Origin of the sequence: Denitrobaculum tricleocarpae (assembly GCF_007004665.1) — a bacterium.
In the GTDB taxonomy this organism is placed as follows: domain Bacteria; phylum Pseudomonadota; class Alphaproteobacteria; order Kiloniellales; family Kiloniellaceae; genus Denitrobaculum; species Denitrobaculum tricleocarpae.
Map to the genome: position 1 here is coordinate 1 of NZ_ML660056.1, position 114,359 is coordinate 114,359.

Sequence of the window (114,359 nt, forward strand, 5' to 3'; positions counted from 1 at the left end):
TCGATCCGGGACCACTCTTCGTCGCTTAGATAAAATAACTTTCTGCCCATCCAAACCTCCTATCATCAGAAAGCTTGAATCACAGTTCCAATGTCACGAAAAGCACCAATTGAGTACAGACCCTAGAGGCGCTGTGCTCGCCGGGCGTCGCCTTACTCGAAAATCGAGAGTTTCAGGTCCTGCTGTTCCCCCAGCCAGATGGCGTGGTCCCGATGGTCCGAGAGATGATCGCCGGTTTCTGTGTGGGTGAAGATCGTCAGGCCATCTCGATTGAGGGCCAGCCAGGGGATAATCTCGCTGAAAACCGCGGGCGAGAATGCCACCTGGTAGCTTCCGGTCGGGTGTGGGCCGACGGGATCATCTCGCCATCTGCCCAATTCCACGTCGAACCGTTCCTCGATGGCCACGCGCAAACGGGCGGCTCGGGCCTTAGAGGCAGCATCATAGTAGACGTGGGCGTGATAGCCTGAAATCGACGAGACTTCTTTGTTTTCCTGAGAGTTATCGGTCATTCCGGTTCTGCTTTCTGATCTCTGAGCCTGGTATTCTCTGCGCATCCCGTGAGCCTGCGGTCGCAGTATCATTCGCAGGCTTAAGGTCTTGGCAAGGCTCAATTTGTACACTCATAAAGCTAGACGTCTTTGGATGCTATCGCCAAGGACCGGGAACTTAACCTGACACCTTGGGCATCTGCCCGAGAATGCCTTGCCGGCTTACATAGGTGTGGACGAACTCTTTTGATTCAATGCGGCGGTAGCCTGTTGCGCCGATGCGCGACCGGAGACCCGGCACAACAAGCCGGCACAACAAGAAAGCAGCGGGCTCGCTAATCATGTTGAGAAAGACCGATAAAGGCGGTGCGTTGGATCGGCGGAACTATCCACGGGTTTCAGCGCGTCTGCCGGTAAGGCTGCAGACCGGGTGCGGCGCATGGATTCCCTGTACTGTGATAGATGCGTCGATCAGTGGCGTTCGTCTTGAAACCGAAATCGAGCTGGAGATCGGAGCGGAGGTAACGCTGATCATGCCGGGTTCAGTGCATTGCGGCGGCCGTGTCGTCAGGCTGGAGAAAGGGACGTTGGGCGTGGAGTTTTCTCATGCTCCTGAGCGCGTTGCCGAAATGATCTCAGATCTCCTGCCGGGTCTCCAAGCGCACTCAAATCTGAAAACTGCAACATAGCGTATTGTATCAGAAAGAATTTTTCTTACTCGGCGAAGCTGACGATCCGGAGGCTGCGGGCAGGCGAGGCCAGTTGGGTGGCCGAATCAATAAACGGGAGCCTGCCGAATGGAGGCTCCCGTTATTTCGCTTCTTGTTCCCGAGGTAAAGCCACGCAAGTGGTTTTCACTTTCGACTCAGATCAACCCTGAATATTCAACTCGGCGTTATGTCGAGGCTTCAACTCAATGTTGCACTGAGCGAATTGGGCGACAGTCCTCTAGGAGTCACCGCACAGGCATTGCGGCGGCTATTTCGTCACCGGTTTACCAGCAACGCAGGTGATTATACTGCATCCAATTCGACACTAATGTCAATACACCTATGATTGTTTGGTGGCGGAAATGCAATCCCGAATAAATGCGTGAAAGCGGATTCTACTCAACAGACGCTAGTTGTGTTTGCCCGTCCGTTCAATCTGTGGGCTCGAGTGGCAAAAAAAACACAACCTCGAAGATTACACAGAGAAATTCTCACGAAGCTGTGATACGATTAACTATGCTGACACTGAACGAACTTGCTATCCACAAGGCCCGCCTTCTGAGAGGGGCGGGTGAGCACGACGAGACACGCATTGCCGAACTGGACCGTTTGATCATCGGCCAGCACGCGCTGAATCTGGACGATGCAATCATCAAGCTGGAGTTAGCGCGGGAAATGGCGCACAAGCTTGACCGCTCGCTCGACCGCGATTACCGGGACATTGAGGCGACCGGGGAAATCGTTACTCTCATTGATGACGTTCTTCGCGTGCTCAGGCATTAAGCTCCTCTCTGAACTTCCTGATTCAATTGTTGTTTTCTCCTCTGCTATCTTGACGCAAGGAAGGGGGCGGCGTGTTATGCCCACGCCATAGATGCGCGGCCTGCAGCAGCGCCGCTGCGCGGACACTGACTTCGGGAGTATCTCAATGAAGCTGGTCATCTTCGATATCGATGGGACACTGGTGAGAAGCGATCCGCATGAAGATCGTCTCTTTTGGCAAGCGCTGGTCGACGTCTTGGGTGTGCGGAGGGAGACCTTCGAGTGGAACAGTTTTCGGCATGTGACGGACAGCGGCATCACTCAGGAAGTCTTCCGTCGGCAGTTCGGCCGCGATCCCGAGGGAGCGTCGTTGGCGGCGACCGAAGAGCATTTCGGATCCCTGTGGCAAAGGCTGCTTTCGACCCTGCCGAGAGATGAGATTGAGGTGCCGGGCGCGCGGGCCATGCTGGCGCACCTGAACGAACATCCGGACTGGACGATTGCGATTGCGACGGGGGGCTGGGAGCGAACGGCGCGCGCCAAGCTTGGCGGTGCGGACATTGCCCATGCGGAGATTCCGATGGGCTGCGCAAATGATGCCCTGGCACGCGAGGACATCATGGCCATCGCGCAGGCGCGCGCAACAATTCAAAACGCAAACAAAGACTTCGAGCGCGTTGTTTATGTTGGCGATGGGGAATGGGACGCAAAGACCTGCCGTGCTGTCGGTATGCCTTTGGTGGGAATGGCTGTCGTGCCAGAGGTTCGCACACGTCTCAGCGGGCTTGGCGTCAGCCACATTCTCGAGGATTATTGCGATAGGGCCGCGGTGCTCGAGGCCCTCGATTCAGCGCAGGTGCCTCCTCCTTGAGCCCTCCGCCTAAAGGGGACGAACCGGGTGGATTTATCTGTCTCAGCCCGCTCGCGAAGCATCACGAGCACGTGACTGTGGCCTCTTCCCGGCAGCGGTGCGCTTGCATCCGATGGGCTGAGGGCCATGTGACCTCTACCGGCGCAATAAGCCGGATTTACGAGTTCGACCGGTTTCGGCACCTCATAGTTTGCTTTAAAGCTGATTGAGAGGCTTTCCTTTCGGCGGGTGAAATACGCATGGCAGTCATTCTCAGGGACTTCGCCAAGCCTTTTGGTACTCAGACAGGCATTCTTCGTTCCTAAGTTAGGAAAAGGGAGAATATTTATCTGTATCACATGCTTAGGGCGGAATTCCTTTATCCGGACTGAATTTGGTTTGGGACCTGACGGTTCTCCGTTACTCTTGCGCGCCGAGACCACAGACGACCGATGAAAACGCAGAGGCAAATGACAGACACGCGTCAAAACCCGGTCAAGTCGGGCCTGCCGGAACTCCTTTCCAGGCTCTGGCGCTTTGCGATGGTGCTGTCTCACAACGAGGAGATCGCCGGCGATTTGGTGCAGGCGACCTGTTTGCGGGCGCTGCAGAGGTCCGAGCAGTTTCAGGAGGGGACACATCTTGACCGCTGGACTTTTTCCATTATGGCCTCACTTTGGAAGAACGAGTTGCGGGCGGAACGTATCCGGCGCGGCGGCGGTTTTGTCGATGCCGAAGAGGTTCTGGTCTCCGACGGCGCGGAAAAAATAGAAACGAATATTTTACTGACTGAGGTGTTGGCGGAAGTACAGGCATTACCGGAAGCGCAGCGAAGTGCGGTTTTGCTGGTTTACGTCGAGGGCCTAACCTACGCCGAGGCGGCGGCGACGCTTGAAGTGCCCATTGGCACCATCATGAGCAGGCTTGCGGCAGCAAGGTTCAAGCTTGCTGCCCTGAGACGTGCGGAAGACGGTGGCCCGAGACGACAAGTGAAGACAGGACAATGACAAGCGAAGTGAACAGCAGGCCCGTGACAGACGAGATGCTCGTCGCCTATGTCGATGGCGAACTGACACAGAACGAGCGGACATCGCTCGAGGCCGCGCTGGAAGGCAATCAGGAACTGCGCGCGCGCCTCGCGCTGCTGCAGGACGGCGATCGCCCCTGGGCCGAAGCCTTTGAGGGTCTTCTTGATCAGGCACCCGTTGCCGAACTCGAAGCCGCCTTCGCGGCTGCGGCGCACACGCACGCGGAACAAATACAGGCGAATCAGGCTCGGGCAGATCACGCTCGGGCAGATCAGGCTCGGGCGGAACTAGTCCAGGCAGATCCGACTGAGACCACAGACCAGGTCGCTGCGAAGGATGATGCTGCGCGCAGTTGGTGGCGTCCGGCCATGGCCGCCTGCATTGCGGTTACCCTTATGGTCGGCTTTGCCGCCGGTTACGGCACCAATCAGGTTCAAAAGCCCGACATCATGGCCGCTGTGCAGACGGAAGCCGAGATCTGGCGTCAGGCGGTTGCCGACTATCAGGCGCTTTACACCCGCGAGACCCTCTCAACGGCTCAGACCGATCCCATCGCCCAATCGGCAGGGCTTCTGCGCGTCGGTGAGGCGCTCGGTCTGGCTTTGCCGGATGCGGTTTCGCAGGTTGCGGGGCTGGACTACAAGCGGGCGCAGATCCTGAAATTCGGCGAGCAGCCTCTGGCGCAGCTGGCCTATCTTTACCAGGACGACATCCCGATTGCGTTCTGCATTGTGCGGCTGGACGAGGCCGACCAGGCAGCCACAAACGAAGTGCGCAGTGGTCTTAACATCGTGCACTGGGCCAAGGACGGTTTCAGTCTGATGGTTGTCGGCGATCTGCCTGTCGAAGAGCTCAACGCCTTTGCCCGCGAGCTTGAGGGGAAGATGATCTGATGAGCCCTTTAAAGTTGTCGTTTTTTTGCAGAGCTTCTAGCTCCACTTGATCGAACAGCCCATGGAGGCGATTTGTTCGCGCGGACCTTGGCCGGTTTCGGCGATCTGGCGCATTGCATCGACTAGCTCTCTTGTGCGTCCCTCCGGGTTCCCCATGCCGGCATTGTCGAGACGGCCGCGGTACTGCAGCGCGCCGTCCTTGTTGAAGCCGAAGAAATCCGGAGTGCAGACCGCGCCGTAGGCTTTGCCCACCGATTGATCTTCATCAACCAGGTAAGGGAAGGGGAAGCCATAGCCGGCTGCGAACCTGACCATGTTCTCCGGGCTGTCGGCAGGTACGCGCCGATAGTCGTTGGACATGATGGCAAGGACGTTGATGCCTTCTGACATCAGCAGCTTGGTGTCTTCGGCAAGACGCTCCCCGATTGCCTTCACGTAGGGGCAGTGGTTGCAGATGAAGGCAATGAGTAATCCTTTGCCGCCCAACTGCTCTTTCAGTGTGAAGGCCCGGCCGGCGGGATCTTTCAGCGAGAAGTCCGGCGCAGGCCAGCCAAAATCGCAAATCGGGCTATCGAGCAACATAAGCTTCACCTTTCTGTTGGCTGAGAAACAGCGTTTTCCAGCACGATTCTAAGAGTACAGCGTCGGATTAAGCCGAACGAGCCGCCTGCACTGAACGAAGCATTAAACGATGTCCTGGGAAATCGGGGAAGCGGGATATCCGTTAAGTTCTCGCTACTCTTTGTTGCGCTTCTTATCGAGGAAGTCTTTGAAGCCCTGGATTCCACCTTCGACGCCCTGTTTTATCTCTTCTTTTTTCCTGCCCGCCAGGTCAGCGATTTTCTTGGACAAGGCATCTAAAGCGGCATCCCAAAGACCAGCAGCATCCAAAGACAGTGTGTTTTCAAATTGCTTTTCATTCATCACGAAAGAAAAGCGGAGATCTACATCATCCTCACGTTCATTGATGTAATTCGCGAGGGGATACGCAAGAGCTTTGCTGAGAAGAGATGCGTCCTCAGGCGCTTCAACAACAACGCCCTTCAGCAGCATGTTCCAGTCCATTTCAATTTCGGCATTTTCACGGCGCTGCCATTCATCCTCCACCAAAATGTCAATCGTGCCGCTTCTGAACCAACTGAACGGTGCCTTGCGCACATAGCTATTGATCAGGTTCACGGGAAGATTATCCAGTTTCCACCTGGTCTTACGGCCACCATCTGTCTCTTCCGTGGAGATCGTAATCTCATGACCGCTCAAACTGCCTTCAATGTTTGATCTAAAGAAAGTATCAAAGACCGCATAGTTACTTCGGAATGGCGCACTTTGAATCTGATTTAGGGCCAAGCTTATGGGCTCGCTACTATTTTTATGAACATCCAGCTCAACGTCATTTATCGCCAGGTCATTGATAACGAATGCTTTCTTCGCTTCTAGCCTCCTGATTGGCAAATTCTCCTCGACCTCATTTCCGTCTTTAGGTCCAATGCCTGATTTGCCAGGTTCATCTGGCCTGTCCAGGCTCGCATCTCTTTGTTCTGCCTTGTGCCAAATGGCTCCTTTGACGCCGTTGACAGCCAGAGTTTCTATGGAAATGGGATTTGAGAGCAAACTGAAGACGTCAATATCCAGACTTGCGCTCTGAACCGATATGTCGAAATCGAGTTGCGCATGGTTTTCTCTTTGAACCTGCAGCTGTTCCAGCTTTAGCCTGCCTGAAAAGACATTTCCGCTTACGGAAGAAAAAGAGATTTCCATCTTGGTTTTGTCTTGCACTTTGGAAGCAATGAAATGTGCGGTCGGTTCAAATAAAAACATGTTTACCGCCACCAAGAGAGCAAGAACGACAATAAACGAGGCGCCTGCGATTCTGGCCGCAATCCTGAATGGAAACTTCCGTTTGGGGCGCGCAGGCGCCGGCACTTGAGTCTTTTTCTTGCCTGACGAGGAGGCCGTGAAGAGTGTCAATTCAAACGTCAAGCCAACAACGCCAGCCAATAAATTTACGAGAGCTCCAATCGCCGTAATAACGGGAAACAACAAAAACTCACCTAGTAAAATAATTATAAGTTCCATGTATTTTTCTTTTCGTAATTATTTGTAATTTTTGAAAATATGAGCGCGCAGAAAGATCTAATATCTCCAAACGCCCGTAACAAATACCAGCCGCGAAGAAATCGAAGATTTTTTGAATGGTGCCCGCTCCCGGACTCGAACCGGGACGGCCTGACGGCCTCAAGATTTTAAGTCTTGTATGTCTACCAATTCCATCAAGCGGGCGCAGGGGCGGAGTCCCGAAGGGATCCGTCCGTCATTTGGCAACAGACCCTCTTGTGCCAAAGCGCTGCCGAGTCTGCAACGCCGATTTACTCTTCGGAGCGCTGCGAAAGCCGTTAGGATGGGTCTCTTTATGAAATCAACAAAAGGCGGGTGGCGATGAGCGGGCGACTGAGGGACCGAATTGCGATCGTTGTGGGGGCGGGGTCGTCCGGCCCGGGCTGGGGCAATGGCAAGGCTGCGGCCGTTCTCTTTGCCCGCGAGGGCGCGAAGGTGCTCTGTGTCGATATTGACGAAGCAGCTGCACAGGAAACGGCCGGCATCATCACGGGCGAGGGCTTTGAGGCCGCCGCTGTGCAAGCCGATGTGACCCGAGCGGAGCAGGTTGAGGCGCTGGTCGCGGACTGCGTTGCGCGCTGGGGGACGGTCGATATCCTGCAGAACAATGTCGGGATCCTGGATTCGAGCGGACCTGTAGAGCTGAGCGAAGCCGAATGGGACAAGGTCATCTCTGTAAATCTGAAATCCATGTTTCTGACCTGCAAATTTGTTTTGCCCGTCATGGAACGCCAGCGCAGGGGGGCGATTGTGAATGTGGGGTCGATAGCCGGTCTTCGCTGGACCGGCATACCATACATCACCTACAGCACCACCAAGGGGGCGATTCCGCCCTTTACCCGCTCCATTGCCCTGCAATACGCAGCAAAAGGGATCAGGGCCAATGTGGTTTCGCCGGGCCTGATGAACACCCCGATGATCCGCGAACCGCTGAAAGACGCCTATGCCGACGGCGATATCGACAAGATGATCGAGATTCGTGACGCGCAGTGTCCCATGGGCCACATGGGCGACGCCTGGGATGTCGCGTCGGCATCGCTCTTTCTCGCATCCGATGAAGCGCGCTATATCACCGGCACGGAATTGATCGTCGACGGAGGGATTACGGCAAAGATGTCATAGCTCGTTCTAGATAAGAGTAAGTTCAGGCTCAGGCTCTAGTCCAGAATCACACGCACGATAGATCGCCCTCAGCGATTCCATCGAACGTGATCTGAAACAGGCCGTGTACTCATTAACGCGCACCGGTTTTTTTTGCCACTCTGCAGGATGTCCGTTTAGCACCCAACTCGCGACGTATTCGTGCGAACCTCGGTAGGGGGAAAATCAGCCACGAACCGACATGGTGGGGCGCTCGTTGCATTTAACCAGTTGCGTTTCTGGCTGCAAGCTCCTCGGACAAGATATCGAAGATGGCGCGCATCCTGGCATTGGTTTTGAGCTCGCCATGAGTGACAAGCCAGACAGGAACTTCGGCAGAGACCTCCTTTTGCAAGACAGCCTCCACCCCGGATGTGATATTTGCGAGATCTTCAAACATAACGGCGAGGCCCAGTCCCCGCTTAACCGCCTCCCATATCGCCACCCCGGAGTTGGCGACGATGCCGAATTGTTCGGCCGCAATCGCTCCGTTCATTGCGCACAACATCTGCAATACGCGCCCGGATGAGTCCCCGAGAAAGGTAGTGCGCTCGCTGATATCGTTGAGCGTTGCAGGGCGTCCTATAACGTCGAGATAAGAGCTTGCTCCGTAGAGATAGGCTTTTGTGGTCCGTATGCGCTTGGCATAGAGATCGGGATGTTTGGGCTGAACGTTGCGGATGGCAATATCTGCCTCACGGCGCCCCAAGTCTTGAACGTCGTTGGATGAAACGATCTCCACTTGAACTTCGGGATAGGTAAGCCGGATGCGCTCGATGATCGGCGGCAAGATATAGGCGCAATAAGCATCATTTGCGGTGACGCTGATAGGACCTGCGATCCTTTGATCCTGTCCCAGCGCCGCAAGACTGAATAGGTCCGCCGCTTCCTTCATTGCTTTCGCGTGAGCGACCAGGGCTAGACCCTTGTCATTTATCGCCAAGGATTTCCCGATCCGATCGAATAGCAACAGGCCAAGATCACTCTCAAGAGCAGCGACATGCCGCCCCACGGTCGGCTGAGACAATCCCAGTAGTTCAGCGGCGCCGGAAAGAGATCCCGTTTCAGCGGTAGCAAGAAAGGATTGTGCCTGCGACCAGTCGAATGCGGTGTTTCGATTTCTCATTCAAAAATGAATATCATATCTGCAGATTCTGGCAATTTCTAATTCAAATTTGAAGATATAGAAACCCGCCATCTGCGCTGGAGAAACACTCGGATACGCGGTGCCGGATTGGTACTTGGAACCAGACGGGTGCCACTCAAACCGGCCAGCCCGATGTTGATATGGGCGCCATCAACGAAGACTGATCTCGACCTAGGGCCAAATTAGAGGGAGTGTGATGAACATTCTAACCGGACGTGAATGGACAACATTGATTTTGATTGTTGTTTTCTCGTCAATTCCTGCGTTCGGTGGCCTGATAAGGCTTGTTGAACTTGCCGGTGGCCATGCTGTTCTTCCGGGAAATCCGAGGGCCATAGCCGACCCTTGGCCAGTCATTTTCCACGTCTCGGGCAGTTTCGTATTCTGCCTCGCAGGGGCGATACAATTTCTGCCAAGTTTGAGGCGCTGCCGCCCGGCAATACACCGAATGATCGGTCGCGTGATGGTGATTGCAGGGTTTCTGTCGGCAAGCACCGGGTTGTGGATGACCGTCTACTTTACCTTCCCCGAGGCCATTCAAGGCAGCCTTTTGTTTTCTGCGCGGATTATCCTTGGTTTCGCAATGATCGGACTGCTCGCCTGGGCGATCATTGCCGTCAGGGCGCGTTCCTTCAAAAGTCACGGGGCTTCGATGCTTAGGGCCTATGCCATTGGTCAGGGCGCTTCGACACAGGCTTTGCTTGGAATTTCATGGATCGTCACCTTTGGCGTTGAGCCCACAGGTTTCTTAAGAGATTGCTTTATGGTGCTTTGTTGGGTTCTGAATCTTCTGGTCGCGGAAGCGTTGATCCATCTTCTTATCGCGAGACCACTTCCCTCAATCCAAACGCCTGATAAGGCCTCCGCCTTGTAGGAAGGAAAACACATCATGTTTTGGAGAATTTCAGCTGCCCTGCCCCTGTTTCTTTTGACTGGATGCGGCCTGGGACAAAATCTAATCAAGGCAGGGACTGAAAACGAACAATACAAAGCCTGTGTCCTCGAGCAGGTAGAGGTCCTGTCGGCCAGTTACGGTGGTGGGGAACTGGTTGTCGAGAGAGCGACTGAGTTCGTAGTCTCAGCCTGTAAGCCGCAGGAAGACGTTTACGTCGTGGCGATGACCGACTTGGCGATGACGATGACGGGCAGCTTGGCCTCAACAGAAAAATTCTTGGAAGATGAGGAGGCAACTCTCCGCAGCGACCTACATGATCTGGCCGCTCGTTTGGTATCACAAAATCTCTACCGATTCATGACCGCTTCAGGTCATTGTTCCCCTTGTCTGGGTTGAGAACGCCTAGTCTTTGACGGTCTTGACGATAGAATTATGTTTTCTGTCGATGAGTTAAGAGTGGAGCGGTGCTGAAGCGTCGTGACCCCACAGCTGAAAGACGGGCGACACGACGTTGTTCAGAACGTGGTTCCCAGAACGTGGTTCCCAGAACGTGGTTCCCAGAACGTGGTTCCCAGAACGTGGTTCCCAGAACGTGGTTCCCAGAACGTGGTTCCCAGAACTGATTATCTTATCGCCTGGGGATTACGTCCCAGGCGGGCCGTATTTTGCCGGGTCGTAGGTGCGTTGACGCTTCTTAACGGGCCTATGGGCTCGCTTTCCAGGCCTCGTCTGCCTAAAAAACCCAGCAAGATCCGATCAAGACCATCAATGACTATGTGTCCTTAACCTAGTAACCGGGCGCTGCTGTGTCGACGATGACCACTGCATCGCCACTGTCGGTCAGCTCTTGTCTCGCCGGCCCTTGTCTTGCCTGCCGGGCGAGATCGGCCCCAAGATTATCGATTTGCTCGCGCGTCTTCGCGAAATCGATTTCCGCCTGGCTGGGCGGCCGGACTGCGATGTCGAGAGGATCCGTTCCGTCCAGGTGATACCAGAGAAGCGGTACGGCCATGGCGACGGTCAGCAAAAACGGAAGAAGAAAAGAGTTCATGTCCGCCAAGCCGTCCCGGAAGTAATGATCGATCCTGGAGACTCTGACCCCCGGAAATCCTTAACGGGTGTGTCAAATAGCAGACTTTATCTCAGAAAGTGCTGAAACCGGTTCGTCGTTGCCTGCCAATAGCGATTGAAATCTCCTGTATGCTCCGGTATGAACGGCTTAGCAGGTGCCCAGGGGCGCCTCGCCCGCCGAAAGACTCCTCACCCTGGCTCGAAACTTCCAATGTCATCCCAACGGTTCTCTTGGATCACATGGAGCGGGACGGTCCTGAGTAGGAGAAACGGTTATGGTTGATGTTATCGACAGGCTGAAAAACGAGGCGCGCCTGCTACACCGCAAAGCGTCCGACGGTGATCCGGCGGCACTGGCACGCATTCGAAAAGTCCATGAAAATCCTAAACTTGAAGATCCGGCTCTCAAGGCGCTTATAAAGCGGCGGCACGGTCTTAGTGCATTGGCACGGGAACTAGGCTTCGAAGGCTGGACTCATGCAGCGCAGGTTCTGCGCGGTCAGAATTCCAGTGATTTCGGAAAACTGCTGTATCCCGGGCGCTGCGGCGCGCACACCAATATCTGGGTGGCGAGCTATCAGGAAGCGCGGAGAATCCATCGTGAGAGCGGGGGATATCTGCTCGCTTACCGGAACCAGTACCTCATTGTCGAAGCGGATTACATCCGCACGATGGGCCTTGACCCGGCGGATGAGGATTGGCGGGCGATCGGCTATGACTGGGTGAAACCTGCCTCGCCGGATGCACGCAGCCGTCTCTATGAAAAGCTGGTGAGGGGCAAGCTCGAAACCGGACGCTGATCGCGCGTCGTGAGGCTGGGGCCGTTGATTTGGTTCGGCGGCCGCAGCCTTGATCTATTCCGCTTGCTCGCTGCGCGGATCGCCCCAGAGCTGCTGCAGAATTTTAAACAGCAGCGGTGCGCAGACCACGATGATGAAGATCCGGACAATATGGTGAGTGGCGACAAAGGCGCTGTCGAGAGACAAAGAGAGCGCGATCAGACTCATTTCAGCGAGCCCGCCGGGCGCAAAGGCCAGAAACAGCGCCGCGAAGGAGAGCCCGGTCACATTGTGCAACACCCAGGCAAAGAGGAGCGAGATCGCAGCCAGAATAACGGTGCCGCCGGTTGCCGCAACTATGCTTCTCCCGATAAAGGCCAGGCTGATACCGACAAAGCGGCAGCCGATGGCGGCGCCGACCACCACCTGAGCGACGGCAATCAGCTCGCTTGGCGGATTGGCGGTGGTCCAGCCGGCCAGATGCACGGCCGCACTCAGGATCATTGGGCCGACGATTGCGGCGGCGGGGATACGCAGGCCCTTGGCGATGAAATACCCGGCCACGGCGCAAGCGGTTAGGAGCGCCATATCCTCCAACGGAACTTCCGTCATGGGCAGACCGACGGATGGACGGGTCGCCGGGTCATAAGCCAGCCAGAGTTGAAACAGAAACGGCAGGGTCATGATGACGGTAAGGATACGCCAGGCATGCGTGAGCGAGATCTTGCGGCTGTCCCCACCCATTTCGCCACCGACCACTGTCATTTCAGAGAGGCCGCCGGGCATGGCCGAAAAGTAGGAGGTGATCGGACCGTAATCGCAGAGTTTCCGGAAGTACCAGATGCCGATGGCACCGGAGACAATCACGTAGAGCACCAGGGTCGAGAGGCTGAGTGCCCAGTCGCCGAGCTGAGGCAGGATCGCCGGCGTGAAGCCGCTGCCGAGCATGATTCCCAGAACCACGACCATGACGCTGCGCAGCCGATTGGGCAGGGCCAATGGCAGCTTGAGCATGGCCCCCACGGTCACTGTCACCATGCTGCCGATCATCCAGGGCAGGGGAATGGCGATCATGGTCGCGATCCAGCCGCCCAGACCGCCGATCGTCAGGGCGAGAAGGGTGGTCTGAAGGCTTGGCTTTCTGGAGGTATCGGAGGGCGGTTCGGCTTTTGACAAGTGAGGACCGTATCGGTTTGTTATTCAAGGGGTGTGTGCTGTGGTTTCGTCATGCCAGGAAGCGGTCTATCTCCCGCTGAAGCTCCGTCGGCGATGTGAAGTGAATGGCATGCACACCCAATCGGCGCGCAGCTTCCACGTTTTTCGGCACGTCGTCGATGAAAGCGGCGCCTTCAAGCGTCAAGCCGTAGCGGTCCGCCAGCAGATGAAAGATTCCGGGGTCCGGTTTCTTCATGCCTTCTTCGCCTGAAACCAGAATGCCTTCGAACCAGCTGAGAAATTCATAGTGCTGACGTGCGACGGGAAAGGTCTCCGCGGAGAAATTTGTGAGCGCAAAAAGCCGGACGTCACGCCCGCGGAGCTTGTCCAGGACCTCGACGGTCCCGTCGTGGGCCCCGCCCAGCATTTCGCTCCAGCGATCGAAATAAGCTTCGATCATATGCCGCTGTTCCGGATGCTTCTCGGTGAGCAAGGCGATGCCTTCCGCGAAAGGCCGTCCCGCATCCTGCTGTTCGTTCCAATCGTGCGTGCAGATCCGGGTCAGGAAGTCTTCGACCTCGGCTTCGGTGTCGAAGAGTTTGCGGTAGAGGTAGCGTGGGTTCCAGTCAATCAGGACACCGCCAAGGTCGAAGATGATCGTTTTCGTCATAAGGTTTGGATCTTTTCCCGATCAATACATCAGAATTTGTGACCGACGATGCTCTCGTCACAAAGCCGCTCTGTCAGACGTTCCATAAAAGCCTCACAGGCGGCCAGTTGTTGCCGTGAAATGAATTCGTCAGGCTTGTGGGCCTGTGCAATCGATCCGGGACCGCAGACAATAGTCGGAATGCCCCGGTTCTGAAAAAAGCCGCCCTCGGTGCAGAAGGCCACCTTTGCTATCGCATTCGCCTCGGCGCAGCTCTGGACCAGGGTGACGAGGTCGCTGTCTTCGGCAAGCGAGAGCGCCGGATAATCGCAGAAGGTCTGCCAGTTTACGCCGCAATCCGGGTCGATGGCCTTCATGGCCGGTTCAATCTCGGTTCTTGCGTAGTTACGGATCTCGTCAAACAGAGTCTGCGGATCGTCCTGCGGAATATTCCGGATTTCGAAGTCGAAGCTGCAGTCCGCCGGCACGATGTTCAGCGCGGTCCCGCCCTGGATCACACCAACCTGCAGAGTCGTGTGCGGCACGTCGTAATCATGGTCGAAGGGACCCTCGCTGACTTTGCGGCGGGCCATGCCGTCCAGCTCTGCGATGATACGAGCGGCTGCCTGAACCGCATTCACGCCTCGAGGCGCCAGAGACGAGTGACACTCATGACCCTGGACGTCGCAGCGGTAACCGACACCGCCTTTATGCGCGGTCACGACCTTCATCTCGGTCGGTTCGCCGATAATGCAGGCACGCGGCCTAACGTCTTGTGTCTCTAGAAACGTCAGGAGACGCTTGACGCCGCCGCAGTCGACCTCCTCGTCAAATGATAAACAGAGGTGGACAGGAAGCTGAAGGTCAGCGTTCAAAAGCTTTGGAACCTGCGCCAGCACAACGGCGATAAAGCCCTTCATGTCGCAGGTGCCGCGGCCGTAGAGCCGGTCGTCAGCGGCCCTTACTGTCCAGGGGTCCGATGACCAGTCCTGGCCGTCGACGGGTACCACGTCGCTGTGGCCCGAGAGGGCGATCCCGCCCCGGTCGTCCGGTCCGATGGTTGCGTAAAGGTTGGCCTTCCGGCCGCTTTCGTCGAAGGAAAGCTGCGAAGCCACACCGAGACCGGAGAGATAATCCCGAACCGAATGGATCAGTTCCAGATTGGAGTTGCGGCTGGTCGTATCGAAGGCCACCAGACGCTCGAGCATCGCGATGCTGGCGGCTGTCACTTCAGCGGGTATGGCGGCGATATCGACGATGGATGATCCTCGGGTGAGGCTGTGAACCGGGTGCGAAGCATGTCAGAGCTTCGGCAAAAATGCCAGATACACGCACGCGGACCGGACCTGCGTCTGGCGCTTATCTGGGGTTTCGGACCCGGTATCTCCCGGCCGGGTTAATTCGCGTTATCCGGGGCCACATTCCTCCGGAACCAGTTGTTCGCCGCAGTGCAGGGGCGTTTCGGGGTAGGAGAAGGCCGCGACTTCCTGCTGGATCCAGGTTTTGAAAGCCTGGATCTTCGGCTGATCAGCAGTCTCTTCCGGACCGACAAGATAGTAGGTGAAGGGTCCCGGTATGACCGGTCCGAAGGGACAGACCAGCCGTCCGGCCGCCACATCGTCACCAATCAGGGAGGTGCGGCCCAGGGCGATACCGTGGCCTTCAATCGCGGCCTGAATCACCATGCTGGAATGGCTGTAGGCCGGGCCCCGGTCTGGATCGACCGTGGTGATTCCCGCGGCCCGGAGCCAGCCCTGCCAGTCATTCGCCGAGGCGTCAGTGCGCGCCATGTCGTCGTGCAGCAGGACATGCCGGCTCAAATCATCCGGGGCCTGCAGTGGCTTATCGCCTTCCAGCAGGCGGGGGCTGCAGACCGGAAAGATCCGGTCACCCATCATCCGGTCGACCCGCAGACCCGGATAATTTCCCGAGCCATAGCGGATCGCCAGATCGAAATCGTCCTGATCGAAGTCCACGATCTGGTCGTTCGCTGAAATCAAGACATCGATGGTCGGGTTCTTTTCGGTGAAACGCGGCAGCCTGGGCAGCAGCCATTTCGCGGCAAAGGAGGGCAGGGCGCTGACCTTGAGATTGCCGCTGCTGTCCTGGGAACGCAGGCGCTGGGTGGCGCGGTTCATCATGTCCAGCGCGTCGCGGAGCACCGGGAAATAGTCCTGTCCCGCTTCGGTCAGCAGAAGCCGCCGGTTCAGGCGCCGGAAGAGCTGGATGCCGAGATGCGCCTCGAGCGTTTTGATCTGATGGCTGACCGCGGCCTGGGTCACGAAGAGCTCCTCCGCCGCCTTGGTGAAGGAGAGGTGCCGGGCCGCGGCCTCGAAGGCGCGCAGGGCGTTCAGAGGAGGAAGTTTACGAACCATGAACTCAGATCAATAAATCTAATCCGATGCATCAAATAACATCGTTTGAAGAAATCCGCAATCCACAATACTTTCTAAGAACACAAGACGAACGACAGTCCGGTCGAAATCGGTTCCGCCGGACGAAGGATAGGAGAAGAGAGATGACAAATTACACCCTGCACACCCACGAGCAGCCCATTGGCTTGTCCCTGAAAACCCCGGCTGACGTCTTTTTGCTCCTACCGCGTGTCGTCCTCTATGTCTTTAATACTCTGCTCATTTGGCAGGATCGCGCGACTCAACGCCACCATCTGGCCTCGCTCAGCGACCGCCGCCTGCGCGACATGGGACTGTCGCGTGCCGACGTCGGTGGAGAGGTCGCGAAGCCCTTCTGGAGGGCCTGAGCGACGTCAGTGAGCGAAAGGACAGCTGTCTTATCCCTGTCGATAGGATGAATTAGAAAATTGTATCCTGACATTATCCAGGTTTGGGCAAACCACGAGCCGTTCCCTGCGTGACCGGTTTGCCCGCCTGGCGTTGGGATGCGGTTGATCTTGATGCATTCCGTCAAGATCGTCGACCGGCTCCCCCCAGTTTGCGCGGCCTTTGAGCGCCTTTTAACAGAGCAATTGGGCCAGACACTGACCGACGGATTGGGACCCGGACCGGTTCAGGTTTTTCACTGCCTCTGTGAAAAAACCTCCACCTCTTGTGCTGCCGCCTGGATCGATATCCCCTGCCGATTCCGGTGTGCAGCACTTCTTTTTGACATACAAATGCCACAGCCTGCCCGGACTTATCCCCCAAGGCGCCGATCCGCGCGCGTTATCGGCCCCGATAGCCGAAGCGACCCCGGGGCGGGGCGAAGTGTCTGACGCCTGTTTCAGGTGAGGTCGTTGATCCGGGTTATATCTTTGAGACCTGCATCTCGCCCTGTCTCGTTTGGCCTATCTCGTTTGGCCCATCTCGTCTGGCTCATCTCGTCTGGCCGGCCTGAATTTGGCTAACCCGAATTTGGCGAACGCGAATTTGGCCAACCCTGACCTGGCCGACCCCGGCCTGGTCAACCCCGATCCGGCCAATCCGGACCTGGGAGAGGTCGGTCCGATCGCAACGCTGATTGCCGCGGGCCGCTCGTCCGTCGTTAGACCGGATCACGTTCTAAACCTTATCGTTAGACCGGACTCATAAGGTCGGGTGACCGCTGTTAGCGAGTCCATCTAACCTTGATCTGATCTACACGATGAACTGTTCCTTCACGATCCGCTCTTCCAGGCTGTGTTCCGGATCGAACAGGAGGTCCAGTTCGACGCTCGGATCCTCGTAGACCGAGACCTCCTTTACATCGCGGATCTCGGTGTAATCGGCGGTTGCGCTGACCGGGCGCTTCAGGGGCTCGATCACTTCAAAGGAAATCTTGGTGGTGTTGGGCAGCAGGGCACCCCGCCAGCGCCGGGGCCGGAAAGCGCTGATCGGCGTGATCGCCAGCAGCGCCGCACGGATCGGCACGATGGGACCGTGGGCCGAGAGATTATAGGCGGTACTGCCCGCCGGGGTCGCCACGATGATGCCGTCGCAGATCAGCTCCTCCATGCGCTCGATATCGTCGATCTTGATCTTGAGCTTCGCGGCCTGCCGGCTTTCACGCAGCAGAGAGACCTCGTTGATGGCCAGGGCGTCGAAACTCTCGCCCGCCACGGTCGTCGCGGTCATGCGCAGCGGGTGAAGCGTCGCCGTGCGCGCGGTGGTGACCCGCTCGACCAGGTCGTCCTCGTTGTGCTCGTTCATCAGGAAGCCCACGGTGCCGCGGTTCATGCCGTAGATCGGAACGCCGCGGTCCAGGTGGGCGTGCAGGGTCTCCAGCATGAAGCCGTCACCGCCCAGCGCGACGATCACGTCGGCCTCCTCCGGGCTGACATGGCTGTAGCGTTGCGCGAGGCGTTCCTGCGCCGCATTGGCTTCATCGGTGCCGTTGGCCACGAAGGCGAGGCGTGGATCGGTCATACTACCCCATGTTTCTCGACGCGATGTCCCGCAAGAGAGTCTGTTGCGCTCCGGATGAGAACCCGCATCAAGACGCTGCCGGTTCCGGATCGTTATATTTTGTGCGCTCCGGGCATCGGCTCTTCTGATCTCACGGAGAAGACTCCGGAACCCGGGAAAGCCGCCGTCGCGTGAGCGCGCTTGTCAAAGATCGGATGTGAATGCACTTTAACGCAAGAACAATAAATGGGAACGGGGGCCGACATGTTGCGAAGGTGTGTGATGACGCGGGTTTTTCCGGCGGCGGAATTGAGGGTATTGGCGCTGGGCGCAGTAATGCTGGTGTTTTCGGCAGTGGCGGGCGGGAACGGCCTGCGAGCGGACGACCGGCACGCGGGCTACTACTATCCGGAGCCCATGGAGGTAGAGATCTACGAAGCCCGGGCGCAGAAGCTCGCCGGGGTCGGCCGGTCCCAGCGGATCGGGTTTGTCACCGGGATCACCAACGAGAAGCTGAAGAGCCCCTATCCGCCCGAAGCGGCGATTTTCGCCAAGGGGGAACAGGCGGAAAAGCTGATCATCGTGGCGCTGCAGGACGAGCGGATTGATACCCTGTTCCGGGCTCGCGCGATCTTCGCCAACCTGACCGCCTCGGCGCGGGTCCTGCCGATTTTCAAGGAGTTCGGCGTACAGGACTGGTTCACCTTTTTCGATCTGGCGAAGATGCTCGGCTTTGAGCAGATCACCATCTCGAACGGCCGCGAGTTCTCGCATCAGGTTATCATAAAGTAGGCTTCAAAGTGGCTTCGCCCTGCGCCCGTCCTGGCGGCGCGGCTTTCTCTCATTTTCCTTCGACCGGGTGTTTTATGACGACTTCCAGCAGCGGTTCCTTTCTCGACCGTCCGGCGGCGCGCCTGCTTGCGCTGGGCGTGGCGGCGGCCAGCCTTGCCCTGGCGCTCTACATCAACCGGGCCGATTTCCTGCCGGTCGCCGAGGAGGCTGCTTCGCCGCAGGACACGGCCTATCAGGCCTGCATCGACGAGCGGTATGAGGGGATCGACCAGATGATCAGCGACGGTGTGGTCAACGAATCCCAGGCCACCCTCTTCAAGTCCCGCGCCGAAGCCCTCTGCCGGGCCACCAACCCGCCGCAATAGAGCAGCTATGCCGGCATGGAACCCGCCCCCTAAAACGAGACGCAGTCGAGTATGAGTAAAAGCGAAGCCCGCCAAATCGAGCACCCGCAGGATAAACCGGCAATCGAGACCGCCGAAGTCGTCCTGCCCTGCGAGAGCCTGCCGGAGAGCCTGACGTTCTTCACCGAGCAACTGGGGTTTCGCCTGGACCGGATCTTCCCCGCCGATGCGCCCGCGACGGCGGTGATCTCCGGCCACGGCCTGCGTATCCGGCTGGAGAAGGGGGCAGGGAGGAACCCCGGCGTTCTTGCCCTGCGCTGCGCCGACCCAGGGGCGCTCACCGGCGGCAAAACCGAACTGACCGCGCCCAACGGCACCCGCATCGAACTGTTGCAGGCCGATCCGCCGCTGAACCTGCCGCCGATCGATCAGTCCTTCGTCGTCACTAAAATGGGCGGCCCGGAGGCCTGGGGCATCGGCCGGGCGGGCATGCGCTACCGCGACCTGATCCCGAACCGCCAGGGCGGGCGTTTTATCGCGTCGCACATCGCGATCCCCGACGGCGGCCTGGTGCCCGACATGGTGCACTTCCACAAGGCCCGCTTTCAGATGATCTACTGCTATAAAGGCTGGGTGCACCTGCTCTACGAGGACCAGGGCCCTCAGTTCACCATGAAGGCGGGCGACTGCGTCCTGCAGCCGCCGGAGATCCGCCACCGGGTCCTGGAGTGCTCGCCCGGCTTCGAGGTCATCGAAATCGGCTGCCCCGCCGAGCACATGACCTGCATCGACCATGACATGCCGCTGCCCAATGGCCGGGTCGACCCGGATCGGGTTTTTAACGGGCAGAAGTTTGTGCGGCATCAGGCGGAGAAGGCGGAGTGGCAGGCGGGACGTTTGGAGGGTATCGAGTTCCGCGACATCGGCATCGCGGCGGCGACCAACGGCCTGGCGAGCGCGCAGGTCTGGAGGCTGAAGCCGGGTGCGACGCAGATCTCGGCGGTGAAGCACGCGGCGGAGTTCGTGTTTTACTTCGTGCTGGAAGGATCGGTTTCGCTGAACGCACAAGGGCAGGGGACGCAGGATCTGAGCGCGGGAGATAGCTTTGTCATTCCGGCGGGGATGGTCTTTGGGATGGTGGGCGCGTCGGAGGGTTTGGAACTGCTCGAGGTGGCGTTGCCGGCGGATTATGGGGTGGAGTTGAAGGCGTGAGGCCGGGCTTTTTTTCAAGCGCGTCCCGGCAACTTCCTTAACGCACAAATCGAGACCTGACCGCATCCACGCAAATGGGACATGACCCCATCCACGGAAATTCCCAGTCACGAGAACCCGGCCTATATGGAGAAGTCACGCATGCTCATGACCGAGCGCGATGCGCAGATCTTCGGAAAAGGTCGCGCCTTCGCCACGCGCACGGACCAGGGCTGGCTGCCGCCCTCCGCGAAGGATGTCGACGCGGTGCTGGCGGAACCCGCCAAGGAGACCGAAGCGTAGCAGGGGTGCCAGGGCCTGTGCTAAGCGCCCAAGGCCTGTGCTAAGCGCCCAAGGCCTGTGTTAAGCGCCCAAGGCCTGTGCTAAGCACTATGTGAGTTGGCGTCAGGCCGATCTACGCCGGCGCGCGATGCCGAGGCCCGCGAGACCGAAACCGAAGAGCGCCAGCGTGGCTGGTTCGGGCACGGCAACGATGTCAGGAACGTCGACGATATCCGGCACTGACGGATCAATTCTGACCTGCTGTAAGGTGAGTGTCGCATTGTCGTCCAGGTCAAACTGAACGTTGTTGAAGTGGATGTCGAGAAAGCCGAGGCCGGGGAACAATCCCGCCTGTTCCTGACTGACGTCAAAGCGCCAGGTCAGTATGCCGGCGTCAAGCAGCAGAGGTCGATCGAAGATGTTGTCCGCGAATACAGAAATGTCGGAGGCGCCGCCATCGAGGCCCGTGAACATCAGGTCGCCATCCTCCTGTGGCCAAGTTATATCCGCATTGCCGCTCGTCGTCGCGAAGGTGAGCGTGATTTCCCACGGATTTGGCGGGGACGGAAAGCCGGGAAAGGGCGGAGGGCCAGAACCAGGATCGCCCAACACGATGCGTGGGCCGAAAAGGATATCGATATCCACCGTGGCGGTGCCAGTGGCAGTGAGTGGAATAACGCCTGCTCCTCCATTGACGTCGATGCAGGTAGCGCTGCCGTCACAGGCGGCGACGGAAACATCGTCGGGGGTGAGAGGCAGCGCATGCGTTGCTGAGGCACCGCATAACAGGAAGACAGTGGTGAAGCCTAATGCAAATAACCGTTTCATAATGTGAACCCTCAAATTATTTGTTTTCAGGCTATTGCCGCTTGCCGGCGCCGTCACTCCTCGAAATTCGAATAGGGCTATACAGAATTGTTGCACCGCTTTGCCGTAAGCGATGGGAGCCCGCGTGAGTGAGCGGGACTATTCACGGGCAGAGCTTTGTTTCCGCGCCGCGGCCGCCATTGGAATGCGCAGGCGCCGATCAATGATCTCTTTTGATCGAAACAAGCAATGTGCTACCGCGACCTGACCCCGAACCGCCAGGGCGGCCGTTTCATCGCGTCCCACATGGTAATCCACGACGGCGGCCTGGTGCCCGACATGGTGCACTTCCACAAGGCCCGCTTTCAGATGATCTACTGCCGTAAAGGCTGGGTGCACCTGCTCTACGAGGATCAGGGCCCTCAGTTCGCCATGAAAGCGGGCGACTGCGTCCTCCAGCCGCCGGAGATCCGCTACCGGGTCCTGGAATGCTCCCCCGGCTTCGAGGTCATCGAAATCGGCTGCCCCGCCGAACACATGACCTGCATCGACCATGACATGCCCTTGCCGAATGGTGCAGTGAATCCGGAGCGGGTTTTTAACGGCCAGCGCTTTGCGCGGCATCAGGCGGAGAAGGCGGACTGGCAGGCGGGACGTTTGGAGGGTATCGAGTTCCGGGACATCGGGATCGCGGCGGCGACAGAGGGGCTGGCGAGTGTTCGGGTTTGGCGGCTACGGCAGGGGACGACACGGATTCCGGCGGTGAAGCACGGGGCGGAGTTCGTGTTTTACTTCGTGCTGGAGGGGACGGTGACCCTGAAGGCCGAAGGGCAGGGGGCGCAGGACCTGAGCGCGGGGGGGTAGTTTCGTCATTCCGGAGGGGATGACCTTTGGGATGACGGGCGCGTCGGAAGATCTGGAACTGCGTGAGGTGGCGCTGCCGGCGGACTATCGGTTTGCATTGGCGGGTTAGGCAGGAAGACGAACGCAACCATCGGCTTGGTTGGTGCTTCGCATTTCGATCTTCGTTGGACCGTGATTTTCTGAATGCTACAATCGGCATCGCACAGGTCGGCATCGCGCAGGTGTTGCGGCTAGACCGTGATTCTCTGAATGCTACAATAACGTGAAGCGGGTCTAACCGTCACTATCAGTTGCGGCTAGACCGTGATTCTCTGAATGCTACAATATTGACAGCTACTCGAACCTGAGCGGGTAGTTGCGGCTGGACCGTGATTCTCTGAATGCTACAATTGGCCAATTCCGCCGAACGCTACGACTCCAGTTGCGGCTGGACCGTGATTCTCTGAATGCTACAATCGATAGAGGCTGCATTGCACATGAACCACTGTTGCGGCTGGACCGTGATTCTCTGAATGCTACAATCTCGGTCGCGCAGACCATGCTGGCGAACGGGTTGCGGCTGGACCGTGATTCTCTGAATGCTACAATGCTCGTCTTCATTGGATGGATCCTCGACAAGTTGCGGCTGGACCGTGATTATCTGAATGCTACAATTTTTGCCAGTTGTCCCAAACCAGCCGTTTCGTTGCGGCTGGACCGTGATTATCTGAATGCTACAATCAGGTTGACCAGGTTAAAGCCGTCGCGGTAGTTGCGGCTGGACCGTGATTATCTGAATGCTACAATGCGTGGAGTGGCTGCACTTCGAGACCTACAGTTGCGGCTGGACCGTGATTATCTGAATGCTACAATAAGAAAAAATGGCGGAGCTTGGCCTCCTGAGTTGCGGCTGGACCGTGATTATCTGAATGCTACAATGTACCGATAATCATGCAGCGCCACCGGCTCGTTGCGGCTGGACCGTGATTATCTGAATGCTACAATAGGTCCAGATTGATCCGCAGGTGACGAGCCGTTGCGGCTGGACCGTGATTATCTGAATGCTACAATGGCGTATGGGTAGATATAGACAGAGTATTGGTTGCGGCTGGACCGTGATTATCTGAATGCTACAATAGGTGACCGCTTAAATATCTGATAAAAAAGACGTTTAAGCGGTCATTATTCACAAAAAATCTTTCTGTAGCGTTAGAATAGGGCGAGCTGGCCCGGGTTTCTTGCGGCGGGATTGCGGGTTTTCCCGGAAAAACTGATGATGTTTTCGTATTGTTTGTCGGTAAACATAAGGATGTTGATCTTGCCGCGCTCAGGGAGATTCCGCTCGATCCGCCGGATGTAGGCTTCACTCTGCTCCTTTCCTTTGCAAAAGCGTAAGTAGTTGGAATACTGACTCATGACGAAGCCTTCGTCGAGCAGGAACTGGCGGAATTTTGTGGCTTTCTTTCGGCTTTCCCGGCTGTCGGTCGGCAGGTCGAACATAACCAAAATCCACATAAGCTGATATCCGCTGAGGTGCGTTGCCATGCGTTGTGTTAAGGGGCCGGGCCGCTGTCCGGTGCCGGCAGATCGAGAGGCCGCAGCGTTAAAGGCAGGTCGAGATCGCCACCGGCGGCCTCAAAGGCGGCGGCGAGGGAGTGCGAAAGTCTTTGCAGCGAGACGCTGAGGGGGCTGGCGCCATGCGGCATCGGCAGGTCCAGTGTCATGAGATCGACAAGCGTGGCTTTGGCTTCGGGGCAGATGTCTTCGATCCCGCTCTCTCTGAGCCCGATGACCTGATGGTCGACAAGGGGGCGAAAGGGTTCCATCAAATCGTCGGCCAGGGCAAAGGCGTTGCTGCGGTTGGAATGATGCAGCCCGATGGTCGGGTGTAGCCCGCTCGCCAAAAGGCTCCGGGCGGTCGCGGCGCGCAAAACCGTGTAGCCGTAGTTCAGAAGCCCGTTGAGACCGCCCGCGGCACGGTCCCGGCGGAAATTCTCTCCAAACAGAAGCGGCCAGTAGCGGCGCGCGGCCTGGGCCTCCAGGTTTTCCGGGTCACCGGACCGGACTTTTTTGGCCAAGCCGCGAAGGGCCCCGTCCTTTTGGCCATGAGCTGCCAGAATGGCGGCCTGCATTTCGATCTTTGCCACCACAACCTGCCGCCACAGGCGTTTGCGCAGAGGCTTGCCCGCGTTCCACTGGGCGCGCATCCGGGCGCCCTGAAGGTGGTGTCCCTCAATCGGCCAAACGCAGGACACCGGGCTTTGATTGGGGCCGCAGGTCACCAGCAAGGCATTGCGCTCGGCCAGGGCGACGAGGAGACTATTGGAGTAGGTGATGCCGTGCGCATGGACGATAACTGCCGCGATATCGTCTAGAGGAATGCGGCCGACTTCTTCTCTCTCGCGCTCGACCCTGAGGAAGCCGCGTGTGGCACTGAGATGCTGTCGGTCGGTCTCGATATCGACGATTCGGTCCATAGGCCCGTCTGCGGCATGCGGAAGTATGCCGCGCCGGGGTGCGAAGTCATGATCTTGGACCCGGATCGAGGACCCGGCCGATCTCGTCGACACGCACCTGGCGCGCTCTCAACTTCTGTAATCCTGACGCAGAGGTGTTAATATACTTTAAATAGTCGTTCTTATCTGCATCTCTCGCCTTAAGGTTGCCACCTTCGTTGTGCGGGACGAGCTGCATGGAACCACTGGTCGAGAACTTGACGACGCGGACCAGTCGGCGCTCGCCTTCCATCTCCACCGCCAGGAAGTCGTTCTGATGCAAACGCAGCATTCTTTTGGCGGCCGGGTGCGGACGGCTATCTGCGGACTCGGGCCTGGGCTGATTGGCGGAAAAACGGGTGATGATTTCGCTGACCCACTTTCCCGATGGTAGACGCCAGACATCGAACCGCTCGTTGGCGTCTCCCTTATAGGCTTTGTAGATCCGGCCGCTTTTGTCACGGACCGGCAGAACGCTGAGAGTTTCCAGTATCCGCACGCGCCGGATGCCCGCGAACTTCGCATCGAACTGGGCGAAGCGCGCCAGTGCCCCGGCGAAATCCTTGCCGCTGAGGCCGCCGGTAGCCGCGTGCAGGGTCTCACGCAGTTCGGGGTCCCTGATCTTCTCAATGTCCTTGGAGGATTTCAGACTTTCAAGCGGCACGCGGTGCACCACCGGAAAGGCACCGTGGGCGTTCGCTTCACCGGCGAGCCCGTAGGCGGTGTCGTTGTGCAGGCGTCCGCTGGTCGTGTTGCGTCCGGCAGCACGACCATGTCCACCTGACGAGCCGTGATCCGCGCGGTGTGAGACCACAATGTCATCCAAGGCGCGCTTCAGATCGTCGCGGAACGTTGGCCAGGGCGTTGGCATATCGGCGAGCAGACGCTCGCGCTGTTGGTCTTCCGCCTGGCCCGCGGCACGCGAGATGCGGTTTAGCAGGCTGCGGTCAGTGACGGCGACCACGACGGCGTCGATGGCATGATGGCGGTGATCGAGCCGGTTCTTCTTGTTCTGTTGCTCGACCAGATTGTGATCGGGCAGGAGTTCGTTGAGGCCCCAGCGGCCCCGCAGCATTTCGGTCAAACGGCCGGGCGTGACCCAGACCTCATTCGGATTGCAGACCGCCGTGAGATATTCCCTCGCCACGCGGGAGAGGTATTGCGTGTCGACGAGTTGGCGGTCCAGAAAGTTGCGATCGGTCTCGAACTTCTGCATTGCGTCCGCGGCGAAGCGCCAACGCTTGTTCTTTGGCAGAAGGCTGGCCCGCGCGAGAGTGTCGGGCCAGTCGGTGCGGGTGCCGAAGGCGTCGTGGGGCGGGCGGTTGCGCTTGATTTTGTTGGCGGCTGCGCTACAGACGATCTTGTTGGCGGCGGAGTTATCGAGGGTTTGTGAGAAGGGCAGGATGTGGTCGATGTCGACCGCCGCCGTGAAGAGTCGCTCGAGGCTGATTTGTTCGCCGCTGTATACGCAGCGCCGTTCGAAGGGATTTTCGGGATTCAGCTCTTCCCAAAGACGCAGGCGCAGGCGGTTGGCGCCGCTATCGGGTAACCCGAGGCTTTGCAACTCCTCGCGATGCCGCTCGGCGCGCCGGGTGTTCTCGCCGATTGTCTTACTTATCCGCTCTTTTTGCTTTGCGTTGAGCTTCAGCTCACGCGCGACCTCGATTACGATTTTCCCGGGATGACCGTGCCGGGCGATCAGGGCGTTGACCACGCGCCGGATCTGGTTCAGGCCGATGTGGACCGTCGGGTTGGCGAGCTTGCCCAGTCTTTCCTCTTCCCGGTCTTCCGGGTTGCCGCTGCCGAAGGCGACGTGGTTTTCGAGAACGCGGCCGTAGTAGGGCAGGGAGTCGAAGATCTCACCGGTGCTGAAGTCCGAGTGATGATAGCCAGCCGCCGCTGTCGCCTCGGCGAAAACGGCGACGGAGGCTTCCAGTTGCGCCAGGATCCCGCGGGTCGCGGTGATGCCCAGGCCCGCGTGTCCGTCGGGCAAGTTTCTGCGGACGGTAAAGCGCGCGGTTTCTTCGGTCAGGTTCTGTTCGGCAATCAGCCATGCGATCAGCGTCTCTTCATCCTCCTCCTCGAGCAGGCGTTCGACTATGCTCTCCTGCTGTTCCGAGTCGAAGCTTCGCCAGTTGGCCCCGAAGCATTTTTTGTGGGCAAGAACGGCGGCGGTCTCGTCGCCTTTCAGATCCTTGCGGATCTCGCTCTCGAGATTAAAGCGGCTGTCGGGGGGCAGCTTCAGAAGACGCCGGAGTTGACCGAAGGTCCGTTTCGGCGTGCTCAGGAGTGCCAGAGCGCAGCTGTCTCTCTCGTCTTGCGTCAATTCGCGTTCGCTTTGATCGGGTGCAACGATGCGCAGATTATTGACTTCCTGGAAAATCCGGATGCGCTGGGCGAGGGGATGCGCCCGCGCCAACCTTGGTTCTTCAGGGTTGAAGCGGCACTTGCCGGGCTCTTTCGGTTTCAGGCGGCGCTGAAAAAAGAGCACGTCTCGGGTCTCGTCGCGGGCACGATCGGTCAAAACCGTCGCGTGGTGCCGACTTTGCCGCGTCCAGAGCAGATCGAATTCTTCCTCGATCATGGCGCGTTCGGGGTAGAAGTCATATCCGCTCTGCGGTTTCTTGCCCGGATCGGCTGGCTGAGGCGTCAGGCGGGTCCGGACGCTGCCGCCCTTTGCGTGAAGCTGCTGGAGATAGGCCCCGAGGGACTCCGCACCGGCTTCGGTCATGGCCTGGCGCAGCTTCTCTACACCGCTTCTGATTTTACCGCTTTCCTCGTCGCCGCCACCGTCGGTCTTTCTGTTCGACTTGAAACCCCGGCGCTGGTTCAGGTGAAAGATGGCGCGGCCCAACTCGTGGAGTGAGAGTTTGCTCTTCAGGCCGCGGGAGCGGATTTCATAAGGATCGTTTTGCTTCGGGTCGAAAACCGCATCCAATGCCGAACCGGAGTGTGGCAGGAGGCCGTGTTCCTTGAGTAAGCGCAACAGCTTCGTCCTGCGGCGCAGATAGCGGTCGCGCCGGCGTCTTGCCGAGCGTGCGGTCCGCCGGGCGACGGCCAGGGACGTCTTATCCTTTGGATTTCGACCATCGGAAAAGAGCCTGACACCGATATCGCGGATGCCCTCGGGCTGACCGGCGGAATTGAGGTCAAGTACGCACCATCCGATAGAATTCGTGCCGAGATCGAGACCGAGCGTGTAGGTCATTTTACCTCCCCTAGAGGTTTTGTATCGCCTTTTACTCAATTATGAGGAGAGTTTTGGTGATGCGCAAGCAAGAGTAGAACAAACTGAATGTATTGGTTGACTTTAAGTGTAAATAGTATTTTCATTCTTCTGTAGCATTCAGAAAATCACGGTCTGGTCGTGAACAAGCCTTCGCTTTTCGCGAATGGATCGCACAAAATAACAGGCGGGCTCCGGCCCGCCTTTTTTGGTGGCGCCGCCGAGCTTGAGCAACTCCATGCACAATGCTGCGGAGAAGCCGGCAGTTTGCGCTGGCTGATTTGTCTATACCGCGAGGCGGGCATCACGTGCATGGAAGTACCGCTCGTAGCGCGATCGGTCGGCATTGAGAGGCGCCGGCGACTTGCTGCACAGAGAGTCCCGCAGCACTTAAAGCGTTTTGCATTCAGGCTGATTCAAAACTCACCCGCACCCCATCCTCCGGGATTGACATCGCGCGCGTCGTTCGTATATTTCATATCGAACGTTATGAAATGGAGTCGGGATGGCGCGGGCGAGAGAATTTGAGCCGGAGGAGGCGGTGGCGGCGGCCATGCGGCTGTTTCGCAGCAAGGGTTATAACGACAGCTCCATCCGGGATCTTTCCGACTGCACCGGCGTCGGGCCTTACGGCCTTTACGGCGTTTTCGGCAGTAAGCACGGGCTCTTCCTCGCCGCCCTGGACCATTACCGCAAGACCGTCACGGCGGAGGTCCTGCAGGCGCTGGAAGCGCCCGGCCCGGCCCGGGAGGTGATCGCCGAAGCGCTGGCGCGGGTGCTTGAACTGATGGAGACGCCGGACGGGCGGGTGGGTTGTCTGATGTGCAACACGGCGAGCGAACTCGCGCCGCAGGATCCCGAAGCGGCGGCGAAGGTGAAGGCCCATCTCGATCTGCTTACAGACGCCTTTCAGAAGCTGCTGCTGCGCGAAGTGAAGGATGCAAAGGCGGGCAAGAAGGCAGCCCGGAAGGAGGCGGAAGAGGCGGCGCAGTTTCTGGCTGCGACCGTCTACGGCATCGGCCTGCTGGTGCGCGCCGGACAGGATGACGCGCAGATCGGACGCTACATCAAAACAGCGCTGAAGGCCGTCGGCTAAAAAATTTTCACTAATATCATATCGATCGTTATGGCTGGCCGATATGAAAAACCGAGGAGACAGCAAGTGGGACACCTGAGTTACACGAAAAACCTGCCTGGCGTCGCCGACGTCTTCCTGCGCGACCCGGGGCTCTACGCGCCGCTGCTGCAGTTCATCGAGGGCGTGATGACGCGGCCCTCGCAGCTTGGCAAGGCCGAGCGCGAGATGATCGCGGCCCATGTCTCGCGGCGCAACGGCTGCGGCTTCTGCGTCGGTGCGCATCACTGGACGCTGGTGGCCATGGGTGTCGATGCCGAAACGATGGACGCGCTCGATGCGCTGGCGGCGGGGGACGGCGAGGGCCTGTCCTCGGGACTGCGGGCGCTGCTGCGTTTCGCGGACCGCCTCACGGAGCGCCCGGACGAGATCGGACAGGAAGACGTCAACGCCCTGATGGCGGTGGGCTGGTCCGAGCAGGCGGTCGAGGACGCGGTCAACGTCGTGGCCCTTTTCAACTACGTCAACCGGCTGGTCGACGCGCTCGGGATCGAGGCCGGGGAGCCTTACTTCCGCCAGATCGGCAAGGTGATCGCGACCGACGGCTATGCGCCCCTGATCGAAACCGCGCTGAAGCGCGCGGGCTGACCCACTCGAACCCCTGGAGGATAGCATGGCACAGACCCATGATGACCTGAACGCAAAAGCCTTTTCCCTGCAGCCGGGATACGACGAGACGCTGGTGCGGGCTGAATTCGCCGAATTGATGCCGCTGCGCACCGTGATCATCTACTGCTTCGACCCGCGCGCCAGCGGTATCCCGGACGCGGTGGCACGGGATCTGGGCGATGTCTGGCCCGGCGAGGCGGTGACGGATGCCGGGGGCGAGATTATCGGTACGACGACGAGCGTGCTGAACGTCGTGGTGGCCGGCGGCCGGGCTCTCGACGCGCTTCGTTCCATCACCGTCGCCCAGCATCTGCTCGGGGTCGAGAACATCGCGGTGGTGCATCACACCCATTGCGGCGCGACCTCCTACACCGCCGAAGGCATCGTCAAGGCCTGGCAGGAGGAACAGGGCGTCGATATTTCCGAGACCTATCCGCGCGAGAGCCTGTGCATCTCTGACTACGTCGCCTCGGTCGAGCATGACGCCCGGCTGATCCGCAACGCGCCTGGGACCCCTCGGCACGTCAATGTCCACGGCTATGTCTACGACATCGACAACGGCGAACTGACCCGGATCCTCGAGGACCGCGGCACGGCCTGAAGAGCATTCCGCCCGACAGCAATAAGCAAAGGAGAGAGAAGATGACCGATACATTGGGATGGCGCCTCGAAGGCGCCTTGTTCGAGGACGGCAGCCGGCTGACCGACTGGACCAGGATCCACGAGAGCGGAAAATGGATGTGGCAGTACGACACCCACGAACTGAGCTTCGAGATCTATGAGCATGACGGACAGTTCTGGAAGCTCTACCGCGTCCGCTTCGCCCGGGAAGACGGCAGCGGCTATGCCACCGGCTTCGGCGGTCAGGCCTGCCGCATGGCCCTGGTCCGTTACCGCCGCAACGCGAGATCGCCCCATTCGGCCCTGCTGATGCAGGAGGGGGACGAGGAATGGGTGCGGACCTACGAGGTGAACGAGGAGATCCACGAGGTTTTGCGGGCCGGCCGTGAGGATCCCAAGTACGGTGCCCCCTGGGGGCCGAAACGGGCGGCCTGATCGTGGCGTCGCCCCTTGCCGTCATCACCGGGGTCGGCGATACGACCGGCTCGGCCCTGGTGCGGCGTTTTGCCGGCGGCGGTTACCGCGTCGCCATGATCGCGCGCAATGCCGATCGGCTCGCGGCGCTGGAGGAAGAGGTCGAGGGCACGAAGGCTTACGTTTGCGATCTTGCCGATCTCGATGCCCTGGAGCGGACTCTGGGGCGGATCGGGCGGGAGATGGGCGCCGCGCAGGTCCTGCTGCACAATGCGGTGGCCCACAGCTTCGAGCCGTTCCTGACCGGAGACCCCTCGGCGCTGGAGCGCAACTTCCGGGTCAATACGACGGCGCTGCTCTGGCTGGCCCGCGCTCTGGCGCCGGCGATGATTGAAGCGGGCAAGGGCGCAATCCTGGCCACGGGCAACACGGCGTCGCACCGGGGGGTGCCGAACTATGCGCTTTTCGCCCCCAGTAAAGCGGCCCAGCGCGTGCTCTGCGAGGCCATGGCGCGGGATCTTGGGCCCAAGGGCGTGCACGTTGGCTACGTGACCATCGATGCCGCGATCGACGTCACCTGGCTCGGGCCGGAGGCGGAGCGCCCGCCCTGGCTGATCCCGCCGCCGGATTGGCCGCATCCGCGCGCGGACTTCTTTACCAAGCCCGAAGCGATCGCGGAGGAAGTCTTCCATCTGGCCCATCAGGACCGTTCGGCCTGGGCTTTCGATCTGGTCATCAGACCCTTTGCGGAGAAGTGGTGATGGCGCGGAATGATCTTACCTCCGCTGTCCTCACTGCCTCTGGTGTTGGCGGTGCCCGGCGGTTCCCAGGCGCGCCGGGCACCGCCGCTCCGGAGGCAGGCGTGCGGCGCTGGTTACAGGTTGATGTTTTCGGGGATGCCCCGCTCTCGGGAAACGGTGTCGCGGTCTTTCCGGAGGCGGAGGGGCTGGACGCTGGCGCCATGCTGGCGCTGACCCGGGAATTGCGGCAGTTCGAGGCGATCTTTCTGACCGGCGCGGGTACGCCCAATCCCGCCGCGCGCATCTTCACGGAAGAGGAGGAGCTCGCCTTCGCCGGACACCCCATGTTGGGCGCCGCCGCCGTTCTTCACCATCTCGCGGGTGCAACGGCACAGAGCCGCTGGAAGATTTCTCTGGCAGGCCGGGAGGTCGGGATCTCGACCCGTTCCGAAGGCAGGGGGCTGTTCGCGGAGATGGATCAGGGGGAGGCGGTGCTGGGCGCGCCGCTGCCGGAGATGGCCGTCGCGAGGCTTCTCGCAGGTCTGGGCTTGAAGCCTGATCACAGGTACGATGGCCTGCCGGCGGTGGTCGCCTCGACGGGCCTGCCCTATGCGGTTCTGCCGGTGACGGCCAAAGGGCTCGCCACCGCGCGCATTTGTGCCGGGGATTTCGAAGCCCGCCTCGCCAAGCTGGGGGCAAAGTTCCTTTACCTGCTCGATCCGGAGCTGCCGGAGGGCCGGAGCTGGGACAACCACGGCCGGATCGAGGACATCGCCACCGGCAGCGCTGCCGGTCCGGCGGCTGCGATGATGTGGCGCCACGGCGCCGCAGCTTCACCCCTGACGCTGAGCCAGGGGCGCTTCACCGGGCGCCCGAGCGAGATGACTGTTCGCCAGGCCCGTCCCGGCGGTCCGGTCCTCGTCGGTGGCCGGGCCTTCCTGGTCGCTGAGGGCCGGTTTCTTCAGACGGACGCAGCGTGACAAAAAATCCGCGATCCGGAGCCGAGCTTAGGCAGCCTGAGTTCTGTCACGCACAGATTTGGATCAGACCCCAGTCGCAAAGCCAGGTGTGAGTCCGATCCTGCATTTACCTCTTCATGCCTGAATGTGACGCCCCTGACCCAAAGCGTCCTGAAACTGCCGTGAAAATTCTACAGTCGCCATTTGTTTCTCGCCAACTCGGGCGCCCACCCAATCCCCATTGAAGTTCGTCAGCATGTCCGTCAGCAATCGCACCGCGCGATCCTGCTGCGCGCGGCTGGTGAAGTGGTCGCCGAGCTCCCCGAGGCCGGAAAAGCGCCAGAGTGCAAGCATTGGAGGGTCACCCGTGGTTTGGCCGGTGATCTGCTTCGAAGTTGTGTGTCTGGAAGTAGTATATCGCGTAGTATGTGAACCCGCCTAATTTCGTTAGACGAAAGGCGACGGTAATGTCTCTTCTGCGCGCCGCAAGTTAGGGTTCAACACCAAGCTTTTTTCGTAAACGCGGAGAACCTCGAATCCGTATTTTGCGAGTGCTGGAGGAGTAATATCCGCGACAAAAAAATCGAGCCTATCGTCAAGTAGCTTCTCTTTCTCCGAACTAGATAACCGGGTGTTCTGTACAGCGTCTTGATAAGCAACCGGCTTTCCAATTTTCTCATCCAGCCTTAATAGACCAGGAGACTTGCTATCTGCCCAATACTTCGCGCGCGCTAGCGTGGTATCGAGCTGAATGCTGTTCGGGGCTCGTTCATCGTATGATGATAGCCAAGCTCGCCGAGAAGAACGACTCTGTGCGCTCTCGATCAATGCTTTCTCAATTGCTGGGTAAAGGTCGAAGCTAGCCGCAGAGCCAGCAGTCAAGGCCACACATCGGTTTTGTTGATCAACTAAAAGCACCATGATCACAGAAACATCAAGATTTGATGGAATGTCAAAGATGTGAGGTTTAAGGCCGCAATCCTGAAAATTCTGGATCAATTTATTTAAGCTCTCGGGGAAATCTTTAATTGGCCGCCAATCGTCAGCTTCGTAGAAGGTCGCTTCGACAAAGTACCGTTCGACCAGTTCAAGTTTCGCAGTTCGCAGTGCGTGCCCTGTTCCTTTTTTGCCAAATGCAGTACCTGAAGAATTTCTGATATGAAGCAACCGTGTTTCTTGCATGTGTCCAAGTAACAAAAACTGTGCTGGAATTTGATGTCGTTGGCCTGTTCGACAGCGTGTCACAGGCCACCAGGAACAGAAATGTGCGAGCTGTTTGTCACGCTGATGAAACAAATCGAATAGATCGATGTCATTGCGATGCGCATCATACATTCGGCGCTTCGTAGGAAGAGGCGCCAACAACGCCATTCGTTCGAGGCACTCGGCTAGTGCAGTTAGCTTCGCGTGATCTTCAGAGAGAGAAACTCCGAAGCCAAGTGCGTCGGTGCATAGAGACGATCGGCATATGAACGCCGAGATCTGTGGTTCGTCTGGCATCCAGATAGCAGGTCGGATCTCATCAATTAATCCGGTTTGCTCAATCGCACTTATGAATTCTCTGACATCATTTTCTGTGCCCATGGTTCTCCGGAAAAAACCCATGAAGGACAATTGATCTGGAGGCGGAGCTTTGCTGGTTACCTCTGAGTGTAGTTCTGTTCTCTGCATGGGAGCGGATCGCTTTCAATTTGATTCGACACCAATGGCTTCACGATGATCGAAACCAGAACAGAAATCACTTTGCGTTGTTTGACGACCCTATCGTTTTTTTCCGCATTGAGATGAAGCCTTAACTTCCTCCTTGCAGCTGTTCGATGCCGTTACTTCTATACCACATTGAGCAGAGCCTTCTACTTCTGCTCGACACTGTGAGGATGCTGTAACTTCCTTCCCACAATGTGAAGACGCTTTGACCTCATCGCTAACACTTACTGACGTGATGTTTTTTTTGTCATTTCGCAGCTCTGGTTTGCTGTCTTTTGATTTCATTTTATCCTCCGCAAAATGAATTGATCGGATCCGAAGTCTAACACAACACACCTTATGATGGAAATTTCGAGTCTATTTGGTTTTCAGTTGTAACGTCGAGAAGGATAAATCGGGCTGATTTGATGCCAGCTTATCCGACCGAAACCCGGAGTCTTCAGGCGCCTACTGAATGGCCAGAGGGTAGGTCTTGATTTGCATACAGTCGGGACCACGGCATGTTTTATGCGTGCTCGCCGCAACAACATCCACGCAGCAATTCAGACCCGATTCCACTCCCAACCCTCCACATCAGGCGCCGAATATGCGATTGCCTGTGGCAGAAACTCCTATCAGAAATGGCACTGAACTTGGGTGCTGGACACGCGCATGTCATAACGGGCGCAAGCTTCTCAACATCGGAACCTGTGATGTCCTCTTCTCCTGCCACGCTTGTCACTCTCGACGCCCTGCCGCCGGTTGCGGAGTTCTATGCGCACTACTGGAACAAACGGCCGTTTCTTGTGCGGGACGCCATCGATCAAGCCGTAATGGGGCGGCTGATCACGCCGGATGAACTTGCGGGGCTGTCCATGGAAGAGACCGTGCGGGCGCGCATGGTCTCGCGGGAAGACTGGAGCTGCCAATTCGGTCCCTTCGGCGAAGAGGATTTCAACACCGCCGGAAAGCCGCCCTGGAGCCTGCTGGTCCAGAACGTCGAGCAGTTTCACCCGGACACCGCCGCCTTGTTGCGCGCGTTCGATTTTGCGCCCCGCTGGCTGATGGACGACGTCATGGTCAGTTTCTCCACCAGGGGCGGCACCATCGGCGGTCACGTCGACAGCTATCACGTCTTTCTTGTCCAGGGTCAGGGTACGCGGCGCTGGACCGTCGGCCGCGAAGCCGTCATGGATGAGGTCTATATTGACGGCCTCGAGCTCAAAATCCTGAAAGATCCCATCGACGGCGATTGCGTCGAGGTGACTTCGGGCGACGTCCTGTACATCCCCCCGCATTTCGCCCATGAAGGCTCCACGCTGGACGATGCCTTGACCTTTTCCGTCGGTTTCCTCGGCCCGAAACTCTCCGAACTTTACGGCGCCTACGGTCAGTACCTCGCCGAACAGGAAGCATGCGATCACCGCTACGTCGGCGCGGGCTTGAGCGCAGAGAGCGCGGGCTTCACCCTCTCCATCAATGCGGTTGAGGTGCTGCGCAATCACCTCGCCGAGCCGCTGAGCGCGCCCGCGTTTTCCGAGTGGCTGGCCGCCTTTTTCACCGGCTCAAGCAATGAAGACATCGAAGAGGATAGCGAACGCGACGATGCTCTCAGCCAGAGCGCCTTCACAGACGCCCTGCAGGCCGGGACCGGTCTGATCAAGCCCGCCTATGTGAAATTCGCGCTCATCCCGTCGCCCCGGGGCCGCTACAGCCTCGGCTTTAACCGCAAGACTTTTGACATCGATGAGGATGCCCTGGCCGTCATCTTAAGCCTGATGAAAGAAGAGGCTGTTACCAGAAACGACACGCCCGCGCTGCTCGATCATCCCGGGCTTTTGCGCGCGCTCTATAACCAGCAGGCGCTGGAATTCGTATAGTCGCGGTTAGGTCTCTTTTTGTGCGTTCATTGGCAGAGGCAACACATCCACGTCGACCCAGATCACCGCGCCTGAAACGCAATCGGCCACATGAAGTCCAGGGGCTTGTAGCCCTGGCCCAGGTAGCGCACCGCGCCGCTGCTGTCGGCCTTGTTGTAGCCCGGGTGCAGAGCCCCGGTGGGGACGGAGAAGGGGAAGAAGGCCTCGATCTCCGGGTTGTAGGACGCTGTGGCGTGGCAGCTGTGGCAGCTGGCCTCGAAGCGGGTCCAGTAACGTGGCTGCGCGGTGTTGGGACTGCCGGCGAAATCCTCCATATCCGTGTGGCCCAGGATCACCGGCGTCTCGCCGGTTCCCGCCGCCGTGAAGCGGATCTGGGTGCCGTTGGGCGCGTAGGCTTCCAACCCGAAACCAGCCAGGCCGCCGGTTTCGAGGATGGCGGAGATTTCCTTTTCGGACAGAGGTGCGCGCTGGGTGATCAGCTGATCGCGCACATGAGCCACACCTGGGTTGTTCGTGAACTCGAAGGTGGTCCAGAACCAGCTTGGGTCCTCGCTGTAGAAGACGTCGCTGGGGTCCGATAGGGACTGCATCTTCGCCATGATGTGCAGGCCGCGCCACCAGTATTCGCCGCTGTCGAAATTGAAGGTCAGGGCGCCGTCGGGCGCCGGGCTGCCTTCGGTTACCTGCAGCCAGGAGGCTTTCAGTTCGACCGAACCCACGGGCATGTCCACATAGTCGTTCTTCTCAAAGAACGCAGCGATGTCGAGCTTGGTCGTCAGGCCGCTCTCGATCAGGTAGTCGTAGCTGATTCTGTTGCGGGTGACCTCCTCGTTGGCGCCGTCGGGATCGGCGGTGGCGACGCCACCTGCCTCCAGGTCCTTCTTCTCGGCAGTAGGACTCATATCGTCACGCGGCGTGTCCTTGAAGTCGAAGGGCCTGGCCGTATCGAAGGTGTCGGGGTCGGTGGGCCAGGCCATCCAGACCGGCACCTTTCCCGTGTTCGACATGCCGCCCTTCGTGGGGTCGGCGATCAGCTGATTGACCCGGGTGAAGAACATCCAGGCCAGCATCTGGCGTTCCTCCAGGCTGCCGTTGAAGGCGGTGTCGGCGCAGTCGGCGGCGAAGGCCGCGTCCGACTTCGTCGCCCAGCCGTCGCCGGTACATTTCTGATCGGCAGCCGCAACCTGAACGCAGGCTGAGAGGGCGACTGCAGAGAGGCAGGTCGCGGCGAGTGGGAGCTTGGCGGATGTGGTCATGGCAGAGGCTCTCCGAAGGTATGGGTGAAAGGAAAAAGCTCGGACGACTCACTGGATCATTGGAAGAGTTTCATCGCTTCGTTGCTTTCAAAAATTGCAACATGTCTAAAAATAAACAATCAAAAATTGTAAAACATTTGTTTCGGGTGTACAAGGTAAAGCAGCATTAAGCGGCCGCTGTTCCACTAATGGGATGGCGGATCACAGGGGGTGTTTTCCGATGGCCAAAGCAAAGAAATATAAAATCCCACCCGGATGGATCGGCGGATTCATGGAATCCAACCCGGCCTTTTCCTATCCCGATCCCGACCTCTCCTCCTTGCCCATGCTTTGCAACATGGACAACATCGACAAGCTTACCCGTCAGCAGGCCGCCATCTGGCCCCAGTTCAGCTGGCAGACGATTCCAGGCGACGAGACGTCCCGCTGCTATCAGATGTTCGCGCCGGATATCTCCCGGATCGGCTATACGGATCAAGGGCGCGCCTATTCGATCATCTGTCCTCAGCAGGGGGCCTGTTCACCTTCCTTCGGCTGCCTGAATATCGAGGTGACGGTCACCGGCAACCGCGGCTGGGTCGACGAACCAAGCAAAACGCTTGCGGCGGACATTTCGGTCGAAGGTCAGATCTGGTTCAGCCCGAGCGCGCATGAGAACTTTTTCGTCAGGATGATCTGGGATCTCTTCGCGAAGAACGGACTGCCGTTCCCCTCGAGCAAAGCGAAGTCGATCAAGATCAATCTTTACCACGCGGAAAACCCGATCCGGGAGGCCTTGCCCATTCGGATGGGTGAATCGCCACGCTTTAAGAACCCCGCGTTCGCCAGGCACGAGGCCGAGGCCTTTGCCGTTGCCAATGTGGAGGTGAAGATCGGCCCAATCCGGAAAGTCGGAAACGAAGTCGTTGACGAATTCAATCAGCTTGTGATGGACGCGTTCAACCTGGCCAGCGGGAACCTGCTGACACCCGGCAATATCCTGACCTGGAACGTATGGGTCACCGGCCCGCAACTCGTCGACCGGCAGGAGTGGCGGGATCATGCCGAAAAGTGGCGAAAGTCGATCGATACCGGCCACGGCAGCCCGGACGGCCCGGGCACGCGCCCGAGGTACTTCGACGGCCGTCTCTTCAGCCCCGTCGAATCCGCCGTTGAGGAGGAAATCGACAAGATTATCGCGTATCTGAAAAAGCACCTTCCGAAGCTTTGACCGCATTGGCAAAAGCTTCACGCATATAGTGTCGCTCACAGTGTTCGGGATTGCGCCTTGTCTGCCGCGGGATCGATGTAACCGGACTCGGCTTCCGGCCAGCCTTGGAGCAGGGCAGGCCGCTACTTCCAATGCCGCTACTTCCAGTACTGGTCCATGATGAATTGCAGGGTGTCTTCCTGTTCGCAGCTGATGGCGCCGCAGGCGCCACCTGGATCGAAGTAGCCTTTGCTCTCACTGTTGCGTGCTCGGTTGTCGGCGGCCTGGGCCTGCTTCAGGCGTCCGAGGGCCTGGGCGTAAGTTTCCGACGGGGTGTGGGCGGCCCGGGCTGCGTCGCCCATTCGGCGGGCCAAATCGCCGTCCTTGACGAGAAAGGTTTGTTTCTCACTGTGCGGCTGGTACTCGCTGCAGGAGACCACCCGGCAGCTCTCCCGGCTGGTGCGCACGCGGGCGCAGAATTGCTTGTTGCGCGGCGTCAAGGCTATGACGTCCTCCGGGACCGAGACCGCGTTACGGTCGGTGATGTCGATGAGATCGTAGATTTGGGCTGGGGCGTAGATCGGCGGGCAATGCCGGTAAGCAGCCTTACTATCCTCGGAGAGCCGGATCTTCTCTGAGCGGGAGAAGGCCAGGCCGGCAGCGTTGTAGCGGCCTCTGCCGACGATCTCGCCCGTGCGCAAACCCGCGTCGCTCTCGAATTGGCTTGTCGCGACGATCTTGAGGTTGAAGCCCTTTTCGGCGGGCAGCAGCTCATAGACCGAGCCCGCAGGCGCGACGTAGAAATAGCCCACGACCGACTCCGGCCCTTTGAGGGCAGCGGGCGAAAACTCGGGCTGTGACGCTGGGGCGATCACCAGTTGCTGCGCGCTATCCAGAGGCTGGAGCGTGCCTTGCGCCAGGAGTTCCGCGGCACCCAGCACCAGGATGCCGATCTCCCGCGGGGCGACGGCGACCAGTTGGATGCTGACGATCGAGGCTTTGCAGTCCGTGTTGCCGCTGAGCTTGAGCTGGACCACCCGGCCGCCGGGGATGCGCGCGCTTTCCTGGGCGGGACCGCTGCAGCCGGCACGGCCGAGATCGACCGAAACCCGGAGCGGGTTTACCTGCCCACCGGCGCCAGTGCGACCATCTTTAGGGCGGGAGAGCGATGTGCGCTTCGGTGCTGTCTCGCCTGTCCAGAGAATCTCGCCCTGCCAGCCCGACGTGAAGCTCTCCGCGGTGAGGATATCCTCCTGGCTCGCATCAGCCTGCGTTTGCAATGTGGCAAAGCACAAAAGGGCCACCAATCCGGAAACTGCGCGCCGCCCTCTCGCCAAGTCACTTCGCTCCAAAACCGCCGTCTCCTCGATAATGTCTATCCCTGCAGCGAGGGAAGACAAAGCCAGAGTGGGTCCACAGGGTTTATCGGCCCACGAATGACTTGGGAGTCAAGCACGCGAATCGGCCCACTGGGAATAGCTTGACGGGCGGGGGGATCGGGCCTATCTGCGTGACAGCCGAAAGGCCTCAACCAGGGAGCGCTCTGACCGTGATCAAGTAAGGACTGTCATTTCCATCGGCCATCCGGCCGCCTCGGTTCTTATTTCAGGAGCATCCCGTGCATCCCATTATCTATGACGTGGCCGTCTCGCTTGACGGCTACATCGCCGGTCCCAACGGCGACGTGACCCGCTTTGCCCATGAGGGCCCTGTCGTTGAGGATTATGCTCAGCGGATGGCCGGCTACCGCCTGGCCATCATGGGCCGCGCCACCTATGAATTTGCTTTTCAGTTCGGCTTAAAGCCGGGCGACGATCCCTATCCGGCCATGAGGACACTGGTCTTCTCTCAGTCGCTCGCCCTTCCCGAAACGTGCGATATCGAGGTTTTCCGCAAGACCGATCGCGACATGCTGGAGCAACTCAAGTCGGATGCGGACGGCCCGATTTATCTCTGCGGCGGCGGTGCCTTTGCCGGCGCTCTGCTGGAGATGGATGTGATCGACAGTCTGCGTCTCAAGCGCGCGCCGATTTTACTCGGAAGCGGCGTGCGGCTCTTCGGTGAAGGATCTCCCGGCGTGACCCTCGTGTGCAGGGAAACAAAAGACTATCCCGATGGATATGTCTTCCAGGAATTTCGCGTAGGAAGCTGACGCAGCGCGGGCGGGTTCGAGTTGATAGGTTCGCTGCGCGGTGAGCGCCCGATTGACCTGGCCGGCTGTTACGCCGGAACCCGCCGCAACATGGCTGACCGCATGGCGGTGCGGATCAACTCTCTCCGCCCGCGTGACGGCACAAGAGCAGCGTCACGCGTGAGTCATCCCTCGTTTTCCCGCTCCGCTTTGACCTTTGCCCGCGCGTCTTCGATTTCGCGCTCCCGCAGATAGTCTTCGGTGGTTTTCGGGATCGGGCGGTCGCCGCCCATGAAGGGATTGTCCGGCGCGTTGAACTGGGAGACCACGCGGCAGTCCTCGCACATCTTGATCCGCTCGATGGCTCCGGGGTTCTGGAACATGGAGTGCTTGTTGCCGAGTTGTTCGACGATCTTCTCGATCGAGCCTTTCGAGCCGAAGGGCTTGCCACAGCTGACGCACTCGAAGGGTTCTTCTTCTTTGACCGTCTTTGTATTGCGTGCGTCTGGCGTGAAGTTCATGCGCGGCTCAAGGGCCATCACGCTCTCCGGACAGGTCGCGACGCAAAGACCGCACTGCACGCAGGCGGATTCCTGAAAGCTCAATTGCGGCTTATCGGGATTGTCCATCAGCGCGCCGGTCGGGCAACTGCTGACGCAGGCCAGGCAGAGCGTACAGTCGTCGGTTCTGATATCGACGTTGCCGAAGGGCGCGCCGCCCGGCAGAGGCAGGACGTCGATAGGCGAGGGGGCCTTGGCGTGCAGATGCTCGATGGCCATGCGGGTGTTGGTGCGCTTGCCGCTCATCAGCAGGAAGGAGGCGGCCTCGGCCTGAGTTCGTGTGGTCAACCCGGCCAGATGCCCGGCCAGGGCTTCCGGATCGGTTTCCACCAGCAGATCGGTTCTGCCGCCGCCGTACCCGAGGCCCTCCATGACCGCTTCAGCCATGCCGATCTGGGAGGCCAGTCCGCCGAGCTCGCTCTGCTGTTTCGGGGACGCCAGCAGGAGGATCTGGCTGACCCCGTAAGCATAGGCCGCGGACATGATGTCGAAACCGACCTGGGTGATCTCATTGACCATGAAGGGAATGACATTCGCGGGCAGACCCTTGCCGAAGCGCGCCAGCAACCCGATCAGCGGCGTGCCGTGCTGTTCGTCGTGGATCAGCAGCACCGGATCCCGGCCGTCCGCGTTGCGGTAGGTGGTCAGGAGAACCCGCAGGCGCTCCATGATGTCGGTCGCGGCCGGGATGGCATAGCCGGCGGCCCCGGTGGGGCAGACGGCGCTGCAGGAACCGCAGCCGGCGCAGACGAAGGGATCGAATTCGACGATGTCGCCGGCCGAGGTGATCGCGCCGGTCGGGCAGACATCGAGGCAGCGGTTGCAGCCTTGCTTGCGGCTGCGCGAATGGGCGCAGATATCGGGGTCGTATTTGACGTAGAGCGGCTTCTCGAACTCGCCGTTGAGTTCGCTGAGCTCGAAGAGCGCCCGCTGAACCGCCGCCGGATCGCCCGGGTCGGGACGGAAGTATCCGTCGCGTTTCTCATGGGCGGTAAAGAGCGGGGTTGCGCCGGTCAGATCGAGAATGAGATCGCACTTGGACGATGCACCGTCGCGCGGCGCCTCGAAGGCCATGGCGCCCCGCGCGGAGACAACGGAGGGCGCATAGTCGTTCACGACGATTTCAAAGGCGCCGAAGTGGCCCTTGGCCGCGGCAATGGTGCCTTTGAAGATCGGCACGTCCATAACCTGGGGCGGCATAACATCGCCGGGATTTGTGAGCAGGACCGTCACGTCGAGCCGTCCCGCGAGCTGCCGGGCGGCCTCGATGGCGATTTCGTCGGTGCCGTAAACCAGGCAGGCGCCCTCGGACAGCATGGAGACACTGGGCGCCGCGGCGATGCTGACGGTTGACTCCGCGAGCAGCGCGGCGATCTTGGCATTGGCCTTACCCGCCTGATCGGACCAACCGGCGGTCTCGCGGATATTGACGAACTGGGCGTCGCCCTGATAGCCGGCTTCCTCCAGGATCTCCTCGAAGAGCGGGGCCTCCTGGGTACAGGCGATGGTGATGGGGGCATCGCCGGCGGCGGCCCGCTGAACCGCTTCGATCTGGGCGCGGCAGAGCTGGGTGTGGATCTGTCCGGCATTCGGGTTGCCGCAGGCCTTGGCCAGGGTGTCGCCCTGCAACGGCATGGTATTTTCGCAATTGCAGACAAAGAGCTGCTTCGCGCCGTTCCCCGTTGACCCGCCGTTTTCCATCACACTCGTCTCCTCGCCGTGCTGTCTTCTGTGCTCAACCTTCATTGGAGAGCTTTTGCCGTCTAAAGTCTTTCCTGCCTTGTGTTTTTGAAAAAACCCATAAAACCATTGTGTTATAGAGAATTCTCAAGGTTGTTTCTCAGGGCGGAATGAAAGACGTCCTTCGCCGCAGCAGAACCCGGAGTAGAACACAGAGGCGTCGCTGTCAAAATGCAATCTTCCGAACTGCGCGCCACAGGGCTCCATCACTTAAGCGCGACTTGTGGCCGGGGCAAGTTTCACGCAGACTGTTTCGGTCTCGGAAAAGCCGCTTGGCGCGAAAAAGTTGCCTGGCTCAAACAAGTTGCCTGGCTTGGACGAGATGATTGGCTTTGGAGAGGCAATGATAAGATCCGCGGCGCAGCTTGAGTTCCGCCCATCGACGGGTGTTGCGGGAGCGCCAGCGCGCGGGGATCTCGGGTGAAGCTGGAACAGGTCGTGTGATGGATAAAGAAGTTTCGATGCCTCTGGGTGTCGTTGTGGAGCGGCGTGAGATCGACAATCCCTGGCAGGACTGGAGTTGGCGCCCGGTCGCCGTCATTCCGGGCGCGCCGGATGTGGAAGCCTGGACCGAGCTCTCGAGCGATTCGGTGTCTGTGCGCTATCATGCCGCGACCCTGCCCTTGACCCTGCACCGCAAGGAAACCGAGGCTTACCGGCAGAATCTCTCGAACAATCCGCCGGTCGTCTATGTGGTTCTCGAGCCTGACGATCAGCCCGACACGGTCTATGACTACAAGCCCTCGTCGGTGACGGTATCGCCCTACGAAGCGCAGGATTCGCTCGATTCCGGCGAGGAAATTGTCGAGGGCGTGACCATGCCCGACGGCATGATCGGCTGGGTGCAGGCCTTCGTGGACGCTCATCACGTCGACGAGCCCTTCAAAAAGCGTAAACGCAAGCGCTATGCCACGCACGATGTCGAATTCGGCAAACCGCCGCCGATCGCCAAGAAGCGCGGCAGCCGCGGAGACCACTGACGTGGCCGGAGACGACAAGAGGCGCCCGGGAGAGGGGGCGACCAGCCAGGAAGAGGGCATTGAAGAGGGCGGATTCCTGCGCCGCTGGTCACGCCGCAAAGGGGCACAGGCAAAGACATCCGCGCCAAAGAGCGCAGGTGCCTCGGCACGGCAGATTGACTTTGCCGAGCCCTCCGAAGAAGCGCCATTGGAGTTGCCGTCCGAAGCCCCGGTTCGCGGACGCATGATCACCTCGCCGCCCGGCGGGGTTCCCACCATCGCCGAGCAAGCGGCGCAGCAGCACGCGGAAACAACAAAGCCCCCGCAGGGAGGGACTGCTGACGAAGAGGCTGCTGCGGAAAAAACCGGCGGCGCGGAAGAAGAGCTTCCGGATGTCGAGGATCTGGAAGCGGACTCCGATTTCACGCCGTTTCTGAAGAAGGGGGTTTCGGAGCAGATTCAACGTCGCGCGCTGCGGAAGCTCTGGCTGAGCGATCCGGTTTTGGCCAATGTGGACGGGCTCTTGGACTACGGCGACGACTTTACCGACGCGGCCATGGTCATCGAAAACATGAAAACGGTCTACACGGTCGGACGGGGCATGGTGCCGAAGCCCAAAGACGAGGATGCCGAGGACGCCGAGGTCGAGACTGACGAGGCTGAACCGGAGGGCGAGGCCGGGCAGCGTGAGGCAGCGGAGGCCGATGACCAGGAGCCCGAAGAAGAGAGTGCGGAGGAACCTGCCGGCAGTCAGGCCGAAGCGGAAGGGGCCGCACAGCCCTTGCCCGCCGGCTCCACGGACCTGCGCGGGCCTGATGAGACGATCGGCGGGACCGTTGGAGCCCCGCAGGATTCAAGCGCAAAGATAAAGCGTGAAGAGAGCTGAAGCCTGCAGGCGCCGGAGGGGGGCTGGAGGGGGACTGAGGGGATTCACCGGCTGTTTCGAATCCAGTAGTTCATAAGTACGCATTTTAATTATTGGTATAAATTCTGAGCCAATTTTCTGTCATGGCGCGAGAAATTGTTTGTGCGCTGAATAATGCATTCAAAAAACCTTCCATCAATTTGGTTTAAATGCCCCTCAATGCTGCGCTGCACATCGATAAAGTGAGTTATTACATGCGGTGTTGTTGCGTTGCACAAAAACGGGCTTGAAATTGTTGTGTTGGCCGCGCAGCAAAGTGTTGAGCCTGTAAAGGTAAATTGTCATAATCTGAACACATGAAGAACAGGGATGCATAGGGACGCTTTCCGGAATGGCTCACCCCTCAGCGGTGTCAGACTCAAACGACATGTCGGAAGAAGATCTTCTTCGGGCACAGATGTACCGCTTTCTGGCGCGCCTTCTGGCTGCGCCGCCGGACAAGGCTACGCTCGATGCGGTCTCGCGCCTGACGGGTGACGATACGGATCTCGGCAAGGCGCTGAGCACGGCGGCGGTTCTGGCCGGGAAGACCTCGGCGGCGGATGCGGAGCGCGAATACAATGCCCTCTTTATCGGTCTGGGGCGCGGCGAGCTGGTGCCCTTCGGCTCCTATTACATGGCCGGCTTCCTGAACGAAAAGCCCCTGGCGAAACTCCGTAAGCACATGATCCAGCTTGAGATGGCCCGCTCGGATGACGTCTCCGAGCCGGAGGACCATATCGCGGCGCTTTGTGAGATGATGGCGGGAATGGTCGACGGTGTTTTCGGCGGTGACGATAACCTGCATGGACAGCAGGCCTTTTTCGATTCCCATATCGGGCCTTGGGCGCCGAAGTTCTTTCAGGATCTTGAGGCAGCCGAGTCCTCGACTTTTTATGCGCCGGTCGGGACGATCGGACGGGTGTTTATGGAGATTGAGGCGACCGCCTTTAAGATGGTGGCCGATTAGAGCTCGCCCGTTCCGAGCCGGTGGCGGTGAAGGACGGTCGATTGAGAAGGAGAGCGGTAGGTTAGTGCGAACATGTCCGGGCCCATAACAGAGGTGTAGGGTCCGGACGCATCCGGAAAAAGGTCGGCGCCTAACCGGATGGTGAAGTCAAACGTCGCATCGTGTGGAGCGATGACACAAAAAATGAGGTGGATCTTATGAAAGACGAACGGGCAGAGAAAACGGCCAAGCGCCGTGATTTCCTGAAGCTCGCCGGCCTCGGCGTTGTTACGGCGGGGGCTGGTCTTGCCGGCGCGTCGAAGGACGGCGAGGCGGCCGTCGCGCCGGCGAAAGGCAGCGGCGATTACCGCGAGACCGAGCACGTGAAAACGTACTACGACCTCGCGCGCTTCTAAGCGATTTTCCACCAAATATTCTGACACGTCCCGGCCGGGAAACCCGCCGGGCTTGAGTGGGAGAGAAACATGCTCAGGAAAAAAGTAAACGGAGCGACGAGAAGCCCGCGTCTCTCGAAATCGCTGGCCGGTCTGACCGGTGGCGCGATCGATCGCCGTTCCTTCCTCCGCCGGTCCGGTCTGACGGCAGGTGGTTTGGCAGCTGCAGGCGCCATCGGCGGCGGTATGGTCAAAAAGGCCGAGGCCGCAGGGGCGGGCACAAGCGGTAACGTGAAGATCGTAAAATCGGTCTGCACACACTGTTCCGTCGGCTGTACGGTTCTGGCCGAGGTCGATAACGGTGTTTGGGTTGGGCAGGAGCCGGGCTTCGACAGCCCCTTCAACCTGGGTGCGCACTGCGCGAAAGGCGCGTCGGTCCGCGAACACGCACATGGCGAACGCCGGCTGAAGTATCCGATGAAGCTGGTCAACGGCGAATGGCAGAAGATGTCATGGGACGCCGCGGTCACCGAAATCGGCGACGGCATGCTGAAGATCCGCGAAGAATCCGGACCGGATGCGGTCTACTGGCTCGGCTCGGCGAAGCACAACAACGAGCAGGCTTATCTCTTCCGTAAGTTCGCGGCCTTCTGGGGCACGAACAACGTAGATCATCAGGCGCGTATCTGTCACTCGACCACGGTCGCGGGTGTTGCGAACACCTGGGGCTACGGCGCCATGACCAACAGCTACAATGACATTCACAAAAGTCGGGCGATCTTCCTGATCGGTGGTAACCCGGCCGAGGCGCATCCGGTTTCGCTGCTTCACCTTCTCAAGGCGAAAGAGCAGAACAACGCGCCGCTGATCGTTTGCGATCCGCGCTTTACCCGCACCGCGGCCCATGCCGACGAGTTCGTCCGGATGCGTCCGGGCACGGACGTCGGGCTGGTCTGGGGGATCCTCTGGCATCTCTTCGAGAATGGCTGGGAGGACAAAGAGTTCATCCGCCAGCGTGTCTGGGGCATGGACCAGATTAAAACCGAAGTCGCCAAGTGGACTCCGGAAGAGACCGAGCGGGTGACCGGTGTTCCGGGCTCCCAGCTCAAGCGCGTTGCGCGCCTGATGGCGAACAACCGTCCGGGCACGGTGATCTGGTGCATGGGCGGTACCCAGCACACCAACGGCAACAACAACACCCGTGCCTACTGCATCCTGCAGCTTGCGCTGGGCAACATGGGCACGTCCGGTGGCGGAACCAACATCTTCCGCGGCCATGACAACGTCCAGGGTGCGACGGATCTGGGCGTGCTTTGCCACACCCTGCCGGGCTACTACGGCATCAAGGCCGGTTCCTGGAAGCACTGGTCACGGGTCTGGGATGTCGACTACGACTTCCTGCTCAAGCAGTTCCAGGATCAGAAGCTCATGGAGACTGCCGGCATGCCGGTGTCGCGCTGGATCGACGGTGTCCTTGAAGACAAGGAGAACATCGACCAGCCGGACAACGTCCGGGCCATGGTGCTTTGGGGGCATGCGCCGAACTCGCAGACCCGTATGACCGAGATGAAAACGGCGATGGAAAAACTCGACATGCTTGTCGTGGTCGATCCTTACCCGACGGTCTCGGCGATCCTGCACGACCGGAAGGAGGGCGCCTACCTGCTGCCCGCCTGTACCCAGTTCGAGACCTATGGCTCGGTGACCGCGTCCAACCGGTCGCTGCAGTGGCGCGAGAAGATTATCGAGCCGCTGTTCGAATCCAAGACCGACCATGAGATTATCTATCTCCTGGCCGAGAAGTTCGGTTTCGCCGACGAAATGTTCAAGCATATCCAGGTCGACGGGAAGATCCCGCTGGTCGAGGATGTCACCCGCGAGTTCAACAAGGGTATGTGGACGATCGGCTACACCGGGCAGTCGCCGGAACGTATGCGCAAGCATATGGAGAACCAGCATACCTTCGACCGGACGACCCTGTTGGCCAACGGCGGCCCCTGTGACGGGGAATACTACGGTATGCCCTGGCCATCGTGGGGTACGGCGGAAATGGGTCATCCGGGCACGCCGAACCTTTACGACATCTCCAAGCCGGTTGCGGAGGGCGGACTGTCGTTCCGTGCGCGCTTCGGTGTCGAGCGGGAGGGCGACAACCTTCTGGCGGAGGGCTCCTATCCGGTCGGATCCGAGATCAAGGACGGCTATCCGGAGTTCACCATGGCCATGCTCAAGAAACTGGGCTGGGATGGCGATCTGACCGCGGAAGAACGTGCCACGATCGAGGGCATTGCAGGTGACAAGACCAACTGGAAGACCGACCTCTCCGGCGGTATCCAGCGGGTCGCCATCAAGCACGGCTGCTCGCCCTTCGGTAACGCCAAGGCACGGGCCGTGGTCTGGAACTTCCCGGATCCGATCCCGCTGCACCGCGAGCCGCTCTACACGGCACGCCGCGATCTGGTCGAAGACTATCCGACTTACGAGGATCGCCAGATGTACCGTCTGCCGACCATGTACGCTTCGATCCAGAAGAAGGACTTCTCCAAGGACTTCCCGACCGTGCTGACCTCCGGGCGGCTGGTTGAATACGAAGGCGGCGGTGACGAGACCCGGTCGAACCCCTGGCTGGCGGAACTCCAGCAGGACATGTTCGTCGAGATCAATCCTTTCGATGCCAACACCGCGGGTATCCGCGATGGTGCGATGGTCTGGCTGCATTCGCCGGAAGGCTCCAAGGTCAAGGTTATGGCCATGGTGACCGAACGGGTCGGACGCGGCGTCGCCTTCATGCCCTTCCACTTCGGTGGCCATCTGGAGGGCGAGGACCGAAGGCACAAGTATCCGAAGGGTGCCGATCCTTATGTTCTTGGCGAGTCGTCGAACACCGCTCAGACCTACGGGTATGACTCGGTGACCAACATGCAAGAAACCAAAGCTACGCTCTGTCGTATCGAGCTGGCGTAAGGAGGATCTGAGAAATGGCAAGAATGAAGTTTCTTTGTGATGCCGAACGCTGCATCGAGTGCAACGCCTGTGTCACGGCCTGTAAAAACGAGAACGAGGTGCCCTGGGGCGTAAACCGCCGCCGCGTCGTCACCATCAATGACGGCAAACCCGGCGAGCGCTCCATTTCAGTGGCTTGCATGCATTGCTCGGACGCGCCCTGTATGGCGGTCTGTCCGGTCGACTGCTTCTACCAGAACGAAGAGGGTGTGGTCCTGCACTCCAAGGATCTCTGCATCGGTTGCGGTTACTGCTTCTACGCCTGTCCGTTCGGCGCACCGCAGTATCCGCAGGCCGGTAACTTCGGGTCCCGTGGCAAGATGGACAAATGCACCTTCTGTAACGGTGGTCCGGAAGACAACCACAGTGAAGCCGAGTTCCAGAAGTATGGCCGGAACCGTTTGGCCGAGGGCAAGCTGCCGCTTTGCGCCGAAATGTGTTCGACCAAGGCTCTACTGGCCGGCGACGGCGACTCTGTCTCGAACATCTACCGCGAGCGTGTTGTCGCCCGTGGCTTCGGTTCGGGCGCCTGGGGCTGGGGGACGGCCTACGAGGCGAAGACCGGCGGTTGATGCATACCGCGGGATGTAGAGTGTTTTCTTGAGGGAGGGGCGGCTTTTTGCCGCCCTTCTTTTCAAGAGCCTGGCTTTTCAGGAACCCGGCTTTTAAAAGGCCCGGCTTTCGAAGAGCCCCCGGGTTTCTTCTCCGGCTGGATGGGGAAGAGGTTCCTGCGGACCTGTAACGTTAACGAGCCTGAAGTGCGGTCGGTTTCGAGGAAACGCCTGACCGTCGGGCTTCAACCAGAGGGATAGTGCGTTGAAGAAGACGAAACAGTCTCGGCGCGACTTCATGGCATTGGGTGGAAGTCTTCTGCTTGGTCTGACGCTGACCGCCTGCCGCCAAGAGGAGCAGGGGCGTAAACTGCTGTACGACAAGGGCACCTATCTTGGGGAGGCGGACGAAGGCCTTTCCGATGAAGATCGGGCGAAGCTGCGGCAGCGCGCAACATTTCAAAGAGATTGAGGCCTGGCGCATGTTCGATGCCAACGTCCTGTCGCGCGAGACAAATGCGAGGCGGGCCACGCGGTATCCGGAGAGCGAGGTGAAGGCTTGAGGCGGTGCCGCGGTATCTGCGGTATAACCAATGAGTGATATCGGAAAGAGGGTTTCGTTTCATTGCAAGGTGAGATGCAGCGAAACCGAAGCTTTAGATGCATTGAAAGGGTGGCGATGTCTATCTTAAGGCGGTCTATGAGAGGTTTGATCCCGGCGATTCTGATCCTGGCCGGGGTCTATGGCGCAATTTCAGTGGGTGGTGGCCTGTGGCTGACGGACCGCGAGGCGGTCGCGCAGTCAGCGACCGGCGATCCTGCGGCTGGTGTGGTCGTCGACGGGCAGGTGCCGGGCAATACCCTGGGCAATAGCAGCGATGCCGAACTCTGGCGCGCTATCCGGCAAGGTGTCGAGGGTAACATCTCGTCGCCGGGCGCTCAGGGCGGCGTCCTGATCCAGTCGGAAGGCGAGAACTGGCGGGCGGTCCGCAATGGTCCTGTCTCCAAGTACGGTGTATGGGGGCTGTTGGGGGTCATTGCGATCCTGGCCGTTTTCTTCGCCGTGCGCGGACGCATCACGATCGAGGCCGGTCGATCCAGCCAGACCATCCAGCGCTTCAACGCGTTGGAGCGTTTCAGTCATTGGCTGATGGCAGGCTCCTTCATCGTTCTCGCTGTGACCGGGCTGAACATGCTTTACGGCCGTTATTTTCTGCCCGACGTCATCGGAAAAGAGGCTTTTGCAATCATCACCTCCTGGGGCAAGTACGGCCATAACTATCTGGCCTTCGCCTTCATGGCGGGACTCTTGCTGAGTTTCGTGCTCTGGGTGGTGCACAATATTCCAAACAAGACGGATCTGAACTGGCTGCTGAAAGGCGGCGGCCTGTTCTCCAAGCACAGTCATCCCCCGGCGGAAAAATTCAATGCGGGCCAGAAGATCCTCTTCTGGCTGGTGACGCTGGGCGGTTTCTCGATCAGCCTCTCCGGTCTCGGGCTGCTGTTCCCCTTCGAGATTCCCATGTTCGCCAAGACCTTCGCGTTCCTGAATATCTTCGGCTTCGGCCTGCCGGAACAGCTGACCATGATGCAGGAAGTGCAGCTGGCGCAGCTCTGGCACACGGTGATGGGTCTGGTCCTGACGATCGTGATCGTGGGCCACATCTATATCGGTTCGGTCGGTATGGAAGGCGCGTTCGACGCCATGGGCGATGGCGAAGTGGATTTGAACTGGGCGAAGGAGCATCACGAGCTCTGGGTGAAAAAGACTCTGAGCAGCCAGGCCTCATCCGACGGGAGCAAATAGTATGGAGCCGGATTTCACCGGGGGCAGGGGCCGGAGTTTGACCTGGTCCGGAATGACCGCTGCCCTTGGCGGTCTGGTCCTGCTTGCGTTCTTCCTGGTGCTTTCCATGCCGGCGAAGGCGGAGGCCCGATCCCTGGAAGCCGTGGCGGCGGAGATCGCCTCGCGGTATGACGTGGAGGTCCTGCGCAGTTCCGAAGTCGTCCTTGCGGACGGGTCCAGTGCCTATGAACTGGTGGTCATGCGGCCCGGCGGGAACTCCAATGCGGCCTTTCAGGTTACACGGCTGCTGGCGGATCCCGAAAGCGGTGATCTCATCCCGGCCTTCAGGCATGGCCGCTCCGGCTACGATCTTTCCGGCGCGCCGCGGTTTAATCCAGGCAGGGACGGGGCAGATTACATCATGCGCAGAGACAGTCTGCGGTGACGAGGAAGCCGAACTTCAGGAGTCACGCAGGCGGGTCCGGTTCTGTATCGGGCCCGGTTGTTCATCCCGAACGGCTCCGGACTGGCTTCGCGCCGCTTGCCGGTCTCCGGGGGGGGGCGACTGTGATATCAGGATCGGCGGGGGAGAGTTGAGCGTTTGACTGTTCGTTTGCCCGGTCGTTTCTCCGTTTTTGCTCTGGCCACCCTTGCCTTCATTCAATTGATGTTTGGTGTTCAGGGTCTGTTGAGCCCGGGAATCGCACAGGCGGATCTTGCGGGCCATGGCGGCCCCGTCAACGGGCTGACCATCTCATCCGACGGCAAAGCCGTACTGACCGCCGGTTTCGATTACAGCGTCATCCTCTGGGACCTGGAAAGCGAAGAGGAACGACATCGTCTGGAAGGACATGATGCGGCGGTCAACGCGGTGGCTTTTTTGCCCGACGGCTCGAAAGCGCTTTCCGCCAGCGATGATCAGGTGGTGATTCTCTGGGACCTGACGGCGGGCACGGAACTGCGCCGCTATACCGGACACCAGGGCAAGGTTGTCGATCTGGCGGTCTCAGCCGATGGGCGCTTTGCGGCTTCCGCCTCCTGGGACCTGACGGTGCGCATCTGGGACCTGCAGGCCGAGAGCGATGCGTCCGAACCGGTCTTGCTGCAGCATCGTGCCCCCGTGAATGCGGTTGCCTTTCTCGCCGATAAGGGCCTGGTGGTGACCGGGGCCGCGGACAGCACGATCCGGATCTGGGAGGCCGAGACCGGCAAGCTGACACAACAGATGTCGGCACATGATTTCGGGGTGTCGGCTATTTCCGTCGCGGCGGACGGCCGCCACGCGGTCAGTTCCTCCGCCGATGAGACCCTGCGGTACTGGGATCTGGAGACGGGTGACGAGATCGCGGTGCTGCGTGGCCATCAGGGCGCGGTTCTCGCCGCCGCCATATCGCAGGATGGCCGTCTGGCGGCTTCGGGCGGGACGGATGGAAAGCTGAGGATCTGGCGGTTGGATAGTGAATTCTACTCGCCGCAGGACGTATCGCACAAAGGGGTGGTTTGGTCCCTGGCCTTCACGCCCGAGGCGGACGTGCTGATTTCCGCCGGCGCCGACGCACTTGCGCGGGTCTGGCGCCTGGATGAAAACGGCAATCAGCGCACAGACGGCGTTCAAACTACGGCTGCGGGAGCGGTCGCGCCGGACTATGCGGATATTCCCGGCGCATGGCAGTTCCGCAAATGCGCGATCTGCCACAGCCTGACCGACGATGATGAGCACAAGGCGGGGCCCTCCCTTCACGGTGTGTTCGGGCGGCGGGTCGGAACGCTTGAGGGCTACAGCTATTCGCCGGCTTTGCGCGACGGTGATCTGATCTGGGATGAAGAGAGCATTGACGCGCTGTTCCGCCTGGGCCCGGATGTGGTTACGCCGGGCAGTAAGATGCCGATCCAGCGGATTCCGAAGGATGAAGACCGGGCGGAGTTGATCGAGTTCCTGAAACGCGCCGCCGGGTATCATAACGGCACCGGCGCGCCTACCGCGCCCGCCAGAGATGCATCGGGTTCGACGCCAGGAGAGACCGGCGGTGTAAGATCGGACGGTGCGCCGAAGCGCGATGCGGACAAGACGGGAGCAAGGGACTAAGCTCTTGACGAAACGTCAGGATTCGACAGAATTTGCGGACAGCCTCAAGGTTGACGCGTTGTATAGTCAGAGACAGGAGTGCTGAGCATGAAGGCTTTTTTGGCAAGCGTTGTGGTCGCGGTTACCATTTCCCTGGGCGCTGCGGTGATACTGAGCATGGTCGATTTTTCGGCTGAGAGCGCAAATCAGTCCCAAAACGGATCGGTTCGCCTGTAGTTGGTTCGCCTGCAATTCCCGCCAAACGCCGATGGCGCAGCAAGCGGTGCGGATATGATGCGGCCTGGGTCGAGCAGGGATGTCGCTCGAGTGTCCGATTGTTTCAGCAGGAAACGGCTGATCCTGGTTGCACTCCTGACGATCATTGCGGCGGTCTCCGGCTGTTCATCGAGCAATTGGAAGAAAACCGGCGAGCGCTGGCGGGACAATCACTGCCGCGAAGTCAATAGAGGCCCTTGCAGGGACGGCGTGCCGCTTGAGCATCACGGCCGGCTGGCACCACTGCAGACACCGCTTCTTCCCGCCGTAAAGGCAGAGGCGTTCCCCATTTCCTGATGTCGAGAGCCGCAGACTCAGAGCAGTCGAATGCCCCAACGGACCGTGCCCTACAGTATTGTCGATGTTTTCACCACCCGGCGTTTCGCCGGTAACCCGGTCGCCGTGATCAGGGACGCCCGGGGCTTGTCGGGGACGCAAATGCAGTCCATCGCCCAGGAATTCGGGTTTTCGGAAACGACCTTTATCCTGCCTCCAGGCAATGGCACGACGAGCGCAAAGCTGCGCATCTTTACGCCCTTCGACGAGATTCCCTTTGCGGGCCACCCGAATATCGGAACGGCTTTCGTGGCCGCTACGGAAGAGACCGTGGCGGAAGTCCAGAGCGATCAGCTCGTTTTTGACGAGCTTGGTGGGCCGGTGAGCGTGGGACTGCAGCGGGAGCAAGGCCGGGTGATCGGTGCGAGGATCACCGCACCCCAGGCGCTCGAGGTTCAGGGTGAGTGCGACACCGCAATGATTGCGGCCTGTCTTGGCCTGCCGGAGGATCAGGTTCTGTCAACGCGCTTTCAGCCTTGCGTGGCAACTGTGGGTCTGCCCTTTGCCTTCGCCGAGCTCGCTGACGAGCGCGCGCTGGCCGCTGTCGAGCTGAATATTGCAGCCTTCAAAACCGCGCAAGCGCGTGGTCCACTGACGGTCGACGGTTTCGCGATCTCAGCTTTCGCCGTCACGTCGGAGTCCGGGTCGGACTTCAAGGTTCGCGCCCGCGTCTTCTCGCCGCTGGGCCATCCCCCCGAAGATCCGGCGACCGGCAGCGCGGCGGGAGCCCTGACCTCGTTGTTGGCACTCTCAGGCGGCGATGACGGTTTCTGCAGGGCGAGTATCGAGCAGGGTGTGGAGATGGGCCGCCCCAGTCTGATTGAAGTGGAGATACCCGCTTCCGGCGCGCGTGCGGAAATCACCGGGCGTTGCGTCGCCGTCAGTTCCGGCGTGCTCTATCTGTAGGGACCCAGGGCGGCAGAGTCTCGGGGCGGCAGAATCTCGGGGCTTTTGGAGAAGGTGCGACAGTGCGGTTCTATGAGGCCGAACGGTAAATCGGCGCGACGATAGAGTGATAGGCTTGAACCGTGGAATGCCAAGGCCGGTATCCCAAAGCTTACGACGGAGAGGATCGGGTAGAGTCCGGCGTTGTTCAGGATTTAGATGTAGACATGAAAATCAAAAGGGACGCCGATCTATAGGGCGTCCCTTTTGTCTTGCTTAAGGTCGGTCTTGAGGCGATCTGGAACCCACTTTACTCCGCCGGGACCAGCCGGTTCTCGACCGCGGGAGCGATCTCGCCAGCGGCCTCCACGTAGTCGACGACCATCAGCGCCATCAACTGAGCAGCGGCCGGATCGATCAGGTTCTTGGCGTCCTTAAAGACGCTGTAGCCGTCGCCGCCCCCGGCGATGTAGTCGTTGGCCGCCAGCGTATAGTTTTTGGCCGCATCGATCGGGCTGTCACCGACCATCACCGACTTGACCCGTGATCCCGCCGGGGCCTTGGCATCCCAGGTCACGGTCATGCCCGAAACACTGGGGAAACGCCCGGCGCCGTTCTCAACCTGGCTGAAGCCGTTCTCAAGGGCCTCGACGATCTGCGCGCCGGTGACCTCCAGCTTGACTGTCGTGTTGCCGAAGGGCAGCTCGGTCTGGATGTCGCGCCGGGTCAGGACCGTGCCTGCGTCGTAGATCTTGTCGCCGCGGATGCCGCCGCCGTTGGTGATGGCGACGTCGGCCTCGACGCCTTTGCGGATCGCGTCGCTGATCAGATTGCCGATGGCGTTTTCGCCCCCGCGCACGGATGCGCGCCGGCTGTCCAATTGGGTCGTGGTGGTGCCGATTTCCACGTCCAGCTCCAAGCTGAGCTTTTTGAGATAGCTGTCGACCTTCGCGGCCATCTCGGCGTCGCCTTCCATGCCCGCGGTCGGGATCGTGCGGAAACTGGGACTCCAGACAAAACGCTGCTTACCGCGCCGCTCGACCCGGTCCATAGTGACTTCCAGAACGCTCACATAGTCCGCCTGGGCAGCGGACTCCATCATGGCGATCTTGCCGTTGTAGTAGCTCATCAGGAGGTGATCGTGGCCGCTGAGCAGGATGTCGATACCGGTGCCTGCATTGACCAGATCGAAATCCTCCTCGATCCCGGTGTGGGAGAGAGCGACGACTAGGTCGGCACCTTCCTCGCGCAGCTTCGCGGACATCTCGCGCGAGGTTGCCTCCAGGGATGCGAAGGACACAGTTTCCGGGCTTGAGACCTCCGTGGTATCGGGCGTGACCAGACCGAAGAAGCCGATGGTGAACTCGCCGGCCTTGGTGGTCCAGGAGGCGATGGCCCCGTCGATGATTTCACCGTCGCTGTCGATGGCATTGGTTCCCAGAATGGGGAACGTGGCCTCGGCAATGCGCTCCATCGCGACTTTCGGGCCGAAATCGAATTCATGATTGCCCAACACCATGATATCCACGTCCGCGGCGTTCAGCAGATCGATCATATGAGCGCCCTTGTCGAAACCCGACAGCAGAGACGGCGAAATGGCGTCGCCGCCGTGGGTAAAGATGACATGCTCGCCCGCCGCCCGTTCCGCCTTGACCACGGCCATCAGGTTGGCGAGACCGCCCTTGCCGCCGGAGGCTTCCATCCGGTCCATATCGTTGGTGTGAACGAAGGTCACTGTGGTCGGTTCCGCAAAGGCCGAAGATACGGCCAGCAGGACGGCCGCCAAAGCCGCAAAGGCGGTGCTTCTGATCGGAAAGCTCATTTCCCTCTAGCTCCCTGAATATTGCAATTATATGACAGGTTACACGCGAAACGGCCCTGCTGGCTACGCGGCTTTCACAGCACCGAAAAAGCCGCGCAATTTATCGGCGTCGAGTTTGTGATCGCTCCTGACCGAGCTGCAGAGATCCAGGCCGTAGGGCCGGACTTCCCGGATCGCCCGCCCGACATTGCTGCGGTTGATGCCGCCGGCAAGGAAGACCGGGCATCTGGCTTCCTCCACGATCCGGCGGCTGAGGCTCCAGTCATGCACACGGCCCGTTCCGCCAAGTTGCTTCACCTGCAGAGTGGGATTGCCTGAATCCAGCAGCAGGGCATCGACCTTTTTCGACAGACCGCGTGCTTCGGCGATGCTGTCGTCATCGATCACATGAATAACCTGAACGATCTTCAACGCCGGAAGTTCCTTGCGCAGCCGGTCGTAGACGCCGGATGCCACGGCATCGACGAACTGCACGGTATTTGTACGGCAGTTTCGCACGTGCTCCACGATGGCATCGGCGTCGGTCCGGCTGGTCAGCAGAAAGCTCGCGATCGGGGGCGGGATTTGCGCCGCGATCTCGGCAATCAGTTCGTCTCCGATCACCCCCGGGCCGCTTGGCATCTCCGAGACCAGCCCAAGGGCGGATGCGCCGTGATCGATGGCCATGCGGGCCTCTTCCGGTGACGAGATGCAACAGATCTTCACCCGTGGCGTCATGCGGCCACCTTTGCGCGCAGTTTCTCTTTGGTCTCAGGATCGGCGAAGGCGCCATCAATGGCCGTCAGGGTGACCCGGCGCAGCGCGTCGTCGTCCAGACCGAAGAGCGTGGAGGCCCGGTCGTATTCCCGTCCGATCGAGGTATCGAAATAGGGCGGATCGTCGGAGTTCAGAGTGATCCGGCAACCGGCCTCTTGCAGGGCGAGCAGCGGATGCGCGCTGTAGTTCTCAAAGACACCCGTGGCGATGTTACTGCCCGGACAGACCTCCAGCACGATTTCCCTGTCGGCCAGTTCGCGAACCAGGTCAGGGTCCTCGATCGCCCGCACGCCGTGACCGAGCCTCTGTACGGGCAGGGCGTCGAGCGCATCGCGCACGCTTTGCGCGCCTGCCACCTCACCGGCGTGCGCCGTACAGGGCAGGCCTGCGGCGTGAACGATCTCGAAAGCCGGGGTGAAATCGTGCGGTGAATAGGTGTTCTCGTCGCCCCCCATCCCGAAGCCGGTGACCAGTTCGTGGGGGTGGGCGACCACCTGGCGCGCGACCTCGACCCCGCGCTCCGGCCCCAGGTGCCGGACACAGGTGACGATAATCCGGCCTTCGATCCCGCTTTCGCTGCGCGCCTCTTCAATCCCGGCGACGATACCTTCCAGATGGTCCGCATAGGACATCCCCACCGCGGCCGCGTGGTCCGGCGAGGACATGACCTCCACATAGATGGCGCCCTCGGCGGCGCAGTCCATCAGGTATTGATAGGTCACGTCGCGGTAGTCTTCCGGCGTGCGGATAACCGAGCTGGCGATGTCGTAGACCTTCAGGAAATGCAGAAAATCGCTCCAGGCGAAGTTGCCGTTTTCGTCAAAGGTTTCATCCGGCAGGGCCATGGAATGCCGCGCCGCCAGCCTGCGCACCAGATCCGGGGAGGCGGCGCCTTCCAGATGGCAATGCAGCTCGGCCTTGGGCACCATGGTGATCACGCTTCAGAACCCGCGCAAAGGCATGTCCGCCGGACGCTGCAGCCAGTTGTCCTCGAGATAACGGCAGGTGCCATCGATGACGTGCAAGGTGTAGGCCTGGCGGGAAATCGGCGAATGGTTTGGTCCGCTGAGATGGGGCAGCTGACCGTGCAGGACGATCAGCGTGCCTTTCTTTGCCTCCAAAGGAACGGCGTTTTCGGCGGACCAGGGCGCGGGGTCCAGGACGTCAGTGACCATCGCGCCCTCCGCGCGGCGGAAGCGTTGGCGGATCGGGTCTTTGTGGCGTCCCGGCATGGCCCAGAGACAGCCATTCTCCAGGGTTGCGTCTTCAAGGGCGAACCAGAAACCGACGACACTCAGGGGATCGGTGGTCAGGAAGGTGGAATCCTGATGGCACACCACTTCGCCGCCGATCTTGGGCTGCTTGAAGATGTACATGGATTGCAGAAGAAGCGGTTCCGCGAGGCCGACGTTCCTTGCCAGCCGCGCCAGACCTTTTGTGCGGGAGAAGTCGTCGAATACCGGGTCCAGGTCGTGCATGGCGTGGCCGATCTTATTGATCGAGAGAGCCTTTGCCTGCCGCAGCACACCTTGTTCGTCGAAGGCGTCTTCTTCGAAAAAGAACCTGATCTTGCCGCCGGACTCCCCGAAGTAGCGATCCCGGGCGTGGGATTTCGAGGTGGTGGAGAAGACCGTCGCGCTCTCTTGCGGATCGAAGTCCTCGACCAGCTTCGCCGCCTGTGCCATGAGGGCATCGCAGCGTTGGGCGGGCATGAAGTCCTCGATCAGCAGATAACCCTCGTCCCGATAGGAGGACAGCATCGCTTCATCCGGTCCTTTCGCCGCCATAGCCTGCGCGCTTCGCCGAAAGCGGATCGGTTGCGCGGTCTCCTTCGTAACTTCGGGATAAGCCTGCGAGGTCATGCGGCCAGGAAGTCCTTTCCATGATCGAGCGGTGCGATGCCCAGATGCCGGGCGAGGGTCTGGCCGATATCGGCGAAGCTGTCGCGGCGGCCCAGTGAGCCGGGCGTGACCTTCGGCCCGAAGGCCAGAACCGGCACGTGCTCACGGGTGTGGTCGCTGCCCGGCCAGGTGGGGTCGCAGCCGTGATCCGCCGTGATAATCGCGAGGTCACCGGGCTGCAGCAGGGCTTCGAACTGCGGGAGTTGCCGGTCGAAGGCTTCGAGCGCCGCGGCATAGCCGGCCACGTCGCGCCGGTGGCCGAACAGCGTATCGAAATCCACGAAGTTGGTGAAGACCAGCGCGCCCTCCGGTGCGGTCTTCGCGGCTTCGAGCGTGACTTCGAAGAGTGCGTCGTTGCCGTTGGCCTTGATGGATTGGGTCATGCCGCGATGGGCGAAGATGTCGGAGATCTTCCCGATGGCGATCACTTCGCGGCCGTCGTCCTTGAGGCGGTCGAGCAGTGTGGGCGAGGGCGGCGGCGTGGTCAGGTCTTTGCGGTTGCCCGTGCGCTGAAAGGAGGCGGCATCCTCGCCGATGAAGGGCCGTGCGATCACCCGCCCGATGTTGTAGCCGTCCACCAGTTCCTTGGCGATCCGGCAGAGTTCGTAGAGGCGCTCCAGTCCGAAGTGCGTTTCGTGGGCGGCGACCTGAAAGACAGAGTCCGCCGAGGTATAGACGATGGGCTTGCCGCTGCGGATGTGCTCTTCCCCCAGTTGGGCGATGATCTCCGTACCCGAGGCGTGACAGTTGCCAAGCACGCCAGGCAGATCGCAACGCGCGATCAGGGCGTCGGTCAGCTCGACCGGAAAGCAGGGCGTTTCCTTGGGGAAAAAGCCCCAGTCGTATTCGACGGGAACGCCGGCCATCTCCCAGTGTCCGCTGGGTGTGTCCTTCCCGAAACTCCGTTCGGCGGCATGGCCATAGGCGCCGGTGATCTTGTCGGGCGGGAGGAAACCTGCGGGCGTGGCACCTGCGCTTTCTTCTGCCGTCAGGCCCAGCCCGAGCCGGGCGAGATTGGGAAGCTGCAGGGGGCCGTGACGTCCGTTCGGGATATCGGCTTTTCCTTCGGCGCAGGCCTGGGCGATATGGCCGAAGGTGTTGGCGCCCTGATCACCGAATTTCGGGGCGTCTTCAGTCGCACCGACACCGAAGGAGTCCATCACCAGGATGAAGGCACGTGTCATGATGCCGTTTCCCTGATGTACTCGTAGACCGTTTCAGACGTCGAAGACCCGGGCGTCTCGGGACGTTCGTCCGCGATGCTGAGCGCGCTGCGGATCTCATCTGCAGCTGCCTGCGCGGAGCTCTCGTCTTTTGCATGTACGACCGCAAGCGGCCGGTCACTGCCGACCTCATCGCCGAGGGCGGCAACCTCCGTGAAGCCGACGGAATGGTCGATGGCGTCGCTGGCCCGGCGGCGGCCACCGCCCAGCGTGACCACGGCGACCCCGACCGCTCGCGTATCGACTTCGCTGACGAAGCCGTTCGTTTCGGGATAGACCGGTTGGACAACAGGCGCCGTTGCAAGGTAGCTTTCGGAGCGTTCCATGAAGTCGGCAGGCCCGCCGAGAGCGCTGACCATCTTGCCGAAAATCTCGGCGGCGGCACCGGAATCCAAAGCCCGGTCCAGACGCGCTGCGGCGTCTTCGGGCGTTTCGGCGAGTTTGCCGAGGACCAGCATTTCGGAACAGAGCGCCATGACCACCTCATGCAGACGGGTATTGCGACGCCGACCGGTAAGATAGTCCAAGGTCTCGGCCACTTCCACAGCATTTCCGGCGCTGTGGCCCAACACCTGGTTCATATCCGTGATCAGCGCCGTCGTCGCCATGCCCGCACCGTTGGCCACCGCGACGATGCTCTCGGCCAGCGAGAGCGCCATTTTCCGGGACGCGGCGAAGGCGCCGCTGCCGGTCTTCACGTCCATGACCAGGCCGTCCAGTCCGGCCGCGAGCTTCTTCGAGAGGATCGAGGCGGTGATCAGAGGGATGGATTCCACCGTAGCCGTCACATCGCGGATGCCGTAAAAACGCTTGTCTGCCGGCGCCAGGTCAGCGGTCTGCCCGATCACGGCGCAGCCGACGTCACGTACCACATCCCGGAATCGTTCGATCGTCGGCGAGGTGTCGTAGCCTGGAATCGAGTCGAATTTATCCAGGGTGCCACCGGTGTGCCCGAGGCCCCGCCCGGATATCATCGGCACGTGCCCGCCGCAGGCGGCGACCATGGGTGCCAGCATCAGGCTGACCTTGTCGCCGACACCGCCGGTCGAGTGTTTGTCGAGCACCGGACCGGAGAAACCGGCATTGCTCCAATCCAGAACCCGTCCGGACTGAGTCATCCCCCGGGTGAGCGCGACGCGTTCCGCCATGGTCATGCCCTGGAAAAAGACCGCCATGGCGAAGGCCGCGACCTGGCCTTCGCTGATGGTCTCGTCGGCGATGCCGCGCACCATGAAGGCGATTTCATCGTCGCTGAGAGCTTCGCCGTCGCGTTTCCGCCGGATTATTTCTTGTGGCAGCATGCCTCAGGACCTCCTGTTCACGACGCGTGGCTCAATCATCGGGTTGTCCCTCCAGGAACGCAATGATCAGCTTCTTGAGATCCTGTGCCGCGAGCGCGGCCTTTTCCATGGTCTGGTCGTGGCTCAATGGCGTGTCATCCAGGCCTGCGCCGTAGTTGGTGATGATGGAGAGAGCCGAGACTTTGAGGCCCAGGTGCCGGGCAAGAATGACTTCCGGCACCGTCGACATGCCCACCGCATCGGCGCCGAGGATCTTGGCCGCGCGTATCTCCGCCGGAGTCTCGAAGTTGGGGCCCGAGAACCACATATAAACGCCTTCGTTCAAGGTTACGCCCTGTTGCCGGGCGGCTTCCTGCAATTGTGCGCGATATTCCGGATCGTAGGCATCGACAAGATCGACGAAGCGGGTCGGGGACTCTTCACCGATCAGAGGAGAGCTGCCCGAGAAGTTGATGTGATCCGTGAGCAGCATCAGGCTGCCCGGACCGGCGCCATTGAGCAGACTGCCGGCGGCATTGGTGAGCAGCAGCGACTTGCAGCCCGCCGCCTGGAGCGAACGGATCGGTCCCTTCATGGCGTCCGCCTTGCCGGCCTCGTAATAATGGGCGCGGCCCTGCATCATGGCGATGGAGACACCGCCCAGGCGTCCCAGAACCAACTGGCCTTCGTGCCCCTGGACGGTGGGCTTCGGAAAACCCGGGAGCTCGGCGTAGGGAACATGTTTGGCGTTTTCGACGGCATCGGCCAGAGAGCCCAGACCGGACCCCAGCACCATGCCGAAGCTGGGCGGAGCGTCGCCCGCGGCCTCAAGGATAATCTCGGCGGCGTTTTTGCTGCTCATTTCAGGTTCTCCGGGCCGAAGGACAAAGGTAAAAGTTCGTCGAGTGTCGTGGTCCTGCGGATCCCCTCCGGCCCGCAGACATGGATCGCGGTCGAACCGGCAGCGAACTCCCGGATTTTCTGGCGGCAGCCGCCGCAGGGTGTGACCAGGCTGTCGCCTCTGCCCATCACGCAGACTTCGTCGATTTTTTGCGCGCCTGCATTGACCATGGCCGCGATCGCGGCGGCCTCGGCGCAGAGGCCTTCCGGATAGGCGCTGTTTTCGACGTTACAGCCGCTGTAAATCTTGCCGTTATCGGCGCGGACGGCGGCGCCCACGGCGAAGCCGGAGTAGGGTGCATAGGCCCTGCTCATTGCCTCACGCGCCGCCGCGATCAGGTCTTCAGTCACATTATCTCTCTTTGACGTAGGGTATTCCACTGGCCTTCGGAGCCACGGCCTTGCCGATAAAGCCCGCGAGCAGGATCACAGTCAGGATATAGGGCAGTGCCTGGATCAGTTGTACCGGAATCTCACCCACGAGTGGCATTGACACGCCCTGGATACGGTTGGCGACGGCGTCGAGAAACCCGAACAGCAGGCAGGCCATCATGGCGGGCACCGGACGCCACTTGCCGAAGATCATCGCCGCCAGCGCAATGAAGCCCTGACCCGCGGTCATGTTCTTAACGAAACCGGCGTTTTGCGCGGTCGAGAGATAGGTTCCGGCGATGCCGCAGAGCAGACCGCAGCAGAGCATGGCCTGATAGCGCAGCGCCGTGACCGAAATACCGGCCGTGTCGACGGCGGCGGGGTTCTCGCCGACGGCCCGCAGACGCAAGCCGAACCTGGTCCGGTAAACCACCCACCAGGTCAGCGGAACCGCCAGGTAGGCAATATAGGCCAGCAGGTTGTGGCCGCTGATGATCTCCGTGTAGAGCCCGCCGATGAAGGGCACGTCCCTGACCGCCAGCGCGCCGGGCCAGACCAGCGGACTGAAGCGCGCGTCGTTGGTCAGAGACGGCGTCTGACCGCCCTGGGCGAACCAGGCAATGCCCAGCGTGACGGTCAGACCGGCCACCAGGATGTTGATCGCGACCCCGCTGACCACCTGGTTGCCCTTATGGGTGATGCAGGCAAAGCCGTGGATCAGCGCGAGAATGACGGAGATGGAGACGCCCGCAAGCAGGCCTGCCCAGGCAGAATCCATCACAAAGGCCGCGGCTGCGGCGGCGAAGGCCGCGGCCAGCATCTTGCCTTCCAGACCGATGTCGATCACGCCCGAACGCTCGGCATAGAGGCCCGCGAGTGCGGCCAGAACCAGCGGCGCGGCGACACGGATCGTGGCGTCGAGAGTCGAGACCACCAGAATGAAGAACTCATCCATCGATCTAACCCTCCACCGCTGAGCGTCGTCCCGAGGTAACAGCGGTGATAACCGCATAGATACGCTCGACGGTCGGTTTAATCATCAGGGCGAGGGCGCCGCTGAAGAGGATCACCAGACCCTGAACCACCTCGACCATCTCGCGGGTGACCTTGGGCATGTCGAAGGAGAGCTCCGCGCCGCCCTGATAGAGGGTGCCGAAGAGCAGGCTGGCGAAGATGATGCCGATCGGATGGTTGCGTCCCATCAGCGCCACGGCGATCCCGGCAAAGCCGTAGCCGAGCTGAAAGTTCAGCAACAGGCGGTGATGGACGCCGAGGATCTCATTCAGTCCCACGAAACCCGCCAGACCGCCCGAGACGCACATGGCCAGGATGATGATCTTTTTCGGGTTGATCCCGGCATAGACCGCGGCGGTCTCGTTGAAGCCGACGGTGCGGATCTCGTAACCCCAGCGCGTGCGCCAGATAAACGCCCAGACCAGGGCACAGCAGATCAGTGCCCAGAAAATCGAGAGGTTGAGCGGTGAACGGGTAATGCTGATGCCGAACCAGGCGAGAGCTTCATGCATGAAGGGCAGCCAGGTGGTTTCGGCGAATTCCCGGCTCTGGGGCGACATCTGACCCGGCTGGATCAGAACGTTCACCAGCAGGTAGACCATCAGCGCCGAGGCGATGAAGTTGAACATGATGGTCGTGATTACGATGTGGCTGCCGCGGTAGGCCTGCAGGTAGGCCGGGATGTAGGCCCAGGCGGCGCCGAAGAGGGCGGCGGCCATGATTGAGATCGGTACGATCAGGATCAGGGGCAGGCTGCTGTCGAAGGCCAGCAGCATGAGGCCTACGCCCAGACCGCCGATGTAGGCCTGCCCCTCGCCGCCGATGTTGAAGAGACCGGCGTGAAAAGCGACGGCCACGGCAAGACCGGTGAAGATGAAGTTGGTGGTGTAGTAGAGCGTGTAGCCGATGCCGTAGTCGGTGCCCCAGGCGCCGTAGAGCAGGATACCGACCGCTTCGATGGGATCTTCGCCGATCAGCAGGATGATCAGCCCCGATACGAAAAACGCCATGAGGATATTGATCAGCGGGATCAGGCCGACGTCCACCCAACGCGGGATGTTTCCGCTTGAAGCGCTCATGCCTCTGCTCCCAGGTTACGCTGTTCCCCGACAGGCTCCTGGCCGGCGGCCGACTCTGTTTCCGGGTTGGCGTTGGCCATCATCAGGCCCAGCATGCGTTCGTTCGCATCCTTGGCATCGACTTCGCCGACGATCCGTCCTTCGAACATGACCAGGATCCGGTCGCTGAGAGACATGATTTCCTCCAGCTCGACCGAGACCAGCAGCACGGCCGCGCCCGCATCGCGCATGGCCACCAAATTTTTATGAATGTATTCAATCGCACCGATATCGACGCCCCGGGTCGGCTGTCCGACCAACAGGACTTTGGGTTTACGCGCCATCTCGCGCGCCAGCACGATCTTCTGCTGGTTGCCGCCGGAGAAGTTCGCGGACTTCAGGCCGGGAGTCGGGGGGCGCACATCAAAGTCCGCCATTTTCTGCGCGCAGTCCTCGATGATCGCGGCGCGCTTCATCAGGATCGGCCCGTTAAAGGTCTCGTCACGGTGATAGCCGAGGATCGCCGACTCGTCAGCCGTGAAGGCCGTCACCAGTCCCATGCGATGACGGTCTTCGGGGACGTGACCGACGCCCAGGTCGCGAAACGCGGCCGCATCGAGCGGGCTGTCAGCCGTGACCGTCGTGCCGTTGATGGCGATGCTGCCTTTACTGGGCTTGACGATCCCGGAGAGGGCAGCCAGCAGCTCGCTCTGACCGTTTCCCGAGACACCGGCCACGCCGACGATCTCCCCGCGCCGGACCGAGAGGCTGACATTGTCAAGGCGCGCAACGCCGTCCGCACCGATCACTGACAGGCCCTCAACTTTCAAGGCGGCGTCCTGGGGATGCGCTTCTTCCTTGTCGACCTTGAGCAGAACCTTGCGCCCGACCATAAGCTCGGCCAGCTCTTCCTTACTCGTTTCGCTGGTCTTGCGGTGAGCGACCATCTCGCCGCCGCGCATGACCGAAACCCCGTCGGTGACCGCCATGATTTCCTGCAGCTTGTGGGTGATCAGGATTACGGTCACACCCTGCTCCTTGAGGGCGTCCAGGATTCTGAAAAGCTGATCGGTCTCCTGCGGGGTCAGAACGCCGGTGGGTTCATCCAGGATCAGGATCTGGGCGCCGCGATAGAGCGCCTTTAAGATTTCCACCCGCTGTTGCAGGCCGACCGGCAGTTCGCCCGCGAGCGCGTCGACCGGAACGTTGAGGCCATATTCGCGCTTCAGGCGTTCCAGCTCCTCGCGCGTCTTGTCGATCCCTTTGTCCAGCAGCGCACCGCCTTCCGCGCCGAGCATGACATTCTCGACGACGGTAAAGGGGTCGATCAGCATGAAATGCTGATGGACCATGCCGATCCCGGCGGCGATGGCCTCGTCGGAACCGTGAATTTTGGTGATTTCGCCGTTGATCAGAATGTCGCCGCTGTCGGCCTGGTAAAAGCCGTAGAGGATCGACATCAGGGTCGACTTACCGGCACCGTTTTCACCGATGATACCGTGAATGGTGCCTTTTTCGATGTTCAGCGCCACGTTTTTGTTGGCGTGAACGGGGCCGAACGACTTGTTAATACCCCGGAGTTCGATCGCGATCATAAACGAGCCAATCGTGAGCCGGATGGACAGGCGGGCTCTGCTCCCGCCGTCGTTTCCGTGTACTTCCGAACGACGTTCCAGGCGTTCGGAACTTCCTTGGTTTACAAGAAAAGAAGCTCCGAACGGCCTGAAAAGCGGCGATTAGTAGTTGCAGCTGTTGTCGGACATGTAGTCGTGGACGGCGATATTGCCGGCGATGATGTCGGCTTTAACCTGATCGGCCATGGCCTGCATTTCAGCTGTGATCAGGCTTTTGTTGTGCTCGTCAAGCGCCCAGTCGATACCGCCCTCGGCAAGGCCCAAGACCTGAATGCCCGGCTTCCAGGTGCCATCCTGTGCCCCTTTGAAGGCGTTGTAGGCGGCCACGTCGACCCGCTTCAGCATGGAGGTCAGCATGGTGCCCGGATGCAGGTAGTTCTGGTTGGAGTCCACACCGATGGCGAACTTGCCGTTGTCCTTGGCGGCCTGGTAGACGCCAACACCGGTCGCACCTGCCGCGGCGTAGATGACGTCGACGCCACGGTCAAACTGACCCTTGGCGAGTTCGCCGCCCTTGGAGGGATTGTTCCAGGCCGCCGGGGTCGTACCGGTCATGTTCTGGATGATTTCGATCTCCGCGTTGGCGTGCTTCGCGCCCTGCTCGTAGCCACAGGCGAATTTGCGGATCAGCGGGATATCCATTCCGCCGACGAAACCGACTTTGCCGTTCTGCGAAGCAGCGGCTGCCAGAGCGCCGACCAGGAACGAACCTTCGTGCTCTTTAAAGACAACCGACTGAACATTAGGAAGATCGACGACCATATCGATGATCGTGAAGCGCGTGTCCGGGAATTCCTTGGCGACTTTCTCCATCGCCGGACCCTGGGCAAAGCCGACACCGACCACCGGATCCGCGCCACGTTGGGCCATACGGCGAAGGGCCTGTTCGCGCTGGGTTTCGTTCGTGACTTCGAATTCGCGGTAGCTGATACCGGTCTCGGCTTTGAACTTCTCGACGCCGTTAAAGACGCCTTCGTTGAAGGACTTATCGAATTTTCCGCCCATGTCGAAGACAACGGCAGGACTGAGGTCGGCCGCGCTGACGCTGGCGGCGGACAGAAGAAGTGCGCTCGATGCTGCAAGAAAAATCTGTTTCATTCGGAAGCCTCGTTTCCCTGTCTTAACGGAGGTTAGAAAGCATTGTTATCTATTCAGGCGTCTTTGTCGCGACTGTTTTAAACACTGAAGGATCTGTTTTTCCTGTCCAACTGGTCAAGTTTTTTGTTGGGAGCGGGAGAGCACAGGCGCGATTCAAGCCGCGCTCTGTCCCTGATTGATAGTCTCGGTAAAGTGGCAGGCGACTTTTTGTGTCCTGTGGTCTGTCAACTCCGGCAGCTCGACCCTGCAACGCTCTTGCGCATGAGGACAGCGTTGATGGAACGCGCAGCCCGAGGGCGGATTCATCGGCGACGGCAGTTCACCCTTCAGCTTGATACGTTCGACCCGGTGGCGCGGATCGACGGCGGGCGTGCTGGCCAGCAAAGCCTTGGTGTAGGGATGCATGGGGTTCTGGAAGACGGCGTCGCGCGATCCTTGCTCCACCGGACGGCCGAGATACATCACCATGACTTCATCCGCGATATGGCGCACGACGCTGAGGTCATGGGAAATGAAGAGATAGGCGAGATTGAACTCTTCCTGCAGGTCCATCAGCAAGTTGAGGACCTGGGCCTGGATCGAGACATCGAGTGCAGAGACCGGCTCATCGGCCACCAGAATCCGGGGCTGCAGCATCAGGGCGCGCGCGACCGCGATACGTTGGCGCTGGCCCCCGGAGAACATGTGAGGATAGCGGTTGTAGTGCTCCCGGCGCAGACCCACCTTGGTCAGCAACTCCATCGCACGCTCTTTGCGCTCTTCCGCTGTGGCGTTGGTATTGATGACGGCCGGCTCTTCCAGGATCGTGCCGATTTTCTTGCGGGGATTGAGCGAGCCGTAGGGGTCCTGGAAGATGATCTGAACGTCCTGACGCAGGCGCTTCATTTCAGCCGGTTTTGCCTGCGCGACGTCGACGTCATCGACCAGCAACGCGCCCGATGTTGGCTGTTCGATCAGGGTGACGGCGCGTGCGAGGGTGGATTTACCGCATCCGGATTCTCCAACCACGGCCAGGGTTTTGCCGGCTTCGAGCGTAAAGCTGGCACCGGCCAGCGCCTTAACCGTTTTCGGCTTGCCGAAGAGACCGCCGCCGACTTCGTAGAAGCGCGCCAGCGACCGGGCTTCCAGGACGGGTGATGTAGCTTGATGCGGCTGATCGCTCATGCGGGGCCTCCCGGTGTGACGCCATTCGAAGCCTCGGCCCCATGCGTTTCAGGCTTTGGAGTCTGCGGTGGCGGGGTCTGTGCCGTCGGCAAAGGAAAGTGGCAGCGGACAAACCCCTGCTGGTCCGGGACCAAAGCCGGGCTGCGGTGCTGGCATTCGGGCTGGACGAAGCGGCAGCGGGGGTTGAAAAGGCAGCCCTCGGGACGATCTCCGGCCCCCGGAACAACACCGGGTATGGTCGAAAGCCGGGTGCCCTCGACGCTGCGTTCGGGCAGGGCGTCAAGCAGTGCCGATGTGTAGGGATGGCGCGGCGTTTCGAAAAGTTCCTGGACGCCGCGCACCTCGACCTGCTGGCCGGCGTACATGACGGCCACCCGTTGGGCGGTCTCGGCGATCACGCCCATGTCGTGGGTGATCAGGACCATCGACATGCCGCGATCCTGCTGCAGGCTGCGCAGCAGGTCGAGAATCTGGGCCTGAATGGTGACGTCCAGCGCGGTGGTGGGTTCGTCGGCGATCAGCAGACGCGGATTGCAGGAAATCGCCATGGCGATCATGACCCGCTGGCTCATGCCGCCCGAGAGCTGGTGAGGGAAGGCGCTGAGCCGGGATTCAGGAGCGGGAATGCCGACCTGCTCAAGGAGCTCGATGGCCCGGCTGCGGCGTTCGGCGCGCGGCATGCCCTGATGCACCTTGAGGGATTCCATGATCTGAAACCCAACGGTGAAACAGGGGTTCAGACTGGTCATGGGCTCCTGAAAGATCATGGCGATGTCCTTGCCGATGATCTTGCGGCGGTCCTTCGGCGTGATCTGCAGCAGGTCCTGGCCGTCGAAGCTCAGGCGGTCCGCCGTCACGATGGCGGTGGGCGGCAGCAATCCCATCAGCGCCAGCATCGTGACCGACTTGCCGGAGCCGGATTCGCCCACGACCCCGACCAGTTCGCCGGACTCGATATCCAGGTTGATCCCGTCGACCGCCCGGAAGAGGCCATAGGCGGTTTCGAATTCGACCGAGAGGTCTCGTATCTCAAGCAGGGCCATAATCAGCTCCGCTTCAGTTTGGGATCGAGGGCATCGCGCAGGCCGTCGCCCATGAGGTTGAACGCGATCACCGAGATCAGGATCGCCAGCCCGGGGAAGGTCACCACCCACCAGGCCCGCAGGATGAAGTCACGGGCTTCGGAGAGCATGGTGCCCCACTCGGGAATGGGCGGCTGAGCGCCCAAGCCCAGAAAACCCAGTGCCGCCGCATCCAGAATCGCGGTTGAGAAGCTCAGGGTGGCCTGCACGATCAGCGGTGCCATGCAGTTCGGCAGCACGGTGATGTACATCAGGCGGAATATGCCGGCGCCGTTGACCCGGCTGGCGGTCACGTAGTCCTTGGAGAGTTCCGCCATCACCGCCGCGCGGGTCAGGCGCACGAAATGCGGCTGCAGCACGATGGCGATCGCGATCATGGCGTTGGTCAGGCTGGGCCCCAGGATTGCCACCAGCACCAGGGCCATCAGCAGGCTCGGGAAAGCCAGGATCGTATCCATCAGGCGCAGAATGGTGGTGCCGATGATCCCCGGGAAGAAGCCGGCGACGAGGCCCAGCGACACGCCGACGGTCAGAGAGATCGTGACCACGATGACGCCGACAAAGAGCGATTCCCGGGTCCCGTAAATCAGGCGGGAGAGCAGGTCCCGTCCCACCGGGTCCGTGCCGAGAATGAATTCCCAGCTGCCGCCTTCCTGCCAGGCCGGGGGCTGCAGCAGGTGATCGCGGTATTGCTCGTAAGGCAGATGCGGTGCGATCACATCCGCGAAGATGGCGAGCGTGATCAGGGTCAGCACAATGAAGAGACCCGCGACCGATCCTTTGTTTTCGCTGAAATAGTACCAGAACTCGAGGACGGGATGGATCGGTGCCGCCTCGGCGGTGCCATCAGACCCGTTGGGTGCGGATCCGTTTGGCAGGGGCTGACGGGCGGAGGCGTCGTTTGTGGTCACGGCCATGGAGCTTTTACCTGGCGTATCTGATTCGGGGATTGATGAGTCCGTAGAGCAGGTCGACGACCAGATTGACCAGCATAACGAAAGCGGCGATGAGCATGAGACCGCCTTGTACCGAGGGATAATCCCGGCGGGAGATGGAGTCGACCATCCACTTGCCGATACCCGGCCAGGCAAAAATGGTTTCGGTCAGGATCGCGCCCGCAAGCAAAACGCCGACCTGCAATCCGATCACGGTGATCACCGGGATCAGGGCATTGCGCAGCGCGTGAAGGCCGACCACGCGCGAGGGGGGGAGGCCTTTCGCCCGCGCCGTGCGCACATAGTCCTCGCTCAGGACTTCAAGCATGGCCGAGCGGGTCTGGCGTGCGATGACCGCGAGCGGAATGGTGCCCAGCACGATGGCGGGCAGGATCAGATGACTGACCGCGGAGCGAAAAGCGCCTTCTTCATCGGAGAGCAGGGTGTCGATCAGCATAAAGCCGGTCACGGGCTCGAAGTAATAGAGCACCGAAATCCGCCCGGACACCGGAGTCCAGCCCAGGATTCCGGAAAAGAAGATGATCAGCAGCAGGCCCCACCAGAAGATCGGCATGGAGAAACCGGTGAGGGATATTCCCATCACCGTGTGATCGAAGACGCTGCCGCGCTTGACGCCTGCGATAATACCGGCGGGAAGGCCCAGCACGACGGCAAAGACAATGGCAAAAAGCGCAAGTTCCAGCGTCGCCGGGAAGAGGGTGAAAAACTCGTCGAAGATCGGCTTCTTGGTGACGATCGAAACGCCCAGATCACCGTTGAGCAGCTTGCCCATGAAAACCAGATACTGTTCCCAGATAGGCTTGTCGAAGCCGAACTGGGCCATCAGCTGGGCGTGGCGCTCCGGTGCGATTCCGCGTTCGCCGGCCATCAGCTCAATAGGGTCGCCGGGCAGCAAACGGATGAAGGTAAAGGAAATGATGGTCACGCCGATAAAGGTCGGGATCAGCAATCCGATGCGGGTCAGGATGAATTTGAGCATTGCTTTACTCAGAGTCTGATCGCTTTTCGCCGCTTTCGGGAAAAGCGCTGGCCAGCCTCTATGTCGCGTGGTTAGAGGGTGCTCCGTGGTCTCGGTATTCCCGGACCAAGACAGACCAGCCTCTATCTCACAGAGTTGCGCACGAAGAGCCGCATTCATGCTTCACATCGAAGCAAAGTAAAATGATCTGGCTCAACGGAAGTGCCAGGAGGGACATTTCCCTCCCGGACCTCTGCCGAATGGCGCGATCAGTGTCTTACTTCAGATCGACACCGTAGAAGATGTGGCCGCCGAGCGGATGAACGCGGAAGTCGACCACTTCGTTACGGACCGGCTTGGAGACCACGGAATGCGCGATGGTCACCCAGGGGGCCTCTTCCTTGAAGATCAACTGAGCTTCTTCGTAAAGCCGCGTGCGCTCGGCCTGATCGGCGGTCTGCTTGGCCTGCTGCAGCAGATCGTCGAAGGGCTTGTGACACCAGCGCGCACGGTTAGTGCCGCCGACTGCCGCATCGCAACCCAGGAGAACGTAGAGGAAGTTATCCGGATCTCCGTTGTCACCGGTCCAGCCCAACAGCACGGTTTCATGCTCGCCGGCTTTGGAACGCTTGAGGTACTCACCCCACTCGAAAGTGACGATCTCGGCTTCGACGCCGACCTTGGCCCAGTCCGCCTGAATCAATTCAGCCATGCGGCGGGCGTTGGGGTTGTAGGGGCGTTGAACCGGCATGGCCCAGATGTTGGTCTTAAGACCAGAGACACCGGCTTCTTCCAGCAGTTTTTTCGCGCCTTCGGGATCGTAAGCATAATCCTTGGTGGAGTCGTTATACGACCAGATTGTCGGCGGGATCGGGTTTTTGGCAATCTTGCCTGCGCCCTGGAAAACGGCTTCGATGATCGCCTGCTTGTCGACGGCCATGTTCAGCGCCTGACGGACGCGCTTGTCCGTGAAGGGTGCTTTTTCGGTGTTGAAAGCCAGGTAGCCGACGTTCAGGCCTTCCTGCTCGAGGAGGTTCACGTCGCTGTCGCTCTTCATGGCCTCGATGTCAGCCGGATTCGGATAAGGCATGACATGGCACTCGCCGGCTTTCAGCTTCTGATAGCGGACCGACGCATCGGGCGTGATCGCGAAGATCAGCGTGTCGATCGGCGCTTTGCCGGCCCAGTAATCCGTATTGGCCTTATAACGGATCACGGCGTCTTTCTGATACTGCTGCAGCTGGAAAGGACCGGTTCCGACCGGGTCGAGGTCGACCTGTTCAGGCGTCCCCGCCGCCATCATCTGATCAGCGTATTCCGCGGACAGGATCGACGCGAAATCCATGGCCAGGTTGGCGATGAAGGGCGCTTCGGGTTTGCTGAGGATGAACTTGACCGTGTAGTCGTCGACCTTTTCCACCGTTTCGATGATCTCGGACATGCTCATGCCCTCGAAGTACTCGTAGGAACCGCCGGAGACCTTGTGGAAGGGATGTTCTTTGTTGCCCTGACGCTCGAAGCTGAAGATCACGTCATCGGCATTGAAGTCGCGGGTCGGCGTAAAGTTCTTGGTCGTGTGGAACTTCACCCCTTTGCGGAGTTTGAAGGTGTACTCCAGGCCGTCTTCAGAAGCGCTCCAGGACTCGGCGAGAGCCGGGATGACGGTCGTCGAGCCACGTTCGAACTCGGCCAGGCGGTTGTAAATCGGATGCGAAGATGCATCGAAGGTGGTGCCGGCCGTGTACAGCGAAGGGTTGAAGCCTTCCGGGCTGCCTTCGGAACAGTAAACCAGCGTTTTAGCGCTGAGAGGAGATCCAAAGGCCACACTTGCGGCAATGGCAACGGATGCCATCCATAGTTGGCGTCTCATGATACATTTCCCTGCTATTTCAATCTGTATTGTCGCCTACTCTTGGTGATCACTGTAGACGTATGAAGCTGCAAGCTAGGCCCTTGTCCGGCCCCTCGTCAACGCCATTTCGAGGCCGGTTGCATCAAGTTTGTGCAGGGCAGAGCTCGTATAGAGGTTGTTTAAACTCCTGCGGCACAACCTCGGAAAGCCTGCTTTCCCGGCCTAAGATCATGACATACCTGCTGGATCACGGGCCAGGCGTCTCGACTCGTTAAACTCTGGTATTTGCCGCTGCGGCGCTATGACGCGTGAAGAGCCGTCGTCTCTTCGACCGCACGCAAATAGAACGCGGAATTGAATTGCCCGGGAACAGGATCTACTCTCTAGCCTTGTTCGGGTTCATACGAAGTCGGATGATTTCGCGGCAGGCAAGCGTGTGAGAGCGGTCGTGCGAAACATGTTCCATATTACGGGAAAAGCTATTCGTATTTTTACGCACTGGTAGTGGTTTCTGGGATATCATAGATACAGCGCTATATCTTTTGCTGAGGGATTGCGCTGGTGTATGCGAGGGAATCGTGGTGAAAAGCCAGGTGAAACAAGAGTTTTTTCAATAAAGAGCGTTTTGTGATCATTACCCGCACTCCAGCGCCAGGGACTCAATGAAGTCATGCTGCGCAGTAATCTAATACCGGCAGAGGTCAAACCGCTGAAGGTTCTCCTCGTTGAGGACAACCTCTCGCTCGCAAACCTCTATGTGAATTTTCTGCAGGCCGAGCCGGTCGCTCTCAGTCATGTTGCGACGGGCAGCGAGGCGATGACCGCAATCCGCAACGAGCGGCCGTCCGTGGTGTTCCTGGATCTGCAGCTTCCCGACATGAACGGCATCGAAATTCTGAACTGGATTCAGAACGACGGGATCGATGCGGCGGTTATCGTCGTGACCGCGGACGGCTCGCTCTCGACGGCCGTCGAAGCCATGAAGGCGGGGGCTCTGGACTTTCTTGTCAAACCCTTTAACCGGGAGCGTCTGGTTGTCACCTTGCGCAACGCCCTCGAACGCCAGCGGCTTTCCGCTATCGTCGAGAAGGTAAAGGGCGGTTATCCCCGGGATAATTACTGCGGGTTTGTCGGCAGCTCGGTTTCGATGCAGGCCGTCTACCAGGTCATCGAGTCCGCCGCGCAGAGCAAAGCAACGGTTTTTGTCACTGGCGAGAGCGGCACGGGTAAAGAGGTTTGCGCCCATGCGCTCCACGATCTCTCGCCACGCAATGATAAGCCCTTTGTTCCGATCAACTGCGCGGCCATCCCCAGAGAGTTGATGGAAAGCGCCATCTTCGGTCATGTGAAGGGGGCTTTTACGGGTGCGACCCAGCATCAGAGCGGCGCCGCCAAGCGTGCTGACGGCGGTACGCTGTTTCTGGACGAAGTCTGCGAGATGGACGCGGACCTGCAGACCAAGCTGCTGCGCTTTATCCAGACCGGCAGTTTCGAAGCCGTTGGCAGTCCCACGACCGAGGTCGTGGACGTTCGTTTTATCTGCGCAACCAACCGGGACCCCTGGGTGGAGGTGCAGGCGGGGCGCTTTCGCGAGGACCTTTACTACCGGCTGCATGTCATCCCGATCCAGTTACCGCCACTGCGCGAGCGCGACGACGACATTCTGACACTGGTGCGCCACTTCATCCGCGTCTACGCGGAAGAGGAGGGGAAGGCCTTCCGCGATGTCTCGCCGGAGGCCGCGCGGGTGCTCCTCGATTACTCCTGGCCCGGCAATATCCGAGAACTGCAGAACGTCATCAGAAATGCCGTGGTTCTCTATGATGCCGAGGTCATAGAGCCGGCTATGCTGCCGGCAAAGATTGCCCAGGCCGCCGGGAACCGGGTGCCAAAAGCGGCCGGGGCGGCGGGAGCGCCAGCGGCTCTCCCTGCCACCGCGAACCTTGCGCCCATCGATGAGGCATCGCTCTCCGAGCGGATCGTGCCGCTTTGGAAGCTCGAGAAAGAAGCCACGGAGCAGGCGATTGAGCTCTGTGGCGGCAACATCGCCAGGGCGGCCGCTTATCTCGGTATCTCTCCCTCGACCATCTACCGCAAACGCGTCTCTTGGGAAGCGATGGAATCGAACCTTGTGGCGACAGCGGAAAGCTCCCGTTAGAGCGAAGTCGGTTTCACCCTGGATTCGGCCAGTATTCCTATTGCTGCCACTCTTGTAGCCGCGGCTCCTGTTGCCGGCTGTCCCGTTAATGGGGCCGCGCGCTCACTGAGACGTCGGCTGCGTTCCTGACCGGATCGATCTCGGATTCGGCGGATTTCCGCTCGCCAGCTAAATTTTTAATCTATTGATTTTGAATGAGAAAGTTACACCCCGGCAGAAAAATTGTCACTTTAAGTTCACGTATGCGTTAAGTTATTGACCTATTCGGACATTTAGTCTTTATATGTATGAAAGCAGTCCCTGGTTCATGGGGAGCCATTCACGGTCCTGGCTGACGCGGTCATAACTGTGAAGCGGTCCCCGGCCCGATGTCAGGCTGGCCGAAATCGCATCGATCCCGGTCGAATTGAGGCAATTTGGCTCCGCTAGACGACATTGAGTGGAATGCAGCGCTGGGTTGTTGTAATAATTTTGTTGCGCTTCACATTGAGAGTGAAAAGGTCGTTAAGGCCGAAGCGCGGCGAGGAGGAGCCAATGAGACCGTCTCTGGTAAGCTTCCCTGTGTCTGAGGTGCTGGCTGGCTTCGTATGCCGGACTCCCTTCAGCCTGTCACTCCGGTGTTGCAGAGCGCGCATGCGTGCGACTGCCAGGATCGGCGCCGACCCCAGTGCGCGTGCCTGCGCAGTGGGGTCGCCGACGTGACTTTGGCATCCGAACTCTCGACACCCTGGTCCGGACAGTACCCGTCGAATATCGATTGGCACGCTCCGGTTTCGGATGAACCCATGCCGGCTGTGCTGGACCGGCAAGCCGCCTTACACGGCGACCGCAGTTGCGTCAATTTCCTGGGCCGTATCTCCAGCTACAGTGAGATTTCCGCGCTGTCCGACCGGATGGCCAAGGGTCTGCAGGATATGGGGGTCGGCAAAGGAGATCGGGTCGGTCTCTTCCTTCCCAACACACCCTATGCGGTGATCGCATTTTACGGCGTGCTGAAAGCCGGCGGGGTTGTCGTGAACTTTAATCCGCTCTACGCGGATGAAGAGGTTCGCAAGCAGATCGATGATTCGGGCGTGAAGATCATGGTCACGCTCGATCTGAAACTGATGCTGCCGAAGCTTCAACGGATGCTGGGCCGTCCGCCTCTCGAGAAGATCATCGTTTGCTCCATGTCGGCGGCACTGCCTTTTCCCAAGGCGCAGCTTTTCAAGGTTTTCAAGTACAGCGAGATCGCAGCCGTAAAGGACGCTGAAGGCATCGTCAGCTACGACCGTGTGATCGACAATGACGGCGACTACCTTCGCCACGAAGTCGATTCCCGCAGTGATGTTGCGGTGTTGCAGTACACAGGCGGCACAACGGGCGTTCCCAAGGGCGCTATGCTGACCCATGCGAACATTGCGATCAACGCCCGGCAGGTGGCCCTGTGGGACGGCGAGCCGGCCGATTATCAGGAGAAGGTACTCGGGGTCCTGCCTCTCTTCCATGTTTTCGCCATGACCGTCGTGATGAATGCGGCGATCATCGTCGGAGCGGAGATGATTCTGTTGCCGCGCTTCGAAGTCATCACCACGCTGAAGACGATCCAGAAAACCAAACCGACGCAGTTCCCCGGTGTGCCCACGCTCTTTAACGCCATCGATCAGGAACCGACGGTCGACAAGTACGATCTCTCATCGATCGATATCTGCATTTCGGGCGGCGCCCCCCTGCCGGTCAAGGTCAAGCAGGCTTTCGAGGGGAGAACCGGTTGTAAGCTGGTGGAAGGCTATGGCCTGAGCGAGTCCTCACCGGTCGCCGCCTGCAATCCTGTCGAAGGCATCAATAAGGAAGGCAGTATCGGCCTGCCCCTGCCGCAGACCTATCTTGAAATCCGGGGACTTGACGATCCGGACAAGCTCATGCCGGTCGGTGAGAGCGGAGAAATCTGTATTGTCGGACCGCAGGTCATGGTCGGTTACTGGGGGCGTCCGGACGAGACCGCCCGCACCATTCGAAACGGCCGCCTGCACACCGGTGACATCGGCTACATGGATGAAGAAGGGTTTACCTTCATCATCGACCGCTTGAAGGATTTGATTCTCTGCAGCGGCTACAACGTTTATCCGCGCACCATCGAGGAAGCGATCTACCGCCACCCGGCGGTCGCGGAGGTGACCGTGGTCGGGATCCCGGATGAATACCGGGGTGAAGCACCCAAGGCCTTTATCCGGCTGAAAGATGACCAGATGCTGGAAGTCGAAGAACTGAAGGCCTTTCTCAAAGATAAGATTTCGCCCATCGAAATGCCCCAGGAGATCGAGTTCAGGGCTGAGTTGCCCAAGACCATGATCGGGAAACTCTCCAAGAAGGAACTGGTGGCGGAGGAAGAACAAAAGCGTGCGGAAGGCACGTCGTGAGACGCGCGGCCGCACGCTGTGAAAGCGTGAGTTCAGTCAGAAAAGTAATGTTCGTATCATGACCAAACTCTTGACCGTCACAGAACTGGCCCACGAGCTGGGCGTGACCGCACGGGCAATCCGCTTCTATGAAGACAAGGGGTTGATTGCGCCGCAGCGGGTCGGCAACCGGCGTGTCTACAGCAACCGTGACCGTGGCCGCCTGGTCCTGATCCTGCGCGGGAAACGACTGGGGTTTTCCCTGCGCGAGATCCGCGAATGGCTGACGCTCTACGATACCGGACCGGATCAGGTCGAACAGATGAAACGCCTGCTGGCCCTGACCCAGGACCGCATGGCGGCGCTTGAAGCGCAGTACGACGACCTCGAAGCCACCATTGAAGAGCTTCGGGATATCGAAACCGAGGTGCTGGAGCACCTGAAGGCCAACGGTGGATTGGACGATGCCGGGGAGAAGACGGCTGAGCCCGAAGCGCCACCGCGCCCAGGACGCAAGAGGAAGTAGAGATGCATAAGAACGTCGTTATCGCGGGTTATACCCGCTCGCCATTCCACTTTGCGAAGAAAGGCGACCTGAAGCGGGTCCGGCCGGACGAGTTGGCCGCGCAGGTGGTCAAGGGACTGGTCGAAAAAACCGGTATCGATCCTGCCGATATCGAGGACCTGATTGTCGGCTGTGCCTTTCCGGAAGCGGATCAGGGTTTCAACGTCGCGCGTCTGATCGGTTTCCTCGCGGACCTGCCGCGTTCGGTCGCGGGCACCACGGTCAACCGCTTCTGCGGGTCTTCCATGCAGTCGATCCACATGGCCGCCGGCGCGATCCAGATGAACGCCGGTGAAGCCTTCATCTGCGCCGGTGTGGAATCCATGAGCCGCGTGCCCATGACCGGATTCAACCCGATGCTGCACCCGGGTCTCGCCGAGAACTATCCGCAGGCCTACATGCCCATGGGCGAGACCGCCGAGAATGTGGCGGAGAAATACAGCATCTCGCGCGAGCGCCAGGAGGAACTGGCGGTGGATAGTCATCGAAAGGCCACCGCGGCGCAGAGCGAAGGCCGGCTGAAAGACGAAATCACGCCGATCATCCAGGGCAATCACACCGTGGATGCCGATGGCTGTATCCGCCCGGAAACGAGCGCTGAAACCCTGGCGGGATTGAAACCGGCGTTCCGGGCTGACGGGATCGTGACGGCGGGGACGTCCTCTCCGCTGACCGACGGCGCGTCCGCTGTCCTGGTCACTTCGGAAGACTATGCCAAGGCCAATGGTCTGAAGATCATCTCGCGCATCAAGTCGGTCGCGGTTGCAGGCTGCGCACCGGAGATCATGGGCATCGGTCCGGTGGGGGCAACCAAGAAGGCGCTGGAACGCGCCGGAGTCAGCATCGGCGACATCGATGTGGTCGAGTTGAACGAAGCCTTTTCCTCACAGGCATTGGCCTGCGCCGAGGATCTCGGCATCGATCTGGCGAAGGTCAACATCGACGGCGGCGCGCTGGCCATCGGGCACCCTCTGGGCGCGACCGGCGCGCGGATCACCGGCAAGGCCGGACAGATCATGCAGCGCGAAGGTAAAAGCCTTGCGCTGGCCACCCAGTGCATCGGCGGCGGGCAGGGGATTGCCACCATTCTGGAGAATGCCGCATGAGCATCGAAAAGGTTGCCGTCATCGGCGCCGGTGTCATGGGGGCGGGCATAGCCGCCCACGTGGCGAACGCAGGCATTCCCGTTCTGCTGCTGGACATCGTGCCCGAGGGCGCGACGGACCGGAATGCGATTGCCGCGGGCGCGGTCAAGAAAATGCTCAAGACCGATCCCGCGCCCTTCATGTCCAAACGGGCCGCCAAGCTGGTCACGCCGGGCAATATCGAAGACCATCTCGCGGACATTGCGGACTGCGACTGGATCGTCGAGGCCGTGATCGAACGCCTGGATATCAAGCACGATCTCTATGCCAAGATCCAGGCCGTGCGGAAGCCGGGTTCCATCGTCACCTCGAACACCTCGACGCTGCCGCTTTCCAAACTGGTGGAGGGGATGGACGATGCCTTTGCCCGGGATTTCGCGATCACCCACTTCTTCAATCCGCCGCGCTACATGCGTCTCCTGGAGATCGTGGCCGGGGCGGCGACCCGCGAAGACGCCGTCGCCGACCTCACCGACTTTGCGGACAGGCGGCTGGGCAAAGGTGTGGTCCTTTGCAACGACACACCGGGCTTCATTGCCAACCGGATCGGCACCTTCTGGATTCAGTGTGCCCTGGTCGAAGCCATGGACCGCAAACTGCCGATCGAGGAAGTCGATGCGGTCATGGGGCGCCCCATGGGGATTCCCAAAACCGGTGTGTTCGGCCTGATGGATCTGGTCGGCATCGACCTGATGCCGCACGTGGACAAAGGCCTGGGCGATAACCTCCCCGCGAGCGATGCCTATCAGGATCTGCGCCGGGAGCTGCCTCTGATCCAGAAGATGATTGCTGACGGCTATACCGGCCGCAAGGGCAAGGGCGGTTTCTATCGCCTGAATAAAGAGGGCGGCAAGCGGGTCAAGGAAGCGATTGACCTGACCAACGGCGTCTATGCGCCCGCGAAGAAAGCCTCGCTCTCGTCGGTCTCGGCCAGCCGCAAAGGCGGCTTCAAGGCCCTGATGGCGCACGATGACCGCGGCGGCGCCTATGCCTGGGCGGTGATGTCGAAGATCCTGGCCTATGCCGCTGCCCTGGTGCCGGAGATCGCCGATGACGTTCCCGCCGTCGACCGGGCCATGAAGCTTGGCTACAACTGGAAATTCGGCCCCTTCGAGCTGATTGATCAGCTGGGCGCCGGTGATTTCGCGGCCCGCCTGAAAGAAGAGGGGCGGGCGGTTCCGGATCTGCTTGAGAAGGCGGCTGCCGCAGGCGGTTTCTACCGGATCGAGGGCGGCAAGCTTCAGTTCCTGGACGTGACTGGCACCTACGCGGATCTGGTCCGGCCCGAGGGTGTGCTGCTGCTTGAGGACATCAAACGGGCCGGCGAGCCCGTCGCCAAGAACGGCTCGGCAAGCCTTTGGGACATTGGTGACGGCGTGGCCTGTCTGGAGTTCCATACCAAGCTGAACACCTTCGACCCCGATATGCTGAAGATGGTCGGCAAGGCCGTCGCACTTGTGCCGAACAAGGGTTTCAAGGCGCTGGTCATTTATAACGAAGCCAGCAATTTTTCCGCCGGTGCGAACCTGGGGCTGGCGCTCTTTGCCGCCAACACCGCCATGTGGCCGCTGGTCGAGGAAATGGTGGAGCAGGGACAGAAGGCCTTCCTTGCTCTGAAACGCGCTGGCTTTCCCGTCGTGAGCGCCCCCTCCGGCATGGCGTTGGGCGGTGGTTGCGAGGTGCTTCTGAGTTCCGACGCGGTTCAGGCGCACGCGGAGAGCTACATCGGGCTGGTGGAAGTCGGCGTTGGGATCGTGCCGGGTTGGGGCGGCTGCAAAGAGATGCTGCTGCGTTTGTCCAAGGACCCCAAGCGCCCGCGCGGACCCATGCCGCCGGTCTCCTCGTCCTTTGAGACCATTGGTACCGCCAAGGTGGCGAAGTCCGCCTTCGAGGCCAAGGAACTCGGTTTCCTCAAAGCCAGCGACGGGATCACCTTCAACCGTGAACGTCTGCTGGCCGACGCGAAAGCCAGGGCGCTTGCGCTGGTTGAGGACTATGCGGCCCCTGAAGCTGCCGAACTCACACTGCCCGGGCCCTCCGGTGCCGCCGCTCTGCGGCTGGCGCTCAAGGACCTGACGGCGCGTGGGCTTGCGACACCCCATGATCAGGTCGTTGCCGGCGGTCTGGTGGATGTTCTGACCGGTGGCCCCGGCGCAGACATCACCGAGCCGGTTTCGGAGGAAGAGGTGCTCAAGCTTGAGCGCGAGACTTTCATGAAGCTGATCAAAACCAACGGCACGCTGGCGCGCATGGAGCACATGATCGAAACCGGCAAACCGCTCCGCAATTAAGACGCCCCCTTGTTAAAAGGGATGAATTCGAGGAACTGACGCATGGTTACCTACGCAGCACCGATTGACGACATTCGGTTCGTCATGAACGAACTCTTCGATTACCAGAACTCGATCCCGACCCTGCCGGGCTATGAAGACGCGACCCCGGATGTTGTCGAAGCTGTGCTGGAGGAAGGCGCCAAGTTCTGCGTCAACGAACTTCTGCCATTGAACCTGCCGGGCGATGCCGAGGGCTGCCATTACGAGAATGGTGTCATACGCACGCCCAAAGGCTTCAAGGAAGCCTACAAGGCCTTCCGCGAGGGCGGCTGGACCGGTCTTTCCTGCGATCCGGAATACGGCGGCCAGGGATTGCCGAAGACGCTGCAGTTCATCATGAGCGAGTTGATCGTCTCGACGAACCTGAGCTTCGGGATGTATCCGGGGCTGTCGCACGGCGCCTACAATGCGCTCTCGGTTTACGGCGACGATGACCAGAAGCAGACCTTTCTGCCCAGGCTGATCGACGGCACCTGGTCCGGCACCATGTGCCTGACCGAACCGCATTGCGGCACTGATCTGGGCCTGATCCGCACCAAGGCGGAACCGGACGGCAAGGGCGCCTACAAGATCACCGGCACCAAGATCTTTATCTCTGCCGGCGAGCATGACCTGACCGACAATATCGTGCATCTGGTCCTCGCGAAGCTTCCCGATGCGCCGCCCGGCAGCAAGGGCATTTCGCTCTTCATCGTGCCGAAGTTCCTGGTCAAGGATGATGGCACCCCGGGGATGCGCAACGGCGTGACCTGCGGATCCATCGAAAAGAAGATGGGTATCAAGGCCTCCTCGACCTGCGTGATGAATTTCGAGGAAGCAGAAGGCTATCTTGTGGGGGAACCCCATACCGGCATGGCGTCCATGTTCGTCATGATGAACACGGCCCGCCTGGATGTCGGCATCCAGGGGCTCGGTCTGGCCGAGACGGCCTATCAAACGGCGGCGGCCTACGCCAAAGACCGGGGGCAGGGGCGTTCGCTCGGTGGCACCAAGGCACCGGAAAAGGCGGCTGATCCCATTATCGTTCATCCCGATGTGCGCAAAAACCTGCTGACCATGCGGGCTTACAACGAGTCCGCGCGGGCACTTGCGATCTGGATCGGGATGGAGGTCGATATCTCCGAGAAACATCCGGACCCGGCGCGCCGCCAGGAAGCCGATGATCTGGTGCAGCTGATGACCCCGATCATCAAGTCTTTCTTTACAGACTACGGCTTTGAAGCGACCAACCTCGGTGTGCAGATCCACGGCGGGCACGGCTATATCCATGAATACGGTATGGAGCAACTGGTCCGCGACGCACGCATTGCGCAGATCTACGAGGGCGCCAACGGTATCCAGGCGCTGGATCTGGTCGGCCGTAAACTCGGACAGGGCATGGGGCGGCTTTTGCGGCGCTTCTTCCATCCGGTTGCAGGATTTATTGAAGAGAACCAGGAGTCTGCCGAATTGATGGAGTTTATCCTTCCGCTCGCCAAGGCTTTTGGCCGCTTGCAGCAGGCCACCGGCTGGATCGCACAAAACGGATTGAGAGATCCCGAGGAAGCCGGCGCGGCTTCAAGTGATTATCTTCGCCTCTTTGCCCTGGTATCGCTGGCTTACATCTGGACCAGGACCGTAAAGGTCAGCCTGGAGAAGATGGACGAGCGGCCGGAATTCTATCGCGCCAAGATCGCCGTCGCGCGTTTTTACGTGACGCGCATCCTGCCACAAAGCTCGTCGCTCTTCGCGACCATCATGGCGGGCAAGGCGCCACTCATGGAACTTGAGGAGGGCGCATTTTGACGTAAAGAAAAGACGCATTTCCGCAAGCGTGTATTGCTTCAATTTGGAGTGAAGTACGAAAAAAACGCTGCGGTTCGAATGGGATAGGTCTAAACTGTACGTAAAGTTATAAAAGACTCGAAGCGGTTACATGCCTTGAACGGAGTATTCAAGCGCTGGGAGGATAAGGGGGCAAAATGAAATCCGCATCTAAACTGCCGATAGAAGGCCGTGAGACGACGGGCCTGTTGGCAAGCACTTCCGTAGCAGTTGGTTTGGGATTGGGCGCAGCCGGCGTTGTCGCTCTGCCTGCTGCGGCCATTGATTTCGATTGGAATAACGGGGCCATCAGCGGCTCCTTCGACACCACGGTTTCGAGTGGCGTGTCGGTCCGGACGCAAGGCCACGATCACCGCCTGATTGGTATCGTCAACGGTGGCACGGCCAACTCCATCAATGGTGACAACGGCAACCTGAACTATGAAAAGGGCGATATCACCTCGGCCAACGTCAAGGCGACGCATGAACTCTCTCTGAATGCCGGTGATTTCGGTTTCTTTGGCCGGGCGTCCTATTTTTACGATACCGCGATCATGGATGGCGACACTGCGCGGACCGATCTCGGGAACGAGGCCAAGGGACGCGCCGGACGCGACTTCGAACTGTTGGACGCATACGTTTTCGGCGACTTCGATGTCGGCGAGGTCCCGGTTACGGTGCGCGTCGGCAACCAGGTTCTGAGTTGGGGCGAGAGCACCTTCATTCAGAACGGTATCAACACCATCAACCCGATCGATGTGACGAAGTTCCGCGTCGCCGGTGCCGAGGTTCGCGAAGGTTTGATTCCGGTGCCGATCATCGATGTGAACGTGGGCCTGACCGATAAATTCTCGATCGAGGGTTTCCTGCAACTCGAGTGGGACAACACGGAGATCGAACCCGAAGGAACCTTCTTCTCCACCAACGACTTCGCGTCGCCGGGCGGCGAGTTCGCTTTCCTGGGCTTTGGCCAGCCGCCGCTGCCGACAGATAACCCGGTCTCGTTCGGTGGCAATGCTCCGATTGGAACAACTATCCCGCGCGGCGCGGACAGGAGCGCTAGCGACAATAACCAGTGGGGTGTTGCTCTTCGCTATTTCGAGCCTGAACTCAACGACACTGAATTCGGTCTCTATTATATTCAATACAACAGCAGGCTACCGGTTTTGAGCGCCCGCACCGGAACCTTCGCGGGTCTTGCCGGTGGCAACTACGCTGGCTCCGCCCAGTATTTCCGTGAGTTTCCCGACGACATCAAGCTGATAGGTGCGAGTTTCAATACTGAGATTCCAGGTACCGGTATTGCCCTGCAGGGTGAGTATTCCTTCCGCAAGGACCAGCCGCTGCAGATCGACGATATTGAGCTATTCTTTGCCGGTCTTTCACCGACCGACCCGTTTACTAGCGCGCCCTTCGGTGCACAGGGACAACTTGGTAGCTTTGGGTTCGATGAAGAAATTCAGGGTTTCCGGCGCAAGGACGTGAGCCAGATGCAGGCAACCGCGTCGAAGGTCCTGGGCCCGAACCTGGGCGCCGATCAGATCACCCTCGTTGGCGAAGTCGGCGGTACCTACATCCATGACATGGAAAGCAAGGACGAACTGCGCTACGAAGGTCCGGGCACCTTCACAAGCGGCAACAGTTTTCTCACCGCTGCAGGACTTCAGCCCGCAACACAAACCGATGGTTTTGCCGATCCCTTCTCCTGGGGTTACCGGCTTTTGGCGCGGGCTGATTTCAACAACGCCATCGGTCCGGTCAATCTTCAGCCGGGTATTGCTTTCTCGCACGATGTCAGTGGAACGACGCCTTCGCCGCTTTCGAACTTCGTCGAAGACCGCAAAACCGTGACTCTCTCGTTGGGGGCGACCTATCTGGACTCGCTGCGGGCCAGCATCGCCTACACGAACTTCTTTGGCGGCAGTCCCTTCAACCTCTTGAGTGACCGTGACTTTGCGTCATTTGTCGTCAGTTACTCGTTCTAAAAACGAAAAGAATCCGTGATGTACGGGAGGACCACTTTATGAAACTGGCATCAACACAGCTCGCATGCGGCGCTCTTGCGCTGATGCTTGCCGCGCCGGCGGCCTATGCCAAGGTCACGCCGGAGGAGGCCGCCAAGCTGGGCCAGGAACTGACGCCCATGGGCGCGATCCAGGCCGGGAATGCCGACGGCACAATTCCGGCCTGGGACGGCGGGATTACAACACCGCCTGCGGGCTATGAGCCCGGCATGCACCATCCCGACCCCTTTGCCGATGACGCGCCGATCGCGACGATTACGGCGGCCAATGTCGATCAGTTCCAGGACAAGCTGTCGCCCGGTCAACTGGCGATGTTCAGGCGCTATCCGGATACCTGGAAGATGAATATCTATCCGAGCCGCCGGAGTGCATCCTATCCGCAGCGCATCTACGATTTCGCGATCGCCAATGCCACAACCGCGGAGCTGACGGCCGACGGCAACGGTGTCGTGAACGCGCGGGAATCCATTCCCTTCCCCATTCCGCAAAACGGACTCCATGCGATCTGGAACCACCTCCTGCGGTACCGGGGCAATACGGTACGCCGAATTATCGGGCAGGTATCGCCCACCTCGGGCGGGGCCTACAATCTGGTCAAGATCGATGAGCAGATCTATCTCTCCTATGCCCATCCCGGCGCGTCGATTGAAAGCATCAATAATACGCTGGGTTACTTCCTGCAGGAAGTGACGGCTCCGGCCCGGCTGGCGGGGACCATCCTGCTGGTGCATGAAACCCTGAACCAGGAGGCTGAACCCCGGAAGGCCTGGACCTATAATCCGGGCCAGCGCCGCGTCCGCCGCGCACCCAATGTGGCCTATGACAACCCCGGAACCGCCTCGGACGGCCAACGCACGAGTGATCAGCTCGATATGTTCAACGGCGCGCCCGACCGCTACAACTGGGAGCTCAAGGGGCGCCGGGAAATGTACGTGCCCTATAACTCCTACAAGCTGCACAGCGACTCACTCGAGTACGACGACATTATTCAGGCAGGCCACCTTAACCAGGATGTGACGCGCTACGAACTGCATCGGGTCTGGGAAGTCGATGCGACCTTGAAGGAGGGCACCAGCCATATCTATGCGCGCCGGACCTTCTACTTCGACGAGGACAGCTGGCAGATCGTGGCCGCCGACCAGTACGATGGCCGTGGAGAGATCTGGCGCGTATCCGAGGCGCACAACATCAACTATTACGAAGTGCCGCTGCTCTGGGAAACCGTCGTGACCCAGTACGATGTTCAGAACGGCCGATATCTGGCGTTCGGGCTCAACAATCAGGACCGCATCGAGATCTTCAATGACGATCTGGAACTGAGGCAATTCACGCCGGAAGGCCTGCGGCGTAAGGGACGCCGTTAAAGTCGGCGTTTTAGCGATGATCGTGAAGAAGTGGTCCCGGCGAGCCCGACCGGCAGGATCTCTGGAGCGCTTCTTCGGGTGCGCGGAAAGGCGGGAGACCGGCCCGGTCTCCCGGACAGGTTCTTAGATGCGTCGAGCCGCCGGCATTCTGCTCGTGAGATCACGGCTCTTCCTGCTGCTGATCGCTCTTGGTTTCGGGGCGCACGCCAGCACGCCTATCTTTGCTCAGGAGTCCGGAGCGAAGGGTGCTCCGGCACAAGAGGTATCGAGGATCGAACCTCTGGCGGCGCAGTCTCTATTGCTGGAGGCCGTCGAGCTGGGCGGTCGTGTCGTGGCGGTTGGCGAGCGGGGCCATGTGCTCCTCAACGACGATCCGGCCTCGACACCCTGGAGGCAGGTGTCTGTTCCGACGCGTGCAATGCTTACGTCCGTTGTGGCCGGCGGCGACAGCGACCTCTGGGCGGTCGGCCATGACGCGGTCATTCTTCACAGCAGGGATGCCGGAGAGACGTGGGACCTGCAGCACGCTGACCCTGATCTTGAAACACCGCTCCTCGATGTTTGGTTCGAAAGCGGCGGACATGGCCTCGCGGTCGGTGCATATGGTCTTGTCTACGAGACCTTTGACGGCGGAGAAACCTGGGAACAGCGTAGCATCGATGAAGAGGAGCCGCATTTTTATGCGCTTTTCGAGACTGTCGGCGGCGACCTGATCCTCGCCGGCGAATTCGGCGCGATTTTGCGTTCCGAAGATCGCGGGAAGACCTGGACAAGGCTGGAAAGTCCCTACAACGGAAGTTTTTTCGGCGGCATCGGCTTATCGGACGGCACGATCCTGCTGTTCGGGCTGCGCGGAAATCTCTTCAGCTCCCAGGACCGTGGAGAGAGCTGGCAGACGATCGAAAGCGGGGTGACCGCTTCGCTTCTCGCCGCCGCCCAGCGGAGGAACGGTGAAGTCGTGATTGTCGGACTCAGCGGCACTTTGCTGCGCAGCAACGAAGGCATCCAGAGTTTTGCGCTCTCGGGCGGCCTTAAGCGAGAGGCAATCACATCGGTGTTGCCGCACTCGAGCGGCGGATTGATTCTCTTGGGTGAGCGGGGTGTGTCGCTCCTGACCAATGCGGGCACCGGCGCCGAGAGCAGTGCGACTTCCGGCTCACCGGGCGGGACGCTGAACTGATGCTGGCAAAAATCGAAAACGTCGTTTTCGGGAACCGGAAGATCATTCTGGGTCTCTTTCTGCTCGCCACGATTTTCATGGCCTACCAGACCTCGTTGCTGAGGATCGATGCCGGGTTTGAAAAACAGCTGCCGCTGAAGCACCCCTACATGCAGACCTTCGTCGAGCATAAGGAGGAGTTTGGCGGCGCCAACCGGCTGCTCATCGCGGTGCGGGCAAAAGAGGGGGACATCTTTACCCCGGATTTCTTCTCGACCATGAAAGCCGTTACGGATGAGGTTTTCTTCCTGCCCGGGGTGAACCGCAGTACGGTCCGTTCCATCTTCACGCCGAACGTGCGGTTTATCGAGATCGTCGAAGGCGGCTTCTCCGGCGGCAACGTCATACCGGCCGAATTTACACCGACGCCAGAGTATTTGGCCGAGGTACGCGAGAACATCCTGAAGTCGGGCATTGTCGGGCGTCTGGTGGCCGACGACTTCACCACCGCGATGGTCTCGGCGCAGTTGGTCGAGATCGATCCGGCGACCGGGGAACGGCTCGACTACCTGAAGGTCGCCGAGCAGCTGGAAGCGAAGATCCGTGAGCGTTTCGTCGATGACGAAATCGATATTCACATCATCGGATTCGCCAAAGCGGTCGGTGACATTGCCGACGGCGCGCTCGGGGTCGTCCTGTTTTTCGGGATCGCCTTTCTGATCACGGCGGCAATTGTCTATCTCTTCACCCATTCGGTGAGGATGACCTTGTTGCCGCTCCTCTGCTCCCTGGTGGCCGTGGTCTGGAACATGGGGCTGCTGACCCTCTTTGGCTTCGGCCTGGATCCCATGTCGATCCTGGTTCCCTTCCTGGTCTTTGCCATCGGTGTTTCACACGGTGTGCAGATGATCAATGCCGTTGGTGCCGAAGTCTTTGACGGTGCCGACAACGTTACGGCCTCGCGCACGGCGTTCCGCAGACTCTTGCTGCCCGGCGGTGTCGCGCTCTTGAGTGACACCATCGGCTTTCTGACGATCCTGCTGATCGAGATCCGGATCATCCAGGAACTGGCGATTACAGCCAGCCTGGGTGTCATGGTCATTATCCTGACCAACCTGATCCTGCTGCCGATCCTGCTGTCGTACATCAAGCATGGTGAAGGCTATCGCAAACGCATGCACGAGGGCGCCAAGCGCCGCGAGCCTTTGTGGCGATTTCTGTCCCGGGTCGCGGACCCCAAGGTGGCGATGGGCAGCATCGCCTGTGCGCTTCTTCTGCTGGCCTGGGGGCTGTATGAGGCGCCCAATCTGAAAATCGGAGACATCCACGCCGGCGTTCCGGAACTGCGGCAGGATTCGCGCTACAACGTCGATACCGCCGTCATCACGGATAAATTCGCCATTGGCGTCGATGTCATCACCACCATTGTCGAGACCGTGCCGGACGGCTGCATCGAACATGATATCATGGACCGGATCGACCGCTTCCAGTGGCAGATGTCGAACGTGCCCGGCGTGCAGTCGACGATCTCCATGCCGCAGGTCGCGAAAGTCATCAATGCGGGCTGGAACGAGGGCAATCCGAAATGGCGGGTCCTGCCCAGGAATCCGCAAACCATGGTTCAGGCGGTGTCCTCGATCGAGACCTCGACCGGTCTTCTGAATAAGGACTGCAGTGTCCTGCCGGTCTTGATCTTCACGGAAGACCATAAGGCCGAGACCATCGAGCGCGTCATCGATGCGGTGAAGGTTTTTGCCGCCGAAAACAACAGCGAGCGGCACACGTTCCGGCTCGCGACCGGGAACGTCGGCGTCATGGCGGCCACCAACGAGGTGGTTCAGGCCGCACAGACCGAGATGCTGCTCTGGATCTACGCCGCGATCATCGTGCTTTGCTTTGCGACCTTCCGTTCCTGGCGCGCGACCCTCTGTATCGTCCTGCCGCTCAGCCTGGTTTCGGTGCTGGGGTACGCGGTCATGAGCGTGCTCGGGATCGGCCTGAAGATTTCGACGCTGCCGGTCGCCGCTCTCGGGGTCGGAATCGGCGTCGACTACGGCATCTACATCTTCAGCCGTTTCCGCACGCTTTTGAATGAAAAGGCGATGGGGCTCCACGAGGCCTACGAGGAAACCCTGCGGGTGACTGGGAGCGCGGTTTTGATCACGGGACTCACTCTTGCGATCAGCGTCAGTACCTGGGCCTTTTCCGCACTCAAGTTTCAGGCGGACATGGGCGTCCTGCTGGCCTTTATGTTCCTCGCGAACATGTTGGGGGCTTTGTTGCTGCTGCCTGCGCTCGCCTTTGTGGTTTACGGCTTTATCCGACGCAAACCCACTGCCTGACCGAAGGTTATGCCTGATTGAAAAGTCCGCCTGATTGAAGACTCCGCATGACTGAAGAGACCGGCTGACCAGTTATTCCTATCAAATCCGGCGCGGAGTCTGCGTCGAGCTGTAAACAAGTGTTGAAATGAATCTTCTCTTTCGGATGCTTCGCGTGCTGCTGACCGGCATTTTTCGCACCAAGGTCGACTTCCTGGACGAGTCGGTCGTGTTCTTCCGGGTATTGCCGAACGATCTCGACTTCAATCTGCATATGAACAACGGCCGTTACCTGACCATCATGGACCTGGGCCGTTTTGATCTGATGCAGCGCAGCGGACTGGCCGGGATCGCAATCAAGAACCGTTGGATGCCGGTGGTCGCCTCCCAGGTGATCAACTACCGGCGCTCGCTGGCCCCGTTCCAGCGTTACAGTCTGCACAGCCGGATCCTGGGATGGGACGAACGCTTCGTCTATTTCCTGCAGCAGTTCCGCAGCAAGGACGGACGCCTGGCTGCCTCGGCGCTGGTGCGGGCGGGGATCCTGGTTAAGGGACGGAGCCTAACGATGAAGGAGATCATCGAGATCGTCGGTTACAAGGGACCACGGCCGATCCTGGCATCGGAAGTGACCGCCTGGCGCGACACCGAGGAATGGCTCCGTTCCGACGCCGAGACCTGAAAGCCCGTCCGGGTTACCCGAAGGCCCGTCCGGTTTACCCGAAGGCTTGGGCGGCGATCCCATAGTAGTGCTTTTGCGGGGCGTTTCGTCCCTCGATCGCTTGCGTGCCATCAAGGTTCACTCCGTCAGGACTGCGCAGCATGATCGGCGGGACATCGTTTTCGACGAAGCCAAGGGTCTCGATGTCGCCGAAAATCGCCTTTTGCCGGGCCGGCAGGTCTATGCGGAAGGGCGCGCTGTCCAAGCCCGACATCAGCCCGGTGATCAAGGTGAGCGCAGCGGCATCATCCGGCGCAACAAGAGGGCCGAGATTGGCCAGGCTCTTCTGCCGCACCAACAGCCCGTATCCCACCGGCGCGGCGTTTTGAAAAAGAACGAGGCTTCGCTCGGCCCGGGCGATCCGCTCTTGCAACATCCGCGCGCGTCGATGGCCGAAGGCGGATGCATCGAGGGCAATCACAGATTCCACCAGGGACCGATCCAAGGGCCGAAGTTCCTGACCCCTTGCCGGCGGATGCTTCCCGACCGGTGCCGCGTTCGCTGGGCGCCGATAACTATGCAGCTTCTCTACGGTTCGAAAACCATACTTTTCATAGAGCGGCCGTCCGTCCAGGGTCGAGATCAGTCGCAGGAGAGGCGAGGGTGTTTGACCGGACGCGCGTTGAATAGCCTCCTTCATCAAGTCCTGACCCAGTCCTTGCCGCCGGGCCTGAGCGTCGACAATGATCATGCCCAGCGACGTCGATGGCCCGGTCCCGGCGCTCTCGTAGGGGATCATCGCCGCGCAGGAGATGATTTCATCTTGGATGTTCCGGTGCCCGAAAACCTCGCCGCTGGCCAGAACCGTGCGCCAATCATCTTCGGTATGCGGCCAGTCTTGCGCTGCCGAAAGCCGGAGCAGGCCTGTAAGATCACTTTCATCGCAGGGGCCGATCGGCCCAACGGGGTCGCTCATGTGTTTTATGTGTCGTTCCGGGTATCGTCGTCCTGGGTGCGGTCGTCCTGGGTGCGGGCCAGTTCTTCCATGAGGCGACGGGCGAAGGCACCATTATCGTAGCGGGCGGCGAGAAACTGCTCGACGATCTGCCGCGCGGCCTTTTTGTCATAAGGTTCCGAGCCGGGGTTGGCGACCTTCTGCTGCACCCGCTTCAGGATTTCGGGATCGATTGTGGCGCGCAACTCGGCCAACTGCTGGAGAAGGGCTTCGCGATCGACGGGTTCGTCTTCGGCCATGCTGTATCGTAAGTTCCGTTTGTGGGCGAATTTTATGAAGGCAGGTCCGTCACCTGGTCGAATTGGTTCATGAAGACACTATGCCGACAACGGATGAAAGTTTATGCCACTTTGCCCGCTTTTGCCATGCTGTCGCGTGAGCCGCCTTATGGCCTTGGGCTGTTGCGCGCAGACACGTGCTTGCAGGCAGGTTAAAGGGATGGTAATAATACGTAGTAAACCATAAAATATAGATTAAAAACAATAGGTTAAAGAATTTTCTCAATTCGCCGAACCTATCACGCATGAACCTTGGAAAGAGTTAGCAGTCGATGTCGCTTGGGTTGCACGAACGGAGAGCAAAGCGCCGCCGCAAGTTTTGGTGGGGCGTCATCAAGTGGTTGGTGGCGCTCGCTATTATCGGCGCGCTGGGAGTGAAGGCCTATTACACCGGTTCCGATATCGCGCAACGCGATCTGATTGCGGAGCAGGAAAAGACCGCACGCCTGACCGGAGAGCTCGCCGACCTCAACCAGTCGGTGGCCGATCTGAAGGCCCAACTTGCGAGCGCCAACCGCTCGGCCAGCGATTGGCAGAAGAAGTACGAGACCGACGTTCCGACGGGAGAACTGAAGGAAGTTCTGGATATTGCCAGCAGCAAGCTGGGCAACGGTGTCGGCATGGACCGTCTGCGCTTTCTGATCGACTCCGCAAAGAACGAGCGCAGCTGCGACAATGCACCCGTGAGCAAGCGCTTCTTTGTCAGCACCGATCTTTACAGCGGCGCAAACGATTCCGTCACCTTTGCCCAGTCGGCGATTACGGTCACGGCCAAAGGGCTCTCCGCCAAGGACGCGGCGGGGAATGTGGAGGCCTGGTATGACGCGGCACAGCCTTTGGATGTGAATTTCACGCTGCTCGGTGGCGAAAACATCCAGGAAACCGGTAAGTTGCCGCTGCACCGCTCGGTGGTGGTCAACAATTCCGAGTACCGCTTCAGCCTGACCGAAGGGCCGCGTGGCTTTGTGCTTATCTCCGGCGACCGCTGCGATTATCCTTAAGCGCGGGCAGGATAGCGCTTAGTCTGTCGAGAGGGGCAGCGAAGTCTCGCTGTCCAGTCTCGAAGCTGAGGCCGTAGGGCCGCTCCGGCGTGGGGTGGATGGATCGCAGATGCTCATCGAGTGGTTACAATACCTGGCCACACCCTGCCCGAAGTATCTGCGTGCCATGGGCTATCCCCAGGAAATCATCGCCACCCAGGCCCGTTACCGGCGCTGCAGGGAAGCCTGGCGCCCGCACCTGGAAAATACCAAGGCCTTCATTCTGGAAAGTGCCGCCGCCGCAAAGGGAGACCGCACCGCCGTCGTGCTGGGCTCCGGGATGCTGCTGGACGTCCCGCTCGCCGAGCTTTCTCAACGCTTCGAGCAGGTTATTCTTGTCGACATTCTTCATCTGCCCTGGGTGAAGTTCCGCGCCCGCCGATATCCCAACGTGCGGTTCGAAGAGCTGGACGTGACCGGGGTTTGCGAGCTGATTTTTGAGCAAGTGAAACGAATGCGGTCAGGGCGGGGGACAGTGCCCAAGCTTCCGGAATTACTGCCAAAGCCTTTGGCCCAAAGTCTGGGCGTATCGTCGATCGACTTTTTGGCTTCGGTCAACCTGCTCTCGCAGCTTCCGATCCTGCCTCTTGCTTATCTCGAGAAACACTCGCCGGCCTACTCGGAAGAGGAGTTTGGAGTCTTTGCGAGCTTGCTGTTCAGAAATCACCTTTTGCACCTGAAAGCTAGCTCAGAACAGGTGTGCCTGATCACTGACCTGGAGAGAATTACTCTCGACAATTTAGGAAATTTGATCGAGAGAGAGAATGCACTGTATGATTCGATGTCCCTCATACCGAAAGTGGTATGGAACTGGCGTATAGCACCTCAAACAGAAACTGCAACGGATACAGAAATCTGTCATCGTGTTGGTTGGATTGACTAATTTGACTTGTAGCAAACAAAGTTAGCGAAATAGCGGATGGCCTATTGGTAACCGCGTTTTGCTTGAAAAAATTGCCAAGTTGCCAATGAAATGTTGGTGGGAATCGCGGCAATATTTCATAATATTGGCGTTTAGTGTTGAATCGTGCATTTATTTTTGCTGGAAATGAAGTAAATTGGAGATTGTGATTTTTTTGTTTCAAAATATTGGTTTGACACATGTTTTCTATAAAAAAGTTAAGTAAATACCGTTAGTGGATGTTACCTGTCGTCGCCCTAATTTTGTTTCTAAGTGTTTGTGTTGAAAAACAAGAAGTTGGGCCAATTGTTAAGTTTTTGAAAAATAATATTTCGATGAAAGATATACCAGTTCATGTACCGAAAAGTATAAAAAATTGTATTACAAAAAAATTTAGAGTATCTGACGAGAAAATATTTTCTATGGCGATGTTGGAGTCCGATCGTGTCGAATCGTTTGTAGATGAAAGTTGTGATTGTGTTATTGTTTTGTCCTCTATGCAGATTGAGTCGTTTGGAGTTTTTGGGGTAAGTGTTGGTGCTGAGAACGTAAGATTTGTGTTCCAAGTAAGAAATAGGCAGATTATTTTAGATGATGTCGTGGTCGTGACGACATTGTTGTGATTTGCGGGGGCAAATTTGAGGGGAAGAGACAAATGGAGAAAATAGAAATTGGGTATAGCCGCACAGGTCGTGACGTAACAGACAGTATTTTCGTCTATCACAAATTCATTATATACACCCGATCGGACGGTTCATCATTCCAGCTCCATGGAGGGCCTGATCAAGGTTTTTTTGGGTTCGCCATTTGATGAGTTTGTTTCCTCCAAAATCCCTACGCTTGAAGGTTTTGGAAATCTACATGCTATTGCCTTTGAGACTACGAACAGCACAAAAATTGGTGACGACGTTCAAAGAGAACTTGTGTTCGAAGGGGATGATCTAAGGGGAAAATTTGTTCAACTGGTGGGGATGGCGCAGGGTATTGCCGAGCAAAACACAAAGTATGACCTGTTGAATAACAACAGTAATACACTTGCTGACACTATTTTAAAGTGGATTGGTGCTAAAGCGCCTCAACTTGACAATTATTTGGCGGCGCCTGGTAGCGTACCTGACAGTGAGTTTAATCCTCAACTTTTCGAGAACCTTCCTCCGCCACTTTGGGGTGAAGAACTATATGATGAGTTCCGGGAAGTCTTCGAGAAGCTTTTTGATAACATAAAGGATTACTGTTTTGCTGCCGGGACAAAGATCCGGATGGCAGATGGTTCTCTGAGACCTATTGAGTTAGTCTCGATTAACGATGAAGTCCTCGCATACGATAACAATGACCAGCATGGCCAGGGGCGTCTTGCTGCGCGACGTGTCACCCGAACTTATTCCACTCCTGACAAATTGGTTATCGATTTCCACGGCCTAAAGGTCACACCCGGACACGTTTTCCTCTGTGGCGATGGCCCGCACGTTGGGCAGCATCACATGTTGATGGAAATTCTCCGTGCCGATGGGACGATTGTGCATGCGGACGGAACGGTGTTGCGTGCGGCGACCAATGCACCTGTGGGAAGCCGTGAAGACGCCTTTGTTCAAGTGGCTTATCTGACAGACGCCAATGATGCGCTGATGCAGACTGGGCAGATGCGTGCCGGTACCCTCATCCTGACCGCTGAAGGGGAGACTAAATCTGTTCTCCAGTGCATGGAGGAAGAGGGTTATCGCTTTGATGCCGAGAGCGGACTGATCGCTAAAGAGGGTGAAGAGCCGCACCCGCTCTATTGGTTCGGCGAAGTTCCGCGCCCCGAAGACTATATCTTGAAGCGCAGCGATCTAACTGATGCGGATCTCTATGCTGAACCGGATTACCAGCCTGAGGTCGCGGCTGCAACCACCAGACTTGGACAAGGAATTACTCCGGCTGAGGGCACCCTCCACGCAGAAGCCGCAATACGCGCAGGTGAAACGATCCACTGATGGATGCGGAAACGGCGCTGAATACGGGCGATTGTCAGGTGCCGTTTCTTATCCCTAAAGGCGACTTCCAACGTTAAGGCGAGCTGCGGCCAAACCCCTCCAAAAAGCTCACCAGGTTTGCGCCCAGCGCCGGGTTGGCGTAACCGCCCTCCTGAACGATCACGCTGGGCAGAGCGAGACCACCGATCTCACGTCCGATCTCGCCGAAGCCCGCCGTCGTCACGGCCAGGCCCGCGAAGGGGTCGCTTTCGTGGGCGTCCAGCCCCAAGGCAACCACCATGGCGCCCGGCGCAAAGGCGGCAATGGCTTCGCAGGCGCTGTCCAGGGCGGCGAGGAAGGGTTTGTCGCCGGAGCCCAGCGTCAGGGGGAAATTCAGGTTATAGCCGACACCTGTGTCTTCGCCGCGCTCGTTCCCATGTCCCCAGAAGAACGGATAGAAGTTCTGCGGATCGGCATGGATCGAGATCGTGAGCACGTCGTCCCGGCGGTAGAAGATCCCCTGAGTGCCGTTGCCGTGATGCAGGTCCACGTCCAGCACGACGACCCGGTCATGGTTCCGGCGCAAGTCCTGAGCGGCAATGGCCGAGTTGTTGAGATAACAGAAACCGCCGGCCATGTCCGCGAAGGCATGATGGCCCGGCGGGCGGCAGAGGGCGTAGGCGGCGCGTGCGCCTGCGCGGACCTGCCGCGTGGCATGGACGGCCGTGTTCATGGAGGCCTTGACCGATGTCCAGGTGCTCTCCGATATGGGACAGGCGGTGTCCGCCATGTGATAACCGGCCTGTCCGACCGCCGACGCCGGATAGCCGGCACTTGTGCCATGGGGCCGGCCGTTCGGATGGACATTGGGGATGACTTCGTCGGACGCCCCGGGAATCTCGCGCCAGCGGGCGTGAATGCTTTGCAGGAAGCGGAGATACTCGGGGCTGTGAATTGCCGCTGCGGGCGCAAGTCCGTAGTCATCGGGAGCTTCTATCTCGAAGCCGGAGGCCCGGCCGGCTTCGAGCAGCATATCGGCGCGCGCAGGGGTTTCGGGATTGGGTTTGCGAACCCCGCTGGAGAGAAAGTTGCCGGGATTGTGGGCGCTCTGGGCGGGGTCGAAGACGAATTTCATCGAGATGGCCTGTGGTTGTTCGTTTGTCGTAATCAGGGCGAACAGCTTAGGAAGCGGGCAGGGGTCTGCCAAGCTGCGTTTCAATGAGTTGGTTTTGCGAGTTGCCGCGCTTTGCTTACTTGCCTTGGGATTGACGGGCTTTGGAAGAGCGGCTGGCTTTCGGGCCACTGGGCTCCACGTAGTCAGGACCGTGACCTACAGCAATTGCGGTGAGGACTGCTTCTGGGCTAAGAAGTCGGGACAGACTCAAGCGACCGGCTCAGGAAAGAAATCCAACATGACATCTCAGGGAAAATTGCGCACGGGCGGACGGATCTTGGTTGATCAGCTCCGCCTGCATGGCGTTGATACCGCGTTCGGCGTGCCGGGGGAGAGTTATCTCGCGGTGCTGGATGCGTTCTATGACGTGCCCGAGATTGCGTTCCGGATCTGCCGGCAGGAGGGTGGGGCGGCCATGATGGCGGACGCCTACGGAAAGCTGACTGGTCAGCCCGGGATCTGCTTCGTAACCCGGGGGCCGGGCGCGACCAGCGCCAGCGCGGGGGTTCACATCGCCTATCAGGATTCGACCCCGATGATCCTTTTCATCGGCCAGGTCGGCCGCGACATGATCGAGCGAGAAGCCTTTCAAGAGATCGACTACCGCCGCATGTTCGGTCAGATGGCCAAGTGGGTGGCGCAGATCGACGATGCCGACCGGATCCCCGAGTATCTGGCGCGCGCTTTCGCGACTGCGACATCCGGGCGGCCCGGGCCCGTGGTGCTGGCGCTGCCCGAAGATATGCTGCGGGACATGACCGCAGCGCCGGATGCCAAGCCTTACAGGCCCGCCGAGGCGCATCCTTCACTTGCGGATATGAAGCGCCTTGGCGATCTCGTCGCCGCGGCGAAGCGACCGTTGATGATTTTGGGCGGTACGTCCTGGAATGCCCAGGCCTGCCGGCACATTCAAAGCTTCGCTGAAGCCCATGGCCTGCCAACGACGGCATCCTTCCGGTGTCAGGACTATTTCGACAATCGCCATCCGAACTACGCCGGTGACGTCGGGATCGGAATCAATCCCAAGCTGGCTGACCGCGTTCGTGAGTCGGACCTGGTTCTTGTGGTGGGCGCGCGTCTGGGTGAGATGACGACCGGCGGATATACCCTCTTCGACACGCCGGTACCCAAGCAAACCATGGTTCATGTGCATGCCGGTGCGGAAGAACTGGGGCGGGTGTACCAGCCCGAATTGGCGATTAATGCCGGGGTCAAGGCTTTTGCGGCAGCCGCCGCGGCCTTGAGTCCGCCAAAATCGCCGGACAAGGCGCGGAAGGAATTGGTCTCGACAGCCCGCAATGAATACGAGGCGTACATCGAGACACCAAGCATACCGGGCGATGTGCAGATGGGCGAAATCATGGCCTGGCTGCGCGAACGCCTGCCGGAAGATGCCATTATCAGCAACGGTGCCGGCAACTATACGACCTGGGTGCACCGCTTCTATCAGTACCGCAGCTTCCCGACCCAGCTTGCGCCGACATCCGGCTCGATGGGCTACGGCTTACCTGCGGCGGTGGCGGCCAGCTCGGTCTTTCCCGAGCGCACGGTGGTCTGTTTTGCCGGCGACGGTTGCTACATGATGCATGGCCAGGAACTGGCGACCGCGATGCAGTACGGCCTCAAGATCATCATCCTGGTGATCAACAACGGCATGTACGGTACCATCCGCATGCATCAGGAGCGCGAGTACCCAGAGCGCGTCAGCGGTACTGAACTGGTCAATCCGGATTTCGCCGCCTACGCCCGCGCGTTCGGCGCAAACGGCGAGGTGGTGGAGCGGACGGAACAGTTCGCACCGGCTTTTGAGCGCGCGATGGCGGCCGAGGGGTCAAGCCTGATCGAGATCCGGATTGACCCCGAAGCAATTACACCGAAAACGACTCTCGCGCAGATCACGGCCGCTGCGCAAGCGAAGCTATCCTAGGTTGGGAGCTCCTATTCCTTGACGGTCTTGACGACAAAATTATGTTTTCTGGCAAGGAGTTAAGAGTGGAGCGATGCCATAGCATCGTGCTTAGTCAGAATTGGACCGATGACACGACGCTGTCCAGACCTTGGTTCCCAGAACGTGGTTCCCAGAACTCATAATCTTATCGCCTGAGGACCACGTCCCAGGCGGGTCGTATTTTGTCGGGTTTCAGGTGCGTTGACGCCTCTTACCGGGCCTTCAGGCCCGCTTTCGAGCCCTCGCCTGCCTAAAACCCGGCAAAATACGATCAAGACCATCAAAGAATAGGAGTCCTCAACCTAGAGAGACAAGGTCAGGGAACACTGAGTGTGCTCAGGTCGCCCAGACGCGGCTGACGAAGCGCGGTCTGTACGATCACGCCCTCGGGCAACAACCCCCCGGAGTCGAAGAAACTTGAGAGGAAATCGAGGAAAACCGGCTCGAAGCGGAAATACACCTCCGCTGTAATGACGTTTTCATTGTCTCTGACAACAAACCCGGCGGGCATGTTGGCCGGATCGCCGACACCGCCGTATAAGCTTGGAGGTAAGGTGGGGCCTGCACCTTGGATCTGCCATGTGATCTCTGCCGGGTCGCCAGGGTTCTTATAGACCGAACTCACGATCACACCGCCTTTCGATGCTAGATCGAAGGGCTGCACAACCTCAATTGCGGCAATCATAAGCTGGTTGATTTCGGCCGCCGATATACTGGACGGACGCGATGTCAGGTCCGACATGGTTGCAGCTGCCCGGTCAAGTTTCTGGTTCAGCAGCATGTAGCGGCCCATATCGAACATACCGAGCAGCATGAAGAGGATCACCGGGACGATAAAGGCAAACTCGATGATGGTTACGCCCGACCTGTCAGACACAAAGGAGTGATACTGGCGGGCTATCTTGAGCCTATAACTGTTCAATACGGCATTCATTTCGACACCCAAACCTATTCTTCTCTGTAGGGCTCATTGCGGACGGCGACCGTCGCCGTCATCGGCAGTGAACCGCTCGAACCGGCGAAGACAGAGAAAACGGGCGTCATGTATTGCCATTCGTATTCAAGCCGATAGAAAACAACATCGTTTGCGTCACCTGCTCCGGGCGTGCCTGGACCACCGTCGTCGCCTGAAAAGTCGGGGTAGACAGTCACGCTGACGTTGGCCTCGGAAACGTCAATAAGCCCATGGGTATGATCTGAGATGATTTCCAGGATCTTGTCCTGGCGGGCTGCTGGATCGACTTCCTGGCCTGTGACGCCAAATCTGGCGGCCTCACGCAGACCACCCTCGGCAAGAGTCAGGGTGAACATGACCATTGCTATCTCCAGAGCGCCAAACAGCAACAGCAAGAATGCAGGTAGAATGAGGGCAAATTCAATTGCTGCGAGTCCGTCTTTGTTGTCTCTGAAGCGGCGTATGACTTGCCGTATCGGCATTGTCGTCAGCATAACTCTCAATCCTCGGTCATCGGTTGTCCTGGAATGTGATACCGCCGTTATCTCCCACATGGCATAGCCACACTCTCGTGGCGCTTATCAATTGGTTTATTCCTACACGCCACTCAGGGCGTCTATGGTCCGTACGATCGCAGGTCCAAGGAGGACCACGAAAAGCGGGGGAAGAATGAATAGGATCATGGGCACGGTCATCATCGCCGGAAGCCGTGCGGCTTTTTCTTCTGCTTTGAGCATCCGTTCATCGCGAGACTCTGTGCTCATAACCCGCAAGGATTGCGACAGCGGGGTGCCGTAGCGTTCGGCCTGAACGAGCGTATTGACGAGACTGCGGATGATCTGCAGATCGGTCCTTTGGGCTAAATTGTCGAGGGCTGCCCGCCGCTCAGGCAAAAAGCCGAGTTCAAGGCCGGTCAAGCTGAACTCATCAGCAAGCTCGGGGGCGGCCGAGGCCATTTCCTGCGAGACGCGTGTCAAAGTCGCGTCGAGACTCAGGCCAGCTTCTGTGCAAATGACCATGAGGTCGAGTCCGTCTGGAAGCGATTTCCGGATGGCTTCCTGACGTTTCTTTGACGCATTTTTGATTATGACATCAGGCATATATGCGCTTACGCCAATTACGCTGATGCAAATTATCAGCTTCATGCCGTCGGACAGGTTGTAGCTGTCGAAGCCGTAAAACATCAGGAGCGCCACACCCCCCAATACGAAGGGCAGGGCGAGTTTAAAAAAGAGATACTGGATTACAGCTTCTTTCGAGCGCCAGCCCGCGCACATCAGCTTGTTAGAAATATTGCCGGCCTGTGCGGATTTCATGAGCTGCAGGCGCTCGACGACCTGGCGCATAAAGGATGCCGTGTTCAGGCGTTCGCTGCGCCGCCGCGGAGCAAGCATACCGCTGCGCAAAGCCGAACGCTGCTCGGCGAGAACCTTCGCTCGTTTCTGCGAAGGGTCGCGGTGAATGAGCGATGACCATACCGCAGCGAAGCAGACAAGCACTGTTATTGAAGCCATGACAACGATCACGTCTTCGGTCGTAACCCCGGCAGGAAGATAGGCTTCAATACTCATATTTCGAACTTGACCATTTTATACATCGTGCCGATCCCGACACCGAACATTACGAAACCGCCTGCGAGCATCATGTTACCTCGTGGGTCATGCCATAGCGTCATGACGTACTCGTTGTTGATGAAAAACAGCAACAGGAACATGATGAAGGGCAGGCTGCCGATAATGTAAGCACTGGCCTTCGCTTCAGACGACATGGCCTTAATCTTGAATTTCATTTGCTTGCGCTTGCGCAAAATGTCCGAGAGGTTAGACAAGGTTTCCGCCAGGTTGCCGCCGGTTTCGGTTTGGATGGACAGTGCGACTGTGAAAAAGTTGAACTCGGGAATCATCAGCCGATTTGCTGTGTCCCAGAGAGCATCCTCGATCTTGCTGCCGATTTTAACAGCTTCGAAAATACGTGTGAGCTCCTCGCCAACCGGCCCGGGAATTTCCTGTCCTGCGGATTTCATCGACTCGGTAATGGGCAGGCCGGCTTTCAGGCCACGAACCATCAAGTCGATTGCATCGGGAAAGTGCGCAATAAACTGGAGTTGCCGGCGCTTGGCCATGATTCCGAGTGCAAAGTGCGGTACTCCGATGACGCCCACGAGCCCGAAAAGCCCTGCAATTATATTAGGAAAGCCGAAGGCTATCCTGCCAATCATGTACGCGACAACGCCACTGAGTAGGCACATCATCAGGTAGCGGCCCAACGCAGGCTTTACGCCCGCACGCTCTAACCTGTCACGGAGCAAATCGGGACGGGGCAACAGCGTTTTGATCAGCCGGTCGACGAGGGCATAACGACTATCGGCTGTCGCGCGGCGGACGCTAACCACAGTCTGCACCGATTGATCGACGTTTCTCACATCACCCGTGGCGCGTTTGATGCGCCGTTTGAAGTTCCGATTCGTTCCATCGCCCGCGAAGGCCGCGGCAATGAGCATGACCCCACCCAGCATCGGCAGGCACATGAGGATCAATGTCATCGTCGGATCGTTGTTGGTGAGGAGGGAAAGATCCACTACATCGCCTCCAACAGCCGTTGTTCCAGTCCGAAGTATGCCGCCTTTTTGGCGAAGAACGGCCGAAGGCCGGAGGATTTGAAACTGCCGACGAGGTTTCCGTCCGCGTCTTCTCCCTCGAACTCAAAGGTGTAAAGGTCCTGTGTCGTTATGATCTCCCCCTCCATTCCCACGATTTCAGTAATGTGGGTGACCCGGCGCATACCGTCGCGCATACGGGAGATCTGAACGATCATGTGGACCGCGTCTGAGATTTGGGTCCGCACGGCCTTTGCCGGCAGGTTGATGCCGGCGAGGCCAATCATGTTTTCGAGACGTGTCAGGCCTTCGCGGGGTCTGTTTGCGTGGATCGTACCCAGTGAGCCATCATGGCCTGTGTTCATGGCTTGCAGCATGTCCACGGCTTCGCCACCGCGAACCTCACCAAGAATAATTCTGTCAGGACGCATACGCAGAGTGTTCTTCACCAGATCGCGCATGTCGATGGCGCCTTCACCCTCAAGGTTTGCAGGGCGGGTCTCCAACCTGACCACATGCGGCTGTTGCAGTTGAAGTTCAGCCGCATCCTCGATAGTGACGATGCGTTCGCCGGGGTCGATCATCTGCGAAAGGGCATTCAACAGTGTGGTTTTACCCGAACCGGTACCACCGGAGATCAGAATGTTAAGCCTGCTGCGTGCGGCGATCTTGAGCACCATCGCCATCTTTTCGTTGATATTGCCCTGGCGCGCCATGACGTCCAGCGTAATGCCCTTCTTGGCAAACTTACGAATGGAGATAGAGGCGCCGTCGATTGCGAGAGGTGGTATGACGATATTGACACGGCTGCCATCCAGCAAACGGGCGTCGACGAGGGGAGTCGTCTCATCGACGCGTCGGCCGATCTGGGCGACGATGCGACGTGAGATATTCACAACATGATCGTTGTCCCGGAACTTGATGTCGGAGAGCTCAAGTTTGCCGCCACGTTCGACATAGACCTGATAAGGTCCGTTCACCATAATATCGGTGACTTTCTCGTCGGCCAATAGCGGTTCGAGTGGTCCAAGGCCGAGCATGTCCGCCAGCATTAGTTCGACCACACCCGCTTGCTCCGGGCCATTCAACCTGATTTTTTCCTCCGCAAGGACCTCGGAGACGATCTCGCCGAGTTGACTCGAGAGTTCTTCGCGTGGCAACTGTGAGGCTGCTGAAACATCCAGTCTCTCCATGACCTTCGCATGGATGGCATCTTTTGCAGCTTCTACGGTGTCGGTGATCGGCGCCTTGGTTTCAAGGCGACGCTCGTCGATCTTAAATGGGTCAGGTTGATCCGGCACCGCCGCTGCGTTTGCCTGCGAGGATGGTGCAGGGGGAAGATCCGGCACAGACGCACGCTCTGCGGAACTCGCCACTTGTGTGCTCTGTTGCTGGGTGGGTGCCGACTGCTTTGGATACTGCGCGGTGACCCAGTTGATGAGTTCGGTCAAGAGAGTCCGGCGTTCCAGCAGGTTCAGATTGTTGGGTTGCTTCTCGAATTCAGATGTAACGAGTTGCCCGAGCCGCAGACCGAGTTCCGGTCGCGACAGCTGCGATATTTCAAGGCCGCTCAGGCACTCAGCGACTTTCGGCTTTAATTGCTCGATGTACGGGGCGAGATTTGACTGTGCTTGTGCACTGGCTTTCCCCGGCTTCGCATTTTTGCGCTGCGCGAATATCGACATTGGGTCTATTTCCTCTTAAGCCAATCGCGCCAGCTTTTTTTGGCTTCGCCAGCAGCCTTTTCCTTGCTGCCATCGAGTACGGTTACTGCACGTTTGAGCGTCTTGCTCGCCTTGCAGCGTGCATCGACCTGCACGAGCGGCTTGCCCGTGTTTGCGGCGAGGTTGAATGCCTTGTGATCTTCCGCAAGCTGAAAGTCGACCTTTCGGCCGAGTGCCTTCTGGAAGTCACCGATCTGCATTCCCTGTGTCGAGCTTCCGGTCCGGTTTGCAACGACTTTGATCGGGGTGTTCGGGCTCAGTTCTTCGATGTTCGCGAGTGTCCGAATGGAGTCACGCAGCCCTGACAGTGTCAGTTCTGTGACGACAACAATCTGGGTCGCTGCTTCAAAAACACCCTGTCGCAGACCGGGAGCTGCACGGGGCATGTCGACAACGATGCATTCGTGTTCACGCCCAAGAGCGTCAAAGAGAGCCCCGGTAGCAGCCGGATCGAACAAAATGTCATGACTGACGTTTTCTTCAGTTGCCATGACCGAGAGATTTTCCGTCAGCTTTGCGGTCGCGCTCGAAATGAACAGGCTGTCGATACGCGATGGATTTTCCAAAGCTTCGCGAAGACCACGCGTCGGTTCGAGGTCTAAGGATAAAGCAATGGTTCCATATTCAAGGTCTAGGTCGACAAGCGCAGTTTTGTGTTGTTTTTCCTCGGCCATGCTCCATGCAATATTGAGCGCAACGGTCGAGGCGCCGCAGCCGCCCCGCGAGCCGATCACGACTATTTTCTGCGTTGCGTCAGGATCCGCAACAGGTGCTTCCACCTCGTCCTCGGGCTCCTCCAGTTGCTGCAGAGTGCTGAACAAGGCCTTCTCTGTGATTGGTTTCACCAGATAATCGGAGATGCCAGCGCCAATCATTTCGCGGTAAAGGTTGATGTCGTTCATCGAACCGATACCAATGAGGCGGGTATCTTCCGTAAAGGCGGCCGTGAGGGAGAGCATCGCCGTTAGCGGCGACGGTGAATCGCCGATATCGACAATCATCACCCGCGGAACCGGGGACTCGGTCAGGTACTGCATGGCTTCCTGACTGCCGCCATCGCGGATAACCGTCTCGGCGTAGAATTGCCGGGTGACGGAGTCGATGACATCGTGTGTCTGGCCGTCGTTTACGAAGGCGGCACATTCGGCAAGCGGCGTGAGTTCGCTATTGCCTTCGGAGGCGAAGAGGTCTTCAGCTGTACTCATTACTGGTCAATCCCCCTGGTAGAGAGAATTTCATCAAGCGGAATGATCTCGCCCCTGCGATAACGATCGATTGATAGAACCGAGGCTGTTCCATCCCGAAAACCGCCCGGCGACCCTTGTTGGAGATCGGCAGGGTTGGCAACCATGAGGCCCAAGTTGCTTTTGTTCGCGCAATCGCGGACGGTTTCCGGACGCGCTCCACTGTTGGGTTGCACGCTGCTACAGTCTGGCAAGCGCACCAGCGTACGCGTTATGACGACTGCGATGCGATTATCCGGTGCAAGCTGTACAGTGATAGGCCGTTCAGCCGTATAGGCCTGCAATCCGTAGTTTGCGAGTTCAAGGCGCAGGGCGTCTATCCGCTGGACTGTCTCCGGCAAAAGTTCGTAATCGTCTGATCGTAGACCGTCGAGTTGGATACGGTCGCCTTGTTGAATTCCCTTAGTCCGCAAAAAAAGCGCCAGACGGGTCCGCTCAGTCTCGCTGACAGTAGTAGAGCCTGGCGAGAAGTTCATTGCATGCGCCTGCATGACAGACTGGGTTTGCAACTCTGTTGCCGCTTCGATCTGTTGCCAGCTACCGGTGTTGAAGGTTCTCTCGACCAAGCCCAGCGTGTTGTCATAGACGACGTCGGATGAATCTTCTTCGGTGAACCGTGTCTGTCCATTGCTGCAGGCACCAACCGTCAGGCTCACAGCCATGAGTAACGGTGCAAAAACTCTCTTGTTGAAGATTGGATCTTGCATTTTGCTCACTCTACTCGAGGATGAAGCCCAGAGGGCGCGGCAGACTTGATGCTGATGACGATGCCGCCGGAACAGTGGTCAAGCCAGAGGCTGTATTTCCGGTTTGCACCGGCGCGGTTGTCTTGGTTTCAGCACGCTCTTCCATGTAGGGAGTTGTCGGTACCGGCAGGGGTTGAGAGACCGGACGCACCAGATATGGCGTCACGATGATGACCAACTCGCTCTCTCTGCGCTGAAAACGCTCACTGGTAAAGAGTTTGCCGAGGATCGGAATGTCTCCAAGACCCGGGACCTTGCTCGTGATCTGTTGCGTGTCATCCAGAAGCAGGCCGGCGATCGCAAAGCTCTGACCGGATCCCAGTTCAACAGTTGTTTCCGCACGGCGTGTCGCCAGCGCCGGAATGACAAGGTCTGCAACAGTAATCGCACCGTTTTCCGATAACTGACTGACCTCTGGACGAACCCGCATGCTGATGAGGTTTTCACCGACCAGGGTCGGAGTAAAAGCAAGGCTGACGCCGAATTCCTTGAATTCGATCTCGATGTCTCGACCGCCTTCGTCGTTTGTCTCAGCGCCAACCGGAATGGGAAACTCTCCGCCTGCCAAAAAGCTGGCGGTCTCGCCGGACAATGCCGTCAGGTTCGGTTCCGCGAGAACAGTGACCAATTGGTCGTCGGCCAGTGCATCGATCAGAACATTGAGATCCAGCGGACCCACTGATCCGTCGATCTCGAAAAAGCTGGGCGGCGAGTCAATAAGGATTTGAGAAGTGTTGGTGAAAAGCCCGAAGGTAAAGGCTCCGTCTGCAATCGCATTCCAGTCGAATCCGAATTGCTCGATGACTTCCTTTGAGACTTCAGCAACTCGAACCCGAAGATTGACTTGGTTCGGTGCCGTGATCTGAATCTGGTTGATAATTTCTTCCGGGTTGTTCACAAAGCGCGCGGTAACACGCTGAGCGTCTGCCGCCTCGGTTGCTGTATTTGCCAGTCCTGCCAAGAGGATACCGCCGTCAATTGATGTCACCGAGATACGAGCGCGCGGCGCTACCGCTTCCAAGGCTGTACGGAGCCGGCTCAAGTTATGACTGACGCGGACCGTCAAGTTGGCGATGATATTGTCGTTGCTGTCGACCGCGAAGAGGGTTGTTTCACCGGTTGCCTGACCGAAGACATAGATCAACTGCGACGACTTTACATTGACGTCCGCAATTTCGGGGTTGGCTACGAAAACCGATACGGCGGCTTCCTCCAGACGCAGAAGCTGTCCCTCGTTGATTTCGAGTTGTATCGGCTCACCCGTTGCGGGTGCAGCATAACCGACGATATCGGCGCTCGCACGACCGGGTAGAATCAACGCCACCAACAGCAGCGTTGAGAGGAGTCTATTAAAATTCATTTTCATCGGGCCCCTACCACTTCGATGTCGAGCTGCTCGACTTGACTGCCGCGTCCGACGACAACTTTAACTTCACCATTGCCGGGGCGAGGCACGAGGACGCTCACGTCACTCTCCCAGGTGTAGGTTCTGCCTGATTTTGGCTCGGCCTCTTTCAATGGATCCTCGCCTTTCACCAGGCGTTCCAGTTCTTCTTCGTCTTTCGCGAGGCTACGGAGGCTGAGAGATAGCTGCCCCAGGCTTTTGACCGCCGCGATCATCTCGACCTGCTTTGGTGTGAGTTCAAGCGTTGCGGTGCTTGCGATGGTCGGCTCGCTCTCGCTGTCTGTGTTGGTCTGCTGGTCGACTGCCAGGATGCGAACGTTGGTCAGAATCGTCTCGCTTGCCTGCCGTTCGCTGCGGTTTTCGAGTTCTGAATCCTGGATCGTGTGGCTGAGGATGAGGTCGACTCGGTCACCTGGGAACACAAAGCCGCCGATGCCGGAAGTCTCGTCAACCTGAATTGAAACGGCCCGGTAACCAGGTTTTAAAACCGCAGCAAGGAAACCACGTTCGCCAGGGGCCACCACGCGCCCTAGCACCATTGGTTCGCCGGCAGAGATAGGCTGCCTTGACACAGAACCAAGCAGAGACGTCTCGTCGAACTCATCTTGAATTAGATAGTTGTCCGACTTGACTTCATCCGGCCAGGCTTGCCAATCCAGATCCGTCTCCTGGATAAAGGTACCAATCGGGATATCGGTTTTGGCGATCAACACGTATGTGAGCTCAACTTCTGGCACAGGTTGTGCCTCGACGGTTTGTTGAACCGGTGCACGCTGTGCATCAAGCCAGCTTTTTGCGACGAACGCGGTACCGCCTATCATAAAGAGGGCACCGACGATCAAGAGGATGTTTCGTATCGACATGGCTTTAGCCTATCTCAGCAATGTGAACGCTACGTAAACGCCACCCAATGCAATTGCAGCGCCGTAGGGCATTGGTTTTTTTGCAAAAGTCTCGAAATCGCAGGTTAATCCCTGTGGCAAAAATGGGAGCATGTGGGCGGCGCGATTGAACAACCAAAGGCTGACTGCGATCACACCCCCGGTAACTGCCGTCATAAGAGCAAATTCAATAAACAGGTCAGTGCCGGCCCACAGGCTCGCAGCGGAAAAAAGCTTCACATCACCACCGCCGCAGAGCTTAAAGGCAAACAGAACAAAACCGAAAGTTAAGACAGCGCCTGAAAGTCCGAGCGCGAGCAACCATTCGGGAGAAGGATCGGATGTCAAAACAAATGCCGGGTACAAGATGACCAGCGCTGAGCTGTAGTCATTGGAGATCGTAAAGCTTTTGATGTCCTGATAAGCTGCAACGGCAACAATCAAAGCAAAAAGACAGATGGTTACTTCGTTAAGGGTAGGATTTAACATTGTGTGAATTCTTGCTTTGGAGCAAAGAGGGCCGAGAGTGTTTTCTACTTCTCGGCCCTCTAAGAGATGCTCAGGTGCACTAGTTAATGTGCAGGCTGTTCAGGTGAGCGTTACGGCGTACGCGCGCCTTTCAGTTTGGTCTCGACAAACGTGAACATCGCACTCAGCTCATCACCCATTGCAGACAGGGCTGCGATTGCAGCGACCGAGATCAGAGCGGCAATCAGGCCGTATTCGATTGCGGTTGCACCTGATTCGTCGTTCAGAAACGATTTAATGGTCGTAAACATTCTTAAAACCTCCAGTTAGCAGAAAACCTGTGAACGATAATGACGTGGACGCGTTAAGAAACAGTAAATGAAAAACAACAAAAAGCCGCGTAACTCATTGTTAAACCACGAGAAAAATGATTTATATTTGCCGAAACTAAATACAAAATTACTCTATAATTTATCTAAAATTTTTCATATCGATTTTTTTCGTGCAGAAACAGATCTTTACTGAGATTCATTGTTTGTATCCCTAATCAAAATGGTTAAGTTGATTCGTTTTTACACAATCTATTGCCTTTTTTGATCTATCAGGTTTAGGCTTCCCAATTAACCATCAGGTGTGTTGAAAGACAGGGGCTCGCGTGCAAAAAAACACCGCCGCGTTAATGTTTCAGGGAACCGGGTCAGATGTTGGAAAATCCCTTCTGGTTGCGGGATTGGCGCGTGCTTTTTCACGTAGGGGTCTCTCGGTTCGGCCCTTCAAACCACAAAATATGTCGAACAATGCCGCGGTAACCGCGGACGGTGGTGAAATCGGCCGGGCGCAGGCGCTTCAGGCCCGTGCCTGCGGCCTCGCGCCCCATACCGATATGAATCCTGTCCTTCTGAAGCCCCAGAGTGAAGTCGGCGCCCAGGTCGTCGTCCAGGGCAAGGTGATCGGGAGCGCAACCGCCAGGGAATACTGGTCTCTGAAGCCCAAGCTGATGCCTGCGGTCCTGGAGAGCTTCCATCGCCTCGGCGAAGACGCAGACCTTATCCTGGTCGAGGGGGCAGGCAGCGCCTCGGAAGTCAATCTGCGCGCGGGCGATATCGCCAATATGGGTTTTGCGGAGGCGGCGGACCTGCCGGTTATCCTGATCGGTGACATCGACCGGGGCGGGGTTATTGCCAGCCTGGTCGGAACGGCGGCGGTGCTTCCCGCGGCGGAGCGGGCCCGGATCAAAGGTTTCGTCATCAACAAGTTTCGCGGAGACGTCAGTCTTTTCGATGAAGGTCTCGATCTTATTGCCGAAAAAACCGGGTTCGAGGCTCTTGGTGTCATTCCCTTTTTGGATGCCGCGCGCCGTCTTCCGGCCGAGGACTCGGTTCAACTCTCTGTTTCGTCAGCGGATACCGCCGCTTCCGGCGACGTCATCGTAGCCGTCCCGGTGCTGTCGCGTATTTCCAATTTTGACGATCTGGATCCCTTGATCGCGGAGCCCGGTGTCAGCGTCGTCTTTGTTCAACCGGGACAGGCTTTGCCCGGGAACGCAAACCTGGTGGTTTTGCCCGGCTCAAAGGCCACGCTTGCTGATCTGGCATTTTTCCGGGCGCAGGGCTGGGATATTGACCTGCAGGCCCACTACCGGCGCGGAGGGCATATCTTAGGCCTCTGCGGCGGCTATCAGATGCTTGGCAGGCAAATCAGCGACCCCCAGGGTATCGAGGGAGCGGTCGGGGGCGCCGAGGGCCTGGGTATGCTCGACGTGGATACGGTGCTGAGCGATGACAAGACCCTGGTTGCCGTGGAGGGGCTCGAGCTGGCGAGCAGGCAGGCTTTGAACGGCTACGAGATGCATATCGGCATTACGACCGGGCCCGGAACGCAGGTCCCTATGATAGAGCTTGGCGGGCGTGCCGAAGGCGCCGTATCGGCCGATGGACGGATTGCGGGCTGTTATCTGCACGGAATTTTCTCGGCGGACGGTTATCGTCAGAGCCTGCTGGCCCGGCTGGGCAGGAGCGGGGCTTCCGGGTTGGACTATGAGCAGGGTGTTGAAGAGGCTTTAGATGCCCTCTCAGAGCATCTCACCGTCCACCTCGACCTCGAGCGTATACTGGAAATCGCGCGCGGCAGATAATATGCGCGGGTCGCCTGAGACGTCAGTCGGCGTCCTCGATCTTGATATGCAGAGGCGCAAGGCCTTCAATTGAGGCCGTCACCCGATCGCCCGGCAGCACAAAGCCGACACCCGCTGGCGTCCCGGTAAACACCAGATCACCCGGCTTTAGCTCGAACATGCGTGACAGATAGGAGACGATTTCGGGTACCGACCAGATCATCTCCTTGAGATCGGCATCCTGCCGGGGCCTGTCATTGACGCTCAGTGCGATCCGGCCGGCATTCATGGGCGGACATTCCGCCTTGGGCGTGATCAGGCCGCAGGGCGCGGAGCGGTCAAAAGCCTTGGCTGCCGTCCAGGGCAGGCTCCGGTCCTCGGCGACCTGCTGCAGATCCTTGCGGGTCAAATCGATCCCGACCGCATAGCCGAAGATATGTTCATCTGCGGCTTCAGTGGAGATCTCGTAGCCGCCCTTTTCGATTGCCACGACGAGCTCGACTTCATGATGCAGGCTGGCTGTTGCAGGCGGATAGGGCAGGGAGCCGCCGTCGCTGACGATCCCGTCGCTGGGCTTATTAAAGAAAAAGGGGGATTCCCGGTCGGGATCGCGGCCGGTTTCGTGAATGTGAGAGAGATAATTGTGTCCGACACAGTAGATCCGCCTGACCGGGAACTGTTCGGAACGCCCGACGATACCGACAGATGCGGCAGGTTCGGGCGGAAAAAGGTAATCCATTGGGACCCGTGCGACTTTCCTACGTTAGTGTGTCGCCAGAAAATCTATCATGTTTCAGCGCTCAGCCAACACGCTCAATGGTCGGCCCTGGTGTCCGGCACTAAAAGATAAGGGGCTGGTTGTGCCGCTTCGGACTATATGTGGAAGCTCTCGCCGCAGCCGCAGCGGCCCTTTTCGTTGGGGTTCGAAAAGACGAAACCCGTTTGAAACTTGTCTTCGACATAGTCCATTTCGCTGCCGATAAGGAACATGACCGCGGTCGGATCGATGAAAATCTTAACGCCCTTGCTTTCGACCACGTCTTCAAACCTGCCTTGCTCTTCGGCGTACTCCACAACGTAACTCATGCCGGAGCAGCCACGCGAGTTCACACCGACGCGCAATCCCTGCACAGGTTTCTCGCTGCGGTCGATCAATTCCTTGACCCGCGCTGCGGCCGCGTCGGTCATGGTGATCATGGGCTTTGACATATCGAACATGGCGGTCAATCTACCTCAGATTTCTTGCTTATCATATGGGAAGAAAACTTAATTTTTGAATTCCTTCCCAAAACGAGCCTTTAAAACAGGTCTTTAAAACAGCCCCAGTGCCAGTTGGGCGTCTTCAGACATGCGCTCCGGTGTCCAGGGCGGATCCCACACCAGGCTGACGGCGACTTCGCCCACACCTTCGGCACCGGCCACGGCACGGGCGACATCGAACGGCATCTCGCCCGCGACCGGGCAGGCGGGCGCGGTGAGCGACATCTCAATCACCACCGAGCCGTCCCCGGCAATGTCGATGCTGTAAATCAGGCCCAGGTCATAGAGATTCACCGGAATCTCAGGGTCATGCACGGTCCGCAGCGCTTCGATGACGATGTCCTCATCGGCCACCTTGGTTCCCGGCTCCAGAGGCGCGCCGGCACGGGCCGTCAGCTCTTCTCCGGGCATTGCCTGACCATTCGGCATGAAATGAGCCAGACCGGGACCGTCGGGGCCCGCGAGAGGGTGTTTGAATTCGCTCATCAGCCCAGAAGCTCCTTAACCTTATGCAGGGCGGCAACCAGCGCGTCGACTTCCGCGCGGGTGTTGTAGAGACCGAAGGACGCCCGCGCCGTGGCGCTGACCCCGAAGCGGTCCATCAGCGGTTGGGCGCAGTGATGTCCGGCGCGCACCGCAACTCC

109 protein-coding genes, 1 tRNA gene and 1 CRISPR repeat array (1 of these 111 running past the window's edge) are annotated in these 114,359 nt (G+C 59.2%); of the genes, 55 read left to right on the forward strand and 55 right to left on the reverse strand.

Annotated elements, in window-relative coordinates:
- Positions 1-152: 152 nt before the first annotated feature.
- On the reverse strand, positions 153-512 hold the full coding sequence (locus FKG95_RS14795; RefSeq protein WP_142897176.1) for a DOPA 4,5-dioxygenase family protein: 360 nt from the start codon (positions 510-512) through the stop codon (positions 153-155).
- 320 nt (positions 513-832) lie between these two features.
- Between FKG95_RS14795 and FKG95_RS30460 the strand changes: the two genes are divergently transcribed.
- The 5 genes from FKG95_RS30460 to FKG95_RS14820 all read left to right on the forward strand — a co-directional run bounded on the left by FKG95_RS30460 (position 833) and on the right by FKG95_RS14820 (position 4,734).
- Positions 833-1,180 (forward strand): PilZ domain-containing protein, encoded by a 348-nt coding sequence (locus tag FKG95_RS30460; RefSeq protein ID WP_425456763.1) that lies wholly within the window; start codon positions 833-835, stop codon positions 1,178-1,180.
- Between the two features lie 537 nt (positions 1,181-1,717).
- Positions 1,718-1,984, forward strand: a complete 267-nt coding sequence (locus FKG95_RS14805) for a hypothetical protein (protein ID WP_142897178.1) — start codon at positions 1,718-1,720, stop codon at positions 1,982-1,984.
- Positions 1,985-2,129: 145 nt separating this feature from the next.
- On the forward strand, positions 2,130-2,834 hold the full coding sequence (locus tag FKG95_RS14810) for an HAD family hydrolase (protein ID WP_179954104.1): 705 nt from the start codon (positions 2,130-2,132) through the stop codon (positions 2,832-2,834).
- Between the two features lie 449 nt (positions 2,835-3,283).
- Entirely contained in the window at positions 3,284-3,820 is a 537-nt protein-coding gene (locus tag FKG95_RS14815) for an RNA polymerase sigma factor (protein ID WP_218940206.1), read from the forward strand.
- Positions 3,817-4,734, forward strand: coding sequence for an anti-sigma factor family protein (locus FKG95_RS14820; RefSeq protein ID WP_142897181.1), 918 nt, complete (start codon positions 3,817-3,819; stop codon positions 4,732-4,734). The genes FKG95_RS14815 and FKG95_RS14820 overlap by 4 nt, the downstream gene beginning before the upstream one ends.
- 36 nt (positions 4,735-4,770) lie before the next feature.
- On the opposite strand, the gene FKG95_RS14825 is transcribed toward FKG95_RS14820, so the two are convergent.
- The 3 genes from FKG95_RS14825 to FKG95_RS14835 all read right to left on the reverse strand — a co-directional run bounded on the left by FKG95_RS14825 (position 4,771) and on the right by FKG95_RS14835 (position 7,014).
- On the reverse strand, positions 4,771-5,316 hold the full coding sequence (locus tag FKG95_RS14825) for a thioredoxin family protein (protein WP_142897182.1): 546 nt from the start codon (positions 5,314-5,316) through the stop codon (positions 4,771-4,773).
- 153 nt (positions 5,317-5,469) lie between these two features.
- Positions 5,470-6,810 carry an AsmA family protein gene (locus tag FKG95_RS14830; RefSeq protein WP_142897183.1) on the reverse strand — a complete coding sequence of 447 codons (1,341 nt, stop codon included), beginning with the start codon at positions 6,808-6,810 and terminating at the stop codon, positions 5,470-5,472.
- 117 nt (positions 6,811-6,927) lie between these two features.
- Positions 6,928-7,014: transfer RNA gene (locus tag FKG95_RS14835), tRNA-Leu, on the reverse strand.
- Between the two features lie 156 nt (positions 7,015-7,170).
- Between FKG95_RS14835 and FKG95_RS14840 the strand changes: the two genes are divergently transcribed.
- On the forward strand, positions 7,171-7,971 hold the full coding sequence (locus tag FKG95_RS14840; RefSeq protein WP_142897184.1) for an SDR family NAD(P)-dependent oxidoreductase: 801 nt from the start codon (positions 7,171-7,173) through the stop codon (positions 7,969-7,971).
- A gap of 241 nt (positions 7,972-8,212) precedes the next feature.
- Here the strand turns inward: FKG95_RS14840 and FKG95_RS14845 are convergent, their stop codons facing one another.
- Positions 8,213-9,115, reverse strand: coding sequence for a LysR family transcriptional regulator (locus tag FKG95_RS14845; protein WP_142897185.1), 903 nt, complete (start codon positions 9,113-9,115; stop codon positions 8,213-8,215).
- Between the two features lie 217 nt (positions 9,116-9,332).
- Between FKG95_RS14845 and FKG95_RS14850 the strand changes: the two genes are divergently transcribed.
- Together FKG95_RS14850 and FKG95_RS14855 are read left to right on the forward strand one after the other, a co-directional pair.
- Positions 9,333-10,010 (forward strand): DUF2306 domain-containing protein, encoded by a 678-nt coding sequence (locus tag FKG95_RS14850; protein WP_142897186.1) that lies wholly within the window; start codon positions 9,333-9,335, stop codon positions 10,008-10,010.
- A gap of 15 nt (positions 10,011-10,025) precedes the next feature.
- Positions 10,026-10,427, forward strand: a complete 402-nt coding sequence (locus tag FKG95_RS14855) for a hypothetical protein (RefSeq protein ID WP_142897187.1) — start codon at positions 10,026-10,028, stop codon at positions 10,425-10,427.
- A gap of 391 nt (positions 10,428-10,818) precedes the next feature.
- Here the strand turns inward: FKG95_RS14855 and FKG95_RS14860 are convergent, their stop codons facing one another.
- Positions 10,819-11,082: a hypothetical protein gene (locus FKG95_RS14860; RefSeq protein WP_142897188.1), complete on the reverse strand. Its 264-nt coding sequence runs from the start codon at positions 11,080-11,082 to the stop codon at positions 10,819-10,821.
- 295 nt (positions 11,083-11,377) lie between these two features.
- Between FKG95_RS14860 and FKG95_RS14865 the strand changes: the two genes are divergently transcribed.
- Positions 11,378-11,902 (forward strand): hypothetical protein, encoded by a 525-nt coding sequence (locus FKG95_RS14865; protein WP_142897189.1) that lies wholly within the window; start codon positions 11,378-11,380, stop codon positions 11,900-11,902.
- Between the two features lie 54 nt (positions 11,903-11,956).
- Here the strand turns inward: FKG95_RS14865 and FKG95_RS14870 are convergent, their stop codons facing one another.
- From FKG95_RS14870 to FKG95_RS14885, 4 genes are all read right to left on the reverse strand, one after another.
- Positions 11,957-13,057 carry an AbrB family transcriptional regulator gene (locus tag FKG95_RS14870; protein ID WP_246116795.1) on the reverse strand — a complete coding sequence of 367 codons (1,101 nt, stop codon included), beginning with the start codon at positions 13,055-13,057 and terminating at the stop codon, positions 11,957-11,959.
- 49 nt (positions 13,058-13,106) lie between these two features.
- Positions 13,107-13,706 carry an HAD family hydrolase gene (locus FKG95_RS14875; protein WP_142897190.1) on the reverse strand — a complete coding sequence of 200 codons (600 nt, stop codon included), beginning with the start codon at positions 13,704-13,706 and terminating at the stop codon, positions 13,107-13,109.
- Positions 13,707-13,735: 29 nt separating this feature from the next.
- Positions 13,736-14,914: an acetylornithine deacetylase gene (gene argE / locus FKG95_RS14880; protein WP_246116796.1), complete on the reverse strand. Its 1,179-nt coding sequence runs from the start codon at positions 14,912-14,914 to the stop codon at positions 13,736-13,738.
- A gap of 177 nt (positions 14,915-15,091) precedes the next feature.
- Complete coding sequence (locus tag FKG95_RS14885) at positions 15,092-16,060, reverse strand: transcriptional regulator GcvA (RefSeq protein WP_142897191.1); 969 nt, start codon at positions 16,058-16,060, stop codon at positions 15,092-15,094.
- Between the two features lie 143 nt (positions 16,061-16,203).
- On the opposite strand from FKG95_RS14885, the gene FKG95_RS14890 reads away from it, so the two are divergent.
- Entirely contained in the window at positions 16,204-16,446 is a 243-nt protein-coding gene (locus FKG95_RS14890; protein WP_142897192.1) for a DUF1127 domain-containing protein, read from the forward strand.
- Between the two features lie 625 nt (positions 16,447-17,071).
- Positions 17,072-17,233, forward strand: coding sequence for a hypothetical protein (locus FKG95_RS29685; RefSeq protein WP_179954105.1), 162 nt, complete (start codon positions 17,072-17,074; stop codon positions 17,231-17,233).
- Between the two features lie 45 nt (positions 17,234-17,278).
- Here FKG95_RS29685 and FKG95_RS14895 read toward each other — a convergent pair whose 3' ends face one another.
- The gene (locus tag FKG95_RS14895) at positions 17,279-18,046 is read right to left on the reverse strand and encodes an NAD kinase (RefSeq protein ID WP_142897193.1); all 768 of its coding nucleotides are present in this window, start codon (positions 18,044-18,046) and stop codon (positions 17,279-17,281) included.
- A 261-nt stretch (positions 18,047-18,307) separates the two neighbouring features.
- On the opposite strand from FKG95_RS14895, the gene FKG95_RS14900 reads away from it, so the two are divergent.
- From FKG95_RS14900 to FKG95_RS14915, 4 genes are all read left to right on the forward strand, one after another.
- On the forward strand, positions 18,308-18,817 hold the full coding sequence (locus tag FKG95_RS14900; protein ID WP_142897194.1) for a molybdopterin-guanine dinucleotide biosynthesis protein A: 510 nt from the start codon (positions 18,308-18,310) through the stop codon (positions 18,815-18,817).
- A 74-nt stretch (positions 18,818-18,891) separates the two neighbouring features.
- Complete coding sequence (locus FKG95_RS14905; protein WP_142897195.1) at positions 18,892-19,182, forward strand: hypothetical protein; 291 nt, start codon at positions 18,892-18,894, stop codon at positions 19,180-19,182.
- A gap of 51 nt (positions 19,183-19,233) precedes the next feature.
- Entirely contained in the window at positions 19,234-20,373 is a 1,140-nt protein-coding gene (locus FKG95_RS14910; protein WP_142897196.1) for a cupin domain-containing protein, read from the forward strand.
- An 81-nt stretch (positions 20,374-20,454) separates the two neighbouring features.
- Positions 20,455-20,655 (forward strand): hypothetical protein, encoded by a 201-nt coding sequence (locus tag FKG95_RS14915; RefSeq protein WP_142897197.1) that lies wholly within the window; start codon positions 20,455-20,457, stop codon positions 20,653-20,655.
- A gap of 102 nt (positions 20,656-20,757) precedes the next feature.
- Here the strand turns inward: FKG95_RS14915 and FKG95_RS14920 are convergent, their stop codons facing one another.
- Positions 20,758-21,462 (reverse strand): PEP-CTERM sorting domain-containing protein, encoded by a 705-nt coding sequence (locus FKG95_RS14920; protein WP_142897198.1) that lies wholly within the window; start codon positions 21,460-21,462, stop codon positions 20,758-20,760.
- 228 nt (positions 21,463-21,690) lie between these two features.
- On the opposite strand from FKG95_RS14920, the gene FKG95_RS14925 reads away from it, so the two are divergent.
- A complete protein-coding gene (locus FKG95_RS14925; RefSeq protein ID WP_142897199.1) occupies positions 21,691-22,305 on the forward strand; it encodes a cupin domain-containing protein in 615 nt (204 codons plus the stop codon).
- Between the two features lie 157 nt (positions 22,306-22,462).
- A CRISPR array of direct repeats spans positions 22,463-23,421; the repeat unit is 36 nt; unit sequence GTTGCGGCTGGACCGTGATTATCTGAATGCTACAAT.
- A 72-nt stretch (positions 23,422-23,493) separates the two neighbouring features.
- On the opposite strand, the gene cas2 is transcribed toward FKG95_RS14925, so the two are convergent.
- From cas2 to cas9, 3 genes are read right to left on the reverse strand one after another with little or no spacing between them, the layout of a single operon-like run.
- Positions 23,494-23,799 carry a CRISPR-associated endonuclease Cas2 gene (gene cas2, locus FKG95_RS14930; protein ID WP_142897200.1) on the reverse strand — a complete coding sequence of 102 codons (306 nt, stop codon included), beginning with the start codon at positions 23,797-23,799 and terminating at the stop codon, positions 23,494-23,496.
- A 38-nt stretch (positions 23,800-23,837) separates the two neighbouring features.
- Positions 23,838-24,761, reverse strand: coding sequence for a type II CRISPR-associated endonuclease Cas1 (gene cas1, locus FKG95_RS14935; protein WP_142897201.1), 924 nt, complete (start codon positions 24,759-24,761; stop codon positions 23,838-23,840).
- A gap of 46 nt (positions 24,762-24,807) precedes the next feature.
- A complete protein-coding gene (gene cas9, locus FKG95_RS14940; RefSeq protein WP_142897202.1) occupies positions 24,808-27,987 on the reverse strand; it encodes a type II CRISPR RNA-guided endonuclease Cas9 in 3,180 nt (1,059 codons plus the stop codon).
- Between the two features lie 523 nt (positions 27,988-28,510).
- Here cas9 and FKG95_RS14945 point away from each other — a divergent pair.
- The 6 genes from FKG95_RS14945 (at position 28,511) to FKG95_RS14970 (ending at position 32,504) form a co-directional block, all read left to right on the forward strand.
- Positions 28,511-29,101 (forward strand): TetR/AcrR family transcriptional regulator, encoded by a 591-nt coding sequence (locus FKG95_RS14945; RefSeq protein WP_142897203.1) that lies wholly within the window; start codon positions 28,511-28,513, stop codon positions 29,099-29,101.
- A 66-nt stretch (positions 29,102-29,167) separates the two neighbouring features.
- The gene (locus FKG95_RS14950; RefSeq protein ID WP_179954106.1) at positions 29,168-29,728 is read left to right on the forward strand and encodes a carboxymuconolactone decarboxylase family protein; all 561 of its coding nucleotides are present in this window, start codon (positions 29,168-29,170) and stop codon (positions 29,726-29,728) included.
- Positions 29,729-29,753: 25 nt separating this feature from the next.
- Positions 29,754-30,350 (forward strand): carbonic anhydrase, encoded by a 597-nt coding sequence (locus FKG95_RS14955; RefSeq protein WP_142897205.1) that lies wholly within the window; start codon positions 29,754-29,756, stop codon positions 30,348-30,350.
- A gap of 41 nt (positions 30,351-30,391) precedes the next feature.
- Positions 30,392-30,805: a hypothetical protein gene (locus FKG95_RS14960; RefSeq protein ID WP_142897206.1), complete on the forward strand. Its 414-nt coding sequence runs from the start codon at positions 30,392-30,394 to the stop codon at positions 30,803-30,805.
- A gap of 2 nt (positions 30,806-30,807) precedes the next feature.
- Positions 30,808-31,545 carry an SDR family NAD(P)-dependent oxidoreductase gene (locus FKG95_RS14965; RefSeq protein WP_142897207.1) on the forward strand — a complete coding sequence of 246 codons (738 nt, stop codon included), beginning with the start codon at positions 30,808-30,810 and terminating at the stop codon, positions 31,543-31,545.
- Positions 31,545-32,504 (forward strand): PhzF family phenazine biosynthesis protein, encoded by a 960-nt coding sequence (locus FKG95_RS14970; protein WP_142897208.1) that lies wholly within the window; start codon positions 31,545-31,547, stop codon positions 32,502-32,504. The genes FKG95_RS14965 and FKG95_RS14970 overlap by 1 nt, the downstream gene beginning before the upstream one ends.
- Positions 32,505-32,618: 114 nt before the next feature.
- On the opposite strand, the gene FKG95_RS14975 is transcribed toward FKG95_RS14970, so the two are convergent.
- Positions 32,619-32,837, reverse strand: coding sequence for a hypothetical protein (locus tag FKG95_RS14975; RefSeq protein WP_142897209.1), 219 nt, complete (start codon positions 32,835-32,837; stop codon positions 32,619-32,621).
- A 93-nt stretch (positions 32,838-32,930) separates the two neighbouring features.
- The gene (locus tag FKG95_RS14980; RefSeq protein ID WP_179954107.1) at positions 32,931-34,067 is read right to left on the reverse strand and encodes a YcaO-like family protein; all 1,137 of its coding nucleotides are present in this window, start codon (positions 34,065-34,067) and stop codon (positions 32,931-32,933) included.
- 815 nt (positions 34,068-34,882) lie between these two features.
- Between FKG95_RS14980 and FKG95_RS14985 the strand changes: the two genes are divergently transcribed.
- A complete protein-coding gene (locus FKG95_RS14985) occupies positions 34,883-36,049 on the forward strand; it encodes a cupin domain-containing protein (protein ID WP_179954108.1) in 1,167 nt (388 codons plus the stop codon).
- Positions 36,050-36,111: 62 nt separating this feature from the next.
- On the opposite strand, the gene FKG95_RS14990 is transcribed toward FKG95_RS14985, so the two are convergent.
- Positions 36,112-37,305: a hypothetical protein gene (locus FKG95_RS14990; protein ID WP_142897212.1), complete on the reverse strand. Its 1,194-nt coding sequence runs from the start codon at positions 37,303-37,305 to the stop codon at positions 36,112-36,114.
- A 220-nt stretch (positions 37,306-37,525) separates the two neighbouring features.
- Here FKG95_RS14990 and FKG95_RS14995 point away from each other — a divergent pair, with 220 nt between their 5' ends.
- Positions 37,526-38,515 carry a hypothetical protein gene (locus FKG95_RS14995; protein ID WP_142897213.1) on the forward strand — a complete coding sequence of 330 codons (990 nt, stop codon included), beginning with the start codon at positions 37,526-37,528 and terminating at the stop codon, positions 38,513-38,515.
- Between the two features lie 137 nt (positions 38,516-38,652).
- On the opposite strand, the gene FKG95_RS15000 is transcribed toward FKG95_RS14995, so the two are convergent.
- Entirely contained in the window at positions 38,653-39,846 is a 1,194-nt protein-coding gene (locus FKG95_RS15000; RefSeq protein ID WP_142897214.1) for a hypothetical protein, read from the reverse strand.
- 266 nt (positions 39,847-40,112) lie between these two features.
- Between FKG95_RS15000 and FKG95_RS15005 the strand changes: the two genes are divergently transcribed.
- Positions 40,113-40,646 carry a dihydrofolate reductase family protein gene (locus tag FKG95_RS15005; protein WP_142897215.1) on the forward strand — a complete coding sequence of 178 codons (534 nt, stop codon included), beginning with the start codon at positions 40,113-40,115 and terminating at the stop codon, positions 40,644-40,646.
- A gap of 164 nt (positions 40,647-40,810) precedes the next feature.
- On the opposite strand, the gene FKG95_RS15010 is transcribed toward FKG95_RS15005, so the two are convergent.
- Positions 40,811-42,886, reverse strand: a complete 2,076-nt coding sequence (locus FKG95_RS15010) for a 4Fe-4S dicluster domain-containing protein (RefSeq protein WP_142897216.1) — start codon at positions 42,884-42,886, stop codon at positions 40,811-40,813.
- A 482-nt stretch (positions 42,887-43,368) separates the two neighbouring features.
- On the opposite strand from FKG95_RS15010, the gene FKG95_RS15015 reads away from it, so the two are divergent.
- From FKG95_RS15015 to FKG95_RS15070, 13 genes are all read left to right on the forward strand, one after another.
- Positions 43,369-43,905, forward strand: a complete 537-nt coding sequence (locus FKG95_RS15015; RefSeq protein ID WP_142897217.1) for a DUF3305 domain-containing protein — start codon at positions 43,369-43,371, stop codon at positions 43,903-43,905.
- Position 43,906: 1 nt separating this feature from the next.
- Positions 43,907-44,770 (forward strand): DUF3306 domain-containing protein, encoded by an 864-nt coding sequence (locus FKG95_RS15020; RefSeq protein WP_179954109.1) that lies wholly within the window; start codon positions 43,907-43,909, stop codon positions 44,768-44,770.
- Positions 44,771-45,140: 370 nt separating this feature from the next.
- A complete protein-coding gene (locus FKG95_RS15025; RefSeq protein ID WP_142897219.1) occupies positions 45,141-45,758 on the forward strand; it encodes a TorD/DmsD family molecular chaperone in 618 nt (205 codons plus the stop codon).
- 197 nt (positions 45,759-45,955) lie between these two features.
- Positions 45,956-46,153, forward strand: coding sequence for a twin-arginine translocation signal domain-containing protein (locus FKG95_RS15030; protein ID WP_142897220.1), 198 nt, complete (start codon positions 45,956-45,958; stop codon positions 46,151-46,153).
- A 69-nt stretch (positions 46,154-46,222) separates the two neighbouring features.
- Positions 46,223-49,096, forward strand: coding sequence for a formate dehydrogenase subunit alpha (locus FKG95_RS15035; protein ID WP_142897221.1), 2,874 nt, complete (start codon positions 46,223-46,225; stop codon positions 49,094-49,096).
- Positions 49,097-49,110: 14 nt separating this feature from the next.
- The gene (gene fdh3B / locus FKG95_RS15040; RefSeq protein WP_142897222.1) at positions 49,111-49,707 is read left to right on the forward strand and encodes a formate dehydrogenase FDH3 subunit beta; all 597 of its coding nucleotides are present in this window, start codon (positions 49,111-49,113) and stop codon (positions 49,705-49,707) included.
- Between the two features lie 244 nt (positions 49,708-49,951).
- A complete protein-coding gene (locus FKG95_RS15045) occupies positions 49,952-50,158 on the forward strand; it encodes a hypothetical protein (protein WP_142897223.1) in 207 nt (68 codons plus the stop codon).
- A 228-nt stretch (positions 50,159-50,386) separates the two neighbouring features.
- Positions 50,387-51,493, forward strand: coding sequence for a formate dehydrogenase subunit gamma (locus FKG95_RS15050; RefSeq protein ID WP_142897224.1), 1,107 nt, complete (start codon positions 50,387-50,389; stop codon positions 51,491-51,493).
- A 1-nt stretch (position 51,494) separates the two neighbouring features.
- Positions 51,495-51,917, forward strand: coding sequence for a hypothetical protein (locus FKG95_RS15055; RefSeq protein ID WP_179954110.1), 423 nt, complete (start codon positions 51,495-51,497; stop codon positions 51,915-51,917).
- A 156-nt stretch (positions 51,918-52,073) separates the two neighbouring features.
- Positions 52,074-53,558 (forward strand): cytochrome C, encoded by a 1,485-nt coding sequence (locus FKG95_RS15060; RefSeq protein ID WP_142897226.1) that lies wholly within the window; start codon positions 52,074-52,076, stop codon positions 53,556-53,558.
- Positions 53,559-53,645: 87 nt separating this feature from the next.
- Positions 53,646-53,774, forward strand: coding sequence for a hypothetical protein (locus FKG95_RS30345; protein WP_281281467.1), 129 nt, complete (start codon positions 53,646-53,648; stop codon positions 53,772-53,774).
- 90 nt (positions 53,775-53,864) lie between these two features.
- Positions 53,865-54,110: a hypothetical protein gene (locus FKG95_RS15065; protein WP_142897227.1), complete on the forward strand. Its 246-nt coding sequence runs from the start codon at positions 53,865-53,867 to the stop codon at positions 54,108-54,110.
- A gap of 30 nt (positions 54,111-54,140) precedes the next feature.
- On the forward strand, positions 54,141-55,055 hold the full coding sequence (locus FKG95_RS15070; protein WP_142897228.1) for a PhzF family phenazine biosynthesis protein: 915 nt from the start codon (positions 54,141-54,143) through the stop codon (positions 55,053-55,055).
- Between the two features lie 289 nt (positions 55,056-55,344).
- On the opposite strand, the gene FKG95_RS15075 is transcribed toward FKG95_RS15070, so the two are convergent.
- The 17 genes from FKG95_RS15075 to FKG95_RS15155 all read right to left on the reverse strand — a co-directional run bounded on the left by FKG95_RS15075 (position 55,345) and on the right by FKG95_RS15155 (position 74,122).
- Positions 55,345-56,856 carry a bifunctional metallophosphatase/5'-nucleotidase gene (locus FKG95_RS15075; protein ID WP_142897229.1) on the reverse strand — a complete coding sequence of 504 codons (1,512 nt, stop codon included), beginning with the start codon at positions 56,854-56,856 and terminating at the stop codon, positions 55,345-55,347.
- A gap of 63 nt (positions 56,857-56,919) precedes the next feature.
- A complete protein-coding gene (locus tag FKG95_RS15080) occupies positions 56,920-57,573 on the reverse strand; it encodes a phosphoribosylanthranilate isomerase (RefSeq protein ID WP_142897230.1) in 654 nt (217 codons plus the stop codon).
- Positions 57,570-58,541 (reverse strand): adenosine deaminase, encoded by a 972-nt coding sequence (locus FKG95_RS15085; RefSeq protein ID WP_142897601.1) that lies wholly within the window; start codon positions 58,539-58,541, stop codon positions 57,570-57,572. Before FKG95_RS15085 ends, FKG95_RS15080 begins: the two co-directional genes overlap by 4 nt.
- Before the next feature lie 12 nt (positions 58,542-58,553).
- Positions 58,554-59,474 (reverse strand): phytanoyl-CoA dioxygenase family protein, encoded by a 921-nt coding sequence (locus FKG95_RS15090; protein WP_218940209.1) that lies wholly within the window; start codon positions 59,472-59,474, stop codon positions 58,554-58,556.
- Positions 59,471-60,697, reverse strand: a complete 1,227-nt coding sequence (locus tag FKG95_RS15095; RefSeq protein WP_142897231.1) for a phosphopentomutase — start codon at positions 60,695-60,697, stop codon at positions 59,471-59,473. Before FKG95_RS15095 ends, FKG95_RS15090 begins: the two co-directional genes overlap by 4 nt.
- A complete protein-coding gene (gene deoA / locus FKG95_RS15100; protein WP_142897232.1) occupies positions 60,694-62,037 on the reverse strand; it encodes a thymidine phosphorylase in 1,344 nt (447 codons plus the stop codon). Before deoA ends, FKG95_RS15095 begins: the two co-directional genes overlap by 4 nt.
- 31 nt (positions 62,038-62,068) lie before the next feature.
- The gene (locus FKG95_RS15105) at positions 62,069-62,878 is read right to left on the reverse strand and encodes a purine-nucleoside phosphorylase (protein WP_142897233.1); all 810 of its coding nucleotides are present in this window, start codon (positions 62,876-62,878) and stop codon (positions 62,069-62,071) included.
- Complete coding sequence (locus FKG95_RS15110; protein ID WP_142897234.1) at positions 62,875-63,267, reverse strand: cytidine deaminase; 393 nt, start codon at positions 63,265-63,267, stop codon at positions 62,875-62,877. The genes FKG95_RS15105 and FKG95_RS15110 overlap by 4 nt, the downstream gene beginning before the upstream one ends.
- 1 nt (position 63,268) lies before the next feature.
- Positions 63,269-64,243, reverse strand: coding sequence for an ABC transporter permease (locus tag FKG95_RS15115; RefSeq protein ID WP_142897235.1), 975 nt, complete (start codon positions 64,241-64,243; stop codon positions 63,269-63,271).
- A gap of 4 nt (positions 64,244-64,247) precedes the next feature.
- Positions 64,248-65,381 (reverse strand): ABC transporter permease, encoded by a 1,134-nt coding sequence (locus FKG95_RS15120; protein WP_142897236.1) that lies wholly within the window; start codon positions 65,379-65,381, stop codon positions 64,248-64,250.
- Positions 65,378-66,955 carry an ABC transporter ATP-binding protein gene (locus FKG95_RS15125; RefSeq protein ID WP_142897237.1) on the reverse strand — a complete coding sequence of 526 codons (1,578 nt, stop codon included), beginning with the start codon at positions 66,953-66,955 and terminating at the stop codon, positions 65,378-65,380. Before FKG95_RS15125 ends, FKG95_RS15120 begins: the two co-directional genes overlap by 4 nt.
- A 141-nt stretch (positions 66,956-67,096) precedes the next feature.
- Positions 67,097-68,092 (reverse strand): BMP family lipoprotein, encoded by a 996-nt coding sequence (locus FKG95_RS15130; protein WP_142897238.1) that lies wholly within the window; start codon positions 68,090-68,092, stop codon positions 67,097-67,099.
- A gap of 153 nt (positions 68,093-68,245) precedes the next feature.
- Positions 68,246-69,256 (reverse strand): peptide ABC transporter ATP-binding protein, encoded by a 1,011-nt coding sequence (locus FKG95_RS15135; RefSeq protein ID WP_142897239.1) that lies wholly within the window; start codon positions 69,254-69,256, stop codon positions 68,246-68,248.
- A complete protein-coding gene (locus FKG95_RS15140) occupies positions 69,253-70,299 on the reverse strand; it encodes an ABC transporter ATP-binding protein (protein ID WP_142897240.1) in 1,047 nt (348 codons plus the stop codon). The genes FKG95_RS15135 and FKG95_RS15140 overlap by 4 nt, the downstream gene beginning before the upstream one ends.
- 2 nt (positions 70,300-70,301) lie before the next feature.
- Positions 70,302-71,255 carry an ABC transporter permease subunit gene (locus FKG95_RS15145; protein ID WP_142897241.1) on the reverse strand — a complete coding sequence of 318 codons (954 nt, stop codon included), beginning with the start codon at positions 71,253-71,255 and terminating at the stop codon, positions 70,302-70,304.
- A gap of 7 nt (positions 71,256-71,262) precedes the next feature.
- Entirely contained in the window at positions 71,263-72,273 is a 1,011-nt protein-coding gene (locus FKG95_RS15150) for an ABC transporter permease subunit (protein ID WP_142897242.1), read from the reverse strand.
- Positions 72,274-72,529: 256 nt separating this feature from the next.
- The gene (locus FKG95_RS15155) at positions 72,530-74,122 is read right to left on the reverse strand and encodes an ABC transporter substrate-binding protein (RefSeq protein ID WP_142897243.1); all 1,593 of its coding nucleotides are present in this window, start codon (positions 74,120-74,122) and stop codon (positions 72,530-72,532) included.
- 652 nt (positions 74,123-74,774) lie between these two features.
- Here FKG95_RS15155 and FKG95_RS15160 point away from each other — a divergent pair.
- The 11 genes from FKG95_RS15160 to FKG95_RS15210 all read left to right on the forward strand — a co-directional run bounded on the left by FKG95_RS15160 (position 74,775) and on the right by FKG95_RS15210 (position 92,036).
- Positions 74,775-76,262 carry a sigma-54-dependent transcriptional regulator gene (locus FKG95_RS15160; RefSeq protein WP_142897244.1) on the forward strand — a complete coding sequence of 496 codons (1,488 nt, stop codon included), beginning with the start codon at positions 74,775-74,777 and terminating at the stop codon, positions 76,260-76,262.
- 698 nt (positions 76,263-76,960) lie between these two features.
- Entirely contained in the window at positions 76,961-78,661 is a 1,701-nt protein-coding gene (locus FKG95_RS15165) for a long-chain-fatty-acid--CoA ligase (RefSeq protein ID WP_246116797.1), read from the forward strand.
- Between the two features lie 58 nt (positions 78,662-78,719).
- The gene (locus tag FKG95_RS15170; RefSeq protein WP_142897246.1) at positions 78,720-79,166 is read left to right on the forward strand and encodes a MerR family transcriptional regulator; all 447 of its coding nucleotides are present in this window, start codon (positions 78,720-78,722) and stop codon (positions 79,164-79,166) included.
- A gap of 2 nt (positions 79,167-79,168) precedes the next feature.
- Positions 79,169-80,311: a thiolase family protein gene (locus FKG95_RS15175; RefSeq protein ID WP_142897247.1), complete on the forward strand. Its 1,143-nt coding sequence runs from the start codon at positions 79,169-79,171 to the stop codon at positions 80,309-80,311.
- Positions 80,308-82,641: a 3-hydroxyacyl-CoA dehydrogenase/enoyl-CoA hydratase family protein gene (locus FKG95_RS15180; protein ID WP_142897248.1), complete on the forward strand. Its 2,334-nt coding sequence runs from the start codon at positions 80,308-80,310 to the stop codon at positions 82,639-82,641. Before FKG95_RS15175 ends, FKG95_RS15180 begins: the two co-directional genes overlap by 4 nt.
- A gap of 42 nt (positions 82,642-82,683) precedes the next feature.
- Positions 82,684-84,468, forward strand: coding sequence for an acyl-CoA dehydrogenase C-terminal domain-containing protein (locus FKG95_RS15185; RefSeq protein ID WP_142897249.1), 1,785 nt, complete (start codon positions 82,684-82,686; stop codon positions 84,466-84,468).
- 176 nt (positions 84,469-84,644) lie between these two features.
- Positions 84,645-86,471: a DUF1302 domain-containing protein gene (locus FKG95_RS15190; RefSeq protein WP_142897250.1), complete on the forward strand. Its 1,827-nt coding sequence runs from the start codon at positions 84,645-84,647 to the stop codon at positions 86,469-86,471.
- A gap of 38 nt (positions 86,472-86,509) precedes the next feature.
- Positions 86,510-87,874, forward strand: a complete 1,365-nt coding sequence (locus tag FKG95_RS15195; RefSeq protein WP_142897251.1) for a DUF1329 domain-containing protein — start codon at positions 86,510-86,512, stop codon at positions 87,872-87,874.
- Positions 87,875-88,001: 127 nt separating this feature from the next.
- The gene (locus tag FKG95_RS15200) at positions 88,002-89,054 is read left to right on the forward strand and encodes a WD40/YVTN/BNR-like repeat-containing protein (RefSeq protein ID WP_142897252.1); all 1,053 of its coding nucleotides are present in this window, start codon (positions 88,002-88,004) and stop codon (positions 89,052-89,054) included.
- Entirely contained in the window at positions 89,054-91,375 is a 2,322-nt protein-coding gene (locus FKG95_RS15205; protein WP_142897253.1) for an efflux RND transporter permease subunit, read from the forward strand. Before FKG95_RS15200 ends, FKG95_RS15205 begins: the two co-directional genes overlap by 1 nt.
- A 127-nt stretch (positions 91,376-91,502) precedes the next feature.
- Complete coding sequence (locus tag FKG95_RS15210) at positions 91,503-92,036, forward strand: thioesterase family protein (RefSeq protein ID WP_142897254.1); 534 nt, start codon at positions 91,503-91,505, stop codon at positions 92,034-92,036.
- A gap of 34 nt (positions 92,037-92,070) precedes the next feature.
- On the opposite strand, the gene FKG95_RS15215 is transcribed toward FKG95_RS15210, so the two are convergent.
- On the reverse strand, positions 92,071-92,991 hold the full coding sequence (locus FKG95_RS15215; protein ID WP_142897255.1) for a GNAT family N-acetyltransferase: 921 nt from the start codon (positions 92,989-92,991) through the stop codon (positions 92,071-92,073).
- A 5-nt stretch (positions 92,992-92,996) separates the two neighbouring features.
- Positions 92,997-93,269, reverse strand: coding sequence for a hypothetical protein (locus tag FKG95_RS15220; protein WP_142897256.1), 273 nt, complete (start codon positions 93,267-93,269; stop codon positions 92,997-92,999).
- 311 nt (positions 93,270-93,580) lie between these two features.
- On the opposite strand from FKG95_RS15220, the gene FKG95_RS15225 reads away from it, so the two are divergent.
- The 4 genes from FKG95_RS15225 to FKG95_RS15240 all read left to right on the forward strand — a co-directional run bounded on the left by FKG95_RS15225 (position 93,581) and on the right by FKG95_RS15240 (position 97,222).
- Positions 93,581-94,309, forward strand: a complete 729-nt coding sequence (locus tag FKG95_RS15225; RefSeq protein ID WP_142897257.1) for a hypothetical protein — start codon at positions 93,581-93,583, stop codon at positions 94,307-94,309.
- 109 nt (positions 94,310-94,418) lie between these two features.
- Complete coding sequence (locus tag FKG95_RS15230; protein WP_142897258.1) at positions 94,419-95,231, forward strand: hypothetical protein; 813 nt, start codon at positions 94,419-94,421, stop codon at positions 95,229-95,231.
- Positions 95,232-95,488: 257 nt separating this feature from the next.
- Entirely contained in the window at positions 95,489-95,872 is a 384-nt protein-coding gene (locus FKG95_RS15235) for a hypothetical protein (RefSeq protein WP_142897259.1), read from the forward strand.
- 147 nt (positions 95,873-96,019) lie between these two features.
- A complete protein-coding gene (locus FKG95_RS15240; RefSeq protein ID WP_142897260.1) occupies positions 96,020-97,222 on the forward strand; it encodes a Hint domain-containing protein in 1,203 nt (400 codons plus the stop codon).
- Positions 97,223-97,295: 73 nt separating this feature from the next.
- On the opposite strand, the gene FKG95_RS15245 is transcribed toward FKG95_RS15240, so the two are convergent.
- The gene (locus FKG95_RS15245; protein ID WP_342779239.1) at positions 97,296-98,408 is read right to left on the reverse strand and encodes a histone deacetylase family protein; all 1,113 of its coding nucleotides are present in this window, start codon (positions 98,406-98,408) and stop codon (positions 97,296-97,298) included.
- Between the two features lie 205 nt (positions 98,409-98,613).
- Here FKG95_RS15245 and FKG95_RS15250 point away from each other — a divergent pair, with 205 nt between their 5' ends.
- Positions 98,614-100,302, forward strand: coding sequence for a thiamine pyrophosphate-binding protein (locus FKG95_RS15250; RefSeq protein WP_142897261.1), 1,689 nt, complete (start codon positions 98,614-98,616; stop codon positions 100,300-100,302).
- A 337-nt stretch (positions 100,303-100,639) separates the two neighbouring features.
- Here FKG95_RS15250 and FKG95_RS15255 read toward each other — a convergent pair whose 3' ends face one another.
- From FKG95_RS15255 to FKG95_RS15305, 11 genes are all read right to left on the reverse strand, one after another.
- Positions 100,640-101,269, reverse strand: a complete 630-nt coding sequence (locus FKG95_RS15255) for a TadE/TadG family type IV pilus assembly protein (RefSeq protein WP_142897262.1) — start codon at positions 101,267-101,269, stop codon at positions 100,640-100,642.
- 2 nt (positions 101,270-101,271) lie between these two features.
- A complete protein-coding gene (locus tag FKG95_RS15260) occupies positions 101,272-101,772 on the reverse strand; it encodes a TadE/TadG family type IV pilus assembly protein (protein WP_179954111.1) in 501 nt (166 codons plus the stop codon).
- A gap of 102 nt (positions 101,773-101,874) precedes the next feature.
- Positions 101,875-102,849 (reverse strand): type II secretion system F family protein, encoded by a 975-nt coding sequence (locus FKG95_RS15265; RefSeq protein WP_142897264.1) that lies wholly within the window; start codon positions 102,847-102,849, stop codon positions 101,875-101,877.
- The gene (locus tag FKG95_RS15270; protein WP_142897265.1) at positions 102,846-103,856 is read right to left on the reverse strand and encodes a type II secretion system F family protein; all 1,011 of its coding nucleotides are present in this window, start codon (positions 103,854-103,856) and stop codon (positions 102,846-102,848) included. Before FKG95_RS15270 ends, FKG95_RS15265 begins: the two co-directional genes overlap by 4 nt.
- Entirely contained in the window at positions 103,856-105,559 is a 1,704-nt protein-coding gene (locus FKG95_RS15275) for a TadA family conjugal transfer-associated ATPase (protein WP_142897266.1), read from the reverse strand. The genes FKG95_RS15270 and FKG95_RS15275 overlap by 1 nt, the downstream gene beginning before the upstream one ends.
- A gap of 5 nt (positions 105,560-105,564) precedes the next feature.
- On the reverse strand, positions 105,565-106,635 hold the full coding sequence (locus FKG95_RS15280; RefSeq protein ID WP_179954112.1) for a CpaE/TadZ family protein: 1,071 nt from the start codon (positions 106,633-106,635) through the stop codon (positions 105,565-105,567).
- Between the two features lie 167 nt (positions 106,636-106,802).
- Positions 106,803-107,549: a CpaD family pilus assembly lipoprotein gene (locus FKG95_RS15285; protein ID WP_142897268.1), complete on the reverse strand. Its 747-nt coding sequence runs from the start codon at positions 107,547-107,549 to the stop codon at positions 106,803-106,805.
- Between the two features lie 10 nt (positions 107,550-107,559).
- Entirely contained in the window at positions 107,560-108,948 is a 1,389-nt protein-coding gene (locus FKG95_RS15290; protein ID WP_179954113.1) for a type II and III secretion system protein family protein, read from the reverse strand.
- Positions 108,949-108,950: 2 nt separating this feature from the next.
- Positions 108,951-109,856 (reverse strand): Flp pilus assembly protein CpaB, encoded by a 906-nt coding sequence (gene cpaB, locus FKG95_RS15295; RefSeq protein WP_142897270.1) that lies wholly within the window; start codon positions 109,854-109,856, stop codon positions 108,951-108,953.
- A 9-nt stretch (positions 109,857-109,865) separates the two neighbouring features.
- Positions 109,866-110,363 (reverse strand): A24 family peptidase, encoded by a 498-nt coding sequence (locus tag FKG95_RS15300; RefSeq protein ID WP_142897271.1) that lies wholly within the window; start codon positions 110,361-110,363, stop codon positions 109,866-109,868.
- 110 nt (positions 110,364-110,473) lie between these two features.
- Positions 110,474-110,653, reverse strand: coding sequence for a Flp family type IVb pilin (locus FKG95_RS15305; protein ID WP_142897272.1), 180 nt, complete (start codon positions 110,651-110,653; stop codon positions 110,474-110,476).
- Between the two features lie 368 nt (positions 110,654-111,021).
- On the opposite strand from FKG95_RS15305, the gene FKG95_RS15310 reads away from it, so the two are divergent.
- Positions 111,022-112,476: a cobyric acid synthase gene (locus FKG95_RS15310; RefSeq protein ID WP_142897604.1), complete on the forward strand. Its 1,455-nt coding sequence runs from the start codon at positions 111,022-111,024 to the stop codon at positions 112,474-112,476.
- Positions 112,477-112,498: 22 nt separating this feature from the next.
- On the opposite strand, the gene FKG95_RS15315 is transcribed toward FKG95_RS15310, so the two are convergent.
- The 4 genes from FKG95_RS15315 to FKG95_RS15330 form a co-directional block, all read right to left on the reverse strand.
- Complete coding sequence (locus tag FKG95_RS15315; protein WP_142897273.1) at positions 112,499-113,194, reverse strand: fumarylacetoacetate hydrolase family protein; 696 nt, start codon at positions 113,192-113,194, stop codon at positions 112,499-112,501.
- A 134-nt stretch (positions 113,195-113,328) separates the two neighbouring features.
- Positions 113,329-113,664: a HesB/IscA family protein gene (locus tag FKG95_RS15320; protein WP_142897605.1), complete on the reverse strand. Its 336-nt coding sequence runs from the start codon at positions 113,662-113,664 to the stop codon at positions 113,329-113,331.
- 102 nt (positions 113,665-113,766) lie between these two features.
- Positions 113,767-114,201 (reverse strand): DUF59 domain-containing protein, encoded by a 435-nt coding sequence (locus FKG95_RS15325; RefSeq protein ID WP_218940210.1) that lies wholly within the window; start codon positions 114,199-114,201, stop codon positions 113,767-113,769.
- Positions 114,201-114,359: the final stretch of an aminotransferase class V-fold PLP-dependent enzyme gene (locus tag FKG95_RS15330; RefSeq protein ID WP_142897274.1), read on the reverse strand. The gene runs 1,128 nt beyond the window's last position; the window shows 159 of its 1,287 coding nt (coding positions 1,129-1,287); its start codon lies beyond the right edge, outside the window; its stop codon occupies positions 114,201-114,203. Before FKG95_RS15330 ends, FKG95_RS15325 begins: the two co-directional genes overlap by 1 nt.

Bases quoted from the DNA above. Each gene is read 5' to 3' on its own strand.
- FKG95_RS15150 (WP_142897242.1), bottom strand. From the start codon at position 72,273: ATGCTCAAATTCATCCTGACCCGCATCGGATTGCTGATCCCGACCTTT.
- FKG95_RS15125 (WP_142897237.1), bottom strand. From the start codon at position 66,955: ATGATCGCGATCGAACTCCGGGGTATTAACAAGTCGTTCGGCCCCGTT.
- FKG95_RS15145 (WP_142897241.1), bottom strand. From the start codon at position 71,255: ATGGCCGTGACCACAAACGACGCCTCCGCCCGTCAGCCCCTGCCAAAC.
- FKG95_RS14960 (WP_142897206.1), top strand. From the start codon at position 30,392: ATGACCGATACATTGGGATGGCGCCTCGAAGGCGCCTTGTTCGAGGAC.
- FKG95_RS15195 (WP_142897251.1), top strand. From the start codon at position 86,510: ATGAAACTGGCATCAACACAGCTCGCATGCGGCGCTCTTGCGCTGATG.
- FKG95_RS15180 (WP_142897248.1), top strand. From the start codon at position 80,308: ATGAGCATCGAAAAGGTTGCCGTCATCGGCGCCGGTGTCATGGGGGCG.
- FKG95_RS15300 (WP_142897271.1), bottom strand. From the start codon at position 110,363: ATGTTAAATCCTACCCTTAACGAAGTAACCATCTGTCTTTTTGCTTTG.
- FKG95_RS15225 (WP_142897257.1), top strand. From the start codon at position 93,581: ATGTCGCTTGGGTTGCACGAACGGAGAGCAAAGCGCCGCCGCAAGTTT.
- FKG95_RS14795 (WP_142897176.1), bottom strand. From the start codon at position 512: ATGACCGATAACTCTCAGGAAAACAAAGAAGTCTCGTCGATTTCAGGC.
- FKG95_RS15090 (WP_218940209.1), bottom strand. From the start codon at position 59,474: ATGACCTCGCAGGCTTATCCCGAAGTTACGAAGGAGACCGCGCAACCG.
- FKG95_RS30345 (WP_281281467.1), top strand. From the start codon at position 53,646: ATGAAGGCTTTTTTGGCAAGCGTTGTGGTCGCGGTTACCATTTCCCTG.
- FKG95_RS14920 (WP_142897198.1), bottom strand. From the start codon at position 21,462: ATGAAACGGTTATTTGCATTAGGCTTCACCACTGTCTTCCTGTTATGC.
- FKG95_RS14810 (WP_179954104.1), top strand. From the start codon at position 2,130: ATGAAGCTGGTCATCTTCGATATCGATGGGACACTGGTGAGAAGCGAT.
- FKG95_RS15085 (WP_142897601.1), bottom strand. From the start codon at position 58,541: ATGGTGCCCAAGGCCGAGCTGCATTGCCATCTGGAAGGCGCCGCCTCC.
- FKG95_RS15240 (WP_142897260.1), top strand. From the start codon at position 96,020: ATGGAGGGCCTGATCAAGGTTTTTTTGGGTTCGCCATTTGATGAGTTT.
- FKG95_RS14885 (WP_142897191.1), bottom strand. From the start codon at position 16,060: ATGGTTCGTAAACTTCCTCCTCTGAACGCCCTGCGCGCCTTCGAGGCC.
- FKG95_RS15130 (WP_142897238.1), bottom strand. From the start codon at position 68,092: ATGAAACAGATTTTTCTTGCAGCATCGAGCGCACTTCTTCTGTCCGCC.
- FKG95_RS14890 (WP_142897192.1), top strand. From the start codon at position 16,204: ATGACAAATTACACCCTGCACACCCACGAGCAGCCCATTGGCTTGTCC.
- FKG95_RS14975 (WP_142897209.1), bottom strand. From the start codon at position 32,837: ATGCTTGCACTCTGGCGCTTTTCCGGCCTCGGGGAGCTCGGCGACCAC.
- FKG95_RS14900 (WP_142897194.1), top strand. From the start codon at position 18,308: ATGACGCGGGTTTTTCCGGCGGCGGAATTGAGGGTATTGGCGCTGGGC.
- FKG95_RS14825 (WP_142897182.1), bottom strand. From the start codon at position 5,316: ATGTTGCTCGATAGCCCGATTTGCGATTTTGGCTGGCCTGCGCCGGAC.
- cas1 (WP_142897201.1), bottom strand. From the start codon at position 24,761: ATGGACCGAATCGTCGATATCGAGACCGACCGACAGCATCTCAGTGCC.
- FKG95_RS14895 (WP_142897193.1), bottom strand. From the start codon at position 18,046: ATGACCGATCCACGCCTCGCCTTCGTGGCCAACGGCACCGATGAAGCC.
- FKG95_RS15015 (WP_142897217.1), top strand. From the start codon at position 43,369: ATGGATAAAGAAGTTTCGATGCCTCTGGGTGTCGTTGTGGAGCGGCGT.
- FKG95_RS15275 (WP_142897266.1), bottom strand. From the start codon at position 105,559: ATGTCGATATTCGCGCAGCGCAAAAATGCGAAGCCGGGGAAAGCCAGT.
- FKG95_RS15325 (WP_218940210.1), bottom strand. From the start codon at position 114,201: ATGAGCGAATTCAAACACCCTCTCGCGGGCCCCGACGGTCCCGGTCTG.
- FKG95_RS15190 (WP_142897250.1), top strand. From the start codon at position 84,645: ATGAAATCCGCATCTAAACTGCCGATAGAAGGCCGTGAGACGACGGGC.
- FKG95_RS15140 (WP_142897240.1), bottom strand. From the start codon at position 70,299: ATGGCCCTGCTTGAGATACGAGACCTCTCGGTCGAATTCGAAACCGCC.
- FKG95_RS14985 (WP_179954108.1), top strand. From the start codon at position 34,883: ATGTCCTCTTCTCCTGCCACGCTTGTCACTCTCGACGCCCTGCCGCCG.
- FKG95_RS15280 (WP_179954112.1), bottom strand. From the start codon at position 106,635: ATGCAGTACCTGACCGAGTCCCCGGTTCCGCGGGTGATGATTGTCGAT.
- FKG95_RS15120 (WP_142897236.1), bottom strand. From the start codon at position 65,381: ATGAGCGCTTCAAGCGGAAACATCCCGCGTTGGGTGGACGTCGGCCTG.
- FKG95_RS14815 (WP_218940206.1), top strand. From the start codon at position 3,284: ATGACAGACACGCGTCAAAACCCGGTCAAGTCGGGCCTGCCGGAACTC.
- FKG95_RS15260 (WP_179954111.1), bottom strand. From the start codon at position 101,772: ATGCTGACGACAATGCCGATACGGCAAGTCATACGCCGCTTCAGAGAC.
- FKG95_RS14865 (WP_142897189.1), top strand. From the start codon at position 11,378: ATGGTTGATGTTATCGACAGGCTGAAAAACGAGGCGCGCCTGCTACAC.
- FKG95_RS14970 (WP_142897208.1), top strand. From the start codon at position 31,545: ATGGCGCGGAATGATCTTACCTCCGCTGTCCTCACTGCCTCTGGTGTT.
- FKG95_RS15075 (WP_142897229.1), bottom strand. From the start codon at position 56,856: ATGAGCTTTCCGATCAGAAGCACCGCCTTTGCGGCTTTGGCGGCCGTC.
- FKG95_RS15170 (WP_142897246.1), top strand. From the start codon at position 78,720: ATGACCAAACTCTTGACCGTCACAGAACTGGCCCACGAGCTGGGCGTG.
- FKG95_RS15205 (WP_142897253.1), top strand. From the start codon at position 89,054: ATGCTGGCAAAAATCGAAAACGTCGTTTTCGGGAACCGGAAGATCATT.
- FKG95_RS14910 (WP_142897196.1), top strand. From the start codon at position 19,234: ATGAGTAAAAGCGAAGCCCGCCAAATCGAGCACCCGCAGGATAAACCG.
- deoA (WP_142897232.1), bottom strand. From the start codon at position 62,037: ATGCTGCCACAAGAAATAATCCGGCGGAAACGCGACGGCGAAGCTCTC.
- FKG95_RS14925 (WP_142897199.1), top strand. From the start codon at position 21,691: ATGTGCTACCGCGACCTGACCCCGAACCGCCAGGGCGGCCGTTTCATC.
- cas9 (WP_142897202.1), bottom strand. From the start codon at position 27,987: ATGACCTACACGCTCGGTCTCGATCTCGGCACGAATTCTATCGGATGG.
- FKG95_RS15030 (WP_142897220.1), top strand. From the start codon at position 45,956: ATGAAAGACGAACGGGCAGAGAAAACGGCCAAGCGCCGTGATTTCCTG.
- FKG95_RS14830 (WP_142897183.1), bottom strand. From the start codon at position 6,810: ATGGAACTTATAATTATTTTACTAGGTGAGTTTTTGTTGTTTCCCGTT.
- FKG95_RS15010 (WP_142897216.1), bottom strand. From the start codon at position 42,886: ATGGAAAACGGCGGGTCAACGGGGAACGGCGCGAAGCAGCTCTTTGTC.
- FKG95_RS15305 (WP_142897272.1), bottom strand. From the start codon at position 110,653: ATGTTTACGACCATTAAATCGTTTCTGAACGACGAATCAGGTGCAACC.
- FKG95_RS14980 (WP_179954107.1), bottom strand. From the start codon at position 34,067: ATGGGCACAGAAAATGATGTCAGAGAATTCATAAGTGCGATTGAGCAA.
- FKG95_RS14860 (WP_142897188.1), bottom strand. From the start codon at position 11,082: ATGAACTCTTTTCTTCTTCCGTTTTTGCTGACCGTCGCCATGGCCGTA.
- FKG95_RS15215 (WP_142897255.1), bottom strand. From the start codon at position 92,991: ATGAGCGACCCCGTTGGGCCGATCGGCCCCTGCGATGAAAGTGATCTT.
- FKG95_RS15070 (WP_142897228.1), top strand. From the start codon at position 54,141: ATGCCCCAACGGACCGTGCCCTACAGTATTGTCGATGTTTTCACCACC.
- FKG95_RS15115 (WP_142897235.1), bottom strand. From the start codon at position 64,243: ATGGATGAGTTCTTCATTCTGGTGGTCTCGACTCTCGACGCCACGATC.
- FKG95_RS15105 (WP_142897233.1), bottom strand. From the start codon at position 62,878: ATGAGCAGCAAAAACGCCGCCGAGATTATCCTTGAGGCCGCGGGCGAC.
- FKG95_RS15135 (WP_142897239.1), bottom strand. From the start codon at position 69,256: ATGAGCGATCAGCCGCATCAAGCTACATCACCCGTCCTGGAAGCCCGG.
- FKG95_RS15185 (WP_142897249.1), top strand. From the start codon at position 82,684: ATGGTTACCTACGCAGCACCGATTGACGACATTCGGTTCGTCATGAAC.
- FKG95_RS14955 (WP_142897205.1), top strand. From the start codon at position 29,754: ATGGCACAGACCCATGATGACCTGAACGCAAAAGCCTTTTCCCTGCAG.
- FKG95_RS14915 (WP_142897197.1), top strand. From the start codon at position 20,455: ATGACCCCATCCACGGAAATTCCCAGTCACGAGAACCCGGCCTATATG.
- FKG95_RS15080 (WP_142897230.1), bottom strand. From the start codon at position 57,573: ATGACGCCACGGGTGAAGATCTGTTGCATCTCGTCACCGGAAGAGGCC.
- FKG95_RS14855 (WP_142897187.1), top strand. From the start codon at position 10,026: ATGTTTTGGAGAATTTCAGCTGCCCTGCCCCTGTTTCTTTTGACTGGA.
- FKG95_RS15050 (WP_142897224.1), top strand. From the start codon at position 50,387: ATGAGAGGTTTGATCCCGGCGATTCTGATCCTGGCCGGGGTCTATGGC.
- FKG95_RS15315 (WP_142897273.1), bottom strand. From the start codon at position 113,194: ATGGATTACCTTTTTCCGCCCGAACCTGCCGCATCTGTCGGTATCGTC.
- FKG95_RS15250 (WP_142897261.1), top strand. From the start codon at position 98,614: ATGACATCTCAGGGAAAATTGCGCACGGGCGGACGGATCTTGGTTGAT.
- FKG95_RS15200 (WP_142897252.1), top strand. From the start codon at position 88,002: ATGCGTCGAGCCGCCGGCATTCTGCTCGTGAGATCACGGCTCTTCCTG.
- FKG95_RS14990 (WP_142897212.1), bottom strand. From the start codon at position 37,305: ATGACCACATCCGCCAAGCTCCCACTCGCCGCGACCTGCCTCTCTGCA.
- FKG95_RS15160 (WP_142897244.1), top strand. From the start codon at position 74,775: ATGCTGCGCAGTAATCTAATACCGGCAGAGGTCAAACCGCTGAAGGTT.
- FKG95_RS15025 (WP_142897219.1), top strand. From the start codon at position 45,141: ATGGCTCACCCCTCAGCGGTGTCAGACTCAAACGACATGTCGGAAGAA.
- FKG95_RS15310 (WP_142897604.1), top strand. From the start codon at position 111,022: ATGTTTCAGGGAACCGGGTCAGATGTTGGAAAATCCCTTCTGGTTGCG.
- FKG95_RS14840 (WP_142897184.1), top strand. From the start codon at position 7,171: ATGAGCGGGCGACTGAGGGACCGAATTGCGATCGTTGTGGGGGCGGGG.
- FKG95_RS15095 (WP_142897231.1), bottom strand. From the start codon at position 60,697: ATGACACGTGCCTTCATCCTGGTGATGGACTCCTTCGGTGTCGGTGCG.
- FKG95_RS14995 (WP_142897213.1), top strand. From the start codon at position 37,526: ATGGCCAAAGCAAAGAAATATAAAATCCCACCCGGATGGATCGGCGGA.
- fdh3B (WP_142897222.1), top strand. From the start codon at position 49,111: ATGGCAAGAATGAAGTTTCTTTGTGATGCCGAACGCTGCATCGAGTGC.
- FKG95_RS14875 (WP_142897190.1), bottom strand. From the start codon at position 13,706: ATGACGAAAACGATCATCTTCGACCTTGGCGGTGTCCTGATTGACTGG.
- FKG95_RS14945 (WP_142897203.1), top strand. From the start codon at position 28,511: ATGGCGCGGGCGAGAGAATTTGAGCCGGAGGAGGCGGTGGCGGCGGCC.
- FKG95_RS15235 (WP_142897259.1), top strand. From the start codon at position 95,489: ATGTTACCTGTCGTCGCCCTAATTTTGTTTCTAAGTGTTTGTGTTGAA.
- FKG95_RS15155 (WP_142897243.1), bottom strand. From the start codon at position 74,122: ATGAGACGCCAACTATGGATGGCATCCGTTGCCATTGCCGCAAGTGTG.
- FKG95_RS15035 (WP_142897221.1), top strand. From the start codon at position 46,223: ATGCTCAGGAAAAAAGTAAACGGAGCGACGAGAAGCCCGCGTCTCTCG.
- FKG95_RS30460 (WP_425456763.1), top strand. From the start codon at position 833: ATGTTGAGAAAGACCGATAAAGGCGGTGCGTTGGATCGGCGGAACTAT.
- FKG95_RS15230 (WP_142897258.1), top strand. From the start codon at position 94,419: ATGCTCATCGAGTGGTTACAATACCTGGCCACACCCTGCCCGAAGTAT.
- FKG95_RS14905 (WP_142897195.1), top strand. From the start codon at position 18,892: ATGACGACTTCCAGCAGCGGTTCCTTTCTCGACCGTCCGGCGGCGCGC.
- FKG95_RS15210 (WP_142897254.1), top strand. From the start codon at position 91,503: ATGAATCTTCTCTTTCGGATGCTTCGCGTGCTGCTGACCGGCATTTTT.
- cpaB (WP_142897270.1), bottom strand. From the start codon at position 109,856: ATGTCGATACGAAACATCCTCTTGATCGTCGGTGCCCTCTTTATGATA.
- FKG95_RS14850 (WP_142897186.1), top strand. From the start codon at position 9,333: ATGAACATTCTAACCGGACGTGAATGGACAACATTGATTTTGATTGTT.
- FKG95_RS15290 (WP_179954113.1), bottom strand. From the start codon at position 108,948: ATGAATTTTAATAGACTCCTCTCAACGCTGCTGTTGGTGGCGTTGATT.
- FKG95_RS15285 (WP_142897268.1), bottom strand. From the start codon at position 107,549: ATGCAAGATCCAATCTTCAACAAGAGAGTTTTTGCACCGTTACTCATG.
- FKG95_RS15175 (WP_142897247.1), top strand. From the start codon at position 79,169: ATGCATAAGAACGTCGTTATCGCGGGTTATACCCGCTCGCCATTCCAC.
- FKG95_RS15220 (WP_142897256.1), bottom strand. From the start codon at position 93,269: ATGGCCGAAGACGAACCCGTCGATCGCGAAGCCCTTCTCCAGCAGTTG.
- FKG95_RS14845 (WP_142897185.1), bottom strand. From the start codon at position 9,115: ATGAGAAATCGAAACACCGCATTCGACTGGTCGCAGGCACAATCCTTT.
- FKG95_RS14805 (WP_142897178.1), top strand. From the start codon at position 1,718: ATGCTGACACTGAACGAACTTGCTATCCACAAGGCCCGCCTTCTGAGA.
- cas2 (WP_142897200.1), bottom strand. From the start codon at position 23,799: ATGTGGATTTTGGTTATGTTCGACCTGCCGACCGACAGCCGGGAAAGC.
- FKG95_RS15055 (WP_179954110.1), top strand. From the start codon at position 51,495: ATGGAGCCGGATTTCACCGGGGGCAGGGGCCGGAGTTTGACCTGGTCC.
- FKG95_RS14820 (WP_142897181.1), top strand. From the start codon at position 3,817: ATGACAAGCGAAGTGAACAGCAGGCCCGTGACAGACGAGATGCTCGTC.
- FKG95_RS15265 (WP_142897264.1), bottom strand. From the start codon at position 102,849: ATGAGTATTGAAGCCTATCTTCCTGCCGGGGTTACGACCGAAGACGTG.
- FKG95_RS15320 (WP_142897605.1), bottom strand. From the start codon at position 113,664: ATGTCAAAGCCCATGATCACCATGACCGACGCGGCCGCAGCGCGGGTC.